Origin of the sequence: Noviherbaspirillum humi, from assembly GCF_900188095.1 — a bacterium.
GTDB classification, from domain to species: domain Bacteria; phylum Pseudomonadota; class Gammaproteobacteria; order Burkholderiales; family Burkholderiaceae_D; genus Noviherbaspirillum; species Noviherbaspirillum humi.
The window spans coordinates 1-115,343 of the sequence record NZ_FZOT01000014.1 but is presented as its reverse complement, the minus strand read 5'-3'; the positions used below and the strand labels follow the sequence as shown (position 1 = coordinate 115,343).

Below are 115,343 nucleotides of genomic sequence, written 5' to 3'. Positions count from 1 at the left end.
CGTCATCGGCACCAACGGCGCCGGCAAGTCCACCCTGATCAACATGCTGTCGGGTGAAGTCCCGCCCTCGGCCGGTGAAGTGCGGCTGGACGGCCAGGACATCAGCCGCTGGCCGCAGCCGAAGCGCGCGCAGGCAGGCATCGGCCGCAGCTACCAGCGCACCACCATCTACCCCAGCTTCACCGTGCTGGAGAACTGCCGCCTCGCGGCCCAGGCATCGAAGCAGCGGCCCTGGGCGATCTGGGAGCGCGCCGCCCTGTGCAGCCACAGCGTCGGCATCGCCCAGGAAGCGCTGGAAGCGGCCGGACTCGCCAATTCGGCCCACCTCACCGCCGGCAGCATGAGCCATGGCCAGAAGCGGCAGCTGGAGATCGCGATGTGCCTCGCCACCCGCCCGCGCGTGCTGCTGCTGGACGAGCCGCTGGCCGGCATGGGCGCGGAGGAAACCGACCGCATGCTGGCGCTGCTGCATAGGCTCAAGGCCAGCCACGCCATCCTGCTGGTGGAGCACGACATGGACGCGGTGTTCCGCGTGGCCGACCGCATCACCGTGATGGTCAACGGCCAGGTGATCGCCAGCGACGCGCCGGAAGCCATACGCACCAATCCGGAAGTGCAGGTCGCCTATCTCGGCGAAGCCAACGCCCATTAACGACCAAGAACGATAGAACCACACAGAGGCCGCCTTGCTGCGCATCGACTCCCTCAACACCTACTACGGCGACAGCCACGTCCTGCAGGGCGTGGACCTGTCCATCCCCGCCGGCAAATCGCTCGGCCTGATGGGCCGCAACGGCATGGGCAAAACCACCCTGATCCGCTCGGTGCTCGGCTACGTGCCGGCCGCCTCCGGCAAGATCGCCTGGAACGGGCGCGACGTCACCGGCCTGCCGCCGGAAAAGATGGCCCGCCTCGGCATCGGCTACGTGCCGGAAGGCCGCGGCATCTTCCCCAACCTGTCGGTGCGGGAAAACCTGATCATGAGCGCCCGCGCCGGCGTCAACGGCCGCAACGACTGGAATTTCGAGCGGGTGCTGGAAACCTTCCCGCGCATCAAGGAGAGGCTGGACCATGGCGGCCAGCAGCTCTCCGGCGGCGAGCAGCAGATGGTGTCGATCGGCCGCGCGCTGATGACCAATCCGGAACTGCTGATCCTCGACGAAGCCACGGAAGGTTTGGCGCCGCTTATCGTGCAGGAGATCTGGCGCGTGATCGAGCAGATCTGCAAGACCGGCATCAGCACTTTGATCGTGGACCGCAATTACCGCGCGGTGCTGTCCCACACGGACCTGGCGGCGGTGATGGAGAAAGGCCGCATCGTGCTTGCCGACAACTCCAAGTCGCTGCTGGAGAAGCAGGACGCCCTGACGCAATATCTCGGCGTCTAGGAGCCTGATAAATCTCCAAGCCTCAAAGCTGCCGGTAGGCATGCACCGGCAGCTGCTGCAGCCGCGAATCGAGCGGCTGGCCGGTGTCGAGGTCGGTCCACCTGTCCGGCCCGATGCCGTCGATGCGCACGCGGGCATTGACGATGCGGTCCTCGCCATCCAACGGCACGCGGCCGAAGGACACTTCGTAGAGCTGGCCCGGCACCGGGTTGAAGTTGCCGCCGGAGGCAATCCAGGCGGTGTGGTGTTCGTCGTCGTTCTCGCCTTCCTCGTGGCGCAACGGCTCAACCATACCGAGTTCCACCAGAATCCCGTGCAGTGATGGCATTGCTATTCCCCTTGCGTGAATGAAAACCCGCCGCGCGTGACGTTTCATGTCAACACGCGGCAATCTTTGGCAACACCGGTTTGAATCCGGCAGCCGCGAATTGTTCAACCGCCAACTCTTGCTGCGCGGGATGGCCTATGCTGCGCCGATGCTGTCCTGAATCGAACTTCCTAGAGCTCAACCATGTCGCCTTTTGACGTTTCCGGGCGTTGCGGGCCTTGGGTATGGAGGTTGCAAACTACCGGCAGGAGAACCCAGTGCGGAGACATTGCCATGAGTCACAACCTGAAAACGCCGGAGGCCCGTACCGACCTTCCGTCCCGGGAAGTGGTCGACCTGCGCATGCGCCTGTTTCACCTGGAGCGGAAAGTGGCGGCGCTGTATGGCGACATCCTCGGGCGCGACGTCGCGGATGACGAGTTTGAAAGCCGGCGCGACCGGCTGACCCGCGACCTGCGCAGCCTGTGGTGGGAAGGCGAACGGCTTGCCCGCCGAATCCGGCGCGGCAAGGTACGCAATCCGGTGTCGGAAGCCGCCCACCTGCTGGTCGGCGTCACGCTGCTGGAGTATGTGAGGCAGGGTCGGCATTGACAGCGGTCTGGCGCTTGAAAAGCTGTCGTCCGGCCCGACATGCATCGGATGGATCCCTGCCCCCTTTGCGGCCGCGAACTCGTCGACGGCCCGTCCGCCAACGAGCACCATCTGATACCGCGCAGCCACAAGGGCCGCGACACGGTGCGCATGCACCGAATTTGCCATAGCAAGATCCATTCGGTCTTCAGCGAACGCGAACTGGCACAGTACTACCATACCTGCGAACGGCTGCTGGAAAACGACGAAATTCGCAAGTTTGTGAACTGGGTCAGGAAAAAGGACCCTGCCTTCCATGACCAGCACCGTGCGCCCGCGCGGCGGTGACAGTATCGCGTTGGATGTTAGGCTAAGTCACTCCAGCAGTATGCCACCCGCCAAATGAAGCCACGCCCGAATATCGCCTCCACGCCATACGGGGCCAACTTGCATCGCTCTTAGAAAGAGACTCTTAACGTATGAGCATTCGCACCTTCGCATTTTTGTTATGAGCGGACTCACCGCCTTGGTTCGGTAAAACTCGATCAGTTCTGCAAATTCACACAACGCAAATTGTTGCCCACTTCTCGCAATTCACCGCTTTTTATCGCCGCCAAGACACCGGGAGCCCAGTTCGTTTCGAAAAAACGCCCCTTCCTTTGCAGATCCTCCACAAGACAGTCCGACGCTCTCCTCGTCTGATTGTTCTCGTATGCAAATTTTTTGAGCAGAGTTAAACCGATCATCAGACGACCATGTGGAAGATGGCAATTAACTGCAAAGGCGCGGCATCCCTTCGCGCCGATGCTACTGTGGCTCATGCGGGTTGCTTGGACCAGTTGCCGGCTAATTCAGTGGGTAACGTTAGCTGCACTGCTGTGCAGGTGGTAGCAATGCGACGCTCAATCTGCTTATCTGCGACGCCGTGGGGTGCCCCGAGCGCGGCATAACAGTCAGATTGCTGACGTGCAGCGTACAGGCAATGGGCGAGCTGGTAATGACTTGGTTGGCACCGGTCAAAATGATGCACGCTCGCAGTGCCAGCGCCTGAGACGTCGAACGCCAGCGCACCCAGCCTTGCAAAACGTCATGGGCGGTATCAGACATCCGATTAACACCACTAAAGTGTATATGAATTCAAACAGGGGGTGGCGTACGAACGCAAGGCGCGATGCGCCGCACGGAGCGACTCTCGGCGCAAGCGCCGCAACGCCGCACTAGGCGCCTTTTCGCTCGAACGATACCGGCAGGCTTACTAAGCAGTCATTTCCGTCGTTTCGGATCCTTGCTGTAGCACCGTACATCGCGTCGCCGTGCCTCGCATTCGGCCGCTTGACCTAGCTGCGCGGCCCCTCATTAATTTAATAACACGCTCTGGGACTCGCACTTGAAAAGCGCCCGGCCAGACATGCTTTCCATGGAATTCCGTCCTCTAGGCGGCCGTAAACTCACCGACGGCCCCTCCTTGACATCCTCCCTGTTTAATACCAGGGATTCCTACGGCGGCGTTCCCGGCACTTATCCGGAATAAGTCGCTTCGGCGGGTTCCTGCTGCTGGCGGCCTTGCTGCACCGCTCACTTCACAGGCGCAACGGGCGTGTCCCGCCCTGAGAATGTTAATTGCGCTGACTAAATCGGCGTTTTCTTTAAAGCCGCACGCTACACACATGAACCGGGCCTGAGTCTTCCGGTTATTCGCCGACACATGGCCGCAGCACGGACAAGTCCGGCTTGTGTTTTGCGGGGGTACAGCGATAAGCCAGCCGCCTTTCCACGCCATTTTGTACTCGAGTTGCCGTCGGAACTCAAACCAGCCCTGATCGAGGATCGACTTGTTTAGACCGGATTTGGTCCGAACTGCTCTACCTGGCTTCTCATTAGTACCTGCTGCTGACTTTGACATGTTTTTTACCTGCAGGTCCTCTATGCACACCATCGCGTGGTTTTGGCTGATAGTGGTCGTGGTCTTGTGCAGGTAGTCGCGGCGGGCGTTGTGGATGCGGGCGTGAATACGCTGGAGGCGGGCCTTCGCCTTTTCCCAGTTGTTGCTGAACTTGACTTTGCGAGTCAATGACTGCTGCGTTCTTCGCAGCGCAGTTTCGTGTTGTTTGAAGCTATTGAGTGGTGCATAAAATGTGCCGTCAGAGAGCGTGGCGAAGCGGGCAATGCCCAAGTCGATGCCGACGGCACCGCCATCAGGGATCGTCCGCTCGACCTCGCGTTCGGTCTGAATGGATACAAGCCACTTGCCATTACTAAACAATACCGTGACTTGCTTTACCGTCCCTAGAATATCTCGGCTTTTGCGGTAACGTAGCCAACCGAGCTTAGGCAGGTAGATGCGGCTATTGGCCTGATCGTGTTTGACCTGTTTCGGGTCGGGATAGCGAAAACTGTCACACTGTCCTTTCTTCTTGAAACGCGGCAGGTTAGCGCGCTTGGAGAAGAAGTTGGCATAGGCCCGGGCAAGGTCTTTGAGCGACTGCTGTAGCGCGTGCGTCGGCGCATCGGCCAACCAAGGTGTCTGGGGATCTTTGCGCCACATAGTAAGTAATCTGCACAGCGGAACATACCCCAACCTCTTTTCGCCCAACTTAAAGCGCTCCATCTGCAATGCAAGCGCCTTGTTGAAAACAAATCGACAAGACCCAGCAAAGCGGCGCATGTTGCGCTGCTGCTCACCGGACGGCCTGAGTTCAAATTTGAAGGCTTGGTAGCACTGCATTTGAGGATGTAAACTCGTTCCCAAATCTCAGACCGTACTTATAGTGTTTGCAAGCCATGTCTTCTAGCGCTTTGGCATGCTTGTCCCCGATCCGGACGCGCAACGTCTGCATATTTTAATGGTAGTCGGTCTAGCGGTAAAAACAATTAATTTAGATATGCTATCGCTTCCCTTTTGCTCCTCCCGACTTTTCACTCGCTGAGTTCCCATAAAACTTTACATAGCTACTACCCTACTACGCCTTACAAACAAACTATTAAACGCTCAAAAACCTTAGTTCTTTTCGACAAACGACGCAAAAAGGTGGACGTAGGTTCCACTTGCAATGTAAATGTTGCATGCTTGAAAATTCTTTATAGTTGGGATATTAAAGAACCCTAAAGGCACCTGGCTAATTGTCTATCCCGCGAACCGGACAAATAAGTAGAAAAGCTTGCAGCACCAGCTTCTTCTCTATTAGTCGGTCTTATCGTCTGCTATCTCTATATCGCTGGCTTCAATCGTTTTTAAACGCCATTCCTGCGTGGCGCGAAGTTCTTTAAGCAATTTGAACAGTTCATTATTTAACATCGCGTGATAGCGGTGGGCCTTCTCAGCATCCCATGCTGCCGCCACATAGTTACGCCGAATCGCCTGAAAAGCGAATTCAATTTTCGTTCGGTTCTCATGCCAATATGCGGTCCAATAGACTTTTTTAGAGGCCTCCTTGCAATACTCGGCAAAGAAATGCTTTAGCTTCGCATTCTTAAATTTCATTAGATAAGCATCTGGATCGCTAAACCCGGCTCGATTTGACTCCTTTAATAATTCGCTCCAACACTCCGGACAATTTCTTTTTGCATCTTCATGAGTTTCAACTTTGACTTTTCCAGCATGAATGTATTGCGATTCATGCTGGATAAGTACTGCACGCTGTCCGACTTCTTCATCGGGAGCATTTTTCTCATTTAGCATCCATTCAGGAAAATCAAGCGGCTCTTCCGAGAAGCTCAGAATTTCGTTCGGATCCTGCTTTGGATACAAATTCAAGTGTCTGGCCAAATCATTTTTGTCGACATCACGCAAGCGAGCAGCCGTCGTAGCTTCTTGTTCTGCTATGTCGAGACGTGTTTTTCGCCAAATGACCTCTGCAATTTTTTGGACTAAGATTGTTTCAAGTGTACCCACCGGACGAAGGTCGGCAATCATGCCTTGCAAAACGGCCTCGAACTCTTCAACTCTCTCACCTGGTAGAAGTACTTTCGACGACAGCGCCCCATGCCGCAGCGAATTCATCGATGAGCGCGCTTTACCGATATCGGTTACTGGACCAGTCGATCTTGCCTTATTTCGCTTTCTTTCCATAGCCTATTCCTTTTCCTCAAATGTAGGAACGGTTTAAACCGGCACTTTCGGGGGAAAAAAAGTAGCACCTATATCTTTAATGCAATAACGAACCGAAGCGAAACGTTTTTCTTCCCATTAAGGGCTTTGAGGTATTCGTCTGGCCGATCTATAAGCCAATTTTGCAAGTAAAGGCCCTTTTTTGCTTTTTGGACCTATTTTTAAACGGGTACCAGTAATAATTTTTAATCACTATTTTCGCGGCTTGCTCACGCGATGACAACTCTTTAAGCTCTATTATCTTCAGGATAAACAACTCTCGACTTCGTGCTCGCTACCCACGCCGTGTGCCGCTCGCAAAACAATTCCCCCACGCTGCCTTTCACCCGCGTGCCGAGCGCCACCGCCTCGCGCGCCGTCAGGCCGCCGCTATAGGGAAAGGTATCGAGCATCACCGCATGCGCGTTCACCGCTTCCAGTGCCTCCTGGTGGCTGGCCGGACACACATACTCGACCTCGCCCGGTCCCAGCACCGCCTCGATCCGCGCCCGTACACGCGCATGCCGGTACTGGCGGTGGACGAAGCATTTCCTGCCGGGCCGCCCGGCCAGCATGCGCAGGAAGGCGCGCGACAGCTTGGCGGGATTAGCGAAGATTACCGGCGACGGATCCTTGCGTTTCGCCGACTTCGGCAGGTAGGGCGGCGGGGTGTAACTGGCATAACCGCCGGGCAGGTTCAGCAGCGGCTCGGTGTAAAGGTGCTGCAGCGACGTCGGCGACTGCCATTCATCGCCGATCCAGCCGTCGAAGCAATGCAGGCCGGTGGTGGCGCTCTGGCCGCCCACCCACTTGTACTGACGCCGCGCCGGCTTCACCGACAGTGCCTGCAGGCCCACCGGGTCCATCCAGCCGCCGAGGTCGTACAGCACGTCCAGGTCAGCCGCCAGCAGCACCTGCGCCAGCTGCGCCGCGCCCAAGTGCGCCACCGGCTGCCAGCCATGAGCGACGCGGCGGAATTCCTCGGTGGCCCAGTCATGCCGTGTGCCACGGTCGAACACGATGATATCCGCCTCGGCGGCCATGCGGCGCCAGCCAGCGATGGTGAGGAAATACACAGGCGACGCGCAAAACAGCGGAGACAACAAGCCGATGCGCAGCCGGCCCGGCTTTCGGCACGCAGGCGGGCTCGCCGGCGCCGGCAGTGTGTCAAGCACCAACTCCCGCTGCGCGAACACCTTAATGCGCGCGACCAGCTCCGCCGCGCTGAAGTCGCGGTCATACAGCGCTGACAGCAGCGTCGTCAGCTGTGCATCGCGTCCATGCTCGGCATGAGAGAGCCATGGCTGCGCGAGCGCCGCCGCCTGCAACGGGTCGCCGAATTCATTCATCGCGAGGTCGGCCAGGTCCATCGCCGCCATGCCGGCTTGCGGACTGTCACGTAGTACCTGTGCGAACTCCTCCCAAGCGGCGTCCGGCTGGCCGAGCGCCTTCAGCGACCGGCCGGCCACCACGCGACTTTGCCACAAGCCCCGATTGTGTGATAGCGCTACACGCGAGTTTTCGAGCGCCTGCGTGTGCTGGCCAAGCGCATGCAGGCACAGCGCCATGTTGTGGTGCAGGGTGGCCGCCGCCGGCGCCAGCGAAACAGCCTCGCGGTACAGCGCGAGTGCGCCGGCCCACTGGCTGAGGGAGCGCAGCCCGTCAGCTTGCTCAATCAGTTGTGCCGCGCGCCGCATCAGGCAAAACGCTTCAACAACTGCGGTGCGCGCACCCGGCCATCAAAGCCGGTTCGTACACGTTCGTGGTAAAGAGCGCGATCAGCCGGATCGACCGGCGCGTCGTCTTTACCCCAGTCGACTTCGACCAGCACACCCTCTGCTGTGTAGACCAATCGTTGTTGCTGCAACGCCAGAACCGTCAGCTCCGCGTCGGCATAGTGGCGGCGGTAGCCGGGATAGAACAGGTCACCGCTATAGTTCGTAGCGGCCCAAGCGCGCCGCACGAGACCAAAAGCGGCCAGTGCGCCCGACCATTTGCCATCATTGAACGCCAGTAGCGATCCCTGCTGGCGCTCCATGGCGGCCACGGCGGCGGCGAGCCAGCCACGCCCGGCAAACGCATCTTGCGCAACGTAGGCGAACCAGGGGCTAGAACTGGCACGAAACACCTGGTTCACGAGGCTGATGAACCCGTCGCCAACGTCGTCGTGCACCGCGACGATTAGCCCATCCACGCCCGCGCGTTGCGCCATCAGTCGCGCAGCGCGCTCGGCCTCTGCTGCCCGGGTGAACGGCATGGCAGCGAGCACTCCGCTTGTTTGGAAACGGCGGCCGCGCGCCAGTTCACTCGACGATATCAGCTCGATCTGCATTGGACCGGTTACCTGTTGCCCCACAATTTCCATCGTTTACCCCAATTGCCCCAAGTTGCTGTTACTGGCTTCACGGTTGCGGCTAGCACGCCGTGCAGGACGCGCTACCCAAAGCGAACCTCGACCGGCGTAATGGCCCGAAGATATTTATCGCACCACGGTTTGCCGTGCGCTTGCGCGAAATACAAGTTGCGGTAGTTGACCCAGCAAGCCACCAGCCACGGCGAATTGGTCTTGTGCGCCATCACCTTCATCTCGCGCAACAATCTGACATGCACATTCAACTCCTGCTCTCGGCGCGGCAGCGGTATCTGAAAGCCCTTGAGGTGCTTGCCAACGGTGCGCATGAACAGCGGAAACAAGCGCTCGACGATGAACGGAACGTAAGTCGCTCCGCCGTGCAACCCGCGGTCATCGGCCTGCGTAGAATGCAGTACCGCGCGCGCCGCCGGATCGAGCTTGCGGTCAGCCGTAGTCAGGATGTTCCGAATCCAGGGCAAGTACAGGTTCCAGAACGCCGGCGTGCCGACGAAGTAATTGGCGGAGGAATAAGCCGAGGGCGCCGCGAAGGCGCTCAACTCTTCCAGCGGCAGTTCGCACGCCGCAAACAGTGCCCGGCACATTGCCAGAAACTTCGGATGCGCGGTCTCGCCTTGCACCCACATGTTATGGAACAGTCCCTCGTTCGGCACATGCGGGTTGCAGTAATACACGTCCATGCCCGCATTAGCATCTATCACCTGCCGCATCGCTTCGCCCGTCAGCCCGGTCTTTTCACCGAACCGCCACGACAGCGCGCCCCAGAGTTGCTGCTTCGCGGTCATCGGCGACTTCGCGATGCGTTCGAACACCTCGAACTCTAGCGCTTCGTCTTTGACCCCCTCGTTATCAAAGGGTACAAATTCCGGATCCAGCAGTTCTTTCTGCCATTTGGCGTAATGGATTTGGAAGATTGCTGGCACCACCACCGCTGTTTTGCGAAGCGCTACCGCGGACCGGCTTTCGGCCGCCGTCGACACGCTGGTCGCCGCCGGATGGGCTTGATGGGGCAGATGTGCTGCCGCAACCATCCCCTGGCTTGCCGCAGCGCCGGCGCCGTCGAGCATCGGGGACGCGAGTCGTGCCTTTATCACCTTGGCCGTTTTGGCCGTTTTGGCCGTTTTGGCCGTTTTGGCCGTTTTGGCCGTTTTGGCCGTTTTGGCCGTTTTGGCCGTTTTGGCCGTTGCGGCCGTTGCGGCCGTTGCGGCCGGGCTGCCGGCTAGCATAGAAACCGAGGCAGATTGCGGCTTGGCCATCTGCTTAACCGGTAGCGAGTCGGAGAGCTTGCTAGCAGTCATGTTACGTTTTGTCATGATCTATCGAAATGGGAGATTGCATCGTCAGCGTATGGAGCACGTTTGCCTGGCAGAGCTGTCGCCCGGCACGGTGCGCGCCTGCTCAACCCAAGGTCCGGACGTACCGATGGTGTACACAGCGACTGGCGTCCTCAAACGTTATGCTCCGCGCGTTGTGCGCGGCTCCGGTCGTGGTTGAAAAGCGTTGCAACCTTGTCGCGCAGCATTGCACTGCTCCATACCCCGGCTTCCACCAGGTCGACATAGCTTGCGAGTGTCTTAAGCCGCACTGACATCGCGCCACAGTCATCCGTAACTTGTCCAGGCCGTGCCGCTTCAGACATTGCCCCGTGCAGCGTCAGCCCGTTTTCCTTGAGAAATTGGTGGTAACTCGCTCGCTTGTGCGGCAAGGCTGCGAAGAAGGCAGAAAAGTCGGCCAGCCGGTACAACTGGCCGAAGTCAGCGAACTGATCCACATCTTTCAGGAAGATATAAGGCATCCCAAAGAACTCCACCAATTCTCTGGTGCGAGAATCAAACACCATTGGCAGCGACGGCACGCCGGCATATAAGGCCGCAACGACGCCGTGAAACCGTGAGCTCACGTAAAAGTCGACATGCTGCCGGTAATACTCGACCCATTCGTTCACATCGAAAAAAATCTTTGCCCGCCGCTTGAACCACTGGTCGAGTACGTCATGCTTGCACTGCAGCGAATAGTAGTGGGATTCGAAAGCATGCATTTCCAGGAATGGAAAGCGCTCGGTCTGCGCGATATACGCCGCATCGCTAGCCACGGCCAAGCCAAGCAGACGAGACAGCGAATCCCTGAAGTGCCCGGTCAGCGTGCAGCCGATCGCTATCCGGGAAGGTGCGTTGTCACCCGCTTCATCAAAGGGCCCATCCGGCATCGGCTGATAAACCGAGGGGCAACCGATGACCTTGACGTTCTTGATGCCCCATGACGACAGTAAGTCCGCCGTAAAGTAGCCACGCACGCCGATACTAGTCGTGCGCTCCGAGACCAAGCGGGTGAAGTACTGAATCTCCTTTGGAATGTCGGGAAAACCGAACTCAAAACCGTCCTGCTGCGCGCCGACACCGACCAACACCAGCTTTTCAAGCTTCCGTGATTCGATCTCCTTGCAGAGCCCGGCGATTGCGTCAGCGGCCCGATCCGACGGCGAAATATAGTTGGCGAGGCACATGACCAACGTCGAAGCAGGGTCGATGTCGCGTATTTGGGCGCGACTGATTTCCTCGCCTTCGATTTGCGCTCGCACCGCTTCTTCAAACAGCAGATTGCCTGAGTTAAAACCAACCGCGGTCAGTTTTTGATCGAGGCTCAGCTGCGTCAACTGAGCCGGTGACTGCGACAATAATTTATAGACTGCCACTTCAACATCCTTATTAGCTTGCCGGAGTAAGCTCCGCTTACGCTGGGTTCACCGTCGAGTTCTGCGCCACTCCGCCACCGGACCGGGTTTCCCGAGTCCAAATGCACTTGAGTTGGCGGCGCACGTCACTGGCGTTTCATTGATTAATGAAGTCATGCAGCATCATGATCGCGTCGCGATTTCCGGTCTGGCCCTTGGACAAGCAGGCACCTGTCACCCGTGTGAACTGGAATGCCCAGGAGGGCACGCCAGGATCGGCGGTGACCGCCTTGAAAACCTCGATCGCACTATGATCAACATACTTGCTGTCCTTGCCACGGAAATCGTTTGCTTCGCCATCCAGCAGCAGCTGAAACTTCTGCTTGAACTCGACCCGGTTTTCAAGTAGGTAATGCGCCGTGGCCGACAGCGCCAACATCCGGCGCTCATCCTTCAATCGTGACGATAGCTGGTCGCTGTGATCGACGACTGCTGACGCCAAGCTAGCGCTGCGCGAGACCGCCAGCGCATTGAATAAGTAGTCGACATTGGTCAGGGGCACCGTGGCATCGGTGCACAAGTCCTTGAGCGAGGCGATGATCTGGTCAATGCATTCCTTCCGCTCACGGCCTTTCACTAGGTGCAGTTTATTGACATAGGCAGACATCTTGCGCTTAACCGGCGCCACCGGGATCGTTCCCAGCGGGCTTGCCGCGGCGCTAAGCTTCTTGGCCTCGTGCCGCTCGCGCAGCGACCACGCGGCGACACGCTTGGTGGATTCCAGTTTGAAATGCTCGCCATACTTGTACAGCATCTTCAGTCGGGTCTCGGCATCCAGCGCGCCGACCTTGGGATAAAGCTGATTGAGCGGCTCAGGAAGCGACGTATAGACATTCTTGCCGTGATTGATGTGCCGGTTGACCTGTTGACCGAGCAGGATGCCGGCCACGTTCAAAGCGCCGCGCCCAGCAGCGCCGCGGTCAAACGCGCCATAGGTGCGCATGAAATTCTTCCAGATCGGCGTCTGTGAGATCATGCTCGGTACGCCGACCTCGTAATAGAACGCTGGTACCGGGTGAACCGCCAACGCAAATCCTTTTTGCACGGCATTGATGTAAAATTCATAATCCTCGTGGCCGACGCCGTACGTCTCGGTGTAGCGGACCCCTTTCGTGAAAACCGCGCGGCTGATGAGAGACACGCTCGGACCGAAGCAGTTCTTTAACAGTCCCGCTTCCAGCGGTCCGCCGGTCGGCAGGTAGCCGACTTTCCCAAGGTTTAATTGGTCAAGATGGGCCAAGCCACGCTGACTGGCGTCCATGAAGCATGACAGCGTGGTCAAGATGTCCACGCCGCTGCATTGAATTGCGTTGACCAAGCGGCCGACGGCATCTTTTAACAGCAGATCGTCATCGTCCAGGAACAATACATACTTGCCGGTAGCTTTGGCTACCCCGGTGTTACGGGCGGCGCCCAGGTAGCGATTCTCTTGCTCGACCAGCACGACGCCGTTGTCGTGACAAAAATCTTTCAGCTCCTGATACTGTGGATTGTTCCGATCCGAGCCGTCATCCACCAGGATGACCTCGGTCTTCGCATAGCTTTGCCTGAGGCACGAGTTGAGCGCTTCGATCGCTTTTTCCGGGCGGTTATGGGTCACCACGATGAGCGACACGAGCGGTGCGGTACAGCGCGCCAGCGGCCGCTGCTGTTGGGGTGAATTTACGTGGCGCACCCAGCTTTGGAGCGCATTGCCGACGCTGTCCGAGAACGCCGGCACCCGCGCACCCTCCTTGATCACGGTGTACAGGCACTGCGCCAACGCCGACTTGTTATTGTCGAACGTGTTTGTCAGGTGAAACTCGGGGGCGATCAGCTCCTTGCTGCCGCCTTCGGCGCAGACATAGACCGGAAGCCCCTTGGCAATCGTCTCCAGTACGGTGTACGGACAGTTTTCCACGGACGGCACCACGACGGCGGTCGCCGGGGTGTTCGTCAGATAACGTTCCGCCTCTGCGCGGCCCAGGCCTGGCAAAAAGACCAATTTTAGATTCAGGCCTTCCAATTTTCGCAGGATGTAAAGTTCGGACGGAGTGCCGTCGATCTCGGCGAAGTCGCCCAGAAACACGAATTCAACCGTGCGCGGCAAGTCGTAGGATTTCGCCGCCAATGCCAACGCGTCCACAAACAACGGCAGGTTCTTTCGCGGTTCGTGCCGGCCGAAGAAGATGATCTTCTGTACTCCGATTAGCTTGCCGACCTGTGTAGCAGTTCCGCTTGCGCTAATTCCGCGCATGAGGTTCGGCATCAGCTCTGCGCTTTTGGTCGGCGCCACGCCGAATTCGCGTTCTACCCAGTTGCGCATGTACTGCGACAGATAAAGCACAGTGTCCGCCATCTCGATCGACTGGCGTTCCATGAAATCGGTCGTGAGCGCATCGACATGCGGATACGGCTGCGTGTTCAACGATAGCGCCCAGGCGGTAGGCCCATGCACCGCGATGTCCAAATTGGTGTCGGCAAAGGCCAAGCCCTGGCGCTTGGCGTTCATGCTGTAAAAGCCCAACCCGGCATAGTCGGGAAAGATGATCCTAGCCACCGCCTGGCTCTTCAGGTATTGGAAGGAGGCGTATGAATACGCTTCGTTCGATGCCGCGCCGTTGTAGAAACTGTCCGCGCATACCAAGTTGACGACGCATCCCTGCCCGGTCTTCGCTTTCCAGGTCGGCAGCATCGCATTGTTGTTTGCTACCACGACCAGCACTTCGACTTTCACGCCGCTTTGCTGCAGCATTGTCGCCGCTTCCTCGACGGCCGCGCCAATGCCGCCACTTTTAGTGATGCCAGGGTACTCAGAGGTAACAAGAATCAGATCTAACATGGTCAATTCAACGTCCGGATTCAAAGGAAAAAGGTTTTATGCAGGCGCAGCATATCTTGCGCAAACGCGGGGCTGACAAGGAAATTTAATTCAGTAAGATTGCTCAGGTAGTCGAGCGTCGAGGTGACGAAGTCATTTTTCACTTCGTAGAGAGTTTGGATACTATTGAGCACATCGATGTTGCTGCGAACGCCGGCGAGATAGCTACGGTTGTTGGCATCGACACTGAACTCGGCCGCCTCGATCGCTGACTTCTTGATGGCCAGCGCCGTGCGTGCCGCCTCGACCAGTCCGTACAGGCGCTCGATTTGGACGCGAGTCTTTTCCTCTAGCGCGCGGCGTTCCTCTTTGCTGCGCACCGCATTGGCAGCCGCACTCGAGCTGGAATAGTAATTACCGGCGTTGATTGGCGCAGAAATCATCACGCCTGAGCTGTTGACCTCGCCGTTGGGCTGCCGTGATCGCACGTGGGCGAGCGCGACCGTCGGCAACATGCTGCCCCGCACGCGCTGCGCTTCCAGCTCGCTGATGCGCTCGCTGTGACGCGCGGCCTCCAATTGCGGGTTCGCTTCCATCGCCAGCGTCAGGCATTGCTCCAACGGTGGCAACGGGAACAAGCCCGGTGCATCGTTCAATCTGAATTCCGCCGTACCAGGCGCAACCCCAGTCAGTGACACAAATTGACGTTCTGCCGCGCGGGTTTGAGCCAGATAGGTGATTTGATTGGCTTTTGCCTGTTGGAATTTGACCTTGATGTCGCGCAGATCGGTGACCGTGCCTTGCCCCAACTGGTACAGCCGTTCGGCTCGTTCAGACTGTTTTTCGAGATTGGCGATACGCGCCTCGTTGAGCACTATGGTTTCACGCGCACGCACCAGGTCCGCTACCGCCTTTACCAAACGCTGGGCGAGGTCCTGCTGCCGGACGGCAAACGTCGCCTCGGCGAACGCGCGGCGCGGCTCGCTTTGTTTATAGGTCGCATAGCGGTCCAGGCTGAAGAGCGGCTGGGAGATGGTAATCGTGCTGCCCGCGCCCCGCTCCGTCTGCTGGTTGCGGCTGTAACTGGCTTCCGGGAACAGCGCCGCTCTCGCCTGCGCCGCGCTGGCTTCGCCGCCTTGCCGCTCGGCGATGGCGGATTGAAAAGTAGGGTCATGGCTCAATGCGCGCTGGTAGGCTTCCACTAGGTCTAGCGCCTTCGCTTCCACTCCCACCAGGGACCACACACCCAAAATACCGCTCAGAATTGTCTTTTTGCTCAAGATTGCCTGCTGCTCTGTTACATGTCTTTCAAGCGCTTGAGCAAGCTCAAACCCAAGCGCTAACCGGGGAATTTTATTTGTAATGTTTCCGTCAGGAACTTCCCTATTCGCGGTATATGGATACACAAATCGCATTGCCAGGTAAGACTATTTTGGCAATGTTTTTCAAAGGTCTCAATCCTTGAACGCCTTGGAGAACTTATCCGAGAGCGGCTTCATCAGGTAGCTCATGAAGCTGCGTTCCCCGGTCTTCACCAGCACGTCCACCGGCATGCCGGGCTGCAGCTTCAGCTCGCCGAGCAGGCTCAAGCCCTTGTCGGTTAGCTCCACCTGGGCCAGGTAGTACTCCTGCTGCTGTCCGCCTTCCGACTTCTGCTTGTCGGCGCCTACCAGCTTCACCTTGCCGGGGATGACGGGCGTGGTGGTCTGGTTGAAGGCGGTGAAGCGCATGTCCGCATCCAGGCCGATGTGCACCTTGTCGATCAGGTTGGTGGGCACCTGGGCTTCTACCACCAGCTTGCTGTCTTCCGGCACGATCTCCATCAGCACCTGTCCGGAGGAGAGCACGCCGCCAACGGTGTAGACCTTGAGGCCGACCACCGTGCCGGACACGGGGGCGCGGATCTCGGCCATGGTGCGATCGAACTTGGCGGCCTCGAACTTGCCCTGGTAGGCTTCGCGGTTCTTCTGCACCTCAGCCAGCTGATTGTCGATGTCCCTCATGTAGGAGGTCTGCTGCTGGGCGATCTGGGCGCGGGTCTTTCCGAAGTCCGCCTGGGCAGTGGCGAGGCTGGACTCCAACTCGGACTTGCTGCGCAGCGCCTGGTTGGCCTGGTTGCGCGCCACCAGGCCTTCGTCGGCCAGCTTTTGCGTGTTCACCATTTCCTCGGCCAGCGTTTTCAGCTGCACCTGCTTGGCGGCGATGGCGCTGGTAAGCCCTGCCGCCTGCACCTGCAGGCCGGAGAGCTGGTTTGCGTACTCGGCGCGGCGGGAATTGAGCAGCTCCACCTGCAGCGCCTTGGCTTCCTTGGCGCGCGGGTCGCTGGTCCAGCGGTCCAGCTCGCGGGTCCAGTCAATGGCTGCCTTGCCCAGGCGCTCGGACTTCAGACGCGACTCGGTCACCAGTAGGTTGATGTACTGCAGCTCGGCGCTGGCGAGGTTGGCTTCGGTATTAAGCGGGTTGACGCGGATGAGCACGTCGCCCTGGCGTACCTGGGCGCCCTCCTTCACCAGGATGTCCTGCACCACGCCGCCGCCGGGATGCTGCACAGACTTGCGGTAGCCCGAGACGGTGACGTTGCCTGACACATTTACGCCGGCATCGATGGGCGCGTAGAAGGCCCAGGCGAGGAAGGCGATCATGCTGAGGAAGAACCAGCGCGCGGCCGACTTGCGGATCTGGGATTCCTCCACCTGCACCGGCGCCAGGCCCTTGTCCTTGAGCTGGGCGGGGTCGTAGGGGTTCCAGCTGCAGATCCAGCCATCGACGGCTTTCTCGGCGGCGATGAAGGGGCGCAGCAGCAGGCCGAAGAGGCGGACCAGCGGAGAAGCGATAACGGATGTGTTGCTCATCAGGCTTCTCCTGCGGTGACGGCCACCGGCGCGGCCGGGGCGATGGGGACGACGTTGGCGGCGGGGGCCGCCGTGGAGGATGGGATTGCTGCGGATGGCGTAGTGCCGGGCTGTAGGTTGCGCACCGCGTTGAGCATGCCCTGGGCCGGACCGAATCCGACTTGGCGGCCGCCCCGCAGCACCAGCAGGCTGTCCACCACGCTCACCAGGCGCGGCCGGTGGGTGGTGATGATGATGCAGGCACCATTGTCCTTCATGGTCTGCAGGGCTTGCACCAGCACGGCTTCGCCGGCATCGTCGAGGTTGGCGTTGGGTTCGTCGAGCACGATGTATTTCGGCATGCCGTAAAAAGCGCGGGCGATGGCGAGGCGCTGGCGCTGGCCGCCGGAAAGCGCATGGCCGGTTTCGCCGAGCCGGGTGTCGTAGCCTTCCGGCAGCGCTAGGATGATGTCGTGCATGCCGATCAGCTTGGCGGCGGCGATCACCTTCTCCGGGTCCACCTCGCCGAGGCGGGCGATGTTCTCCGCCACCGTGCCTTCGAAGAAATCGATTTCCTGTGGCACGTAGCCGATGTGCGGGCCGACCTCTTCATGGTTCCACTCGGAGAGCTCCACGCCGTCCAGCCGCACCGAGCCCTGTGCCGGCTTCCACACGCCCACCAGCATGCGGGTGAGCGAAGTCTTGCCGGAAGCGCTCGGGCCGACGATGGCGATGGCCTGGCCGGGCGCGGCGCTGAAGCTGATGTCGGCCACCACCGGCTTGCTGAAGCCGGGCGGGATGGCGGTGGCGCCGGCCACGTCCAGCCGGCCAAGCGGTGCAGGGAGCTGCATTCTGGCGGCGAACTTCACGTCTTCCTGCAGCAGTTCGTTGAGGCGCTGGTAGGCCTGGCGGGCGGTGACGATGTCCTTCCAGCTGCCGATCAGCTTCTGGATGGGGGACACCGCCTTGGAGATGAGCATGCTGGCCGCCATGACCATGCCGCCGGTGATGAGGCCTTCGATCGCCAGCCAAGCGCCGAGGCCCATCTGCAGCGAGGGCAATGCCTTGGAGAGGAAGCCGGAGAAGCCGCCGGTGAGGCCGGCCGCTTCGCTGGCATTGACCTGCAGCTCGAGGAACTCGCGGTGGCGCTGGTACCAGCGGGTGCGCACCGCGCCCATCATGCCTAGCGCCAGGGTGGATTCGGCATGGCGCAGGCTGTAGGCAGCCACGCGCGAGGCTTCGGCGTTGGCATCGTTGGCGGCCTTCAGCACCGGGGCCGAAATCTTCTGCGTCATGTAGGTGGCCACCAGCATCACCACCGAGGCCACCGCGATGAATATGGCGAGGAAGGGATGGAACAGCGCGCCGATGATGATGAAGACGATGGCGAACGGCGCGTCCATCAGCGCGATCACCGCCGAGCCGGTCATGAACTGGCGCATGGTGAGCAGGTCGCCGAGCAGCTGGTGCACGTTGACGTTCTTGCGGCCGACGTAGCGGCGGAAGGAGGCGTCGAATACGTCGGCTGCCAAGTCCCAGTCGATGCGCAGCGACAGGCGCACCATGAGCCGGCTGCGTATCCACTCCAGGGAAGACCAGAACACGTAGAGGCCGACGATGAGCAGCAGGAGAGAGACGAGGGTGACGCCGCTGCGGGTGGAGATCACGCGGTCGTAGACGTTCATCATGAACAGCAGCGGCGTGATGGACAGCGCGTCGATGGCGAAGGTCAGCAGCATGGCGAAGCCGAATGCTCGACGGCACTGGTACAGCATGGTGGCGATGGGCGCCTTGCCCGCCGCAGCGGCTTGAGCTGCCTGGGCTGCATGCGTTACTTGAGCTACTTGCGAAGGATTGCTCACTGCGTTTCCTTTTGTTTCTCCGGAAGGCGCATGGCGCCGCCGGTATTGCCAGTTATCTTCATGGGGCGCCCCGGGCAGCCGCCGTCAGGCGCACCATCTTGTTGCGATCCGCTCTCCGTGTTGGCGAAATGCCAAGCGCCCCTGAAAACGGAAAAAGCCCGGCGGCTAGCCGGGCTTCCTTGTTCAAGCCATTCAGGCTTTTGGCTTGTGCAGCTCGTCGAAGAGCATCGCATTGGCATCCTCGCCGATAAGCTTGACTTCGACAAGCTGTACCTGCGACAGGGATTGCGCCACCACTGTGCTCGCCTGTCCGGCCGGCACGATGACGTCGATCTCGTGGATGCCGATGTCGGCCAGTTTGGCGAGGATGGTACTGTCGATCACGCCGTTGGTGGACAGGGCGTTGGCGACTTTTGCATCCATCACCAGGGTTGCGTGGCTGTCGGCGCCGAATACCGCCGTCGGCGTATTGCTCGGGTCCAGCGTCGAGAGTAATGTTCTGATCTCGGCGATGGCGTTGACGTCGGACTGGATGCCGAGGTCGACGTAGACCTTGTCCACGTTAGCTGTAATCACCTTGTCGACGCCCAGGCTGGCGATATCCCTGAGCGTAGTCTGCAGATGGTTGCCGGAGGCCGTAGCATCGAGTTCGAGGTTGGCCGGCAGCGCGGCGTGGAGCATGCCCGACTCGGTTAGTGAAGCGGCGAGTCCGTCGCTGATTTTTACCGCGCCCTGTTCCACCACGATGCCATGGATACCGGAATCGGTCAGCGCATTCACCAGGTCGCCGTACTTGTCGGCACTGGTGAAGCCACTCAGTAAGTCGATACCGTGGAGTTGCGCATCGAGGCTGGTCATAGTACTGGTGCCGACAATATCGATTTCGAAATCGAGGCCGGTGGACTGGTTGAAGCTGGCGAGCAGGTGCAGCGTGTCGCTGTTAAGTTCATCCATTCCAAAGCTTGCGGCAATGTGGTCGATGCCATGCGCCTTGATCTGACCGAGCGCGCCGAGCGGGTCGTCGCCCAAGTCGCGGTTGCCGATGTCCAAAGTGACGTCCAGTTTGCTGTCGTAAGTGCTCAGGTTCGTGATATCGAAGTGCTCGCCGGAGATCTGATCATTCACTACGAGGCGGTCGACACCGAGCTTATGCAGGTCGTCGAAGCGGGTGGAGACGTGGGTGCCGGCGGCATTGCCGACTTCCAGCGCCACATGGTCGCTACTGTCAAAGCTAAGGCTGGCGTTAATCATGGCCGTTGCCTCAACATCGCTGACATGAATTTCAGCCGCCGAGCCACTGGCGTTGAATACGTCAAGCTTGTCGATATGGAAGCTACCAACGTTCGGCAATTCTGCCGCCTGGATACCACCGGCAAGTAGGTTGTGCAAAGCGCCGATGCCACCGACGTCGAGCGTGACTGCGTCCACGCCCGCATTCTGCAGCATGTCAGTGCTGATACCATTCAACTGCGCGAAGTTGCCGTGCAGTTGAATGTTGTCGATGCCGTGGATCTCGAGCGCATTAAGGTTGGCGGCTGTAACGGCGAGCTGGTTGGCGTTGATATCCAGCGTCACGTCCAGATCGGTGGCGAAGGTCGGCAGGTGAGCGTAGTCGATGCCCGCACCGCCAAGGTCGATGGCGATGTGCTCGCCGGCAGTGCCGGTAATGGCGTCCACGCCCAGCTTCTGCAACTCCTTGAGGCTGCTGGAGAGGTGGGTGCCGGCGGCGTGTGACACATCGAGCGTGACGTCGGACGCGGCGTCGAAATCTAGTCCGGCGTGGATGAGCTGGCTGGCCTGGGCAGTGTCGAGCACGAAGTGGTTAGCGCCACCGGCGAGATGATCCACGCCGAGCGCATGCAATGCGCTGGCCTCATGCACCACCGCATCCAGGCTGGTGACGCCAAGGTTAAGCGTGATGTCGTCGCCGCTGACGAATTTCAGGTCGGTGCCAAAATCGAAGTCGCCATCGTTGCCGAGCAAGGCGTTGGCTTGTGCTAGGGTAAGGTTGGCCAAATTACCATCGGCAAGATGGATATTGTCGATTCCAGCGCCTTGCAGCAGCGCTGCGTGCGAAGCGACATCGGCTATCTGGGCATCGGTGATGCTGAGCGTGACATCCAGATTATTGGCAAAGTGCGGCAGCGCGCTGTCGCCCAACGTACCGGCACCCAGGTCCAGCGAAAGATGATTGCCAGCGGACAGTGTAACGCTGTCCACGCCGAGCTTCTGCAACTCCTTCAAGCTGGTGGATAGGTGCGTGCCCGTAGCGTTGAGAGCGACGTGGTCAGACGCGCCATCAAAGTCAAGGCCTGCGTTGATAAAGGCGCTGGCGTCAGCATTGGACAGCATCAGAGGCGTACTGCCGATATGCAGATGATCCACTCCGAGGGAATGCAGGGCGGCTGCGGCATTGACCACCGCTGGCAACTCGGTCGGCTCGAAGGCAAGTGTGACATCGTCGCCGCTGACGAACTTGAGATCGCCCGCGTCGTACTTGCCGTCATTGCCGAGCAGGGCGTTGGCCTGCGTCATGTGCAGGTTGCCCAGGGCCCCACCATTGACGTGCAGCTGGTCTACGCCTGCCACACGGAAGGCCTCGGCATTGCCAGCCACGACGGCAATCTGGTTTTGGCTGAAATTCAGGGTGATGTTGTCGGCGCCGTCGAACTTGAGGCCGTCGCCGACCAGTTGGGACGCATCGGCGAGATTGACACTGGTAGTGCCAACCGATTGCAGCTGCGCGACGTTGAAGCCGACATTGTCGAGCTTACCCAGCCGCAGCGCCTGCTCCAGCGTCGCCTTGTCGGTGACGCTGACGTGCTCGGCGTTCTTCACCAGGTCGGGAGCGTCGGCATAGTTTTGGTCGATCTTGGCGGCGGTGCCAGAGATCGAGTAGACGCCGCCTGCCGCGCCGCCGAGAGTGTCGGAGTAAACATTGATCAGCGAGGCGAGCGCGTTGTCGTCGGACAGCCGGCTCAGCGCCGAGGCGTCATTGTTGACGACGGCCGAGGTGAGCGCATTCTGGGAAATCGCGGCGATGGCCGTCATGCTGGCCAGGGAAAGCAGGTCGCCACTGGAGAGCGCGCTGGCGAGGCCGGAATAGGCTTGGCCGATCTGCTCGTTGATGTTCTGCAGCGCGCTGGCCAGGGAAGCCTTCATAGCGCTGTAGTCGCCGCTGGCACCGGCGGTCGCGACATTCAGCGCAGCGCCGGTGGCATCGCCCAGCATGTCGGACAGGGTGGAGCCGGAACTGGCGACCAGTGCCTGTGCCATAGCGCCGGCCACGTCGGCGATGTCGGCGGCGTCTACAGCGGCTCCCTCCGCCGTGCCCTTGAGCGCGGACGCGGCCTGGATGACGGAGAATATTTCCTGGCCGATGGTGAAGGCCTTCTGCGCAAGAGCTTTCTGTTCCGCGGTGGCGGTGGACGACTTCATCACCGCGACCGGATCATAGCTGTTGAGATCCAGGCCGGTAAGGCCGAGCTTCTGGAGCAACGCCTTCTCGGAGATAGCGCCGCTGGCGAGCAGCGTGGTGAATGGGTTGACCGAGCTGTAGCCAGCTGCAGCCACCATAGCGCCGATTTTCTGACCGGTAAAAGTATCCGTGCCGCCCGCTTCGACGACGAAACGGCCGCCGTTCGTGGCGGTGTAGTCTTTGAGCGTGAAAGCACCGTTCTCGTCCGTGAAGGCAAAACTTTCGCCCTCATCGAGCTTGCCGTTGCCGTTGGCGTCGTAGAACACCTTGGCGCTTTTAACCGCGCCATCTATGACCTTACCAGAGGTAGTCGTGGTGGTTAGCAGCGAAGGTGAAGGCGTTGGTGCGGGAGAAGGTGACGGCGTCGAAGAGGCTGAACTGCCGCTCAGCACGGTACCTAAGCCAAGCGCAGCAGTAGTGATGCCGGCCAGGCTGCCGATCGAGATTCCGGCCAATCCGGCGCCTGCACCTGCGGCGACGGACGAAACGGCGGCATCTGAAGCTGCAGTTAAGCTGGCGGCGGAAGCGGAAGCATCGGCGGCGGCAGCTTCCGCCTGTGCTAGCAAATCAGTCGGTTCCACCGAATAATTCGCACCGCTGGCGGCCAACTGATCGAACGTCGGGAACTGATCGTCGAGCGCAGCAACGACTAGGGGCTCATCCGGGGGCAAGTCCGCAGCGGCAAGGCCAGCGGGCGCATTTTCGGACGCTTGTGCGTCTGACGCGGCCTCCTGCGATTCTACCGCCTCGGCAACGGCTTCCCAAGCGAGCTGTTCGGACGTCGCTTCACTCTTGCGATCGATGTCTTTTTCGCCAGCAATTGCCTTTTGACCGAGCAGCACGCCGGCTGCGGTCATTAATCCGTGGACCAGTCCTCGCTTTGCCTTAGGGCTCGCCGCACTTTTCTTTTGCTTTTTCTTCGCTGCCATAACCTTCCAAACTTTCAACTTGAGGCCCGTTGACCATTCGATCAATCGTCCGAACTAATTTTCCATTCACCAGAAAACAGAAGCGAAACCAATCTTTCTGAATTTCCAATACGCAACAAAGACGTGATACTACGCTCATCTGACTGTTAGTTACATACCTTCTGGAAGGTATTTCGATATTGTAACAATTTCTTTTTATTAATTGATGAATATCAATGAAAATGCGTTAAGATCTTGCGGCATGGGAAAATGTGTAGGTAAGCATAGTAATTAATCTCCTTAACGAGCTGTAAGCAAGTCTGTTTTTTCAAAAAAAAAAGACCTTACGGCGACGGAGCCGCAAATGCCAAGCCGCTAAAGGAGGAAGTAATTGCATATCGTCCCGAACAGCAACCGGATTCGCTGTTGAGCAGGAACTGCAACTTAGAGAACTAAGCTAAAAGAGGAGTGACTTCGAATTGGGGACTGATCGTCGCCCGCAGCTGGTTATTTCGCCTTTCGGCGATGTTCAGCTTCTGCGGCGTAGCTGCCCAAGGGAATAGAACGTCCCTCTCCAGGTAATCCCGCCGCGTGACAGCGTTAGCAGGCTGGCACGCCACCACATCGCCAGCGAAATCAGATTCACCACCGGCAGATACAGCAGCGCGCCGAGGGGATAACCCGCCAGCCGGGCACTCGCAAGAAACACCCCGAATTCCAGCAGCACGGTGGCGAGGTTCATCCACCATGCGCTGCCGTGGGTGACGACGAGGCCGGCCCAGGGCCATACCCGGATCAGCAGCACCAGCACGGTGGCGGCGCCGAGCAGGCTGAGCCGGTAATCGAAGCCGGCGAACAGGTTCTTCTCCATGCCGCGGAACATCTCCGCCGCGCTGTGGTACCACGCCACCGATACCAGGCCGGTGCCGAGCATGACATCCTGACGGCATCCCTTTTCCTTCATGACCCGGCCCAGCATCAGGTCGTCCAGCACCTGCATGGCGATGGCGGCATGGCCGCCGGCGTCGCGGTAGGCCGACGTCTTCACCAGGTTGAAGGCGCCAAGGCCGAGGAAATGGCCGGCCGAGTCGCGCACTTTCCAGGGCTTGAAGCGCAGCATGAAGGTGACGCCGAAGTTCAGCATCAGCATCGCCAGCAGGCGATCCTTGACCGGGGTGTCCGGGAAGACGGTGAGGTGGTCGAGGCGCTCCTCCAGGCAATGCGCGACGGCGCGACGGAGCGTGGTGCGCTCGAAGACGACGTCGGCATCGGTGAACAGCAGATAGTCGCCGCTGGCCGCCTGCGACCCGCGATGCAGCGCATGGTTCTTGCCGAGCCAGCCTTCCGGCAGCGTGTCGACATGCACCACCTTCAGGCGCGGCTCGCCGCTGGCCATGCGCTCCAGTATGGCCGGCGTGGCATCGGTCGAGCGGTCATTGATGACGATGATCTCCAGCGCCGGGTAGTCCAGCGCCAGCACGGATCGCAGCGCCGGTTCGATGGTGTGAGCCTCGTTCAATGCCGAGAACACGATCGATACCGGCGGCAGCGGCGTGGCTGTCTCGTCGGGTCGCACATCGCGCAGGTGGCGCAATTTGCCGGCGCCGAGCATCAGCTCGACCGAGCTGGCGACGGCCACCACCAGCGCGATGAAGGACAGCCAGAACAGGAAGGTCATGGGGGGGCCCGCTAGCAAGGGGATGCCGCATCATACCCCGCGGCGGCCCGACCCGGACGGTAGCTACTCGAGCGGGGCGGCGGCGCCGGTCTGGTCGGAAGCATCCTCGCGCGGCTTGCCGGCCTTGGCCATCTCCACCTGCATTTCCAGCATCTCCTTGCCGAGCGCATGGCGCTGGTCCTCCGGCATCAGCCGCGTCACCTTCGGGAAGAGATGCTCTTCCTCCTCGCGATGGTGATGCTCGGCCTGTTCCTTCAGCACCTTGAATTTCGGCTCGTAGGTGGTTTCATTCGGATCCAGCGCCAGCAGGTCCGCCAGCAGGCGCTTGAGCGAAAGATGCTCCTCCAGCGACTCCAGCAGGATGTCCTCGGTGCGCGCCGCCCTGACGGCCGGATAGAAAATCTTCTCCTCGGAAGTGAGATGCACCATCAACTCGTCGCCGGCGCGGTTCACCAGCATCTGTTTCTGCTTCGCGTCCTGCTCTTCCGCCGCTTCCTGCAGCAGGCGTTCCAGCGCCCGATGCTGGATGGTCAGCAGTTGCACCGCATCCATTTCCCTTACGCTCATGTTTCGCTCCGATATGGTCTTGCCGGTTAGAGAAGACAGGGATGCACTGGTTCAGCGGCGTCGGCCTTCACCCGCCGCGCGGGATCAAGGTTCGAGAGGAAATGCGGCTTGCGCGTGCGTTGGGCGGGACGAGCGCTTGCTGCGGAAAAATTTTCCCGCAGCATGAGAATCGGACGATGCCGAGTGTTGCCTGCTCAACCGAACAGGCCCGCCTGGTAATCGCGGATGGCCTGGTGGATCTCTTCCCGGGTATTCATCACGAACGGCCCGTGGGAAACCACCGGCTCCCGCAGCGGCTGCGCATGGCACAGCAGCGCCAGCGACGGCTGCAGCGCCTGAATCTCCAAGCCGTCCCCTTCTTGCGTGAATTCGGCCAGATGGCGCACCGGCACCTCTCCGCCGCCAACCGCCACGTCGCCGCGCACGACGTAGAAAAAGATGCTGCGCCCCGCAGGCACCGGTACGGCCAGCCTGCCATCCCGGTCCATCTCGATCGACATCACCGCCACGTCGGTCAGCGACCGGATCGGCCCTGCCTTCTCGCCCCATTCGCCCGAAGTGAGGTGGATACGCACCCGGCCCGCATCCTCTTCAATGACCGGGATCTGGTCGCCCTGCAGGCCGACATAAGCCGGCTCCGTCATCTTCAGTCGCGCCGGCAGGTTGACCCACAGCTGCAGGATTTCCATCGGCCCGCCGCGCACCTTGAATTCCGCCGACGACACCTCTTCATGCACCAGCCCGCGCCCGGCCGTCATCCACTGCACGCCCCACGGCCCGATCACGCTTTCATGCCCGCCGCTGTCGCGGTGGGCGATGTCGCCATCGAAGATGAAAGTCACTGTCTCAAAACCGCGATGCGGATGCGGGCCGAACGGCAAGCCTCTGTTGCCCGGCGGATAGACTTGCGGGCCGTGATGGTTGAGGAAGAGAAAGGGATCGACCATGTCGATGTGCTGAGTCGGCAGGGCGCGGTAGGTGACGAGGTCGGCAATGTCGTCGCGAACGGCGGGGTAGATGCGGGTAATTTGGTGGAGGGTCATGGATTTAGTTTGTTTTGCAATAGCACGAATATATTCAAAGCTATACCTATTTGCAGACAGGTGCTGGTTTTTGCCATTCGAGTGGCACGGTTTCTGCTGGGAACAAAGCTCAACGTGCGGAAATTTAACCAACTCGGCACAGGGGGACATAATGCCAACGAATGACAAGCTCGGGCCATACTCGAGGAATACCACGGATCTGCTTTTGCCTTTGCAACCGAATCAGACGGTTCCGTCGCTCCCTTCTTCTTCGAATGAACCCGCTCCGGTCCCAGTTAAGCAATTTTCAGGGCCGGATGCGGCGAAGGCAACGCAATCGAATTCATCTCCGCCGGTCGCAGGTTCAGCAAAACCACCGGTAAACAAGATTAACCTGCCAAGCGAGTTGGTGAGCAAGACATTATTAGCGAAGGAGTCAACCGTTTCTCAGCCCACTTCACCAAGTGGCGATTTTCATGCAAGCGGTAACGTCCTGCTTCCTGATTCGGCTAAGACTCCCCTGCCGCCTTCCACTGCATTCACTCCGAGTGTAAGTTCTCCTGGAGCGAACACCGGCAAGATAAATCTGCCAAACAGAACGACATCTAAGGGTTCAGTCAACGTATTTGGGCAATACAACCTAGATGTCAAAGTTCGCATAGATAAGCTGAATCGAAATCAGTTGAATGCTTTAGCATCTCCTGGAACTGGAACTGGAACTGAACTACCCGACTTGAATGTAAATCGTCTTGAAGTGACTGCGCCTATCACCGCAGTTGAGAAAGCGACCGGCGGCCTGTTCAAACTTTCCATTACAGATCGTATTGAACCATATATTTCCTTTAATTCTGGTGGGGTAAAGAACCGAATTGCCGCAGCACTTAGTTTTAATCCGATCAAAGGCCCCACGAGCCTAAGTCTAAATTTTATGGGCTATAAACAATGGAATATTGGATTCAATAAAGATAGCAACGTACCCTTCAATGAAGAGCAAGGTTTTACCATCGGCGTAAGCGGTTCGTCTGGAAAATTAAATTTTGATGCACTTTATGGTTATTCCGTAGTCAGTACACTTAAAAAATTCAATCTAATCCAAACGGGCAGCTCTTGGGTAGAAGGGGGATTTACCTCGCCAGTCTGGGGCAACATTGAGGTGACTACGCGGGCTGCGTATGGTTTGGAAACTAAAAACCTAGGCACTTATGTTTTGATAGGATCAAAGACTTTAAAAGGTGGTGGCGTCTACAATCGCGGACCAGAAAACGAATCTCTGCAAGGCGCCATCATGTGGAATTTCTGATATACGCGTCCGGTTCTCGAATGCTACCTCACAGCCACTTTTCCATATGAATTAAAACTCAACCGAGTTTGTAGTCAGCGAAAAGCATCACACGCTGTCACAATAGCGGCACAAAAATGTGCCGCTATTGTTTTGCGGCCCTCATATTCACAAAAGAGGAGACCCATGCCCCCCAGCCGCAAGCCGCCGGATGCCTTCGCCATGTCCACCATGATTGCTCTCTGCCTGTTGTGGGGCATGCAGCAGGTGGCCGTCAAGCTCGCCGCCCACGACATGTCGCCGGTGCTGCAGATCGGCCTGCGTTCGGCCCTGGCGGCGCTGATGGTGTACGGCCTCATGCTGTGGCGACGCGAGAAGTTTTCCCTGGCCGACGGCACTCTGCTGCCCGGCCTCGGCGCCGGCCTGCTGTTCGCCATCGAGTTCCTGTGCGTGTCCCTCGGGCTGGAGCACACCACCGCCTCCCACATGTCGGTGTTCCTCTATACCGCGCCGGTGTTCACGGTGCTCGGCCTGCACTGGCTGGTGCCAGGCGAGCGACTCGGTCCGCTGCAATGGGTCGGCGTGGGTGCGGCTTTTGCCGGCATCGTGGTCGCCTTCTCCGGCAGCTTTGGTACGAGCAGCAAGGAAACCGGCGACCTGCTGCTGGGCGATGCCTTCGGCGTGCTGGCAGGCTTGTTCTGGGGCGCGACCACCGTGCTGATCCGCCGCTCGCGCCTGTCGGAAGCCTCGCCCTCGGTCACCCTGCTCTACCAGCTCGGCAGTTCCGGCGCGCTGCTGGTTTTGGTGGCAGTGCTGACCGGGCAGGCCTTCCGCTTCTCGCTGACGAACGCCGTGCTCGGCAGCCTGTTCTTCCAGACGGTGATCATCGGCTTCGCCAGCTTCCTGGTCTGGTTCTGGCTGCTGCGCACCTATCTCGCCTCGCGCATCACCGTGTTTTCCTTCCTGACACCTCTCTTTGGCGTTGCCTTCGGCGTGCTGCTGCTGCATGATCCGGTGGGGCTGCAGTTCGGCGCCGGTGCGCTGCTGGTGCTGGCTGGTATCATTCTGGTCAATTTCAAGGCGAAGCGCGCCTGAAGCCGCCGTCCTTCGGCCTTCGCGGCGCGCCCGCCCGTGCCGCAGCCGCATTTGCCTGCGGCATTCATCCGCCGCATTTTCATGACACCCCATGGCACTAGTTTCAATCAGCGAAGCCGCCAAGCTGGTCCGCAAGAACCGTACGACGATCTATCGCGACATCGAGAAGGGCCGCCTGAGCAAGACCGTTTCCCCGGAGGGAGAAACGCGCATCGACACGTCCGAATTGCTGCGCGCCTACGGCCGCCTGCATCCGGACGATGACGCGAACCCAGCCCAGGACAAGCTGGCCATCGCTTTGCTGGAGGAAAGGAACCGCTCGCTGGAGCGGGCGCTGGCGCTGGAGGCGGAACTGCGCAAGGTGAAGGATCAGGTGACCAACGAGCTGCGGCAGCGCCTGGCGGACAAGGACAATGTGATCCGGGTGCTGGAGAGCAAGGTGCTGCTGCTGGAGTACGACAAGCAGGTGGCCAGCGCGCCGCCGCCGATTCCCGAGCTGACGCCCACGCCGGCTTCGCCCCAGCCCACACCGGCGGCACCTGCGCCGCAGGCGCCCGCGCCACCACAAGCGCAAACCCACCCACAGCCGCAGGCCCAGCCTCAGCCGAATCCACCGGCGCCCTTCCCGCCAGCGCCGCCCGCAAGCCACCGTCGGCCGTGGTGGAAGCGGCTGATGGGCCGCTCCTGATTTATTTCGCGTAAACGTTTAGAGAAAGCGGTCCAGCAGCTTGCGGCTGTGCCGGTCCAGCGCCGTCAGGTCGCGGATCAGGAACTGGATGCCGTGGCTGTCGGCGATCAGCAGCGCCGACTGGCCGATGCGGCGGATGTTCTCCTCGCCTTCCAGCACGAAGCTGGTGGCGCCGCGGTCGGTTTCCACCTGCCAGGTGCTCGGCGTGGCGAAGCTGGAAACCGAGTCGATGCGGCTGATCACCGGCAGGAACTCCCGGCCAGCCAACTCTTCCTCGATCAGCCGGCGCGCATCGGCCGGCACCTGCTGCAGGCTTTCGATCCACACCAGCTCATGGCCGTCCGCATCCATCAGCGAGATGCCGTGATCCGGCGCGGCGATGGGAAAGGCGCGCACGGGCACCACGCCGCCATGCCACTGGCCGTCCTCGCCGAGGAAGGCCAGGCGGCCGAAGGCATCGCGTTTCAGTTCGAATGACAGGGTGGCGCTCATGCCCGCAACTCCTCGGTGGTTTCCTCGTTGGCGGCTTCGTTCTCGGCGACGCGGGCCTGCGCCTGGTGCAGCCGATAATAGGCGCCTTCCCTGGCCAGCAGTTCGTCATGCCCGCCGACCTCGACGATCTGGCCGCGGTCGAGCACCACCAGGCGGCTGGCGCGGCGCAGCGTCGAGAGGCGGTGGGCGATGGCGATGGTGGTGCGGCCGCGCACCAGGTTGTCGAGCGCCTTCTGGATCTCGCGCTCGGTGGTGGTGTCGACCGAGGAGGTGGCTTCGTCCAGGATGAGGATGTGCGGATCGATCAGCAGCGCCCGCGCGATGGAGATGCGCTGGCGCTCGCCGCCGGAGAGGGTCTGGCCGCGCTCGCCCACCAGGGAATCGTAGCCGTGCGGCAGGCGCAGGATGAATTCGTGCGCATGGGCGGCGCGGGCGGCGGCGATGATTTCCTCGCGCGTGGCTTCCGGCCGGCCGTAGGCGATGTTCTCGGCGATGGTGCCAAAGAACAGGAAGGGCTCCTGCAGCACCAGGCCGATGTTGCGGCGGTAGTCGGCCACGCGGAAGGAGCGCACGTCCTTGCCGTCGATGAGGATGGCGCCTTCGGAAATGTCGTAGAAGCGGCAGATCAGGTTGACCAGGGTGCTCTTGCCCGAGCCGCTGTGGCCGACCAGGCCGATCATCTCGCCCGGCGCGATGTCGAGATTCACGCCGCGGATCACCGCCCGGTTGCCGTAGCGGAAGCCGACGTCGCGCAGCTGGATGCGGCCTTCGACGCGCGGCAGCGGCACCGGATTGACCGCCTCCGGCACGTTGGAGACGTGGTCGAGGATGTCGAAGATGCGCTTGGCGCCGGCGGCCGCCTTCTGCGTCACCGAGACGATGCGGCTCATCGAGTCGAGCCGGGTGTAGAAGCGGCTGATGTAGGCGATGAAGGCGGTCAGCACGCCCACGGTGATGTGGTTCTGCGAGACCTGCCAGATGCCGACTCCCCACACCACCAGCAGGCCGATCTCGGTGAGGAAGCCGACGGTGGGCGAGAACAGCGACCAGACCTTGTTGACGCGGTCGTTCACCGCCAGGTTGTGGCGGTTCGCTTCGCGGAAGCGCGCCGCTTCCCGCTTCTCCTGGGCGAAGGCCTTGACCACGCGGATGCCGGGGATGGTGTCGGCCAGCACGTTGGTGACTTCCGACCAGATGCGGTCGATCTTCTCGAAGCCGTGGCGCAGCTTGTCGCGCACAACGTGGATCATCCAGGCGATGAAGGGCAGCGGCAGCAGCGTCACCAGCGCCAGCTTGGGATCGATGGACACCAGGATGGTGGCCGTCATCACCAGCATTAGCACGTCGGTGGCGAAGTCGAGCAGGTGCAGCGACAGGAACACGCAGATACGGTCCGTCTCCGAGCCGATGCGGGCCATCAGGTCGCCGGTGCGCTTGCCGCCGAAGTAGTCGAGCGAGAGGTTGAGCAGGTGCTCATAGGTGGAGGTGCGCAGGTCGGCGCCGATGCGCTCGGACACCAGCGCCAGGATGTAGGTCTTGGCCCAGCCCAGCACCCAGGCCACCATGGCCGCGCCGAACAGGCCCGACAGGTAGAGCGCCGTCAGCGAGACGTCGATCGGCTTGCCGTTCTGGTAAGGGATCAGGACATTGTCCATCAGCGGCATGGTCAGGTAGGGCGGCACCAGGGTCGCGGCGGTGGAGGCCAGCGTCAGCAGGAAGCCGGCCAGCAGCTGGCCGCGGTAGGGACGGGCGAAGCGCCACAGCCGGAACAGGGTCCAGGTGGAGGGCGGCGTATGGGCTTCGCGGTTGCAGGCCGGGCAGTCCTCCTCGTCCGGCGGCAGCGGCGCCTTGCAGGTGTCGCACAGCGCCTGCGGCGGCTGCTCGGCGACCCGGCCGGCGACGGCAGCGTCGCGGTGCAGGTTGAATTCGCCGATCAGGCGCAGCGCGGCCGGATTGCGGCCGAGCGTGTAGCGCCAGCAGGCCAGGCGCTGGCGGCTGTCCGCCAGGTCGAGCGTGCCGACACCGGCATGGTCGTGCGCCGACAGCGTCATGTCCGGCTGGTAAGCCCAGGATTGCCAGGCGCTGGTGCCCGCCGGCCGGCTCAGCAGGCGGCGGTCGGTAAGCACCAGCAGGCCGGTCTGGAAACGCAGCTCGGCATCGAGATCGATTTCAAGAAAGGCAACGGCCCGCTCTCCTTCCTGCAGTTGGGACTGCAGATCGGCGCGCCAGGAATCGGGCCAGGAGTAATTTGTCGACAGCATCAGGATGAATAGTGTGGTAAGGATGTCGCGGAAAGCGGCATAATCCGCCGGCGGCGCACAGCGGCACGCATGGCGCTCATGCTTATATGTTGCATGAGCAGCCCTGTCAACCGGAAATCCGTGGAATGTGCCACAGGAAAGAACTTTTGAACTTACTGTAAACCAATCAGGATTTCGGGCGTTATTGCAGCTTGCGTCTTTAGTTTATGCTTCGCTTTTACGGCCCGCACTTGTCACTTGCTTAACATGAGAAAAAAAGCCATCGAGATCACCAAGGTGATGTCTCTTCGGGGGCCCAATATCTGGACGTATCGCCCGGCGCTGGAAGCCTGGGTCGATATCGGCGAATTGGAGGACTACCCCTCCAACAAGATTCCCGGTTTCTATGAACGGCTCACCGCCATGCTGCCCGGCCTCGCCGAGCACCGCTGCGGCGTGGGCGAGCCCGGCGGTTTTCTGCTGCGCCTGCGCGAAGGCACCTGGCCGGCGCACATCATGGAACATGTGATGATCGAGCTGCAGAACCTGGCCGGCATGCAGACCGGCTTCGGCAAGGCGCGCGAGACCTCCAAGCGCGGCGTCTACAAGCTGGTGGTGCGCGCCCGCCATGAGCGGGTCAGCCGCGCCGCCCTGCAGGTGGCGCGCGACCTCGTCATGGCCGCCATCAACGACGATCCCTTCGACGTGCCCGCCGCGGTCACGCCGCTGCGCGCCATGGCCGACTCTGTCTGCCTCGGGCCGAGCACCGCCTGCATCGTCGATGCCGCCAGCGAGCGCCAGATCCCCTCCACCCGCCTGAACGACGGCAATCTGGTACAGCTCGGCTACGGCATCCACCAGCGCCGCATCTGGACCGCCGAAACCGACCGCACGCCGGCGATCTCGGAAAGCATCTCCAGCGACAAGGACCTGACCAAGACCCTGCTGCGCTCCTGCGGCGTGCCGGTGCCGGAAGGCCGCGCCGTCGAGAGCCCGGCGGATGCCTGGGAAGCCGCGCAGGACATCGGCCTGCCGGTGGTGGTCAAGCCGACCGACGGCAACCATGGCCGAGGCGTGGCCACCAACCTCACCACGCAGGAACAGATCGAAGCGGCCTACGAGGTCGCCATCAACGAAGGCAGCGAAGTGCTGGTGGAGAAGTTCATTCCCGGCCACGAGCACCGGGTGCTGGTGGTGGGCGGCAAGGTGGTGGCCTGCGCCCGCGGCGAGATCGTCACCATCACCGGCGACGGCCGCTCCACCGTGGCCGAGCTGATCGAGACCCAGGTCAACACCGATCCGCGCCGCGGCGACGAGGAAGAATTCCCGATGGACAAGGTGGTGCTGGAGCGCGACCACGTGATCCGCCTGGAGATCAACCGCCAGGGCTTCGCCGCCGATTCCGTGCCGCCGGCCGGCAGGGAAATCGTGGTGCAGCGCACCGGCAACATGGCGTTCGACATCACCGAGCAGGTGCATCCGGACGTCGCGGCGATCGCTTCGCTGGCCGCGCGCGTGGTGGGGCTGGACATCGCCGGCATCGACCTGGTGACGGAGGACATTTCCCGTCCGCTGGAAGAAACCGGCGGCGCCATCGTCGAAATCAATGCCGGCCCCGGCTTGCTGATGCACCTGAAGCCGGTCAACGCCGCGCCGCGTCCGGTGGGCGAAGCCATCGTCGAGCACCTGTTCGGGCCGACCGAGAACGGCCGCATTCCGGTGGTCGGCCTGTGCGGCAGCCACGGCACCGCGCTGGCGGCGCGCCTGATTGCCCGCCTGCTGCACCTGAACGGCTCCTTCGTCGGCCTGGCGGGCAGCGAAGGCTTGTACCTGAACCAGCGCCAGGTCGAGAAGAACGACTCCGACAACTGGGAGTCGGGACGCCGCGTGCTGCTCAACAAGTCGGTGGACGCCGCGGTGATCGAAAACAATTGCCGCACCATCCTGTCCGAGGGACTGGCCTACGACCGCTGCCAGGTGGGCGTGGTCACCAGCCTGGACCCCGCTGCGACCCTGCCCGAGTTCGACATCAACGATGCCGAGCAGCTTGCCAAGGTGATGCGCACCCAGGTCGACGTGGTGCTCGAAGACGGCGCCGCGGTGCTGAACGCCGCCGACGCCAACGTGGCGGCGCTGGCGCCGCTGTGCGACGGCGAGGTGGTGTTCTACGGCGTGCAGCCGGACCTGCCGCAGCTGCAGCAGCATCTCGCTGCCGGCGGCCGCGCCGTGTTCATGCGCGACGGCCTGATCGTGCTGGCGCGCGGCGCGCAGGAAGAGGTGCTGTCCGACGGCCTGCCGGTGCCGGATGGCGCCACCGACGACCTGCCGGTCCAGCTCGAGGGCATGGTCGTGGCTGCCGCCGCGGCCTGGGCCTTGAGCCTGCCGGTGGAGCTGATCCGCAGCGGCATCGAAACCTTCGCCGACGAATTGACCAGCCAGCGCCGGGCGCGGGCACAGAAGCGCACGTAATACCGTATCAGCGCCGGCGCCCGCTCGGCGCCGGCTCATCTGGAAAGCCAACCATGGAAATAACACGCATTCGGGCCCTGCGCGGCCCGAACCTGTGGAGCCGTCACACCGCCATCGAAGCCGTCGTGCGCTGCAGCGACGAAGAGCGCTCCATCGTCAACCTGAAGGGCCTGGACGCCCGCCTGCAGGACCGCTTCCCTGCCATCGATTTCATGCGCCCGCTGGACGAGGCTCATGCCTTTTCCCTCGCCCATGCGCTGGAAGCGGCGGCGCTAAGCCTACAGGCCGAGGCCGGCTGCCCGGTCACCTTCAGCCGCACGGTCGCCACGGTCGAACCCGGCACCTACCAGGTGGTGGTCGAGTACACCGAGGAAGAAGTCGGCCGCCTCGCCATGGAACTGGCCGAAGCGCTGTGCCGCGCCGCGCTGGAGGACCAGCCCTTCGACCTCGCCGGCGCGCTGGAACAGCTGAAGTCGCTCGACGAAGACATTCGCCTGGGACCCAGCACCGGCTCCATCGTCGACGCCGCCCTGCGCCGCGGCATTCCCTACCGCCGCCTCACGCAGGGCAGCATGGTGCAATTCGGCTGGGGCAGCCGCCAGCGTCGCATTCAGGCGGCCGAGACCGACCATACCAGCGCCATCGCCGAATCCATCGCCCAGGACAAGGAACTGACCAAGATGCTGCTGGCCGCCGCCGGCGTGCCGGTCCCCAACGGCAAGGTGGTCTACAGCGCCGAGGAAGCCTGCGCCGCCGCCGAAGCCATCGGCGGCCGCGTCGTGGTCAAGCCGCGCGACGGCAACCAGGGCAAGGGCGTGGCGGTGAACATCGCCAGCCGCGAGGAAATCACCAAGGCTTTCGAGGTCGCCAGCCGCATCAGCACCGACGTGATCGTCGAGCGCTACCTGCCCGGCCACGACTTCCGCATGCTGGTGGTCGGCAACAAGCTGGTCGCCGCTGCCCGCCGCGCACCGCCGCAAGTGATCGGCGACGGCGCCAGGACGGTGCGGGAGCTGGTCGAGATCGTCAACAAGGACCCGCTGCGCGGCGACGGCCATGCCACATCGCTGACCAAGATCCGCCTCGACGACCTGGCGATCGCCACCCTGGGCAAGCAGGGCTTCACCCTGGACAGCGTGCCGCCCAAGGGCAAGCATGTCGTCCTGCGCAACAACGCCAACCTCAGCACCGGCGGCACCGCCACCGACGTCACTGACGACGTGCATCCGGAACTGGCGGCGCGCGCGGTGGAAGCGGCGCAAATGGTCGGCCTCGACATCTGCGGCGTCGACGTGGTGTGCGAGAACGTGATCACGCCGCTGGAGGAACAGGGCGGCGGCATCGTCGAGGTGAATGCCGCGCCCGGCCTGCGCATGCACCTGCAGCCTTCCTACGGCAAGGGCCGGCCGGTGGGCGACGCCATCATCGAATCCATGTACGCCGACGGCGACGACGGCCGCATTCCGGTCGTGGCCGTCACCGGCACCAACGGCAAGACCACCACCGGCCGCCTGATCGCGCACATGCTGGCGGCCAACCACCTGCGCGTCGGCATCACCGGCACCGAGGGCGTCTTCGTCAACGGCCGCCGCATCGACACCGGCGACTGCAGCGGTCCGCGCAGCGCCCGCAACGTGCTGATGCACCCTGACGTGGACGCGGCGGTGTTCGAGACCGCGCGCGGCGGCATCCTGCGCGAAGGCCTCGGCTTCGACCGCTGCAACGTCGCGGTGGTGACCAACATCGGCATCGGCGACCACCTCGGCCTGAACTTCATCAATACCGTGGAAGACCTGGCGGTGGTCAAGCGCGTCATCGTGCAGAACGTGGCGCCGAACGGCGTGGCGGTGCTGAACGCGGCCGACCCGGTGGTTGCCGCCATGGCCAAGTCCTGTCCCGGCTCCGTGACCTATTTCGCCGCCGACCGCCACCATCCGGTGATGGCGGCGCACCGCGCCAAGAAATGCCGCGTGGTCTATCGCGACGGCGACCACCTGATCGCCTGCGAGGGCAAGGTGGTGGAGAAATTCGCGCTGGCCGAGATTCCGCTGACCCACGGCGGCGTGATCGGCTTCCAGGTCGAGAACGTGATGGCGGCGATTGCCGCCGGCTGGGCGCTGGGCATTGAATGGCCGGTGATCCGCTCGGCGCTGGCATCCTTCACCAGCGATGCCGCCACCACGCCGGGCCGCTTCAACCTGTTCAGCTACCGCGGCGCCACCCTGATCGCCGACTACGGCCACAACCCGGACGCGATCCAGGCGCTGGCACAGGCAGTCGAAGCCATGCCCGGCAAGCGCCGCTCGGTGGTCATCAGCGGCGCCGGCGACCGGCGCGATATCGACATCCAGCGCCAGACCGAGATCCTGGGCGATGCCTTCGACCAGATCGTGCTGTATGAAGACCAGTGCCAGCGCGGTCGCGCGGATGGCGAGGTGATTGCGCTGCTGCGTCAGGGCTTGGGCCGGGCAAAGCGGGCCAGCGACGTGCGCGAGATCCGCGGCGAATTTCTTGCTATCGATACGGCGCTGGAAAGCCTGTCGGCCGGCGACCTTTGTCTGATCCTGGTGGACCAGGTGGAGGAAGCGCTCGGCCATATCCGAAAGCGGATTGCGGAAGCTACTCAATGACAGCATTCACCGCTGGCGTAAGTGAGCGCTAACGGTGAGCGCTTCGAAGGACGCCTTCCTGGATTGAAAAACGCCTTTTAGAAAAACGCCTCTTAATAAGGCGTTTTTCTTATCCGACGCAATTATTTTTCTCGATGTTAACAAGCAGGCATTGCTTGTCTTCACTGCTTTAGTACAATCCATGCTGGAAATTCGATTGTCATATCTCAATGAGGCAGGCATGGAAAAGACTATCAGCAACGCAGAAGCACTGAACCACGACGCAAAGGGCTTCAACTTCGCCAAGCTGCAAGCCGTTCTGTGCATGGCTGCTTCAGCCGCGGTGAGCATCAGCCTGCTGGTCTGGGCCTGCAAGAGCTTCCTCTGACGCCTCACCCGTTTTCCTGCTCCGGCGCGACTGTCCTTCCCTCCTAGTCGGCGCGGATATTTCCCTCCCGGATCACTTTTCCCCATTTTTCGATTTCGCTGCGCATGGTTGCGCCGAAATCGGCTGGCGACCCCGTCACCGGCACGGCGCCTTCGGCAGACAGTGAAGCGCGCAAGCGTTCCGATGTCAACGCCCTGGCGATCTGTCCATGAATCTCCCGGACCACCGGCTGCGGCGTTCCCTTGGGCGCGAGGATGCCGTAGGTCAGCGTGCTTTCGTAGCCCGGCAGGCCGGCTTCCGCCATGGTCGGCACGTTCGGCAATAGCGGGCTGCGGCTCCTGCCGGTAACGGCGATGGGGCGCAGCTTGCCGGACTGAATATGCTGCAGCAGTCCCGGAATCACGCCAAAGCTCATCTGTACCTGGCCGCCGAGCAGATCGGTGGTCGCCGGGGCGGTGCCCTTGTAAGGAATGTGGGTCAGGCGGATGCCGGCCATGCGGGCGAACATTTCGCCCGACAAGTGGGAGCCGGTGCCGCTGCCGCTGGATGCGTAATTGATTTCCCCCGGCCTGGCCTTCGCCAGCGCGATCAGTTCCGTCAGGTGGGCCGCCTTCACGCCGGGATGCACCGCCAGCACCAGCGGTGTCGAGGCCACCATGCTGACCGGCTCGAAATCCTTCAGCGGATCGTAGGGCAAGTTGGCGCCGTAAAGGCCGGGATTGATCGCTAGCGTGCCGGTATGCCCGAGCAGCAGCGTGTAACCGTCAGGCGCAGAGCGCGCCGCGGCAGCGGTGCCGATATTGCCGCCGGCCCCGGGCCGGTTGTCGATGATGACCTGCTGCTTCCAGCTTTCCGACAGCATCTGGCCGATCTGGCGCGCGAAGGCGTCGTTGCCGCCGCCCGGCGTGAAGGGCACGATGATCTTGACCGGCTTGGCGGGAAAGCCCGCCTGCGCCCGGGCGGCCGGGACAGCCGCCGCCAGCATGAGCACGGCAAGGCCGCAGGCAGCGCTGCGGCGCTGGCGATCGATGGGCATCCTGTCTCCTTGCAGTCGTTTTTCCGGGATGCCCATTATAAGAGCCGACAGGCAGTCAGCGAAGGCCGGGGTTAGCGCTGCATCAAGCGATTTTTGCATCCAGGCAAGACTCGTTTCGGCGATAATTCCTGTCCGCCAAGAAATACGCCGAAAAATGAAGAAGACACGACGAGCGGCCGCATTCATCTGGCAGCGCGGCTACCGCGGCCATACGCTTTGGCACAAGGAGGAATGTGTCGGCCGCATCAGCCTGGGCCAGACCGATGATTGGGATGGGGTGTATCGCTGCCAGGCCGGCACCCTGACTGGCGAGACCACGTCGCTCAAGGAAGCCAAGCGCTGGATCAGGGAAAAGGCAAAACTCAACCTGGTGCAGTTGTCGCTGTTTTAGCGCAGGGATGAACGAGCCAGGGCTGCGCCGGCTTGCGGCGCACGAGCTGACTCTTCCGGCTCCGCAGCATGAACTATCCCGGTGCAAGCCGGCGTCACGCGCCCGAATTTTCCTTGATGATTACCCAGCGCCCGGCCTGTTTTTCCAGCACCAGCGTCTTCGGGCTGCGCTCGGCGAGCCGGCCGGCACGGTAGATCTGCTCGAACCGCACGGTGGCGGTATCGCCGTTCCACTCTACCCGCGGCGTTTGCACCGTAACGCTGATGTCCTTCTTGTTCTCGATGCGGTCGGTGCGCCGGCTTTTCCACTGCTCCCGGCTCATGCCCTGAGGCGGCGCGAAGCGGTCGCCATAGGCGAAGAAATAGCCTTTCAGATCGCGGTTGCTCCAGGCGGCCGCCCAGCGCCTTACGGCATCCAGCACCTCGCCGTCCGGCCCGGCCGCGCCGCCGGACTGGCCGCGTGATGTGACGGATAACTCGCGGGGAGTGGCGGCGACGTTGGCCACCGAGGATGCGGCGGCCGGCGACTGCGCCTGCTGCATGGCGCGTATGCCTGCCAGCTTGCTGTCGATGCCGCTCGCCTTGGGCTCCAGCAGCTTGACCGTCTCATAGGTTTTCCGCGCCAGCCGCAGGTATTCCTCGCGCCTGACGCTATCGCCGACGCGGCGGGCCAGTTCGGCGTAGACATCGGCCAGGTTTTCCTGCGCCACCGCATAGCCGGGATTGATCGACACCGCCTTCTCCAAAACGGCGCGCGCCCTGTCGAGCTGCTGCCGGGCTGCCAGCACCACCGCCAGGTTGTTGTAGGGCTCGACCAGGTTGGGATATTTTTCGGTGAGCTGGGTGAAGGCTTCGATGGCGGCATCCTGTTCGCCGCGCTCGATGCGCACGACGCCGAGCAGGAACAGCAGCTCGGAGTCATTGGGTTTGGCCTTCAGGAGGTCGTTGACCGTTTTCAGCGCCTGGTCGTAATCGCGCGCACGGAGCAGGCCATTGACTTTTTCGGCGTCCGGCGACGGTGCCGCGGGCGCCTGCTGCGCCAGGACCGGCCCCGCAAGCGTAGCCAGCAAGGCCGCCATGCCGGTAAAGCGCGGCAGCGAAAATCCACCTGACATCCGCGCGATCAATCGCGGTAAAGCGGCTAACCGATTTTCCATCCTGGGCTCCCGATCTGAAATGCGCTGCTGCGTCTGGCTTGCCGTTGCCTCGCCTGTCGTCACTCGTCACTCAGTCGATACTTGGCTTCAAGGCAACGGTTCGTGGATTATCGAACCGCCTGCAGGCAAGCGATAGATGACTTTTGGCAGGGTGGAACGGCGCCGGGGGCCGGGCGGGATCGGACGCCAGTGCTGCGCGGCGCCGGGAAGGACGATGGGGAGAAGGAAAGCGCCGGCGTGAGCCGGCGCTGCGGTCAGGCCAGCGGCATGGCCAGCAGGACGATGGCCGGCAGATTGGTATGGTTGAACAGCTGGCGCTTTTCGCCCGGTGCGATGCGGCAGGAGTCGAACCTGCCCAGCTTCTGCTCCGACAGCACGCCGTCGAGCTCGGTGCGGATGGTCAGCTCGCCTTCCAGCACCACGTAGTGCTTCTCCACCGGCGAGCCGTCCAGGCTGGTGCCGCCGCCCGGCAGCAGCTGCGACATGCCCAGCCACAGCTTGTCGCTCGGGCCGGCTTCCTTGCCTTGCAAGCGCAGGCAGCGCATGTCGTCATGGTTGGGCGCGAAATAGGTCGGCGCCTCGGCGATCCGGGTCAGGTTCATAGTTCGAGCATCACCCTTTCCTTGCTGCCCGACATGACCTTCTTGTAGGCGGTCACGGCGTCGTCCAGGGTGTGCACGTTTTCCGGGTTGACCGGGAAGGCTTGCAGCGTGCCCTGCTCGAAGCCGGGCCGCATCTGGTCGAGCAGCACGGCGCACTGGGTCGCATCCAGCGCCAGGGTGTCGATGCCGACGAAGGTGTGCTGGCCGCGGTAGAAGGCAAGGATGTCGAAGGGAATGGCGCGATCCAGGGTGGCGATCAGGATCTGCGTCGCGCCGATCGCCATGGACGCATTCGCGGCGGCGAAGTAGGGGCTGCCGACGGTGTTGTAGACCAGGTTCGCGCCCTTGCCGCCGGTATGGTCGCGCACGTACTGGTTGACGTCGGTGGTGCTGGCATTGATCAGGTGGATCTTGCCGTTGGCATGGCCGCCATAGGGTTGGGACGAGCGCTCCACCGCGAATACCGTGGCGCCGGCCTGGGTGGCGAGCTGGATCGCGGCCTGGCCGACCTTGCCGTTGGCGCCGAAGATCAGCACGTTGTCGCCGGCCTTGGGCATGCCGCTGCGGCGGAAGCCTTCATAGGCAGTGACGAAGGGCACGCCGACGGCGCCGGCGGCCTGCAGCGTGATGCCGGCCGGCTTCTCGCGCACTGCCGACTCCGGCAGCACCAGGTAGTTGGCATGGGTGCCGTTGCGGCGGATGCCGACGTCGCCGCCGGTGCCCCACACTTCCTTGCCGATCAGGGCCGACGGGCCCTGCACCACCACGCCGGCGTAATCGCGGCCGGGAGTGCGCGGCCAGGTGGCGTGCGGCATCATGCCGAGCATGGCCTTGACGTCGCTCGGGTTGATGCCGGCGCTTTTGACTTCGACCACGACTTCGCCGGCCTTTGCCTGAGGCACCGGGACGTCGATCAGGTCCACCTCGAGCGCCTCGAGGGACGGGGATTTTTGCGTAACGCGGATGGCGCGGGACTTCATGCGTGGATTCTCGCTTCGATTCAGGAAACGGCGACCATGGGGCGCCGGGTGTCAGTCAGGCCGATGATTTCTCGGGCTTCGCGCGGGCTGGCGATCTGGCCGCCCAGGTATTCGGTGATCTGGCGCGCGCGCTGCACCAGCTCGGCATTGCTCTTGGCGAGCACGCCCTTCTCGAGGTAGATGTTGTCTTCCATGCCGACGCGCAGGTGGCCGCCCATCAGCCAGGCTTGGGCGACGATGGGAAACTCGGTGCGGCCGATGCCGAAGGCGGACCAGATGGCGCCCGGCGGCAGCATGTTCCGCGCATACATCACGGTTTCCGGCGTCGCCGCGAAGCCGTACTTCACGCCGAGCACGAAGGTGTAGAGGCCGGGGCCGTCCAGCGTGCCGTCCTTGATCAGGTCCAGCGCCAGGTTGAGGTCGCCGGAGTCGAAGATCTCCAGCTCCGGCTTCACGCCGGCGGCGCGCATGGCCTGCGCCATCTTGCGCACGTTCTTCGGCGTGTTGATCACCACGTCCGGGCCGCTGTTCATGGTGTTCAGGTCGAGCGAGCAGATGTCCGGCTTGAGCATCTCCACATGGCGGATGCGCTCCAGCGGCGGCAGCAGCGAAGTGCCCGGCGCATACACCTTGGGATCATCCTCGCTCGGCACGAAGCGGCCGCCCGGGCCGGTGGTGAGGTTGATGATCAGCTCCGGCGACTTCGCGCGAATGCGTTCCATCACCTCGCGGTAATGTTCGACCGCCATCGACGGCTTGCCGGTCTGCGGGTCGCGCACATGAATGTGCACCGCCGCCGCGCCCGCCGCTTCGGCGGCGAGGCATTCGTCGGCGATCTGCTGCGGCGTGATCGGCAGGTGCGGCGTCTGTTCCGGCTTGACGAGATTGCCGGTGACGGCGCAGGTGATGAAGGTTTTTCCGGAAAAATTCATAGCGAGCGTCCTCCGTCGACGACGATGGTGTTGCCGGTCGAAAAGCGCAGCGTGGTGGCGCAGGCTTCGATGGCGGCGGCGACATCCTCCACCGTGCCGACCCGCTTGAGCGGCATGGTGGCGGCGGTCTTGGCGTTGAAATCGGGGCCGCGGCCCGGCACGAAAGTGGAGTCGACCACGCCCGGTGAGACCGTCAGCACCCGCACCTGGGGCGCCAGGCTGCGCGCCAGCGATTTGCCGAGCACGTCGATGCCGGCCTTGGCGGCGGCATAGGCGAGGTTGCTGCCGACGCCGGTGAAGCCGGCGATGGAAGACACGTTCACCACGAGGCCGTCCGGCGCTGCCTTCAGGAGCGGCACGAAGGCGCGGATGGTGGCGAACACGCCGCGCCAGTTGGCGGCGAAGATGTCGTCGATCAGTTCGTCGGTCAGCGCTTCCAGGTCGGCCGCCGGCACCGGCTTGGTGAAGCCGGCGGTGTTGACCAGGATGTCGGCGCGGCCGAACTGTTCCTTCACCTGCTCGGCGGCGCGCTTGAGCTGGGCGCTGTCGGTGATCGATGCCACCACCTGGCCATGCTTGCCCGGCAGGGTGGCGAGGAAGGCGCGCGCCTCGTCCTCGCTGCCACGGTGCAGCACCACCACGCTGGCGCCGAGTTCGGCGAAGCGGCGGGCGCTGGCTTGGCCGATGGCGCCCATGCCGCCGGCGATGACGGCGACAACGCCGTCCAGGCGGTTGCGCGGCGCGCGTTCGATATCAGTCTGATTTTCCATGCGTCTCGGATCTGTGGTTGGTTATTCAGGGGATGGGAGGAGCCGGGAATTTCTGCTCGCCCGGTTCCAGGATGAAGTCGTATTGCAGGGTGGCGCGGCGCTGTCCCTTTTCATCGGTGGTTTCCGCGAAGCGGCCCACCAGCGACTGCACCACCGCGAATACCACGTCGGAGTTGAGATGCTCGGCATCGTCCGCAAACACCTGGGTGACGAGCGTGCGGTAGCCCGGCGCCGAGACCATGAAGTGCACATGGGCCGGGCGGTAGGGATGGCGGTTCTGCGCCCGCAGCAGTTCGCCGCAGGGGCCGTCGGTCGGCACCGGGTAGCCGGCCGGGCGCACCGAGCGCAGGGAGTAGCGCCCCTCGGCATCGGTGGTGAACACGCCGCGCAGGTTCATGTTCGGCTGGCTCGGATCCTGGTTCTCGTAATAGCCGATCGGATCGGCATGCCAGACGTCGACATGGGCGCCGGCGATCGGCTTGCCCTGCTTGTCCAGCACGCGGCCGCTGATGGCGAGCGGAATGCCATGGGTGGCGCTCTCACCGCGGGCGATGTTGTCGCCGTTCTCGCAATGTGGCGCATTGGCGCGCCAGAACGGTCCCAGCAGGGCGGACGCGGTGGCGTCGTCGCCGCGGTGATTGTTGATCAGCGACACCATGCTGGAAATACCGAGGATATCGGCCAGCAGCACCGCTTCATTGGTCTTCTCGCCGGTGGCCTTGCCGATGCGCACGAGGAAGTCCAGGCCTTTCTCGAATTCCTCTTCGGTCAGCCGGGTTTCCTGGACGAAGGCGTGGGCATGCCTGACCAGGCTGGTGACGATTTCCAGCAGGCGCGGGTCGGTCGTGCCGGCCATGGCTTTCAGGACGATGGGGGTCAGCGAAGCTTCGTCGGTGACGATGCCTTCGGTGGACGAATGGGCCGGCGCCTGGATGCCGGCAGCATTGCGATCAGGTGCAGAAACGGTCATGGCGGCTTTCCTCTTTGTGCAAACGTGTGCATAATAGGCCCGAGCCTTTTTGCATGTCAATCCAGAAGAACGAGATTCATCGTAGAATCCCTCAGGCATTTGCTTAGTATCGCTATTGACGAATTGAAAGCAATCGATTGCACGAATGACCGACACCCTTGCGCCACGCCGGCGCCCTACCATCCGTGACGTTGCCCAGCATGCGGACGTCAACGCTTCCACCGTTTCCCGTGCCCTGAATCCGGACACGCGGCATCTGCTGGGCGAGGAAGTGGTGAAGCGGGTGCTGGAATCGGCACGCCATCTCGGCTACCGGCCGAACAAGGCAGCGGCGGCCCTACGCGGCGGCCGCTCGCACCTGATCGGCATGCTGCTGCCGGATATCACCAATCCGGTGTTTCCGCCCATCGTGCGCGGACTGGAAGAGGAATTGCGCGGCCACGGCTTCTCGGTCATGGTCGCCAGCAGCGGCGGCAACAGCGCCGAGCAGGACCAGCTGCTGGAGCGGATGATGGGCAGCATGGTGGACGGCCTCGTGATCGCCACCGCCTCGCGCCAGGATTATCTGGTACAGCGCTGCCTGCAGGAAAACATGCCGGCGGTGCTGGTGAATCGCGGCGAGGATGCGCGCCATGTGCCGGAAGTGGTGAACGACGACTTCCTGTCGATGAAGCTGGCGGTCGACCATCTGCTGGCGCTCGGCCATGCATGCATCGCTCATTTGTCCGGTCCGGCCCGCCTCGCCACCGGCGCCGGGCGCAGCCTCGGCTTCCGACTGGCGATGGAAGCGGCTGATGCCGAGGGCATCGAGCTGGCCTGCGCCGAATTCACGCGCGAGGCGGGCGCCCTCGCCTGCGCCGCCCTGCTCGACCGACATGCCGGCATCACCGCCATCGTCGCCGCCAACGATCTGATCGCCCTCGGCTGCTACGACACCCTGAAGGCGCGCGGCCTGCGCTGCCCGCAGGATATTTCCATCATCGGCCACAACGACATGCCGCTGGTCGACATGCTGGATCCGCCGCTGACCACCCTGCGCATCCAGCACCTGGAGATGGGTCGCCAGGCGGCGAGGCTGCTGCTCAACCATTTACAGAATCCGGGGACAACACCGGTACGCATCACCCTCGCGCCGCAACTGATGGCGCGCGGTTCCACCGCTCCGCCTGCACGCCGGCACAATCCGGCGACGGGCTAGGCCGCACCCTAACCACACCACACCCCATCATGAGGAGGAGACACCCATGAAGCTGCAACACCTGCCCCGCCTGTGCCTGAGCGTACTGGCCGCCTCGTTCGTCCATTTGTCGGCCCAGGCCCAGGCCCCGGCTGCGCCGACGCCGGCCGCCCCGGCGCTGAAGCCGCTCAAGCTGATCGTCTTCGACGGCGGCTGGAACCTGCCGCTCTGGGCCGCCCAGCGCCAGGGCTATTTCAATGAAGCCAAGCTGGCCGTCGACATGACCAACACGCCGAACTCGGTGGTGCTGGTGAAGGGCATCATGGAAGGCCGCTACGACATCGCTTTCGCCGGCATCGACAACGTCATCGGCTATCAGGAAGGCCAGGGCGAGGTGCCGCTCGAGAATCCGGACATGTTCGCCTTCATGGGCGGCGACAACGGCATGCTGTCGGTGATGGCGGCACCGGCCATCAGGAAGGGCGAAGACCTGAAGGGCAAGTCGCTGTCGGTGGACGCGATGAACACCGGCTTCGCCTTCGTGCTGCGCGACTTCGTGGCGCGCAGCGGTCTGTCGCAGGATGATGTCAAGTTCGTGCGCGCCGGCAGCACCTCGAACCGCTTCAAGACCCTGCTCGCCGGCGAGAACGACGCCACCCTGCTGCGCACGCCGTTCGACCTGATGGCCAAGGAGAAAGGTTTCACCGAGCTGGCAGCCGGAAAGTCGCTCGGCAACTATCAGGGCACGGTGGGCCTGACCACCCGCCGCTGGGCTGCTCAGAACGAGGATGCGCTGGTGAATTTCATCCGGGCCTACCGCAAGGGACTGGAGTTCATCTACGATCCGAAGAACCGGGCGATTTCGGAAGCGCTGCTGGTGGCCAATACCCGCGACATCACGCCGGAACTGGCCAAGTCGGCCCTGACCCAGCTGCTGGAAAACGGCCTGCAGCGCAATCCCGCCTTCAACGTGGAAGGCATCCGCACCGTGCTGGCCCTGCGCAGCAAGTACGGCACGCCGCAGAAGCAGCTGACCGATCCGATGAAATACATCGATAGCCGCTACCTGGAAAAGGCAGGCACGCAGTAACCGGCTGACCGGCTGCGGCGGACCGGGCGCTTGAAGCGTTCGGCCCGCCGCAGCCGGCTTTTCCTTTTTGGATGCCGGTTCGCGGCATCCGATTCGAACAGCGAGACCCTCATGAGCATCTCCGTCAAAGTCAACGGCCGGCAGCGCCAGAGCGACGCCGAGGCCGACACTCCCCTTCTCTACGTCCTGCGCAACGACCTGGAACTGAACGGCGCCAAGTTTGGCTGCGGCATGGCGCAGTGCGGCGCCTGCACGGTGCACGTCGACGGCAACGCGGTGCGCTCCTGCGTCACCCCGGCTTCCGCCGTAGCCGGCAAGGAAGTTACCACCATCGAAGGCATTGGCAGCGCCGACAAGCTGCATCCGCTGCAGCGCGCCTTCATCGAGGAACAGGCGGCGCAGTGCGGCTACTGCAGCGCCGGCATGATCATGTCGGCCAAGGCCCTGCTCGACCGCAATCCGCTGCCCACGCCGGACCAGGTGCGCGAGGCGCTCGCCGGCAACCTGTGCCGCTGCGGCACCCACACCCGCATCGTCCGCGCCGTGCTGCGCGCGGCCAGGGAGATGGCATGAAGAACCGCATCCTTTCCCATGACGCCTCGCGCCGCAGCTTCCTCAAGCGCAGCGGCGCGCTGACCATCGGCTTTACCCTCTTTCCCGTGCTGCAGGCCGACGCGCAGCAAGGCCCGGCCAATGCCATGAAGCCGGTCACCGATGAGGCCGGCCATCGCTTCGACAGCTGGCTGCGGCTCAACCGCGACGGCAGCGTGGTTTTCTACACCGGCAAGGTAGAGCTCGGCCAGGGCATCCTCACCGCCTTCTCGCAGATCGTGGGCGATGAGCTCGACGTCGCCATGACGCGCCTGCGCATCGTCTCCGGCGATACCGCCCAGGGGCCGAACGAAGGCGTAACGTCCGGCAGCCAGTCGGTGGAAGTCGGCGGCCGCGCGCTGCGCACCGCCTGCGCCAAGGCGCGCGCCCGGCTGCTGCAGGCGGCCTCGCAGAAGCTCGGCGCGCCGGCCACGGCGTTGAAGGTGGCGGACGGACGCATCAGCGCGCCGGACGGCAAGACGGTCACCTACTGGCAGCTGCTCGGCGAAGACCTGGAAACCGCCGCGCCGGCGGAAGCGCCGGCCAAGCCGGTGGCGCAGTATCAGCTGGTCGGCACCTCGGTGCCGCGCCGCGACATTCCGGGCAAGGTCACCGGCGCGCCCGCGTATTTGCAGGACATGCGGCTGCCCGGCATGCTGTTCGCCCGCGTGGTGCGGCCGGCCTCGCCCGGCGCGAAGCTGCTCTCCTTCGATGAGGCCGGCGTGAAAGCCCTGCCCGGCGTGGTCGCGGTGCTGCGCGACGGCAGCTACCTGGCGGTGGCGGCAAAGCGCGAGGAACAGGCGATCAAGGCCATGCGCGCGCTCAAGGCGAGCGCCAAGTGGGAAGAAACCGACAGCCTGCCGCCATCCGGCATGGACTTGGTCGCCGCCATGATAAGCGCCATGCCGGTGCAGACCACCGTCATCAACGAGAAAAAGGGCGAAACGCCGGCCGGCGCGAAAACCCTGGAGGCGCTTTATAGCCGGCCCTATCAGGCGCATGCCTCGATCGGCCCATCCTGCTCGGTGGCCCGCTTCAGCGACGGCAAGATGGAAGTCTGGAGCCATACCCAGGGTGTCTTCAACCTGCGCACCGATTTGTCGAAGGTGCTCGGCCTGCCGCTGCAGAACGTGATCGTGCGGCACCGGGAAAGCGCCGGCTGCTATGGCCACAACGCGGCCGACGATGCGGCGCTGGACGCGGCGCTGCTGGCGCGCGCCCTGCCCGGCACGCCGATCAAGCTGCAGCTGATGCGCGAGGATGAATTCGGTTGGGAGCCGTTCGGCTCGGCGATGGCCATGCGCCTGCGCGGCGCGGTGGACGGCTCCGGCCGCATCGTCGACTGGCAGCACGAGGTCTGGAGCCAGCCGCACTCGATGCGTCCTGGCGACAGCGACGGCATCAACCTGCTGTCGAGCTGGTATCTGGCGCAGCCGTTCAAGGCGGCAAGCGCGAAGAACGTGCCGCCGCCGTCCGGCGGCAGCGACCGCAATGCCGTGCCGCTGTACAAATTCCCGCAGCAGAAGGTGGTGAACCATCTGATCACCTCGGCGCCGCTGCGCGCCTCCTCGCTGCGCACCTTGGGCGCCTACGGCAACGTGTTTGCGCTGGAAAGCTTCATGGACGAGATGGCGGCGCTGGCCGGCGTCGACCCGGTGGAATTCCGCCTGCGCCATCTGGAGGATCCGCGCGCGCGCGCGGTGATCCAGGCGGTGGCCGACAAGGCGCAATGGAGCAGCCAGCCAGCGCGCGGCAGCCTGCAGGGCCGCGGCATCGCCTTTTCCCAGTACAAGAACCAGGCGTCGTATGTGGCGGTGATCGCCGACGTCGCGGTCGACCGCGCCAGCGGCGATGTCCGGGTCTCGCGTCTGACGGCGGCGGTGGATGCCGGCCTGGTGGTCAATCCGGACGGCTTGCGCAACCAGATCGAAGGCGGCCTGATCCAGTCGGCCAGCTGGACGCTGCGCGAAGCGATCGGCTTCGACCGCCGCCGCGTCACCACCGCATCCTGGGCAGACTATCCCGCCCTGCGCTTCCCCGATGTGCCGGCGGTGGACGTGGTGCTGATCGACCGGCCCGACCGGCCCTCGCTCGGCGTGGGCGAAGGCGCCCAGGGTCCGGCGGCGGCGGCGATCGGCAATGCGCTGGCGAATGCGTTGGGCAAGCGGTTGCGTGACCTGCCGTTTAATGCAGCGGGCGTGAAGGCGTTGATAGCTTGAACTGACTTCATGGATGTGCCCCGGTCGATTACGGCCAGGGCACATGGCGCCACGTTGAAGCAATTGTTCTCCCCGGCTGATGCTAATGGTTCATCGCGCAGAGCAACACCTCGCCATCGAACGCAGATCCACTCACATCCGTTGGCCTTGTCCAGGCATGTCAGCCATGCGCGAATGAGATTGATACCAGATTCGATAAGACTGCCCCCTTTCGCCAACGCCATCGCTCGACCAGCATGAATTCAATTAACAGTCGGCTGCGCATCGAGGGAATTCCAATGGTTGTTGGCTTAGGAACGGCCAAATACCGAAAACCTGGGACTATCAATCAGAGTTTGATCAGCAGATAATCCTGATGCTGCCTGTAACCCGATAAGGCATCGTCCCAAATCCATAAAGCTGAATACTTCTTCTACGGCAATTGGCATTTAATTTGCTCTTTGGAATGGAGTCAAAATTCAATGAGTTGAGAAATTGGACAAAACGTTGCCATCTCGCTCAATCAGCAAAAGGGAGAAATCAAACTATGAGTATCACCGACATCGGATGGGGCACTTCCGCGCTCCCCTCCAGAGGACAAAAGTCCGAAGAAAACAATCCATCGATAAAGGTGCAGGCCGGGGTTATATCTGCGGCAAATCTCACCCCTGTTGCCGCAACCAAAATTCCTCCCAATGTGACACAAGCTCGCATTTGGCTGGACAAGCTTGAAAAGCTTGTTGATGAAAAGGGTTTTCCAGTTCGAGAAACACCATCCAACTCGACTGGCACAGCCCGTGTTTTTGCTGCATTAGATGCCTCCCTTCGACTCTTACGCAAAAATCCAGCTGAAAGGGCAAATGTAGAAGCACTGGTACACAGAGTCATTAAAGCTGCGGAATTAGCGGGCTGGATATCAGAACCCCGGTTTACATGGGCTTCGTTTGTTCAATCAAACAATAGTCAAACCTGATAGACGAGCGATAGACGAGCATTTGAATTCGTCAGAAACAGCATCGGTTATGCCGGCGCGCAAACAATGGGCACCTGTTTAATATTTCGTTAGAAAATGGTGACGCGCTCCAGCATGCCGCAGCAAAAACTGCAGGAAATGGCCAAAAATTACTGGAAAACTAGCGAAACCAGTAACGAATGTCACCCAATCGCGACGTTAAGCGAAATAAACCGCGAAAAGCCCCTCTGTTTTTATGTTTTGCCATTTCTTTTTCCAAGTGGCCGCTCATAGAATCTGGAAACCCTAACTAGGTGCACCGAATGGAAAAAGAAGACGCAATCAAAATCATGCACCACCTGGCGGACAAGCTGGAGGATTCGCTTGCCATCGAGGATCTGGTCTCGCCCTTTGCCGAGTTCATGGCGCATGTGCAGCCCGGCCTGTCGGAGGAAGACTTTGCCTTTCTTGCCACGGTGGGCGCCATGATCTACCGAAGGGGCTCGGAGCATTACGATTCCGGCCTCGAGACCGCCCTGCTCATGGACAGGCTGCGCGCGGTCAAGCTCAACAACTGCTGATGTCTGCCTGACACTTCCCCGATTCTTCTCATCCCGCCATGGCGACACATCACCATGGCGGCCCGCCGGGTTCCACCCGCCGCGCAGTCCTTCATCATTCAAAATCGATAGGCCAGCTCTGCCGTCACCGTCCGTTGCGGGAAGGGATGGAAGAGGAAATAGCGCCTGTCGTTCAAATTGTCGACACCGACTGCCGCGCTCCAGTGGCGGTCGATGCGGTAGCGCAGCCTTGCATCAAATACCACGAAGCCTTCGAAACCCTGATAGGTGGCCGGATTGACATCCGTGTTGTCCACCGTCGCATACAAGCGACTGCTGTACCTGCCTGCCAGGGTGTAAGCCAGCCGCTCGTCCGGACGCCAGGTGGCGACAAGGCTGGCCCGCCATGCCGGCACATAAGGCGTGCGCTTGCCCACTGACGTGGCGCCGGGGGTGGCGGGCACATAGCCGGGATTGTCGGTGATGCGGGCATCGACATAGGTCAGGCTGCCCTGCAGTTCCAATCCCTTGATCAGCACGTCGCGCCGCCCTCCGGACAGTTCCACGCCGCGCTGCCGGGTGCGGCCGATGTTCTGCACGAAGGACACCGGCGCCGCCACGCCGGCCAGACTTGCGGTCTGGGCCACCAGCGCATCCTCGACATGTTCCTCGAACAGCGACAGCCGCCATCTTCCCGCGGCATTCTCATGCGCCAGCGCCAGTTCCGCCGCCAGCACCCGTTCCGGCTTGAGGAAGGGGTTGGCCTGGGTAAAGGTCGAGCCGGTCTGAACGTTCTGATACAGCTCGCCGACGGTCGGGAAGCGCAAGGCCTTGCCGAGCGAACCGGTCAGGCTCCAGTCGCTCGCCGCCTGCCAGGCCAGGGACAGCTTGGGCGACAACCCGCTGGCATCGACTTGGGGCTGGACCACGGGGAAAGCCGTGCCGCTGCCATTGACGGCGAAGTTGTAGCCGTCGTAAGCCTGCCAGCGCTCGTAGCGCGCGCCGATCGTGGCGGCGAGAGCCGGCTGCAGGCGCCAGCTATCCTGCAGCCAGAGCGCCGTGGTGCGGGTCTTGCCGCGCGAATCGCTGAACAGGTTTCCGCGATCCTCGTTGCGCCAGTCGCCGACCGTGTAGGTTGGGCTGGCCAGACGATACTGGTCCCAATGAACGCCGAAGGCGAGCTGATGCTGCCGGGGTCCGGCGCCGGCGCGCCAATCGCCTTTCACATCCAGCGTGGTCCAGCCGGTGCCGGCGGCATCGGTCACCCGACCGGTTCCGCCGCCGGTTGCTGTCGCATACGGGCCGGTGGAAAGCCGGCTGATGTCCTTGCCATAGCGGAAGTCGGTTAAGACCGCTTCCCAGCGCAGCGTCTCGCTTTGCTTTCTCTTCAGCGAGAACGCCTGCATCCAGTGCTCCTGCTCGGCGCTCGCCGCGGAAAACAGGCCGGCGATGGCGGCGGCGCCATAGGCATTGCCGCCGATGTTGACGCTGCCCGATGTGCCACTGTAATAAGCCGAGCCGTTGCCCGACAAATAGCTCTCCGAGCGGCTGCTGGCCTGATTCTGCCAATAGCCGAGGGTGTATCCGAATTCCGTGCCGGGATTGAACGCGTAAGCCAGCTTCAACCGGGCCGAATCCTGTACCGTCTGCGTCAGGCTGCCAGCGCCGATGACCTGGATCGGTCCGCCGGTACGGTTGCGGTCCGCGAAGCCGCCGGCAATCACCGGCAAGGCAGCCCCGGCCGGCGTGCCGGCATTGTTGAGCGTGAGATAGGTCACCGGCTGGCTGAAGCTCGACAGATGGTTGGCGCTCAGCCACCAGGACAGGTCGCCCTGGCGGTTGCCGATGTCCATGCCGACTTGCGCGGCGGGATAGGTATCGTTGGTCCCATACTGGCTGAAACGCTGCTGGCTGGCGCTGGCCTTGATGCCTGCCTCGAAGCCGGCCGGCATGCGGGTGGTGATTTCTGTCACGGCGCCATAGGAATTGCCGGGATAGGCGGCGGAGAAAGGGCCATAGGCGACGTCGATATGGTCTATCTGCTCGGGCGTCACCATGAACCATTGCGGCGACCCGTTCTGATTGTTGTTGTTGACGAGCGCCGAGAGCAGGATGCCATCGACATAGATGAGGCTGCGGGCGCCGGCGTTGATGCCGGTGGTGCGCGTGGCCATGGGCGCCTGGGTATCGCCGGCGTAGCGCTTGCGCACCAGGATGCTCGGCAGGTATTTCAGGGCATCTTCGGTGGTAGCGGCATTGATGGTATCGGTGATGCCGGCGGCATCCAAAGTTTCGACGGTGGCAGGCATCGGCGCAATGCGGCCCGCGGAACCGACACGTGGCGCTTCCACGCGCACGTCGGGCAAAGTCTTTGCGTCGGGCTCGGCCGACAGCGTGGCGGCCGGCGTGGCGCAGGCGAGCGCCAGCAGCGGCCATGGCCGCCGGCGGGATGAGAATGGCTTCATGGTTTTCTCGGGATGAATCGGCAGGCGTCCGCTGCCAGCAAGCGGCAGGCGCGACCGCACGCGGGCGCATCACGATGGCATTGGACGAAGAAATTTACCGGGGCGAGAAAACCGCGGGGGGTGCGCGCGGCTGGGCCGAAAGCCAGATGAACAGGGGCTGCGGCGCCAGATAAAACAGCACCGGAAAGACCGCCACCGCCACCGCATTGAAGAAACGCTGCGCCAGGCGGGGCGCCAGGCCGAAGGAACCGGCATGCGTCAGGCAGAACGGACAATGCTCGAAGTGAAGCTCATGTCCGGACGAAGAAGGTTCGGGCTCCTGCGCGGCGGGCGAATCGAGCGCGGCGGCATGATGCGCTTCATGGTCATGATCGTGGTCATGGCGGACATCATGCCCAGCGCCATGTGCGGCCACCATCTGGTCAGCCTGGATTCGCGCCGCCAGCAGATGGGAAACCGTCGGCGCGAGCGCCGCCACCAGCACCGCAAAGGCAGCAAGCCATGCAGCGAGAGGGTGGGGAAGGCGCAAGCGGATCATCGCCGGATGTTACCACGCCGGCAACTTCCATCCGGGCCTTCGCTCCGAATGCCGATGCACGCCTGCTTCAATCGTCCATCCGCATCCAGCGCAATACGCGCGCGATGGCAAAGCCGGCGACGAGCGCGGCGGCGATGATCAGCAGCAGCAGAATGACAAGATTCTCCATGCGTAAACCCGAGGTCGTTCGAACTGGTCGATGAAACCCGTGTTAACCCGGGGTTGGAGAAAAGTGTAGCCCGGCAGGCGCCGAAGGCTTTGATCCAAGCTCAATACTCGGCATGCAGTCGCAGCGAGGCAATCGACACCGGGCCGCGGTCGGCGTTGTAGGCGGGATTGAGGATGCGCTGAAAATCCAGGGTCAGGCGCACCCGGCGCGCGGCGGCGAAGCTGTAGTAGCCTTCGAAGATGGTTTCGGGCCGGTAATTCAGCCGGCCGTCGCCGATGAAGGCGCCGCTGCCGCCGGCCGCCAGGTAATCGCGGTGGACGCGCGACAGGCCGTTGCGGGCGAAGGCGATGCCGACGGCGTCGTCCGGCCGCCGCCAGGAAGCGCCCTTGACCACCATGCCCGCGGAGACGGAGCGCTCGATCTCGGTGAAGGCATAGGTTTCCGACTTGCCGTCGTTCCAGCTGGCGCGGGCGAACATGCCGACGTCCGGCGACAGGCTTTGCTCGGCATTGATGCCGTAGCCCACCTTGCTGCGTTCGCGGCGCACGTCGGCCACGTCCGGCGCTCCCCCGGCCAGCGCGGCGGCATCCAGGGCATCGCGGAAGCCGCCCATGTTGGCGCGGTTGCGGAAGGCGAGCAGGCGCACCGTCCCCGGCTGGCCGCCGATGCGATGGCCATGTTCGACTTCGACCTGGTCGCCGTAATGCGCGAAGATGCGCTTGTCGAGCGGCAGGCCGTTGGACTCGGCCGGCTGCATGAAGCGTCCGGCGCGGAAAGCCCAGTCGTCGTGGAAGTATTCGAGCGCCGCGCCCCAGCTGAAGCCGCGGGCATCGGCGGCGTAATCGTAGGCGCCATTGGCCATCAGCGACCAGTTCAGAAATTGGGTGCGCGGATCGTGGGCGTAAACGTTGTTATCGAAGACGTCGATCACCGCGAAGTTGCCCGCGGTGAGCGTCAGGCGTCGCCGGGAAACGAGGCCGGCAAGCTGGTTCACATCCGACTCCACCGCCTCGCTCTCGCCGCCGAGATCCCAATGCTGGCGTAGGAAAAGACGCGCCCGGTAGAAAGTCGGATTCGGTCCGCTGGTTTTCTGCTGCTCTCCATTGCTCATGCCGCCCAGGCCGCTCAATCCGGACAGCGGCACGCCCTGCACCACCTCGGGATTGAAGTAGAGCTCGGTATTGCGCCACGGACGCCAGCCGAGCGCCGCGGTGGCGCTGAAGGAGTAACTGGTCTCGCGGTCGCTGCGCAGGCTCTTGGGGCCGGAATAGGCCGCCGGAAAGGAAGGCTTGGCTTGCCAGATATAGGTCGCCTGGAAATGCGCCTGGAAATTTTCCTGATCCGCGTCCGCGGCCAGCGCGCAAAGCGGCAAGCCGGCCAGTAACGGAACGGCCCGGCGGCAGATCAGCGTCAGAAAATTTCTTACTCGGGGCATCGGGTTCTCCAGTCTTGGGCACGGACCAGCGGCCCCAACCTTGTCGCGGCGGCAATCATACCGCCATCCGGCGATTTGAATGGCCTTGCCGGGCAGACGGCCCAGTCCTGAAATGGTTCTGGCGAACGGGCCGGTTACCATGCGCGGGCCGGGTCTGGACGAAAAAAAGCCCGCTCACCTTGCGGTTGCGGGCTGAATCCAATTCAAGAGAGTTGGAGGAGACAAGTGCAGAATAATGTTTCCCCAGGCGAATGTCCGCTTTATTGTGCGAATACCAGATATATATATTTCATATATCATGCGCCGCCTCATATTCCACCCGACTTGAGCAAGGCATTGCCATGCTGGCGCGCCACCTCTTCCGCTTCCTCCTCGCTGTCGAATAAAGCCTCTCCTGCCACGCGTTCCTTCTCCCGGACGCAGACGAAATCGCCCCGCGCGTCGTCGAAGCGCTCGATCATTAGATAGGGCGCCCACTTTCCGGCCGCCGACGTCTGGAAGGCGATGAGATGCAGCTTGTACTTGCCTACGGTTTCTTCGGCCATGGTGGCTCCTTTTGTGAATGGCTGCATGCTAAAGCACAAACACTGATTTGCCTTGCGCTGCCTCACGTGCCTGTCTTGATGTTCGCTTGCTCTCATCGACTATGGATTCGCAGGGGTCGGGCGCATCCCGCTATTGCTCTGGAAGTTTGGAATAGCAGCGAAGGCAGGCGATTAAAATCAAACTCCGAGCTTGGCAAGTCGACAAGATGGCGCTTCGTTGACTGATGGCACCGCCGGCTCAGCTGTGCTTCTCCGTCAACGCTGCTTGTCCAACCCGCACAAGAAAGGATGCTTCATGTCGTTTGTTTCCGCATCACCCAATACCACTCCAGCTATCAGTTCATCTTCAACGCTTCCCTCGACGTCATTGCCCTCACCATCGCCATCTCAAACCGTTGCCTTCGTTGACGAGACCGCTGAGCTTGCGCGGACAGGTGCTTGGCTTTTGCAAACCATGGTGGGTTTAGGATTAGCCGTGGGCGGCCTTTTCGCCTATTTGGCTAACCGGTTCAAGCAAAAGCCGCCACGCACCTTGGATGACTTCAATAGAACCGTCCTGCAAGGCGATCCTTCGAAACTTCCGGAGCGAGTCGACAAGCTGGTCGCCAAACTGAGTGTCAATCCCGTTATCAAGCGTAACGTAGCGACTTTGGGTGAGCAATTCAAGCAGGCGCTCAACACCGGTGACCAAGCCAAGGCCAAGGAAATACTCTCAGTCCTTTGTGTGTTGGAGACCGGGCACACACCAACGGTCACAATGGACGCATTCCTCGGACGAGCGCTCCAGGCTTTTAAGGAGAAACAAATTGGAGCCATCCGCCAATGTATCTTGGAAATCGTTCCCAAGGAGACCACAGAAACTAACGACCGATTCGACCTCAAGCTCACGGCAATAAGCGGCAACGAAGCCGATCCATCTGCCACTGCCCATTTGAATACAACTGCAACAACGACCTCTTACAAAATACGGGACATTACCAAGCCTTATTCAATAAACAATCGAGTGAAGCTCAATGAAGTGTCTCACAAGATTGAAACCGAGCCAGCCAACCCGGTCATCTTGCATGTGAACATGCAGGCAAAGCGTGACCCGGCGAAGGGTCTTTACGATGAGGAGAAAATTGAATCTGGAGGCGCATGTATTTTCCCGGAAGGCACTATGTATTCGACGCCTCGAAAGGTGGTGAAAACATGGTCGCCCGTTCCAAGAGATAGGAAAGACTAGTCGACCTCTTTGCTGGATCCACTTGTAGGCACTCGGGAATAGCTGCCATCCGGCTTACTGAATTGACTGCTCGAGAACGAAGTTTCGGCTCGCTTGTTTAACTGCATGCGTACACGGATGCAGTGTTTAGCGCAATTCTCTTCCCAGCCTTATAAGCCGGAACTTCCAGAGAGAACAAGTCTGTAGCCTCCGGTATTGCTTGACTCAAACCGACCGCTTTGCCCGGCATGGAACAAGGTCACATGGCTTAAATCGGCTCGTCGACGGTATTGTCCGCCGAGGAAAAGCGTGGAAGCAAATCGGCTTGAAAACGTTTGATCAAGTTCTCAGGACTTGGTCTATGCGGGGCTGCTTCTCATTCTTTCTCAGGCTAGATGGAAGTGAGCACCCGGGTGCCAAGTCTTGACCTTGAAAAGGTGCTCGGACCTTCCCGCTATTGTTGGATGATCGAGCCCAATCAGAATAGTAATTATGCACGTTCAGCCATTCCCAATAGGACACTGTTGCGTCGTCGCTCCGGAGGGTTGGAATACTACTCAGTCCATGCGACAAAAATCAAACCAGTCATCCGGCAAGTCGACAAGATGGCGCTTCGTTGACTGATGGCACCGCCGGCTCAGCTGTGCTTCCCCGTCAACGCTGCTTGTCCAACCCGCACAAGAAAGGATGCTTCATGTCGTTTGTTTCCGCATCACCCAATACCACTCCGGCTATCAGTTCACCTTCAACGCTTCCCTCGACGTCATTGCCCTCACCATCGCCATCTCAAACCGTTGCCTTCGTTGACGAGACCGCTGAGCTTGCGCGGACAGGTGCTTGGCTTTTGCAAACCATGGTGGGTTTAGGATTAGCCGTGGGCGGCCTTTTCGCCTATTTGGCTAACCGGTTCAAGCAAAAGCCGCCACGCACCTTGGATGACTTCAATAGAACCGTCCTGCAAGGCGATCCTTCGAAACTTCCGGAGCGAGTCGACAAGCTGGTCGCCAAACTGAGTGTCAATCCCGTTATCAAGCGTAACGTAGCGACCTTGGGTGAGCAATTCAAGCAGGCGCTCAACACCGGTGACCAAGCCAAGGCCAAGGAAATACTCTCAGTCCTTTGTGTGTTGGAGACAGGCAAAGTGCCAGATACTGTTAATCAGGCGATCCTTGAGAGGCTTTTGCATCAGATTGTGCACGAGCCAAACAACTCCGGACCACAATGCGAATTAAAGGGCGAGACCATACTGGAAAATCCGAATGCCTTTCAATTCAGAATTACGTTAACTGCAAAACGCGACGGCAAACGAGACGAGAAAGTTAGAGCCGTCCTAAAGCTGGATTCATCGGTTGGCGTTTACGATCGGCCTGATGGCCAAAGACCTTACTCGGCAACAAACCGAAGGGAAATAAATCACTTTACGAACTCGCTTTTAGTCGATGGCAATCCAGTCGTCCGAACGCTCGATTGGGTCAGAACTGATTACTTCGATCAAAAAACCTTTTCCAATCACTTCGCTCACTACCAAAGCGTTGCGACCGGCACGTGCTTCTTCCCTGAGGGCAAGATGGATTCGACCCCACGTAGTTTGAGCATCACGTGGCCACCCGTGCCAAAGGATAAGAAAAATTGACTCCACAAAGCAAGGTCGTATTGTTGAAGGCAGGGAAGGTATTTGCACCAAGAGAACGAAGCACATTCATCGTGGTCTCACCCCCATCGACCACGCGAAACCTCCACATGAACCCGATGATCTGTGAGGCCATCGACCAGCGCCACATTCTCGAACTGCGCTATCACGGCTATTCCCGCATCGTCGAACCTCACATCTATGGCGAGGACAGGCACGGCAATGAAGTGCTGCGCTGCTACCAGCTGGCCGGTGGCAGCGCCAGCGGGGAACGGGCTGGATGGAAGCTGCTGTATGTGCAGGACGCGGTATTGGTGCACCTGACCGAAACCGAATTCATGCCCCGTGCCGACTACCGGGTGACGGACAAGGTGGTGGTCAACGCCTATTGCCGGATCGGGCTGCAGAATCCGGCTCAGCAGGACATGGCGGACCACCGACAGGGGGCACCCTGAGGATTGCTTCAACGACCGCAGCGCCTGCTACGAGGAACATCGCGCTGCGGGAAGAAAGGCGTCGGCTAGCTGAACGACTCCGCCGGTTTCGGTTCCGGCGGCAGCGGAATCCACTCGCTCTCGTCCGGCACCTGGCCGAAGGCCTGCTGGCGCCATTTTTCCTTGGCGGCCGCGATCGCATCGCGGCTGCTGGCAACGAAATTCCACCAGATGAAACGCTCGCCTTCCATTTTCGCGCCGCCGAGCAGCATCAGGCGCGCGCCGTCCTGGCTGGACAACTCGATCTCCCCGCCCGGCTTCAGCACCGCCATGCGATGCGCCTCCAGCGGCTGGCCATCGAGGCTGAGGTCGCCCTCGACCAGGTACACCGCCCTTTCCTCGTGCTCGGCCGGCAGCTTGAAACGGCTGCCGCCTTCCATGTCGCCCGCCAGGTAAAAGATCGGCGAGTAGGTGCGCGCTGGCGCCGACTGGCCGAAGGCATTGCCCACGATCAGCCGCAGCGTGACGCCCGGAAACTTGATCACCGGCAGGGTGGCGGCGGGATGATGCTCGAAGGCGGGCTCTGCTTCTTCATCGGACACAGGCAGCGCTACCCAGGTCTGGATGCCATGCAGGGTGCCGCCGCGCTCGCGCAGGTCCGGCGGCGTGCGTTCCGAGTGGGCAATGCCTGAACCCGCAGTCATCCAGTTCACGTCGCCAGGCCTGATGGCCTGGCGCGTGCCCAGGGAGTCTCGATGCATGATGGCGCCATCGAACAGGTAGGTCACCGTCGCCAGGCCGATGTGCGGATGCGGGCGCACATCCATGCCTTGGCCGGGAGAAAATTCCGCCGGGCCCATATGGTCGAAAAAGATGAACGGCCCGACCATCTGATGCGGATGGGCGGGCAGCAGGCGCTTCACGGTGAAGCCGCCGATATCCTTCACATGCGGCTTGATGAGATCGAAGCCCGGTCCGGTGTCGGGAATGGCTGGAGGCATGGGATTTCCTTTCGTTGCTGGCAATCGGGTCGCCCAAACGGTGTACGGAGCGAACCCGATGGCAGCATACTCTCCCCTGGACCGGGCTTTCGCCAAAAATCGGACTCGCCTTGCGCCAGCGCAGGCGGTGCGTAAAACTGGAGAATGGTACCTCGGCTACGAGGCTGCAGCATTCGAGCTAGGAGAAAGCATGAGCAGTCAGCGCATCGAATTCCAGGGCAGCGACGGCCAGCAACTGGCGGCGCGGATGGATTTTCCGGACGGGGCGCCGGCCACCTACGCGCTGTTCGCTCACTGTTTTACGTGCAGCAAGGATGTTCTGGCCGCGAGCCGGATTTCCCAGGCGCTGACGCGACATGGCATCGCCGTGCTGCGCTTCGACTTCACTGGACTCGGCGGCAGCGACGGCGAATTCGCAAACACCAATTTCTCATCCAATCTGGACGATCTGGTGGCGGCAGCCCGCTATCTGGAAACGCATCATCGTCCGCCCGCCTTGCTGATCGGCCACAGCTGGGGCGGCGCGGCGGTGCTGGCGGCGTCGGCTCGTCTGGGCGGCACCCGGGCGCTGGTGACGCTCGGTGCGCCGAGCGATCCCGCCCATGTGCTGGCCAGCTTCGGGGCCAGCCTGTCGGAGCTCGAGCGGGAAGGCGAGGCGACGGTGATGCTGGCGGGAAGGCGCTTCCCTATGCGCCGACAATTCCTGGAGGATATGGCGCACCAGCGACTGCTGGCCCATTTGAGGCAACTGCGGGCGGCGCTGCTGGTGCTGCATTCTCCCGAAGACGGCACGGTGCCGATCAGCCACGGAGAGGCGATATTCAACGCTGCGCCGCATCCGAAATCCTTCGTGGCGCTGCCGGGAGCCGATCATCTGCTGACACGCCGGGACGATGCGGATTATGCCGCCGGCCTGATCGGGTCGTGGAGCCGGCGATATGTGGCTGGCGCGGCTTGAGCGGCTAGCCCAAGCCGGTCAGGCGCGGTCCGTGGTGAAAATAGGCGAGATGCGGCGGCAGCCAATCGCGCAGCAGCCAGATGCAAAAATCGGCCACCCCGCCGCCGAGGGCCGTGCCCAGCGCCAGGACGCCGGCGGAGGCTTCCTCCATGCCGGGAAGGGACAAGCGGTGCAGCTGGGCCAGCATGTCGGCGTTTTGATCGAGGAAGATGACAAGCAGGGATTGCAGCGCTTCCGTATCCCTGCGCGCCTGGTGGAAAGCGTCGGCCCAGATGCGGAAGAAGTCCCCCATTCCAAATATGCCCGATAAGCCAAGCGCCCGCTGCAGGCAGCGCCGCTGCGCCCGGGAATAGTTCTGCACCGGATTCGGTGTGCGTCCCCCGCGCCAGAAATCGTTCACCGCCAGGTTTCGGAAGAAATTCCTCACCTCGGCATCGATACGCGTGTTTTCGTCGATGCGGTAAGGCACGCTGCCGTCGGCCGCGACATGGCGGGTAAGCCAATGCGGCTGTTCAAGGTCGGGATAGTTGGTTGAGGTTTCCCGCCCCAAGCATGATGCAAACATTCCGGACATCTGCCTGCTCCCATCGTGGATGAATCCGCTTCTTGTTATCGTATGCCGCGCTTGTTTCCGGCTTCACGCAAAAGCGCGACGGGCAGGAGAAGGCGGTGGCCTTGGCGCAACCGAAGCAATTAGTCTGCCCGGTCGCGTCAGGCAGGCATTCAAGGCCTGTCGGACGACCAGCGGACGACGAAGGAAGCAATCTCTTCACGCAGCGCCGGCGGGATCGCCGCATGGCCGCCGGGCTTCACCTGCTTGAGAACGACCTCCAGCCGGCGCGCTTCGGCACCGAGCTCGGGCATGCCATATACGCCAGCCGAGCCGGCCAGGCTGTGCAGCAGCCGGTGCAGCGTTTCGACATCCTCCGGTTGCATCGCCTGGCACCGCTCGGCGGCCGCTTTTATTTGCGCCAGGCGTCCAGGCAGTCCGGCATGGTAGCGGCGGCGCAGCGCCTCCAGCTTCTCCTGCACGGCGCCCGACCCAGACTCAATCATGCGCATCCCGCCAGAGCTGCTGTACCTGCTCCGGCAAGAGCATGGGATCGAACGGCTTGGCGATGACGCCCAGCACGCCCAGCGATTTGTAGTAAGCGATCTCGTTCGGCTGCACCTTGGCGGTGACGAACACCGCCGGGGTGGACCTGGTTTCGGGAAGGCGTCGCAGCGCATCCAGAATCATCGGGCCGTCGGCCTCCGGCATCATCACGTCGAGCAGCATCAAGTCCGGCGTGAAACCGGCATTGATCACATTGAAGGCCTCGATGCCGGAATTGCAGATGCGAACCGAGAAGCCGCCGACTTCCTCGAGCGAGATCTGGGCGATGGTCTGTATGTCGGGATCGTCTTCCACGTAAAGAATGGAGTGCAGAGCAGGCGCCGTCATGAGGAAGCCTTTCCGGGAATGAGAGGTGGGATGGTCATGCCTCGGCCTCCGTGACGTGCGGCGCCGCAGGCGGCTGATCGAGGGCTCCCGCAACCGGCGCGGCGGGTGAAGCAGCGGCGGCGCCATCGCCGGCAGGATTCATCAGCGCAGGAGACGGCTGCGGCAAAAGCGCCAGTTCCACCGGCGCCAGTGGCAGTTCGAAATAAAACTCCGTCTCCACGCCGGGTTCGCTGTAGAAGCCGATGTGGCCGTAGTGGCGCTCGATGATGGACTTGGAAATGCTCAGTCCCAAACCGGTGCCGCCCTTCTGCTGGGTGGCGCTGGCATCGGCACGGGCAAAGCGCTGGAAGATGCGGTCGCGGAACTCCTCCGGTATGCCGCAGCCATGGTCGATGACGGCGAAGCGGATGCCGGCTTCGCTGCGGCTGAGCGTGGCGCGGACCGTGCTGTCGGGCGTCGAGAACTTGGCGGCGTTGCCGAGCAGGTTGACCATGACCTGCAGAATGCGGTCGCTGTCGACCTTGGCGATGATGTCGTCGTCCGGCGGTTCGAATTCGAATTCCACCTGATATTGCTGGGCGTAGGGCTGGGTGGCGGTGATGGCCTGCTCGACCAGCGCGCGCAGATCGCAGGTCAGCATATGGAAATTCATGTGGCCGCTGCGTATGCGCTCGGCGTCGAGCACGTCGTTGATCAGCCGCGTCAGGCGGTCGCAGTTATTGCGCGCGATCGAGAGCAGGGATACCGCGCGCGCGCTCAGCTCACCCGCCATGCCGCCCACCATCAGACCAAGCGATCCGCGGATCGACGTCAGCGGCGTGCGCAGCTCATGCGAGACGGTGGAAATGAACTCGTCCTTCATGCGCTCGATCTTCTTGCGCTCGGTCAGGTCGTAAGCCACCGCGACATAACCGACCATTTCGAGCGCCTCGTTGCGCAGTGCGCTGACCGACATCATCACCGGCAACCGGCTGCCGTCCTTGCGGATGAAGGTCCACTCATGCTCGTCCACCAAGCTGCGGCCGGGCTTGGCGAAGAACACGTCGATGCCCGGGCGGACATGCATGTCGAGTTCGCCGGACAGCTGCTGGGCGCGCAGCATGATCTCGTCGGGATCGTGCAGCACGACCGGCGATTGCACGCCCACCATTTCTTCCTCGCTGTAGCCGAGCATGCGCTGGGCGCCGACATTGAAGGCGCGCAGGGTGCCGGTCATGTCGACCGAAAAGATGGCGAAGTTGGTGCTGTTGAGGATGGCAAGCTGCAGCGCGGAGGTGGCCACCAGCTGATGGTTCAGTTCATGCAGCGCTTCCTCCGCGCGGCGGAAGCGGGTGATGTCGGTGCCGACGCCGCAGATGCCGTAGACCACGCCGCTCTCGTTGCGCAGCGCCGAGCGCACGAAGAGATGGATCAGCGGACGGGTCTGGTCATGATGCAGCACTTCTTCGGAAATGGAGAAGCCTTCGCTGCAGACCCGATGGAAATGATCCAGGTATTCCTGCGCAACCGCCTCGCTGAAGATGCTCCGCACATTGCGCCCGACCAGCATGCCGCTCGGCAGATTCAGCAGCATTTCGAAGCGCCGGTTGGCATACAGGAAATTGCCGTCGGGGTCGCACACGTACACGGCAGAAGAGGTGCTCTCCATCACCGCCTGCAGCATCAGCATGTTCTCGCGCTGCTTTTCCTTCTCCCGTTTTTCCTGGGTGATGTCCACGCCGACGATGCAGACCCCATACAGGGTGCCGTCTTCATGGAACAGGGGCGACTTGGTGATCATGAAGGTGCGCAGCCCGGGGAAGTTGGCTGCCTGCAGTTCGATTTCCTCGCGCACATTGGCGGCGCCTTGCAGAACCTCGCGGTCGGTGGCGATATCCCGGCCGGCGCTCTCCGCGCCGAAGACTTCCTCGAGCGAGCGGCCGATGAGATCTTCCTTGTCCCAGCCGATCATGTCCGCGTATTCGCGGTTGACGTAGAGGAAGCGCGATTTGGTATCGCGCACGCAGAGGAAAGTGGAACTGCCTTCGACCAGCACCCGCAGCATGCCAAGGCTGGTGCGCAGCTGATCCCGGCTGGCATCCAGTTCGCGCGTGCGGTGTGCGACTTCGCGCTCTACGTTATAGGAGTGGCCGCTGATCTGAAGCAGATACATCGCCATCATGGCAGCGAAGAACATGCCTCCGCTGAGGGCCCACCATGAGCGCCAGCTCAACTGGCCGCCGCCGAACTCCTCGGCCGGCACCGCACTGAAGAGATACGTCTTACCGCCGAAATCGAAGCTGGTGTTGACCGCGGCCCAGGTGCGCGGCAGATTCGACTCACTGCTGCGGTAGAGCAGCGCCATCGAACCTGCCGGACTGGACTCGGTGAGGGAAAACTGCACCCGGCGCCGCTTGTCCAGTCCGACGGCATTGCGAACCAGGGTGTCGATATCGAAGGTTGCCACCAACGCACCGAGGAAAGCGCGCCGCCGTTCCGCCACGCTGCCGCCGTCCACACCGCCGCGGGTGACCGGAATGATCAACTGCAGTGCGAGTCGATTGCCTTTCTCGGACTGCAGCCGCAGCGGAGCGCCGGCGCTCAGTTCACCGCTATCGCGTGCTTCCTCGATCAGCCAGCGCAATTCCGGGATGGCGGCGAGGTCGGTTCCGGTCTCATGCACGGGGCCATCCGGCGCCTGCGCATATTGCACCGGCATGCGCAGCCGGCCGGCGCCCGCCTTGCCGCGCTGGCTGCCGCCTGTCCCGGCGCCAGGCGCCCAGACGACTCGGTGCAAGGCGGAATAGCGCTCCATGAGGCGGCCGGCGTTGGCCCGGAATTGCGCCTCGCTGACTTCCGGCGCGGAGCTGATGAAGTTGGCCATGCCATGCAGCATTTCGCCACGCAGGTTGAGCGCGGTTTGCATGGTCTGGGCAATCGAGAGGGCATCATCCTCGAACTGGCCGAATCGGTATTCCTGCTCCACTTCCCGCACGATGACGAAGCCCGTCACCACGACGGAAATGCTGACCAGAAGCGGCAAGCCGACGGTGTAACGCCGGGCCCGCCACAGCCGTGCCGGCTGTCCCTGCCAGATCAGCACCAGGGGCAGGGTCACGAGAACGCCGAGCGTGTCCCCCAGCCACCAGTTGAATCCATAATCAGCCAGCTTTTCCATCGGTATCAATCCTGCCGGCGCCAGCGCCAGCATGCCGATGCTGGCGCCTGTCAGGCAACTCGCCGGCGCCGCAAGGAAAAGAAATTGCAGCAGCGTGCGGGGCTTGTCGAGCGGCGAGGGATATTCGCCGTAACGCTTGATGAGCCAGGCGCCCAGCGCGGCCTGCAGCATGGCGCCCAGTGCGGTGATGCCGGCCGGCAGAAAGTGCTCGGGACCGAATGTGCCGGTGCGTTGGTAAATATGCCAGGTAATGAAAACCAACCAGCCAAGACCGATGCCGGGCAGGCAGCGCCAGCCGCGGATCAAGGTCAGGCCCAGCGCGAAACCGGCCGCCGGGAAAAAGGCAATGACGAGGTCGGGGGGCACCGCGAGCAATTCGGACAGCCAGGCGAGCGCTGCGTAGGCACTTGCGATGCGAAAAGTCTCCGCCACCTCAAGGCTCAATGTCCGTTTACCTAACGTGCGCACGTTGCCCATGACTCGCCGATAACCAACGTTATGGAATGTTTCTGCCCGGCATCAGAGTAACACCGATTATCTTGGATTTGGGTTTTTGCCGGACACGAATGCCGCTGAAATGACGAAATGGTGAACGGGTTGCGCAAGAAATCCCATGAATATGGGAGCGAAACGGCACGACGCCGTAAGCAGGGATGCGCTTACAGCAGGAATGGAATATGAAAGCAGACCGCTTGCTCCGCCCAGACCAGGCGCAAGCGGCGTGGCGCACTTTCGAGCGGACGGCGGGGAATCAACCGGCCCGGCCGAACGCCGGGCCGGTTGACTTGGTCAGAGCCGCTCGATGACGGCGGCGATGCCCTGGCCGCCGCCGATGCACATGGTGATCAAGCCATGGCGTCCTCCGGTGCGCATCAGTTCATACAGGCATTTCACCGTGATGATGGCGCCGCTGGCTCCGAGCGGATGGCCGAGCGCGATGGCGCCGCCATTCGGGTTGGTGCGGGCCGGATCGAGATCGAGCCCGCGGCATACGCCGAGCGACTGCGCGGCGAAAGCTTCGTTGGATTCGATCACGTCCATGTCCGAGAGCTGAAGACTTGCCCGCTGCAGCGCCAGCTTCACCGCCGGGATGGGACCGGTGCCCATGATGGACGGGTCCACGCCGGCCACCGCATAGGACACCAGTCGCGCCAGCGGCTTGACGCCGGCGCGGGCGGCCGCCTCGGCCGACATCAGCACACAGGCGGCGGCGCCATCGTTCAGGCCGGACGCATTGCCGGCGGTGACCGTCCCGCCTTCCTTGCGGAAAGCCGGCTTCAGCTTGCCCAGCGACTCGACCGTGGTGCCTTCCTTCGGATGCTCGTCGGTGTCGAACAGCTCCACGCCCTTTCGTGTCTTGATTTCCACCGACACGATCTGCGACTTGAAGTGGCCGGCGGCGATGGCAGCCAGGGCCCGGCGCTGGCTTTCGGCGGCGAAAGCATCCTGCTCCTCGCGGCTGATCCCGAACTGGTCGGCGACGTTTTCGGCGGTGATGCCCATGTGGCCGGCGCCGAAGGGATCGGCCAGGGCGCCGAGCATCATGTCCAGCACCTTGGCGTCGCCCATGCGGTTGCCCCAGCGCGCCGACTGCATGATGTAGGGTGCGCGGCTCATGGTTTCAGCGCCGCCGCCGACGGCTACCTCGGCGTCGCCGAGCTGAATCGCATTGGCGGCGGTGACGATGGCCTGCAGGCCGGAGCCGCACAGCCGGTTCAGCGTGAGCGCCGCCGATTCCTTGGCCATGCCGGCGTTCAGGCCGGCCACGCGCGACAGGTACATGTCGCGCGGCTCGCAGTGGATCACGTTGCCCATCACGATCTGCCCGGCCTGGGCCGGATCGACGCCGGCGCGGGAAAATGCTTCCTTCACCACGATCGCGCCGAGGTCGGACGCGCTGAAGTCCTTCAGCGTCCCGCCGAAGGTGCCGATCGCGGTACGGGCCGCGCCGACGATCACGACATCTCTGTTGTCTGCCATCTCTTGCCCCTTGGTCTCTGATATTGATTGCCGGCAGCGCCTGAAGGCATGCCGATGGAGTGTGTTGGCGCACTGTGTTGCGCTGCCACATTATGCGCCATGGACGGCGCCGGGTCCATGCAGGCCGGCGATGGGAAATTATCTGCCGGCCGGAGTAGGCTTCACCTGGCGCGACCAGACATGGCCGGTGGCGATGTCGAACACGATCTGGCGATGGCCTTCGCCATACAGGCTTTGCGAGACCACCGGAATGCCGTGGGCCTGCAGCAGGCGGCGCGCGGTTTCGCCGTTGCGGCGTCCGATCTGGAAGTTGATGTCCCGCTGCTCCGGGAACATGCTGGCGCCGCCGAATATCTTGCCCTCGCACTCCTGCAGCGCCGCGCCGAGCCGCTGCAATTCAGCCGCCATCAGCGCCATCGCGTCCTCGCCGTAGCGCGCGTCCGGCGCGCCGCATCGCATGTTCAGGGGCGCAGGGAGCAGGTAATGCGACATGGCGCCGATCCGCAGGCGCGGATGCCAGAGCGTGATGGAGACGCAGGACCCGAGGAGGGTGCGAATGGAAAAGTCTTCTCCGCCGACGAAATACTCGCCCGGCTGCAGGAAAATATCGATCGTGCTGCGGCCCATGCTGGTTGGCTTGAGCGGATGCCCCGGGGCGGCGCTAGCTTGCCGCCGCCGCGTCGAGCGCAGTCTGCAGATCCCGATCGCAGAACACGCGGGCCACGTCGATTAGAATGACGAAGCGCCCCTCCACCTTGGCCATGCCGGCAATGAAATCGCGCGCGATGCGCGCGCCGAAGGCTGGCGCCGGCTCCACCTGCTCCGGGGCGATATCGAGCACCGCATTGACGGCATCTACTACCACGCCGATCACCTGGCTGCGTCCATCCGCCGGCGAGCCGAGTTCCACGATCACCACGCAACTGCGCCGCGTCACCGGCGCCAAGGGCCAGCCGAAGCGCTGCGCCAGGTCCATCACCGTGACGGCGGCGCCGCGCAGGTTCAGCACCCCGCGCATGCAGGGCGCCATCATGGGCACGTCGGTCAGTTCGGGATATTCGATGATTTCACGCACGTTCATGATGCCGATGGCGAAGCGCTCGCTGCCAAGCGTGAAGCTAAGATACGGCATGCTGCCGGCTTGGATCGGCCGGCTTGCGGAAACGGTGGGACGCTGAACGTTGCGCCGAGCGTCGGGAACGGGATCATGCATGGAGGCTCCGTAGGAATAGGCATTAAGGCATGGCGAAGACAGCGTCCGATCTCGAAGCGAAACGGAATGCGGAGTTCATGGTCCGGGCGAGACGTTTGCCGCGCCTGCGCCGGCACCGATTTCCGCCAGCGAAAACACGCGCGCGATGTCCAGCAGGATGATGAAGCGGCCTTCCACCTTCGCCACGCCGGCGATGAATTCCGGCCGGATGCGTGCACCGAAAGCGGGGGCCGGCGCAATCTCCGCCTGCGGGATGTCGATCACCGCATTCACCGCATCCACCACCATGCTCAATATCTGTGGTTCGCCGCTCTCTTCGGTCTCGACCACCACCACGCAGGTGCGGCGGGTGAGCGGCGCGGGCGTGCGCTCCAGGCGCCGCGCCAGGTCGACCACCGTCACCAACGCACCCCGGAGATTCATGACGCCGCGCACGCAGTCCGGCATCATCGGCACCGGCGTCGGTGCCGGATAGCTGATGATTTCCTTCACCGCCATGATGGCCAGTCCGAAGACTTCGCCGCCGAGCGTGAAGGTCAGGCATTGCGTCGAAGCGCCTCTTCTGTCCATGGCCAGCTCCGTCGATGCCGATGCAGACGGGCCAGTGCTCAATGCAGGGCGCACAGCGGGATGGAGCGGCATGTCGGCAATGTCAAAAGCGGATGAAATCATCGTCTTCGAACGGCGCTTCCGCGGTCTCGGCCGCCATGCCGGGCTTGGCGGGCTTGCGGGGAGCCGGCCGGCCGACGTCCGGCGTGCGTAGCGCAGGACGCGTTGGCGCAGTGCTGCGCGCTTTAGGTTGCGGCTGCGCGCCCTCGGCGCTGATGCGGAAGAAAGAGACGGTATCCTGCAGTTGCTCCGCCTGAGCCGACAGCTCTTCCGCCGTGGCCGCCAGCTCCTCCGAACTCGATGCGTTCTGCTGCGTCGCCAGGCTCAGATGGCTCACGGCGGAGTTGATTTGCCCTACACCCGCGCTTTGCTCCTGCGAGGCCGCGGTAATCTCTTGCACCAGATCCGACGTCTTCCGGATGTTGGGCACCATCTGCGCCAGCAGGTGGCCTGCGCGCTCCGCAAGCTCGACGCTGGAGCTGGCAACCGTGCCAATCTCCTGTGCCGCCACTTGGCTGCGCTCGGCCAGCTTGCGCACTTCGGCCGCTACCACGGCAAACCCGCGCCCGTGCTCGCCGGCGCGCGCCGCCTCGATCGCCGCATTCAACGCCAGCAGATTGGTCTGGTAAGCGATGTCGTCGATGATGCCGATCTTCTGCGCAATCTGATTCATCGCATCCACCGTCGCCTGCACCGCCTCGCCGCCTTCGCTGGCCTCGCCCGCGGCCCGGCTGGCCATGCCGTCCGTGATCTTGGCGTTCTCGGTGTTCCGGGCGATCGACGCCGTCATCTGCTCGATGGAGGCGCTGGTTTGCTCCACGCTGGCGGCCTGCTGGCTCGAGGCCTGCGATAGCGATTGCGCCGTGGCGCTGACCTGCTGCGACGCGCTGGTGAGCGCGGCTGTCGCCTGGCTGACTTCGCCGACCACGTGCGAGAGCCGATCCACCACCTGCTTGACCGCATGCATCATGCTCGAGCTGTCGCCGGTCCGGGTCTGCACCTGCACCGCCAGATTGCCGCCTGCCATTTCCTTGAGGATCGACGCGGCATAGGACGGTTCGCCCCCGATCTGCCTGAGGACGCCGGCCTTGATCAGCGCGGCAATTATCCCGCCGAGGACAACGGTGAAGATGCCGCCGTAAAGCAGGATGGCCTTGGTACGGGCTTCCTGCTCGAGGCTTTCCTTGCCTCGTTCTCCCAGCAGCGCGGATTCGGTGCCGGCGATCTCCGACAAGAGCGCCCGCATGGCATCCATGCCCTTTTTGCCCTTGCCCAGTCGTACGTAGGCAAGCACGCCTTCCAGTTTTTCCCTGGATTCGCCGGCTTGACGCCGGAGCTGCAATACAGGTTCGATTCCTTCGGCATACCATTGCTTCTGCATGTCGAGCAAGCGGCTCAGCCGCTCCTGCTGAACGGGCTCATCGCTGGCAAGCGACCTGGCCTTTTCAAAATGCTTCTTGAAATCGGCATTGCCTGCATTGAGCGACTCCAGCGACGATTCATTGCCGGTAATCACGTAGCCACGCTCGCCGGTCTCGATATTGATCAGGCTCTCCAGAATGGCATCCACTTCCATCAGCACCTGATAACTGAGCATGTTCATGCGGTTTGCATGCGACAGGCTGGTCAAATTGATGTAAGCAATCGAAGTCAGGCCGATCAACAATGCCAGCACCGCGCCGAAGCCGGCAAAGAGCCGGGTCCCGATTTTCAAGTTAGCGATCATCATGTCAACCTCATCAAATGGACGGCGTGGTAATTAATTGGCGAATGGCGAGGACGGACGCCTCAGGCAGGCGCCGGCAGGGCGGATTCGATGTCCTGGCGCGGCCGGACGGCGCTCGGCTGCGCCGCCTGGAGCAGCGCCGGCACGTCGAGTATCAGCGCGACTTCACCGCTGCCCAGGATGCTGGCGCCGCTGATGCAAGCCATGCCCTGGAACATCTTGCCGAGCGGCTTGATCACGGTCTGGGATTCGCCGAGCAGGCTGTCCACCACCAGGCCCGCGCGCTGGCCGGCATAACGCACCACCACCACGCTGCGCCGGGCAAGGGAGTGCCGCTCCATGTCGAACAAGGTGCGCAGGCAGATGAGCGGCAGCACCTCGCCTCGCAGATTGCTGTAGTCGTGTCCGGGCTCCGCGCTGAATTCGATGCACTCTTCCACCATGTCGAGCGGCACCACGAACACCGAACGGCCGATGCCGACCTGGAAGCCATTGATGATGGCCAGCGTCAGCGGCAGCCGCACCGTCACCGTGGTGCCGCGGCCTACCTCGCTGCGCACCTCCACGCTGCCTCGCAGCGCATTGATATTGCGCTTGACCACGTCCATGCCCACGCCCCGCCCGGAGAGGTTGGTCACCTGGTCCGCGGTGGAAAAACCGGGTTCGAAGATCAGGGCGAAGATCTCCTCGTCGGCCATGCTGCGCCCCGGCTCCACCAGGCCGCGCTCGATCGCCTTGGCGAGGATGCGATCCCGCTTCAGGCCGCCGCCGTCGTCGCTGACCTCGATCACGATGGTGCCGGAATCATGGAAGGCATTCAGGCCGATGCGGCCCCGCGCCGGCTTGCCGCTCCCGCTGCGCGCCTCGGCCGGCTCGATGCCGTGGTCGATCGCATTGCGTACCAGATGGGTCAGGGGATCGGTGATCTTTTCCACCACCGTCTTGTCGAGCTCGGTCTCCTCGCCTTCGATGACCAGCTCGATATCCTTTCCCAGCTCTCGCGCCACGTCATGCACCACCCGCTGGAAGCGGTTGAAGGTGGCGCCTATCTTCACCATGCGCAGCTGAAGCGCGCTGTTGCGCACCTCCTCCACGAGATGGGATAGCACCGATCCGCACTCCTGGAGTTCGGCATTGCCGGCGCGGCGGGCGATCAGGTTGGCGCTGGCGACGCTGATGATGAGTTCGCCGACCAGATTGATCAAATGATCCAGCTTGCCGGCGTCCACCCGCACCGAGCTGTTTTCCAGGCTGCGCGCCTCGCGCGTGCGGCTCTGGCGCGCCAGCGCTGCTTCCACCACCGGCGCCGCCGCCGCGCCCTGATTGACGAGAATGGACCCCAGGGGCTGGGCTGGCGATGCGGCGGCCTGGCTCGCCAGCGCCTCCTCCAGTTCGCGCTCGGTGATGGTGCCGACCTTGGCCAGCATCTCGCCGAGGCGGACGTTTTCATCCGGATACTCCGCAATCAAGCGCAGATATTCCGTGACCTGGCTATGCGGCGGGATGATGCGCAGATGGCAGTCGTCCCGCACGAAATCGAACACGCCTTCGATCGTCGGCTTGTCGGCGGCGCTCGCGAAGGCGATCTCGAAACCGAGGTAGCAGCTTTCCGGATCCATTTCCTGCAGCGACGCCAGCCGCTCATGCAGAGTGGCGATGCTGACGATCCGGCCGAGCGTGCCAAGGTAACGGATGAACGACATCGGGTCCATGCCATGGCGCAGCACCTCGCTGCCGAAGCGCACCGAGATATGCCAGTGGTCGCCGCCGGCGCGGGCGCCGTCGATGCGCTCCACCGGTTCGGCTTCCGCCTCCCGCAGCGCCACCGGCGTGGCGAGCGGGCCATCCGCCGGCCGGGACGCCACGAATGCCGCCAGCCGCGCCAACAGTGGCTGGCCTTGCTTCTGCCGCTCCGGATCGGGCGCCATCGCGCCGGCTTCGACGTCGTCCAGCAACAGGCAAATATGGTCCCGGCATGCCAGCAACAGGGACATGAGTTCCGCATCGATCGCCATCACGCCGTCCCTGACCTGATCCAGCACGCTTTCCATCACATGGGTAAAGGAGACGATATGGTCAAGCCCGAACAGGCCGGAGGAACCCTTGATGGTATGCGCCGCCCGGAAAATGGCGTTGATGACGTCGGCCGAGAGCGGGCCGGCATCCGCTTCCAGCAGCCCGTTCTCCATCTCCTCCAGCAGCTCGCGGCTTTCGAGGAGAAACGTCTGCAGCGCTTGTTCCATGTCCATCGCGTGTCCTCGTGGCTCCGCCGTTAGCGTTCCGCCGGTATCAGCACCGGGTCGCCGAAATAGCCGGCGAGATCGAAGAGTTCGAAGACCTCGATCACCGCCGGGCTGTGCTTGATGAGATTCAGGCGCGTGCCCTGCTGCCGCGCGGTCTTGTGCGCGGCGAGCAGCAGCTGCACGCCGGCGCCGTCGATTTCTTCCACCGTCGACAGATCGATCTCGAGGCGGATCGGCACGCTGGCGCGAGGCACGAGCGCGTCCAACAGGATTTCCCGTACCTCGGCTGCGCGGTAGATCGTCAATTCCCCGCCCAGCGTCAAGGCGGCAGACTCATCAAGGGTCTCGTTCTTATCGGTCATGCTGATACAAGTCTCACGGCAGGATCAGTTTCTGGACGGCGGCAAGCAGCACTTCCGGCTTGAACGGCTTGACCACCCAGGCCTTGGCGCCGGCGAGCTGGCCCTGCCGCTTCTTCTCGTCAGCCGATTCGGTGGTCAGCATGATCACCGGCGTGAAGCGATAGGCTTGCATTTCCTTGACTGCCTTCACGAAGCTGATGCCGTCCATGTTCGGCATGTTGACGTCGCTGATGATGAGATGAACCTTCTGACCGTTCAGCTTGCTCAAGGCGTCCTTTCCATCCCTGCCCTCGACCACCTGGTAGCCGGCTCCGCGCAACGCGATGCCGACCACCTCCCGTACCGAGGTGGAGTCATCCACCACCATGACCAGCTTTGCCATGCGACCCTCCTGTCATCCTTGTTCTGCGCCGGCTGCCGCGGTCTTCCCGCCGGCACAAGACCGCGGCAAGCCGTAACGCGCCGATCCCTTCACCACGCCATGCCACTTCCGGTGCCAGGCAGGAGGCTAGAAGAACGTGACCTCGCCACCTGCATCCTGTCCGCCCGCGCCATCAGCATGGCTGTCGTGCTCGTCCGCCATGGTGTAGCCGGTGCTGAGCTCCTGAAGCCAGTCTTCGGCCGTCGGCGCCGAACCCAGAGACGCCGCATCGCCCATGCGAGCCACGTCCCGCTCCAGCATTTCGAGTATCTGGCGTATCCGATCCTGGAACTGCAATGCCACGAGCAGCTTTTCCACCTCGCCGCGGATGATGCTTCCGTGTTGCCGCATCTGCTCCGCCGAATCGCCCAGCACCCGCACATGCCCGAGCACATCTTCCATCACATGGCCGGACGAGGTGATGGCTTCGCGATCGCTCTCGTTGGCGCGGTTGGCTGAGTCGAGCGTGAGCGCCATGGTTTCCGATACCTGCCGCATGCGGCCGTTGATGCGCCTGCCTATGTCCGCAGAGAGCAGAGACAGTTTCCTCACCTCGCTGGCGATGACGGCGAAGCCCCGGCCGGCTTCTCCGGCACGAGCGGCTTCGATCGACGCATTGATGGCCAGCAGATTGGTCTGGGCCGCGATCTGGCTGACGTCATCCGCGAGCACCGTCATTTCCGTGGTCGCTTCGGACAGGCTGTGCACATGACGCATCAGCTCCACCTTGCTCTCCACGATTTTCTCCAAGCAGAAGATCACCGGACCCAGTTCACGCTCGCACAGGGTCAGCAGGTCTATCGTCACGCGCCGCTTCTCCGCCTGGTGGCCGACGCCTTCAGCGCTCGTGAAGCCCGCCTGCTCGAATTGCTGCACCAGGGCGGAAAAGCTTGCCACCAGATCGTTGACGGCTTTTTCCGACTGCTGCTGAACCAGGCCGAGATGACGCCGCCACACCGGCATGACCTCGGCTACCAACGCGGCGAATTGATCCTTCCCGTCGGGCGGGACGATCGGCATCGGTACCGGCGCCGAACGCTGCCAAGCCAGCCAGACGCAAGCCAGCGCCACGCCCAGAACGCTCGCGTACTGAAGCCCTTCCATCTGCTTCAGCAAGGGCAGGGCCGCAAACAGCGTTGCGATCGCCGCCGCAATGAGACGCCCCCATGGCATCGACGACCGTGCCGGCGTGCCTTGCCCTGCCTGTTCGATATCGCTTGAAGCCATCGCTTTCGCCGTTTCATCCGGAGAGATTTCGCTTGGTCCCGGTGCATGGCACGCGCAGGCCCGTACATCGCAGGATTACATTTACCGACGTAGTATCCTCAAGACTTGCCGATTTGTTTATCCCAGACTTATGGTGGAATGACAAAAGGCATTGCGACTCCAGGCAAGCGCGGCGCATGCGCTCGCAGCGCGCACTTGTTCAGGGCGCGCTGCGATCGGCAAAGGCAGTCATGGCGCCGTTACCGCCGGCGCCGAACAGAATCAAGCGGCGACGGCTTTCGCAAGCAAAGATTCCAGCGTCGCGGGAAATCGGCTTGGCCAGGGAACCCAGGATGTTGAGCCGATGGAAGCGCGCCATCAGCTGCGCCGAGTTGATGACGCGTTCGCCCATGCCGGACATGAGCACGACATTGCCGACATAGCGGCGGTCGGCAAGCATTTCCATGAACTGGAAGCCGTCCTTGTCCGGCATGTTGAGATCACAGATGACGAGATCCGGCCGCTTTTTCCCGCTTTCGAAGGCAGCAATGCCGCGCTTGCCGTCGAGGGCGGTCGCTATCTGCTTGACACCGAGGTCAAGGAGCATGTCGCGGACCAGCTCGAGCATGAAGCTGTCATCGTCCACCAGCAAAACCTGAAGCGCTGCGAGCGGAATGGCCTTGCTGGTTTTGTCGTCGTTCATGTCGGCTCGGGTCGGGTCTAGGAAAGTCGTCTCGCTGGATGCACCAGCCAAGACAGGTAGCCGGATTATGGTGTAAATGCCGCCTTCCGGCGTCCCATGTTCATGGCTGATCGCGTGAACGAGCAAGGGAGCCAAGCCAACTCCGGCGCTTCGCCCGCCGCCCGGCGAAGCGCCATGACCCAACCAACACGTCTCAGGAATGCTTGCTGGTCGTAGCGGCGCGAATCTGGACGGCAATGCGTTCCAGCATCGGCCGCATCTGGAGGATTACCTGTTCGGCCTGGACAAGGCTGGCGCATTCCTTTTCCAGCGCCAGGCACAGGCGAGCGAAAGCGCTCGCGCCTACTGCGTTGGCCGACGACTTGAGGCGATGCCCGAGCGCCTTCAGCCTGGCAAGGTCCTGCTGCCGGAACACCGCTTCGATTTCTGCAATGGAAGCGGTCGCGGTGTCGATGAACATGAATGCGAACTTGGCCAGCTTTTCCGGATCCGATCCCACCATTTGCGCGAGGACGTCGAGATCGATTAACGGCGGCTCCTTGGGCGCTGCGGCTGGCGCCGAAACGTTCGAATCGCCGCTTTCCTCTTCCCCGAGCAGCCAGTGGGCAAGCGTCCGGTACAGCTGGTCCGGATCGATCGGCTTCGAGAGGAAACCGTCCATGCCCGCCGCAAGGCAATTTTCCCTGTCCATGGCAGACGCATTGGCCGTCATCGCAATGATCGGCAGGTTGTGCCACCTTTCCCCGGATCGGATGCGGCGGGTCGCCTCCAGTCCATCCATGACCGGCATCTGCACATCCATCAGAATGCAGTCGATCGCCCTGGTCTGCATGATTTGCAGTGCTTCCTCACCATTGTTGGCGACGACCACGCCGAGATCGGCGCGCGCCAGCAATTCCATCGCCAACTCCTGGTTGAAGGCATTGTCTTCCACCAGCAGGACCGTCGCGGCGCGGAAGCGGGGCGGCGCGCCGGCTTGCGGCAGTGGGTTGTCTTCCTGAGGGATGGCTGGGGCGGCCAACGGGCTTTGCCCCTGGCTGGCCTGCACCGGCTGGTTCAGCCTGATGTTGAAATGGAACCGGCTTCCCGTGCCTGACTGGCTCTCGACCCCGATCGTGCCATCCATCGCCTCCGCCAGTTGCTTGCATATTGCGAGACCGAGGCCGGTGCCGCCGAAGCGCCGAGTGGTCGAGGTATCGGCCTGCTGGAAAGGCTGAAACAGCTCCGCGGCCTCGGCCGCGCTCATGCCGATGCCGGTATCGCTGACGCTGCAGTGCAGCCGCCAGCCCTCGCCTTCCGGCGCCACCTTCTCGATGGCCAATCGGATGTGGCCCGATTCCGTGAACTTCACTGCGTTGTCGAGCAGATTCCCGAGGATCTGCTTGATCCGCAGCGGATCGCCGATCAGGTCCGGGGGAATGCCGGGCAATGGAGAGATCGCGAAACCGATGCCCTTCTGCTGCGCCAGCGGACCATACAACGACAGGCAATCCTGCAGAATCGCCGCGAGGTCCACCTTGATCGCCTCGATCTCCAGCCGCCCTGCTTCCATCTTCGAGTAATCGAGCACGTCATTCACGATGCGAAGCAGATGCTTGCCCGCCTGCTGGATCATGGCGATATATCCACGTTGCTGGGCCGTGAGTTCGGTTCCGAGCGCCAGGTAAGCCATGCCGAGGATGCCGTTGAGCGGCGTGCGGATCTCGTGGCTCATGTTGGCGAGGAATTCGGTCTTGGCGCGGGTGGCAGCTTCCGCCAAATCCTTGGCGGCGGCCAACTCACGGGTACGTTCCGCCACCCGCTGCTCCAGCGTCGCCGCATCCAGTTCCGCCTGCTTCTTTGCCTGCAGCAGTTGCCGCTCGTAGTCGCGGCGATCGCGGGCGCTGAAGATGGAAACATAGATCAGCTGCGGCACGCCGGCCGCATCCCGCTTCAGGCGGGCATTGAGCAGGACCGGCAGCGGCTTGCCATCCCGGCCTCGCAGGTCGAGCGCAATCCCGTTGATGAAGCCTTGCAAGTGCAAGAGCGGCGCGTAATGGGTATCGTAAAAGATCCGGCCGCCGGCGCTCATCAAATCCTGAAGCCGCAAGCCGCCAATCAGCTCCTCGCGGGTGAATCCGGTCCATTCACTCAAGGTACCGTTCGCGCGGGCGATGCGGCCATCGAGCGACGTGGTCAGATAGCCGCAGGGCGATTCCTCGAAAAAGTCTTCGGCGCTGCCTTGCAGCAGTCGGTGTGCCTCGGAGGTGAAGCCGGTCAGGTCGCCTGAGGCGGGATGCTGGGAGTCGGTCGTCAAAGCGGGGCCCTGATTGCTGTGGTGTTAAGTATCGGTGTGGATGACGTTCGGTTTGCAGAAGGCGCCTGGTGGAGGTTGCGACTGCTGTCGCCAGTCGCAAACCGCTGCATGACTTCACGGGCAGCATCAGCAGCAAGCGGATCTTTCGAGCCCATCTTCTGCCAGGTGCGGCACGCAGAACCCCGGCGGCTCGGCGGTCGAGACGACGATACCGGTTCGTCAGGGTTGGGTTATCCGTCATCACCACGGTTAAGGCTGAATGGATGAGTGTAGTCAGACGCCACCATTCCGACGGCCTCACTGCTGTCCCGGCCGATCATTGCGGAAAAGCGACAACTTTTCAAGCGCTTTCGCCGACCGATGCAATCTTTCCAGCCGACTGGCGCGACAACATTGGCTGCGTGGCGAAAGCACCACGATATCAGGCCAGCGACAAGTCTTTCGATGGGACGAAATTAGCCCGCCCGGTCTCGGTCGTCAATATGGCCTAATTCCTGAAGACTGAAGCGCAGCGCGGGAGATACGCAGTTGAGCGAAGCGGCTTCGCTTCAGTTTTCGCGACTGAGCGTGGTCGATCGACGGCGAGGAAAGTAGCAAAGGCAAGCGGTCAGCATCCACGAACGGAGCGAGCGAGAGACTTGGTGGGAAAAGAACAATGCGCTGCCTGATTGAGAAAAAGCGGTGCGGCAAGCCATGTTTGGCTGCTGCCAACGCTGAAGAACCGGCAGGGGCAGGCCGGTCAATGTATCTGGGCGAAAACGCGCTCGTCGTTCCGGTGACACACCTACCTTGCAGCACCGCCGTATTGGTATAGATTCATGTACGAGTTGAAGTAATTCGCGTCTATTCTGGTGTCATCAATGCGGACACGGTCCTTCCTGAATTGATTGAAGCGCGCTTTGGGTACCGATGTCCCATCAGGAAGAATGACGGACTGAACATTTGGGTTCTTTAAATTCGAGGTCAAGCTCTCCAAGAATGGATGCCCGAAGGACAGCCCAAGCTGGTTAGCCAATTGCGCGTAGATTGGAAGCGCCAAATGCTTGTTGGTTTCCGCTAGCATCAGCAATAGACCTACGAGCCGGTTCGCGTCGCTATTTGAGGTGATTTTCATGCAGTGGCCCAGAAAACCGTAGCGTCGCGCCGTCATGATGACTCCCATCAGCGCATCGAGCAGCAAGTCGCCATGAGATTTTCCCGGGCCTTTCGGATTGTCGATGACGGCATGCGGGACTTGCCAAGCAGACCCTCTCAACTGCGACCACATGATTTCAATATTGCCTCGTGCGACGTCGATATTTCCGTAATTGAGGCCGGTCTGAAGCATCGTCGAGTCCCGCGCCGGGCGGGTATTCGGCGTAGGGCATGAAACCGCTGGGCCGTTCGACTTCGAAACATGGTGCTTGGCTAACGCAGGCTGGATTGAAAACCCCATAGCGACTCCTCAGTCAACGAGAAACAAGTGATATCGGCCGGCTTACTTCCTCGCCGGCGGCTTCGGCGCGCAGGCTGGCGGTACCTTGCCGGGCATATCCCCTGGATAACGCGTACCGCCACTGAAGATATGGCGAATCGCCTTGTAGTCCGCAGGCGGCCTGTCTCCTGGCAGCAGGAGCGGAGTCAAGCCCAACTCGGCCCGCATCCCGATAAGGTCGCTTACCTCCCAATTGTCAGTACGGCCCTGCCCCATATTCGCTGGGTTGCCGGCTTGATTCACCGCCTTGATGCGTCGGTAAGCCTGCCCGAGTAACTGGGAACCGAAATTCAAGTCGTAGGTATTCATCAGGCGGGCCAAAGTCATGAGATAGGCCCGTTGGAAGAACTGCCTCTCGACATCGTTCTTTGCGCCTTGGATGGCAATCTGCGCCTTGCGTAATATCCCCTCCGCGATCCGGCCAGCGTCTGCGTTGTTTTTGATCTGGTAACCCGGCTCAATGACGCGATAAGCGACGCCAAGCTCATAGAACGGCTCAGTCACCGCCGTTGCGCGATTGCCGTGGTTCAGCACGTCGATCGTGCCGTTTCGGACCCGGATATCTTTTCCATCTCGGCGAATCGCCAGGTATCCCACCCGCCAAGGGCTCTCGCCGCTGAGCATGGCCTTCGAATCATTGACCGAGGCCACGGCCGCATCGCCGCGATTCGGCCTCGCCGGGAATCTGACGCGGGGGGGCGGCTTCACGGGTGGGCAGTTGGCAGCCTGCTCCAGCGCTTTTGTCGGGTTATCCATCGGAATGGTGAGATGGCCGACCTTGATGCTTTCTAGCTTGCCGTTCTTGTAATTCAAAGACGCGACCGACCACGCCAGGCCAACCCATGGCTTGGCGGCCATCGCCCTACGCGCCCCGGCGATAACTTTGCCAAAATTCGGAATGAGGTTAAGTGCGGCGTCTATCACGGCATCTGGCGCGGAGAAGCAGACTCCAAAGGTTATCTTCAACCCCATGAAATTGCCTTTTTGTATGCGATCCATCATCTGCTGCGGGGACAACAACTGCTTGACACCTATAGCATCCTGACGAAAATTCAAAAATACAAACACATCACCGAACTTGCGGCTTAATCCGATGCCGGCCTGGTTATTCCCGTTCCACGCTGTTCCGACAACACCCACCCCCCAACCGCCAAATACGCGGGGAATATCGGTTACCGCCTTGCTTCCGAAGTAGGCAACCCTGGCGTTGTCCGTGGAAATGAGCGCGAAGTTTCCGCCCGAATGTAATAGCGGTATCGCCACGTTATATCCATGCGTCTCGCCGATCGCCACGGCGGCTGGCGTCACCGCTTTGCCAAGACTTTCCAGCAGCGGCGGAAGCTTGGGCAGTTGAAAGGAAATGGGAATGCTCGACAAGGCGAAAGGCGGCTTCACCGCTTGCCTGACTGATAGCGAAGAATGAGGCGCGAGGAGTGTACGCCTTTCCGCGCCTTCGGAGATATAGCTCAATGGCGGCATGATGTCTCTCTTATCTCTTGAATCGACTATGGAAACCGCTGTCGTTGTTCGCCAGCAGGGGTCCCTGTTTATTTATAGTCTTTGTCCGAGGGCTGGATTTAGCCGCTTCGCCTTTTCGTGAAGGGAAGTTACTTTATCCGGGATTCGGTCTGTTGGAGGCTTGCAAGTTGCGTGCCAAAAAATTGAGGCGCAATGTCGCTTAGCTTGCCACCTTAAACGGGGGTTTTATTTTGCAGTAAAGTTCGAGAGATCGTTACATGTCTGATGGAGCTTGTGCTTTGCTCGATCGATTGGTCGTTACATGTTGAAGAAGATTTTCTGAAACAGCCGGAGTCCTAGACAAGAATCAAGTAACGCTGTCACCGATGATGTTAGTCAATCCTCCAAAAGCATTGGCGAACACCGGACAAGCGCTAGTATCTGCAATACGTTGAATAGAAATATTGAACTATTGAGGGCGCGATCGCGGTCATCACTTCTTCAAGCTGATACAGCGGCAGCGCGCTAAGGAAGGTGCACTACGTCCTTTGCTGGCCAGTTAACTGACCTGAATTCTTCTACCTTTAGTCGGCCGACACAATGGGGGTTTCGATAAGGTCGACGTCGAATTTGCCAAGAACATCTCGGCCAACGTTTCTGCCACCGTATCAACTTTCATGTCGAAAGTCGGTAAGTTTGAGATACCGTCCTACCATCGAGCGCTCGCTCTTTCGGGTCCAAGCTCTTTATGAAGCCAAAGTTCTTGGTTCTTCAAGTGCGCACAATAAATGCTGGCATGCTCAAGCTGATGTTTGCAATTACTGCAGCAATCCTTCCAGCCCCCTTGATGCTGTACCCAACTTCTGAAAGACCCATTATTGAACTGATCTCTCATCGATTTGGCGTTTCGGAGGCCGAGTCCGGGCAGCAGCTTGTCGGTCTAATGAGAGTGTCTACTGTGCAAAATACGCGCCACAGATTTTTCACGATGGAGAAAAAGATTTCAATGAGCCTAGTCTAATCCGGAATGCAAGGGAGACCTCATAAAAACGAGCCGATAGAACATCAATTTGCTTTTTGACGTACATCGACCTTGCACTCGCTTCAAGGCGCCAGATAAGCGAAGGCCCGTGCCCCCATATATTTCTCATATGCGCCACAAAAATTGGCCAATCACGAGAAGAATTTACTGAAGTTGCTTTTTAGGGTATTTCGCGCCTGGTCAACCAAAGCAAGAATTGGATTGAACTTTGCACCAATCTTCAAAATTGGATCGGCAAATTGATTAACTTTTGCGAAGAGATTTTTAACTGCTTTACCTGCGGAAAACAATCCTCCTTTAACTGCGGAAAACAATCCTCCTAAAAAGCCGTGTTTTTTTTCTTTAACTGCAGCTGGCTTCTGACCAGGAGTTATTTGATTCAACCATCCATAATCAGGTGACGGAATAGAGTTTTCTGACTGTTCAGTCGCTCCAAGCGTAGGAACATCTAGAGAGGATCCAGAAGTGGGAAGAACCACATCACCTCTACTGTAAATTTCGTAGCCCATGTTTACTCCTTTAACAGAACCATCTAACCGTTTTTATCAACCTTGCTGAAATCTCTTAAACGCTGCAATCTTGATGATGAAATTAACCAACTCCTCGACCTAATGTCGCGGTAGCGGACAGCGATGACATCACAAGATTCAGCATTGTTATGATGTCTTTTACCCTGATCGCAAATAATTGTGCTTTAGTTTTTTCTTCCGCAGTGAGCGTTCCTTTATTCGCCTTATCCTGATAATCTAAAAGTTGCTTGTTCAGACTGTCGATTGTTGAACCCGCCCCAATAATTTTTTCTTTGGTTGCCTCTGTCAGCAGATTATTTGCAACATGCAGTGAACCATCGCCACGCCTCACCAATTTAAGTTTCTGCAAAAGATCGACTGCCGTATCGACGTCCTTAGAGATATTGTTTAAAAATCCCCCATTACTTTGGGAAGAGCTGTTTGAAGAACTAGCTTTTGGTACGGAAAATTTTTTCCCGCCGGCCCAATCGCCACTGATTTCGGTTGGGGCGCTTTGCTTCAGTGCGCTTGCTGGCAAGGTAGGCCCTGATTGCGCCGATTTAGATGTTGAAGAAGGCGGGTTTAGCGAAGATACAGACATATCGTTAGGCATTGTCAACTCCTTTTCATGAACTTACTGTATGCAGGCTTGCTGAGAATTCAATGTTTTCAATTTAAGCTTAATAATGAGTTTCATCTAGGAGCCCCTGGATTTCTTCACTATCTTTCTTTATCCGCTGCTCTTTTGTCAGTTGTTCTTGTGTTGGCTGACTCTCTGTACTTTGTTGCGAGGAATTCGATTGTTGAGATGCATTGGGTGTTCCAGAAGATATACCATCCCTTCCGCCATCAATCTCCGATGTCGATTCAGCATCTGTATTCAAATTGCTTTGCGTTGGCTTAAAACTTAAGTTGTTTAGCTTTGACCCATCGCCTTTCGGGAAAAGCTCCCGCACTGAAGCCAATTTCGGGTCCTGCTGTTTCAACTCAACGCCAAAAACTTCACGCCATCGATCACGTGCAATACCCAAGTTCAGACCAATCGATCCACAGATTTCAGCGAGTGCTTGGAAGGGGCCGGCATTCACAAACGTGCCATCCTGATTTTTGCTGCAAAGTTTCGTTATATTTTCTCTGATAAACCGCACCATGTCTTCATGGCTCTTTACCCACTCTGGCACCTCCAGCGCAACGTTCTTTGCAGCTTGCTTAATAGTTGCATAAAGATCTGCAGCAGTCTTTAGCATGCCACTCGGATCTTGCTGATTGAGCTCATCTACTGTTTTATCACTGTAGTCCCGAAGAATCTTATATAGCCCTACCGAGCTAGCTTGTCGTTTTAGCTCTGAAAACGGATCCCGCTGCGATTGAGACACTACAGGCGATACAGCATCATTTGATGGTGCTTCCGTGTCCTCTTGCGCAGCTTGCTCTTTCGCGATCCTTGTTGTGGCCGCCTTGCTCGAGGAATCAGCGCCATAAATGTTGAAGGTGCCTGAACTGGGGTTAATGAAAGGATTTGTCCCTTGACCTTCATCTGGCTTTTTATTTCCAAAGTCGGGTAGCTGAGGAAAAGTGCCGCTTTGCGGAGTTCCAAATGCTCCTTGATTTGGGACTGTGGGTTTTGTCGATTGGCTAGTAATTGGGTTACCCATAGTAAATCCTCATCTGCGTTTCCGATTCATCACTTACCGTCTTTAGCATTCAAGCCAGCAAAGATATTTCTAATGCGCTCGTTGATTTAACGCTCATTTACTTCACCAAAGCCTCTGATGATTGCCTTTTTGTCTAGCACTTTCGATGCCAACAAATTCTCGAAATTTCGGCCTGTCGCCGATCAGAGAAGTCAGGTCTTGTTGAGCAGATCCACCACAAAATCCCGATGCGACGGCCCGACCGCCTGCTCGATGCGGCACACCGGCCAGAGCTCTCGCATGAGGCCGGAATCGCGCGTCACCCGCATGCCGCTGTTCTCGGCGGCGGTGACCACCCGTTCCGCCGTGCTGCCGGTAGCCATGACGAGCACCAGCGGGTCGGGGTTGAAGCTGGGGTTGTAGTAGAGGCCGAGGACCCGTCCGCCGTCGGCCAGCAGCATCTGGCAGAAGCTGAGGTTCTTGAACATGCGTTCGGAATCGGTGTCTACCTCGGTGAGTTCCTTGCGCGCCTTCTTGATCTTGGGATCGCCGTAGTTTTCCTTGTTCTCCCGCTTGACCTCCGTCTTGGTCATCATCACCTGCTTCATCCAGGCGCGGTGCTGGATGACGTAGTCGGCGATGGAGACGACGATCAGGAGGATGACGCTCCACAGCATGGTGCTGGCGAAGATGTCGAGCGAGATGTCGAGCGCCGAACCCATGTCGGCGCGCGGCACGGCGAGCAGTTCCTGGGCATAGCGCGACAGCACCGAATACAGGATCATGCCGACCAGAAACGTCTTCACTAAGTTGACGACGAAGGTGGAAAGCATCTTCCCGGAAAAGATCTGCTTGAAGCCGTTGATGGGGTTGATTTTTTCCGGCTTTGGCGACGCCGCCTTCCACGACGGATGCAGCCCGACTTGGGCGGCATCGCCGGCGAGCGAGGCGAACGTGGTGAGGATGAGGATCGGCGCGATGATCACCGCGGCGACAGACAATGAAACCCAGAACGCCTTGATGATCAGTGAAATTGATACCGGCTGCTCCGCCAGGGTGAAAATCCAGGCGAGCAGGGCAAAGGCCTGCTCGACGGCGGCGCGGAAGGCGAAGAGAAGCAAAAGCGCGACAGCGGCGAAGACGATGGCCTTGGTGACTTCCGGGCTGCGGGCGACCTGCCCTTCTTCCCTCGCCTTCTTCAGCCGCTGCGGCGTGGGTTTCTCGGTTTTCTCTTCGCCTGCCATACTGCTCCTTTGACGGCGCTTAGCGCAGTATCTGGCGGGTGATGTCCGCCAGGTGAGGAAGCAGGATCAGGCTACGCTCGGCGACAAAGCCGATCACCGCCAGCAAGATCCACCAGACCAGCGCATTCTTGATCGGCAGCACGACATCGCTGACCGGGAAGCGTGGAAAGCTGTGTCCGATGACGGCTACGGCCAGTTCGACGAGAAGCAGTATCAAGACCACCGGCGCGGCAAAAAGCAGCGCCAGCGTGAAGATGGCGTGCGTCTCGAAAAGCAGCGTGCGAAAGACCGAGAACGTGAAGCCGTGCGGCAGGATCTCGGTGATCGGCCAGGCGCGGTACGACAGAAAGAGCGTATCCAGAAACAGCAACAAACCGCCCGCGGCGATGAAGAGCATGGAAAAGAACTTCATCAGGAAGGAAGCGCTGATGCCGACGGAGTTGCCGTTGAAGGGATCGGTGATCTGGGTGAAGGTCAGGCCGGACTGGAAGTCCACGAGATGGCCGGTGATTTCCAGGGCATAGAACGGCAACGCCCAGACGATACCGAGCAGGAGACCGAGCACGGCTTCCTTTGCCACGAGCCACAAGAGCGACGCCTCGACCTCCCCAGGATTGAGCGGTGCCCAGAGCTGGGAGGCGAAATAGGCAAAGGGAATGGAAATGGCGACGCGCGCCAGGGGCGGGAACATCTGCCCGCCCATGAACGGCAAGAGAAACAGTGCCATGCCAAGGCGCGGCAGCGCCAGCATGACCTGAACCGCTTCGACGGGAAAGCTGGAGAGCGTCATGGCACCGCTCAGCGCCGCACGGCTTGCATTTGCGTGAACACTTTATCGCCGAAGCGTTCGATCTGGCCGCCCATCCAGCTCGCGCCCACGCCCATGACGACGATGGCGACCACCAGCTTGATGGCAAAGGAAGAGCTGTTGTCCTGCAACTGGGTAACCGCCTGGAAAAGTGCCCAGATAAGTCCGATCGTGGCGACAGTCAAGACCACCGGCGCAACCGTCCACAAAACGATCAGCAAAGTTTGCTGGGTGATGGAGATGACGCTGTCGGGAGTCATGGGCGTGCCGGTTCCGACGTTCAGTATGAGTAGAGCAAGGCGGAGAACAAGCGCTCCCAGCCGTTCAGTATGACAAAGAGCAACACCTTGAATGGCAGCGACAGCGTGGTCGGCGACATCATCTGCATGCCCATGGCCATGAGCACCGTGGCGACAACCATGTCGATCACGACGAAGGGCAGGAACAGCAGGAAGCCGACCTCGAAGGCTTCGGTCAGCTCCGTCAGCGCAAAAGCCGGCACCAGCAGCACCAGATCGTCCGTGCGCAGGCTTTGCCTCGCCTTTTCCGGCATCATGCGGCGGGCGGTTTCGCTGAAGAAGCGACGCTCATGGTCGCCTGAATTCTTGACAAGGAAGGCGCGCAGCGGCTCCTTGATGGTGCCGGCGATGGTGAACAGCTGCCCTGGGCGGCGGTCCTCCAGCACGTTCGGCGGCAGTTTCTCGACATCGCCATAGGCGGCAATGAAGGTGGGATACATCACGAACACCGAAAGCACGACCGCCAGGCCGTTGGTCACGGTCGGCGGCGGCACGTTTTGCAGGCCGAGGGCGTTGCGCAGCAGCGAGATGACGACGACGATCTTGGTATAGGAAGTCGCCATCACCGCGATGAGCGGCAGCAGGGAGACGCCGGCGATGACCAGGAAAACATAAATCGGATCGGCGAACAGGGCTTGGTTCATGGCATCCGGCGGTTAGCGCCGATCCTCCTGATGGTGCAGCACCTCCACGCAGACACCGATGGCATCGCCAATCGCCAGAAGCGACCCGCGCCCGATCTCCTTCCCGTCAATCTTCAGGCTGACCGGACGCTCCGCCAGCAGGCGGCCAAGATTGAAGACATAGCCGGCTTGCAGTTGACATAGCTGCTCCAGCGTGAACGTGACGGAGCCCAAGTCGAAACTGATGCGCAAGGGCGCTGATTGGAGGCGCTGCGCCATCGCATCCTTCCGGCTGGCCCCATCGGCCCCGCCGCCAAAGGAATCGGCAAACGAAGCCATCGGTCCGGCGTTCATGGCGAAGCCAGGGTCGGCATGAACATCCTCTTCATTCATGCCTTCTTCGGTCAGGAAATCGTCCGATGTGCCGTCCGCATCATCGATCATGGCTACCCCCTTTTCCAGGTCATAGAGCGCGCCGAACCCCAGGCGCATGGTGAGGCCGGCGAGATTCAACCGCAGCACGGCCGGCGTACCGCCGCTGGCGATGCGTATCCAACAGCCGGTATCGATGCGCGCCGCATCGTCTCGGCTCAGCTCGGTACAGCCGAGGCGAACGGCAAAGCCAAGCTTCAGCGCCTTCATCGCCGAGGCAGGCGCGGCCGGCATCGCGGCCCTTTCCGGCGCGCGGGCGAATTTCCAAAATTCCGGTTTGCCGCGCAGGCGTCCCCTGATGCCGCGAATCGCGCCGGGGCGCTTCCATTCAAACTCCAATGCATGCGAGGCGGCTTGGCTATCGCTCGGCGGTTCCGCCGCGGTGTTCAACTTCACGCTTTTCACTTCCAGCGCAGATCCGACGAGCTGCTCCAGGTGATCCAGCAACGCTGCGCAAAGCGCTTCGGCGACCAAGGCCAGATCGCCGGCGGGAATATGCGCCAGGGGACCGCACAGCTCCGGACCAAGGGGAGCGGTGCTGTCAAGGTCCAGCTCACCGGCACAGCCATGCGTCCCAATGACGGCCGACATTGCCGGCGCCCAGGTCCGTTCCGAGGAACGCCAGCAAACCACGCTGTCGTCGGCAAGCTGAAACCCGGCCCGTCCATAAAGGGAATTTGCCAGCGCCGCCCAGTCCGCGGATATCGTGGGCAGTGCCAGCGTCATTGCGGCCCCCTGAGCAGCGGGCGCCAGATTTCGGCGGCATCTTCCTCGAAATTGATTTCCTGCCGGCGCGCATGCTCATCCATGAGCCGCTTGAGCATCTGCTCCGCCCGCTCCCGTTCGCGCCGCGCCCGCATATAGCCCATGCGGGCTTCATCCCAGGCATCCTGAGCATCGAGCCGGGCGCCCTCCGCTTCGATCGTCTTCGCCTCCCAGTACATGTGCAGATTGTCGGCATGCAAGCGGCGCAGGTTGTAGTCGGCGATATCCTGGGCGGTGAGCATGTTGCGCGCGCCGAGATCGGCGATGTGCTGGCGCAGCGCAGCCAGCGACTCGCCCACCTGCTCCCGCTCCGTTTCACAGCGGCGCTGCTCTGCCTCGCATTCGCGCAGCGCTGCCAGACGGGTATCCAGCAGGCGCTGCGCCCGCTGTTCGCGCATGATGCGCAGCTTGACCAGGGTGCGGAGACGGTCGATCACGCGGCCAGCTCCTGCAGATGCGCCAGGGTGGCATCGAAGCTGGCGGTCTGGCTGGTTCTCTGCCTGAGGAAATCGCGGATGAAGGGATGCCTTTCCACCGCCGTGTCGGCGCGGGGATCCTCGCCGCGCTTGTACTCGCCGACCTGGATCAGAATTTCCAGGTCGCGATAAACCGACCATAACTCCCTTACCCTGAGCGCACTTTGAATGTGCTCCGGCGTGACCACCTGCGGCATCACCCGGCTCGCACTGGCAAGCACGTCGATGGCCGGAAAATGCCCGGATTCCGCCAGCTTCCGCGACAGCACGATATGGCCGTCGAGCAGGGATCGCACTTCTTCCGACACCGGATCCATGCCGTCATCGGTTTCCTCGAGAACGGTGTAGAAGGCAGTGATCGAGCCGCTGTTCGACTGCCCCGCCCGCTCGAACAGGGCGGGAAGGCTGGCGAAGACGGAAGGCGGAAAACCGCGCCGGGCCGGCGGCTCGCCGGCGGACAAGCCGATCTCGCGCAGGGCGCGGGCATAGCGGGTGACCGAATCGATCATCAGCAGGACCGCCTTGCCCTGGTCGCGGAAGTACTCGGCGATGCTGGTCGCCACCTGCGCGGCCCGAACGCGTTCCATGGCGGAGCAGTCCGACGTGGCCACCACCACCACGGAGCGGCGCATGGATTCCGGTCCGAGGCTGTGCTCGATGAATTCCGATACCTCGCGGCCGCGTTCGCCGATGAGGGCGAGCACGTTGATGTCGGCGGAGGAGTGGGATGCCAGCATGCCGAGCAGGGTGCTCTTGCCGCAACCGGCAGGCGCGAAGATGCCGATGCGCTGCCCTTCGCCGCAGGCCAGCAGGCCATCGATCGCCCGCACCCCAGTCTCCAGCGGCTTGCGGATGGGCTTGCGGGACAAGGCCAGCGGCGGCGGACCGACCACCGGCCGGGTTTCTTCGCTCGCCAGGCGGCCGCCCTGCGCGTCGACGAAGTGCATGCCGAGCGCGTCCACCGCCCGTCCAAGCAGATGAGGGCCGACGCCCACCTGGTGAACAGCGCCGGTGGCCTCGATGTACATGTCCGGCGCCACGCCCTGCATGCCGCCCATGGGCGCCAACAGGGCTTCGCCGCCGGCGAAGCCGACCACTTCGGTCATGAGCGGATCGAGGCCGGGGCGGTGTACCAGGCACACCTGGCCGATCGAGGCATTGACGCCTACGCCGCGTATCAAGGTGCCGACCGCGCCAACGACCCGGCCGCCGGCAGCGTAGGGAGTAAAAGCCTGGATTGCGCGGTCGAGATGCTGAAGTCCGGCATCGCCGCCGGACGGTCTCGGCCTGCCGAGGGATTCACGCATCGGTCGGCCTTTCCCCTGCATCGGGCTCGACGGGCATGTCTGCTTCGGCTTCCACCTTCAACAGGTTGAAGAGTTCCTGCAATTGGATCGCCAGCACGCCGCGGATGATGGTTTCCCCAGCCTGCACCCAAACATCAGCATGTCCGACGCGAGGATCGCCCTCGAGCGACAGATTGAGTTGCAGTTCACCAAATGCACCCTCCAGGGCGGAGCGTACTTCGCCCAGCTTGGCGGGATGCACCCGGACCAGCAAGGGCGAAACGTTGACCTGGGAGCGGACGATGGCCAACGCTCTCGCGGCCAATGCATGATCCGGCCCGATCTCGCCGAGCATTTTCTTGAGGCAGTCCACGACGAAACCGGCCACCTGTTGCTGCATTTCCGCTTGCTGCTGGCGAAAGTGCAGTTCCAACTCAAGGCGTTTCTGGGCGAACTGCTGCATTGCTGCGTCGTAGCCAGCAGCATATCCCTTCTTCTCGGCCCGCCGCGAGGTCAGCCGCGCCGAGTCCACGATATCCCGTGCCCGATGCTCCGCTCTTTCGAAAAGATCCACCGCGCTGGACACGCCGTCCAGCTCCGCAGAGGAAATGACGTTTCGCGACGAGGCGACGTTGAACAGGTCGCCTTCCAGCCAATAGGCGAGCCGCCTCATGCCGCCATCTCCAGCTTTTTCCGGACGTCCAGCTTTGATTCGGAGAACAAGGGCCCCGCGCCGGCCCGGCGAGAAATTTCCTCGCTTCCGACCCAGGCATCGAGCAACGGTGAGAATGCGCGGTTCCAAGGCCAGACGGCATCGCAGGACCACGCCTCCGATTCATCTCTTAATGCCAGGCGAACTGCGAGACCAGGCGCTTCGTCATGCAGGCGAGACATCATGCAGCCGCGTGCCCAGCGCAGCGCTTCCTCGCTGCATCGCCACTGCAAGGGATTCTCCTCGCCCAGCAGGGCTGCCAGCGATGAAACGTCGGGGGGCAGAGATTGAGAAAATCGGAACTCGTCCTGTCCCATCCATTTCGACAAGGCGCTTACCTGGTGACGAGTCACCGCCTTTCTTGCCAAGACACTCGAGCTTGCCAGGCAAAGATTGGCCGCCACGGTTTCGAGGATCGGGATTGGCCACTGCCACCAGGATAAGGTGGCAGGAATGCGCTCGGGATACTGGATGCCGTGAGCTCTGACCAGACGGGCGACTGCCGTACGATCTGCTCTGCCCGATGGCAGTGCTGCAGATGAACAAGCCTGGATCGGTTTTGGGAGTCGGGCAGGCACGACTTCCTCAAGAAAGCACCATTTCTCCCGGAAGCTCTCAAGCGCTTGCTCAGCGTTCCTCATGCGTCCGCTTCCTCTGAAGCTTTCTCCCGATCCGTTGCAGGCTTGGCATTTTTACGGTTCATCGCGCTGAGCACTTTATCGGACCAGGGATTAGGCGCGCGCTAGCCGTTATGTGCATCCTTCTTCAGCCACGCGCCGGACTTGATGGGGCCATCGCGGCGCGGCCAGAAGAACATGGAGACCGCCAGCAGCACGAACAGCACGACGGAGGCGCCGGCAAGGATTTGCCAGGCGAGGCCTCCTTCCCGTGTTTCCGCATTTTTCGAGGTCTCGCTTGGCGACGCGGAGAATAAGGAAATGCTGAGCGCATCGGGCTGCAAGCCTTCAACGCCGTGCAGAACGATGGCGCGGATTTTGGGCAGCTCCGGTTGGAGATCGACTCCGTGGCGTACCTTGATGAAGACCGAGGCGGAAGAAGGCTGGGGCTTGTCGGAAAGCTGGTTGGGCACCGGGATGACCACATGAACCCGCGCATCCAGCACGCCGTCGATGTAGCGCAGCGTCCTTTCCAGTTCCTGGGACACCGCCAGCATCAGACGGGCTCTTTCCTCGAGCGGTGTGACGAGCAGACTGTCCTTCTTGAACATCTTGCTCAGGCCTTCGTAGCCGAAAGCGGGAAGGTTCTTCTCCTTCATCAGCACGACGGCGCGGGCGAATTCCGAATCGGGTACCTTGACGATCCAGCGCTTGTCCTTCTGCTGCACCTTGTCGGAATCGATTCCTTCCATGCGCAATACGGAGACGATCTGATTCGCATCCTGCTCCGACAGGTCTTCGTAGAGCTGCTTGCTGCAGCCGCAGAGTAGAGCAAGGAGCAGTACCCACGATAGGCATTGCCTTATCGGGTCGAGAAAGGTTCGCATCGTTGATTGCGGTGCCGAGTCGCTTTGATTGAGGAATTGGAACTGCCTCACAAAGATTATTTCTCGTTAATCATTTTGTCACGTGCTGTCTTGAATTCCGTATGTAATGACTGAACGGTATTTGTTTTGAAGCTGAAATTGACCACTTCCATCTGTAACTTTGCAACGTCCACAATCGACATCTGGCTGGAGAGCTCGAAGCCTTGTGGCAGGTTCAAGGTGCCGACACCATTGGTGAGCAGATCCTGAGCCATCGCCAGGACGTGGTTGTTTTGCATCCCGCCCGCATCCACGGGCGAGACATGCTGCAAGGGCTCAAGGTCGACATGGCCGAATTGCGTCATGTACGCGTTGTCAGCTTGGGATGGCGCGTTGAGCAGACTGATCGCGTCGATTGCCGAGGTCATAGACTTCTCCCTGAGGTCAGCTTGATTAACTGATGTGTACGAACTGGAGGTTGCTTCCGTTGGAGACAACCGGATCGAGGTACTGCTTGCGAATGGCGGCCACGGCGTCGACGGCATTCTTTCTCAAGCTTCCCTTGGTTGCCCCGATGACGATGCGAGCCAGGTCAAACGCGCTCCGCAGGTGACCGATGAAAGCAAGTAGCCGGACGGCGCGCAACAGGATCAGCACTTGCTCAACCGGACCCTTGGTGGGAAACCGGATGAGATAGCGGATGGCAGCGAGTCCGCTGGAATGCAATCGAATAGCCACCAGCGCTGCGCTGAGCACATCGCCGATGCGGTTGCAGCAATATCCTATCGAATGCAGCACGAGAAAAGCAGAACGAGTCATGCCGAGGTTGGCCAGCAGTTTCCCGATTTCAGACAGCAAGCCTTCCCGACCGGCTGCATTGACCATCTTCTCGACAAAAGCAGCGTCGTTCTGTTTTTTTTTCTCCTTTTGATGCATCTCCAGGTAATCCCGCAGATCTTTCAAAATATTAAGAACCATCTCCACGACATGGACCAAGCGCTGATGGCCGGAAATCCGCAAATCCAGCAGCGCCCGGGTCCGTGCATCGGGCTTCTTCAGCCATTTCCTGATGTGAGTTGCGCAGCCCCTGACGACTGCCGCATCGCCGCCGCGCACCCGGTTCTCCAGCTCGCTTTCCGGAAAGGTCTTCAGTCGGGGCAGCTTGATGGCGGGCTTGGCGGCAATCTGCATGTCAGGTCGTGTTGGCCGAAGATTCAGATTAATGGAGCGTGATTGCGATCATGCGCCGGCTTAGCGATGTTGTGCAAACTGAGCGGACTGTTCCATTACCTTGCGCAGCAAACCTGCCGCCGCGGTGCGGTTCTGAATTTCCGCGTTCAGCACCTGCATGCGCGCAATCGTTGCGGCGGTGAAGTTGGTCTTGCCCTGATCGCCGGTATTCGGGTCTTGCTTCAGCAGCGCTGCCATTTCATCCTGCAGGTTCTTGATGATCTCGGCGTTGCCTTGATAGGTCAGCTCAAGCTTGTCGGAGATGCTGCCGGTGTTGACCTGGTCGGCGTACTTGTTGACCCATTTATACACCGGGTTGCCATCGACGGTCTTGATCGAGCCATCCGCATTCCGATCAGCCTCATACGAATTCATCTTCAGACCATTTTGGTCGATATCGAAATTGATGGTGGTGGTGGGGTTGTTGTTGTTGAGTGCCATGATTGGGTCCCTTTCGATTGGGTCTTACTGACTGTTCAAAAAATGAGCGTGGGCTGTTCCGTTGCTTTAAGCTTTTTTGTTGCTGGCTGAAGCCATTGCCGCGTTCACGGGATCAATGGTCGCCGCAACGATCGAACCGGTGAAGGCGCCGGAGGTGGGAACGGCTTGGTTCACTTCACCGTCCTTATCTTCTTCATCGTTGTCAACCATCATGCTCTTCAGGTAAAGCGATGACAGGTTGAAGCCTTTGGCGGCGCCGTCGCCTATGCCTTGCATGTTGAGGTTGTTGACCAGCAGCTTGCCTTCCATCTGCTCCTTATAAGTCCAGTTCTCGCGCGGCGTGGTCAGGCTGCCTTTCGTTACCGCGCCGGTGTGATCGATGGCGGTGCCTTGGCTCATGTGATTCCAAACCCCGTTCTTGTCGGCGACGAACAGATCGCCGCTCACGGACGGGTTCCATTTGAGTTCAGTCAGTGGCGCTTCCTTCTGGATGGCTGCGCGCGTCACCTTCATGCCATCGGACACTGTCAGGGTGCCGTTTTCCATGTAATCGATGGAGAAGGTGGCAGCCGTGCCGTTGGTCCGCTGGAAGGTGATGCTGGCTTGATCGTTCACGACGACGGCGGAGCCGGGCGAGGTTTCCTTGACTTTCATGTTGACGCTGCTGACCGAACTGTCGAGCGTGTAGTTGGTTTGTACGTCCCAGGTAGCCTTGTATCCGGCGGTATCGAGATACTGCCTGAGCGCCTCGGCGTTGGTGATTCCTTTGACATCCTTGAAGCTCATGAAGTGCGGGTCGCCCCAGCTGCAGGCGATGGTGTCGTAGTCGCCATTGCCGTCGGTATCAATGGCTTCGGCAAGGACACGTTCTTTGCTGGATGCGATCCAAAGCTGATCTGCCTTTCCGCCTGTCTCGGTGATTGCGCAAAAGCCGTTCGACAGCGCGTTCACGTTGACCGAGCCGTCCGCCAGGCTGACAGCCTGCCCATTGACCAGCTCCGATGTATTGACCGTTACTGTTGACATATCTCACTCCAAAAATGTGCTTGAGAGGGAAGGTCAGGTTGCCGTAATCCACATCTCCATTGCCTGACCATCGCACGAGAAGTGATGCACCTGGCATGCCAAAGTCACAAGTTGGGTGGATGGCAGTCGCTTGCGCGAGAAACTACTGAAGCCCATGCAGCACATCAGGGAAAACACCCTCAGCGCAGTGGATAAGCCCTCAGCACGGGGCCGCGTCGGAGCATCACGGCGCCAGAAACAACTTGATGGAGATAGACATCGTTGCCGAGATGCGCCCCCACCAGGACGCGCTCCCCGTTCTGCAGCACGAGCGCCTGGCTCGGCTGCGTCTGCAGGCGGACGATGCGCCGATAGCGCTCTGCGAGCGTCGCCTGCGGGAGATGGATGGCGATTTCACGGCTGGTTTCGTCGGCCGGGCCGTCGGCATTGAAGCGCGCCGACAGAAGCTTTCCGGAGTCCTTGTCCCAGGCATCGGTGAAGTCGAAGACCACTTCGCGAAGCGCCGTCTTGTCGCCATCCCATTTCGCCAGCCGCTCGCGTACTGCCGGCCATTGCGCACTCGCGAGCGTGATCGCATAGCCGCCTGCGCCATCGGGCCGGACCGGTTCGGCAATGCCCAACTTGAGCAATTGCGCGGACAATTCGGCCGCCACCTGTTGCGCGTTATGGATTCGGACATTGACCCGCAACGCAGAGGCGGCCGCAGCACGGCGGATGCCGGCTTCCACCGCGTCGTCCGCGACATAACCGGAAACCACCAGTTCCCCCTGTGGGGTGACGTCGATCAGAAGCCGCTTTTTGACTTCCTGAGGCAGCTTTTCGAGCAGCTTTTGACGAGCGCGTTCGGGCTTGGAAAGGGATATCTGCGATGTGTCGGGATTTTGGGATTGGTGCCAATATACGGCTCCTGCCGCCAGCATCAAGGCAAGCGCCGAGGTGGCGATTACCGCCACCGCCCTTCGGCCGAAAAATTGTCGCTTTGATAATACTTCGCCTGACGGACCGCCTGCAACGATGCCGGCCCATGCATCCTGCTCTATGCCGATGCCAATGCCGAGGGTCACGTCCCCTACCGTCAACCACACCGGCAAAGGAAGTTCCCTGGACATGCCGATGGCTAGCGTGTCGCCATTAACGGAAACATTTCCCAGGATTGCGGTAATGAACAGGCGCTCGGGCAGTGCTTCCTCGGCGGGGCATATCCGCACCAGAGCGCGGCCGTCTCCCGCGTCGCGGAGAATCACATCGTCATGGGGTTGCGCGCCGATGATGTAGTTGTCGTCGGCGGCGAGCTCGAGGCCGACGCCGGATTGAATGCCGCTCAGTACCGTAAGAAACGGCAGGGGAGACTTGCTCATTGGAGACGCCTAGTCGCTGTACTGCGTTCTCGCAAGGGAACGAGCGAGTTTCAATGAATAGGACTGGGCCGGCGGATCGATGGCAGGGGGTGAGGCGCTGCCCACCTTGAGGATGCGCGGAGTGATCAGGAACAGGCGTTCGGTGCGGCGGCTGGTTTCCCGCTTCTGCCCGAAGAGCCAGCCTATGACGGGAATGTCGCCAAGATAGGGCACCTTGCTGTTGGCGTTTTCCTGCTGATCCACGACATAGCCGCCGATCAGCAGGCTCTGCCCCTGGCTGATCACGCCCTGGGTATTGATCGCATTGCGGGTGACCGCCGGCACGCCGTCGACCGTGACGCCGGTGGTGCTGCCGTCACTGATGTTGACCGTCAACCGGACGGAAGGCTGGTCTTCGGTGCCGACGATGGTCGGGGTCACCCTCAGGTTGAGGCCGTAGGCCACCGTGAACAGATCCGCCTGCCTTTCGCCCGCCACCCGCACGTTGAACTCATTGGTATTGCTCAATGCACCGGGCTGGTTGTCCACCGTGAGCACCCTTGGGCGGGAGACGATGCGGGCTTCGCCTTTTTCGGCCAGCGCCTGCACCCGCGACATCAGGAATTCGGTCTGGCTGCCGATCAGCGTCGTCATGACGAGGCCGGAGCCGGCCGACGTTGCCGGCGGCGACAGCTCCACGCCACGTCCGGAGGGAGAGGCCAGCACATCGAAGCGGTTGCCCCGCAAGCGCCAGTCGAATCCGAGCTGCTCCAGCTGGCTGGAGTTGGCATCGATGATCGTCGCTTCGATTTCAACCATGCGCGGCTCCACGTCAAGTTGCGCGATCAACTCTTCATACAATTTCATCCGCCGCTCCTCGTCCCGCACGATGATGGCGTTGAGGCGCGGCTCCACCATCACCACCGGGCCGGTGAAGGTCTCGAACAGGGTCTCGCTTTCCTCCATATCGGCCTCATTGCGCGGCCGCCGGCGCTGGGCATCGCCCATCTGGTAATCGAGGCGCATGCCGGACGAGCCGGCGTTCTGGGGCGCTTTGCCGTCCATGACTTCGGGAGGCACTGGCGGCAGGTCGGCGCCCGCTCGAGGGCCGATCGAAGCAGACGTGCCGCTCCCGCGCTGGCCAAAATTCCGGCGGTCGCCTCCTTCGGAATCTGGCAAGGGCAGCATCGATTCGGCGCCCGGCTGGCGAACCGCGCTTTCGCGCTCGAGCCGCGCAAGCCGCCCTTCAGCCCGTGTCGCCGTCCCGGAAGAATTCGGCTCGCGTCCGATGCCCGCTCCCGGCAAGGCCTGGGCCCCAACCAGGCGGGCGAGGATTTGCGCGATGCCCGGTCCTGCGGGCGAATCAGCCGCCGGGGCGTACTTCAGACGGAAAACACGCGTGCGGACCAGCTTCGCCTGTCGCTCCGGCGAGCGCCGTACGAATCTCGCCAGATCCAGGACGCGTTGGATGTAGCGCGGCGGCCCGGCGAGCTGCACATAGCCGTCGGCGGGCGACGCGTTGAAAACGAAACGGCTGTCCGCCACCTGCATCACGTTCATGAAATGCTGCAGCTGCTGCATTTCATCACCCTGCATCCACAACAGGCGGGATACGGATTCGGAGGCGCGCGTGATATAGACCGTGTTGAGTCCATCGTAATACCACACCAGGCCAAACTGGCGAACCACGTCGTCGACGATCTTGGCGACCGGCGCATCGAAGCGGGCGGTGATCGAGCCTGTGATGCCGTCACTGACGATCGCTGCCACGCCCTGCTCGTTCAAAATGTCGGTAAGCAGCTTGGACACCGGCATCTCCCGGACATCGATCTGAATCGGCCGGGCGCTGGTCGGCAGCGGCGCCGCATGCGCAACCATGGCCGCCATCTGGAACAGCACGCCTGCCAATACCCTCCTTACCGATATGCCCGCTTGCGACTTCTTTTCTGCATTCATGATTGTCTTCGCCTGAGATGCGTATTGCTTCGCGCTATTGATCTGTAATTGCGTTCTTGGAGACGATTAACGACATGGACGGCAACGGCTTTCGAGTCTGCGTTTTGGAACAAGCGATTGGCGATCCGCTTTCACTGGCACCTTTCTTGCGCAAACAGCATGTGTACTTCGCGCTTCATAGATTGACACTTTTAGTCGCGCACTGCATCTCGGCGCCCTCATTCATGAACAAGGTCACAGAAACAAATACAACATCGGCCGGCGCCGGGCAGTTTTATTTCTCATTTAAAAATGAGATGTGATTAATATCTGGAGCATTCATGGATGTTGTTTTATATCGGGTTCCTCATTCAAGAAACGTCTTTTAGCACATCTGCTTTTGCGTTTCGATATCAAACCCCGGATGGGGCCTTTTTTGACAGGTAACCTCAGACGCAAAGTCAAAATAACCAGTCATGCAAACCAGCACATCACAAGCTTCAAATCCGCTTGGCAAATCAAACCGCGTTCAAGACCTGGCATTGCCCGTCCTGATCGTCTGCGCAATCGGCCTGCTGGTTTTGCCTTTGCCGCCGTGGGCGCTCGATGGATTGATTTCGGTCAACATATGCTTCGGCATCGGGCTGCTGGTCTATTCGCTCAACGTCAAGTCGCCGTCCAACCTCTCGACCTTCCCCAGCCTGCTGCTGTTCACGACGGTGTTCCGCATCGCGCTCAACGTGGCTACCGCTCGCCAGATTCTCCTGGTCGGCGATGCCGGGCATATCGTCGAAGCCTTCGGCCGGTGGGTCGTCGGCGGCAATATCGTCGTCGGCCTCGTCATCTTCTTCATCATCGCGCTGGTGCAGTTCATCGTGATCGCCAAGGGCGCGGAACGGGTGGCGGAAGTGGCGGCGCGTTTTACCCTCGACGCCCTTCCCGGCAAGCAGGTCAGCATCGACTCCGACTTGCGGTCGGGCCTGCTGACCCAGGACCAGGCGCGCAATGCGCGCACCATGCTCGGCGTGGAGAGCCAGATGTTCGGCGCCATGGATGGGGCGATGAAGTTCGTCAAGGGCGATGTGATCGCCGGCATGGTGATCGTGCTGATCAATCTCCTGGGTGGCATTGCCATCGGCGTGGTGTATTTCGGCTTGTCGGCGGGCGAGGCCGCGAACAAATATGCCGTGCTGTCCGTGGGCGACGGCCTGGTGTCGCAGATTCCGGCGCTGCTGATTTCGATGGCGGCCGGCATCCTGGTCACGCGGGCAACGAATGAAGACGGCGCGCCGCATCTCGGCGGCCAGATCGGCGGACAATTGCTGTCCCATCCCAAGGCCATGGTCCTCACCGGCGGCATGACGCTGCTGTTCTGCCTCGTGCCGGAACTGCCCTGGCTTGCGTTCCTGATCGTCGGCGGCGCGGTCACCTCGACCGGCGTCGTCCTGCTGCGCCAGATGAATGCCCGGGCGACGGCATGGAACCCGCAATCCTCCGCGCCGGTACGGGATGGCAGTCCCGAGCGCCGCCCGATGCTTGTGGACGCGGATTCGATCGACTACGCGCCGATTCTGCTGGAGCTGTCGCCGCAGCTGGTGGCCACCCTGTCACCTTCCCAATTCGAGCATGAGCTGCTCCTGGTTCGGAAGCGCATGCACAAGGACATTGGCCTGCCCTTCCCCGGCATCGTCATACGCCAGCTCAAGGAAGCCAAGGGCATGGAGTGCTGCCTGTGGCTGCACGATGTGCCGAAGGTGAGGCTGGAGATACCGGCGCAGAAAAGCCTGGCGATAGCCAGCCAGCAGCAACTGGCAGCAGCCGGCATTCAGGTCGCGGCCGATGCCTTGGCCTACGGCGGCTCGGCCTGGCTCGCGGAGGAACAGACCGCCTCGGCCCGCAATAGCGGAATCGAGGTCCTCTCGACTGCCCCGGCGATTTCCTGGCTGGTGGAAGCCTTCATCCGCGACCATACCCATGAGCTGTTAAACATCGAGGACGTGCAATCCATCGTTGCCCGCGCCAAGCAGAGCTGGCCGGAGTTGTCGAACCAGGTCGGTTCCGCCGTGCCGATCACCCGCCTGACGCGGGTATTGAAGAACCTGTTGCGGGAGCGGGTTTCCATCCGCGACATTCCCACGATCTTCCAGGCGCTCATCTACGCCTCGCAATTACCGAACGACGATGTATCGCTGACGGAAGCGGCGCGCAAGGCGCTCGGCGCGTCCCTGTGCTTCAAGCTGACTCAGGGAACCAACCGTCTAGATGCCGTCATGATCTCGCCGCAGATCGAGGAAATCCTGCGCGGCGCGATCAATCACTCGGTCGATGGCCCAGTTCTTTCCCTGAATCCGGAGCAGATTCAGCAGATGCAGGATGCGCTCGGCGGCGCGCTCGTTTCCGCCACCAATTCCCAGCCCTCGCTTCCACCCGTGAGGACGGTGCTGACGGCGCCGGACCTGCGCTGGCACATCCATCTGCTGGTGATGGACAAGCTGCCCGGCGTGGCGGTGGTCTCCACTGAAGAAGTGCCGGCGACCGTCAAGGTCGAGGTGAGGGGAATGATCGAAGGCGGGGCGGGTGAATAGCATGAATGCCGGCTTCCGCCTTTATATGCGAAGCGCACTTCAGGCGCTGTTTTCGATGCTCATGGATTGATGAAACCGACGATGTCTTATCGAACCTTCATTCTCATCGCTGCCTTGCTGGTGTCAGGTTACAGCGCCAATGCGCAGGCGCAGGCAGCTTCATACGGAAAATATACCGACGCCTATTGCCTGGACTCGGCGGCGGCCTATCACCAGGTCAATCCCCTCATCTTGCGTGCGATCGCCTGGCAGGAGTCGCGCGGCAACCCGAACGCCTTTCGCGGCAATACCAATGGCAGCTACGATATTGGGATGATGCAGATCAATACCATCCATGCCCGCGAGCTCGGCCGCTACGGCATTCAGATGGGCCATCTGTACAACCCCTGCATCGCCGCCTATGTCGCCGCCTGGCATTACCGGCGCCAGATCGACCGCTACGGCAATACCTGGGCCGCGGTGGGAGCCTATCACTCGCATACGCCGCATCTGCGTGACAAGTATGCGGGGCAGGTGAAGCGCATCCTGGAGAAGTGGACGCTGCAGCGGTAGCAGTCCACACCCGCCGAGCGCATCCACACGACGCAAGCTTGCGCGATCTAACTTGCGCCGCGCCAGGATCCGAAGAATCGAAGGTTTCAGGCTTCAGCTTTTCTTCGCACCCGCCATCGGACGGCTTTGCTGGACTACTCCCGCATTGCCGTCCGCCTAACTCCCGAGTTTTACGGTGCCAATGGCGACTACGCCTTCAACGCCGCCAGCACCCGCTGCGGCGTCATCGGCGCCTGCCGCAGCCGCACGCCGGTGGCATCGAAGAAGGCGTTCGCCACCGATGCAGCGACGATGCGGCAAGTCGCTTCACCGGCGCCGGTGGGCGGCGCTTTCGGGTGGTTCAGCAGCACGATGTCGATGGTCTCCGGCGCATCCTTCGCCTCCAGGATGGGATAGGTGTTCCAGTCGACGCTGGTCACCATGTTCTCGTCGAACTGCACTTCCTCGAACAGGCTGCGCGACAGTGCCTGCACCAGTCCGCCTTCGATGGTGGCGCGCAAGCCCTGCGGATTGATGATCAGCCCGCAGTCGTGCGCGACGGTGAAGCGGCGGCCCCAGATGCGGCCGGTCTTGCGTTCGACTTCCACTTCCGAAACGATGGCGAGAATGGAACCGCCGCGCTGGGCGTAGGCAATGCCGCGGCCCTTGAGGAGGTCGCCGGACCGGTCCGGGTTGGGACCGACGCGCGGCTGCCAGCCGGCCCTGTCGGCGGCGGCCCGCACCACTGCCTTGTCGCGCGGCGCAGTGAGATATTTCAGCCGGAAGGCGACCGGATCCTCGTTCGTTGCCAGCGCCAGTTCGTCGATGAACTGTTCGCTGGCGAACTGGATCTGCGGACCGATCGGATCGCGCATGTGCGAGGTGCGCAGGGGCGAGGCGCGGTCCAGCAGGGGCGGAATCACTTCCCAGCCCAGGCGCTTGTTCTCGAAGCCGTAGCTTTCCAGCGGCGTGCCGAAATGGGCGCCGGGCTTCAACGGCAGGCCGAGCTCCATGCCGAGCAGGCTGTCGCTCGGGTCCGACTCGTTGGTCTCGATGTTGGCGCGGGAAAAGGCCTTGGTGATGAAGTCATAGCCGATCACCTTGCCCGAGGCATCCAGCGCCGCGCGGCAGCGATGCACCGAAGCCGGCGCCTTGGGATCCCAGGCGGTGCCGTTCACCCGCATGCCCTGCAGCCTTACCGGCCGGCCGGTGAGCTTGGACAGATAGGCCGCTTCCAGCACCGCGTCGCCGGCATCGTTGCGGCCGTAGGATCCCGGTCCCTTGACCCATATGGCGCGCACTTTCTCCGCCGGCATGCCGAGCAGGGCAGCCACGCCGTCGCGCGCATAGTGCGGCTTCTGGGTGCCGGTCCACACGACCGCGCTGTCGGCCTTCACGTCCGCTACCGCGCAGGCCGGCCCCATGCTGGCATGCGACTGGAAGGGCCACATGAATTCCGCTTCGACGATCTTCGCCGCATTCTTGAACGCAGCCGGCACGTCACCGCGCTTGACCTCGTCCTCGCGCTTGACCACCGGCGCATTGCGAATATGGTCATGCAGCTTGTCCATGGTCGGGAAGGGTTTCTTCGCTTCCGACCAATCCACCTTCAGCATCTGCGCCGCCTTCACCGCATCCCACTCGCGCTCGGCCACCACGGCGAGGAAGTTCTTTTCGCGGATCACGCGGGCGCCCCTGATGCCGGCGATCGACGCCTCGTCCACCTTGACGGGCACGCAGCCCGCGCGCGGCGTACGGATCACCCGGGCATGCAGCATGTTGGGCAGGGAGACGTCGGTGACGAAGGACTTTTCCCCCGAGGCCTTGGGGTCGGCGCCGAAGACCGCCCATTCGACGTCACGGCGCGGAATCGGCTGGCCCACCACCTTGTACTCGGCGGGCGATTTCGGTTTGGCCTTGGCGGTGATCTCCAGCGGGTTGCCGATCTTCTTGTTCCACTCGACCTGCGAGTGAAAATATTTGCCGCCGATCAGATCCGCATAGGAGACCCGCTTGGCCGGGTTGCCGGCCACGCTGACCACGCCATCCGCCACGGTCAGGCGTTCCACCGGGGTGTCCAGCCTCTTCGACGCCATCTCCAGCAGCAGGCGGCGCGCTTCCGCCGAGGCATTGCGCAGCGGCTTGGCGCCGGCCTGGATGCCGAGTGCGCTCGATGCGCCGCCCTGATTGCAGGAAGTGGCGGAGTCGCCCATGACCACTTCAACCCGATCCACCGGCACGTCCAGCTCTTCGGCGACGATCTGGGCAATGGCCACCTCGAGCCCCTGGCCGAGGTCGACCTTGCCGAAATAGGCTTCGACATCGCCGTTCGGCAGTATGGCCACCCAGGAATCGAGCTGATCGGGCGTCAGGGCCGGCTTGCCGGCGCTGCCCGCCGCGGCCGCGGCCTGGGCAAAGGCCGAGGCGGCTGCCCAGGGCATCGAAACCGACACCACCAGCGCGCCGGTGGTCTTGAAGAACTGGCGGCGGCTGAAGGAAATGCCGGCCGCATCGTTTTGCTTCTGCATCGTCTCCATATCCCTCCTCCTCACGCCGACTTGGCGATTTCCGCCTGCGCGCGCTTGATGGCGCGCAGGATGGACACCTGGGTGCCGCAACGGCACTTCAAGCCGCCCAACCCATCGCGGATCTCGGCGTCGGTGGCGTTCGGCTTCTCCTTCAGCAGGGCGGCTGCGGTCATCAGCCAGCCATTGATGCAGTAGCCGCACTGCGGCACCTGCTCCGCCACATAGGCTTTCTGCAGCGGGTGCGGCTTGTCCGGCGTGCCGAGGCCGTAGATGGTGGTCACCTTCCGGCCCTGCACCGCCGATACCGGGGTGACGCAGGAACGGGCGGGCTGGCCGTCGATATGCACGGTGCAGGCGCCGCACTGGGCGAGGCCGCAGCCGAACTGCGGGTTCTTCATCTTCAGGTCGTCGCGCAGCGCGTAAAGCAGCGGCATGTCGGGATCGGCGTCGACCGTCACCGGCTTGTTATCGACGGAAAAGGGAATGCTGGCCATGTCTCCTCCTTGGCAATGCATGCGGTTCCCGGGCGGGAACGGTTGTCTCGGGATGGTTGTTATCGGCGCGGGAGAATTGGTGCGCGCCTTGGCGTGAAGCGGCCTGACTAAGGTTTTACCGTTGCGCCGGAAGGCTGTCAACAAAAGGCGAACAATGTTCCATGTACCGGAACACCGGGTTTTCCTGCGTCAAAGTTTCTGCGGCCGGGCTGATGGCGCAGGCGCGGTTGCGGCGAACGGGTCAGTCCGCTGCGGCGCCCGGCCGCTGGCTGATGGCATCGGCGAACACCGGCGTGAACTGGTAGGCCAGCTGGCCGTCGCGTACGCCGAAGGATTGCAGGATGCGGAAGTTGAGCCAGTTGGGCTCATGGGCGATGGTGATTTCGGCGTCGAAGATTTCGCGTACCAGCAGCAGCGTGGGATTCCAGTTCTCCGGCTCCACCGGGAAATAGAACATGCCGGTAAAGTCGCCGGGTCCGCTCACCAGCGCGTGCGCCGCGAGCGTATCGAGCAGCTCGATCGCCGCTTCGCTCACTACTTCTCGCACCAGTCGGTTCAGGTTCATGGGTCGATGTCGTCGGATGACGGGATTACGGCTGGGCGGGCTTGCTGCCCGCCGCAGGGTGAGTCAGCGCAGCGCCGAGTAGGCGGTCGGCGTCAGGATCTGGTTCTCGATGCGCTCGACGATGATGGCTTCGGCCTCGGTGGCGCTGCGCTTGGCGATCCAGTCCGGGTCTCTCGAAAAGGCGCCCCACTTTTCTTCGCGCTCGGCCAGGCTTTCCCACTGCAGCATGTAGGTCAGCGCTTGATTGCTGCTGCCGATGAGGGTAGTCCAGAAGCCCACCGGGCGGATGCCGTATTTTTCCCAGAAGCCGAGGGTGATGGTCTCGAAGCGCTGGTTCAGGGCCGGCAGGCGGCCGGGCGCGCAGTGATAGGTTCTCAGTTCGTAGAGCATATTGCTTTCTGCAAAAAGGGCGCAGCGGAAACGCCAGTGGAAAAACTGGGATGATAGCCGCAAGCGCCACGCTTGTGCCGGAACTCGCGTCCGGCGCTCCGGTCCACTCGCCTTTTGGGACATGCTTCTTCCCGCCCTTTTGCACTGAAAGGATAGCCATGCTGCAATCCCTAGGCTACGGCGCCACCGGCGCCACCACGCCGCTCGGCCTGCTGCGCTTCGAACGCCGCGATCCGGGTCCGAAGGATGTCCAGATCGAGATTCTCTATTGCGGCGTCTGCCACTCCGACCTGCACACCGTGCGCAATGAATGGCAGAACACGATCTACCCGGTGGTGCCGGGCCACGAGATCGTCGGCCGCGTGACCCGGGTCGGCAGCGAAGTGAAGCGCTTCAAGCCGGGCGACATGGCGGGCGTGGGATGCATGGTTGATTCCTGCCAGCACTGCGCCAGCTGTGCCGAAGGGTTGGAGCAATACTGCGAGAACGGCTTCGTCGGCACCTACAACGGCGAGGAGATGCACGCCGGCGGCATGACCTTCGGCGGCTATGCGAGCAATATCGTGGTAACGGAGAAATTCGTGCTGCGGATTCCGGATTCCCTCGACCCGGCCGCCGCCGCGCCGCTGCTGTGCGCCGGCATCACCACTTGGTCGCCGCTGCGGCACTGGAAGGTCGGCGCGGGGCAGAAGGTGGGCGTGGTCGGGCTCGGGGGCCTGGGGCACATGGGCATCAAGCTGGCGCATGCGCTCGGCGCCCATGTGGTGCTGTTCACCACCTCCCCCGGCAAGCGGGAGGATGCGCTGCGCCTCGGGGCCGACGACGTGGTGATCTCGCGCGACGCGGCGCAGATGGCGGCGCACGAGAACAGCTTCGACTTCATCCTCAACACCGTGGCCGCGCCGCACAGCCTGGATGCCTTCCTGGTGCTGCTCAAGCGCGAAGGAACCATGACGCTGGTCGGCGCGCCGGCGGAACCGCATCCCTCGCCCCAGGTGTTCAACCTCATCATGAAGCGCCGCCACCTGGCCGGCTCGCTGATCGGCGGCATCCTTGAAACCCAGGAGATGCTGGACTTCTGCGGCGAGCATGGCATCGTCTCGGATATCGAGATCATCCCCATTCAGCAGATCAACGAGGCTTACGAGCGCATGCTCAAGAGCGATGTGAAGTACCGCTTCGTGATCGACATGGCTTCGCTGAAACGCGAAGCGGCCTGACCAACGCGGCGGACCGGCGCAGGGCCGTCCGCCGCGCCGGAAATCACTTGCCGCTCTTCATCGTGTTCTGGAAGGTCTTGATCCACTTCTCGTTGTTGTCCAGGGCCTGGACCGGATCGACATATTTGATATTGGTGCCCGCCGGGATTGGCGACGGCACTACCTTGCTGGTGGGGACGAACTTCAGGTCGGCCAGGATCTTTTCGCCCTCGGTCAGCATGAAGTCGTAGAACAGCGCGGCGGCGTAGGGATGCGGCGCGCGCTTGGCCATGGAGATGCTGCTGAACTGAGCCACCACCGGATCGATCAGGAAGCCCTGGATCGGCGCGCCCTTTTCCTTCATCAAATCAGGCGTCCAGCTGTACGCCGACAGCGCCAGCGGCACCTCGCCGGAAGCCACCAGCTGGGCCAGCAGCGAATGGCCCTTGCGCATGGAAATGCCGTTGGTGGCGACGATGTCGGAGAAGAGCTTCAGGCCCTGCTGCTCGCCCATCAGGCCGACCAGCGTGTTGAACCAGCCCTGGTCTTCCGCTTCCACCGCCAGCTTGCCCTTCCATTTCGGGTCGAGCAGATCCTTGTACGACTTCGGCAGGTCTTCCTTCTTCACGCTGTTGGTGTTGTAAGCCGCCGAGTACACGTCCATGGCGATGCCGACCCAGTCGCCATGGGCAGGGATGGCGGCGGGCATGATGTCCTTCAGGTGCGGCGACTTCACCGGCTGAATCAGGCCCTCGCGGTGCAGCGCCTCGCTCTCGGGCGCATTGTTGTGGATGATGTCGACATCGAACTTCTTGCCGCGCGCCTCGCTGACCACCCGCTGCAGGATGGCTTCCGAGCCGGAGCGCCAGTTCTTCACCTTGATGCCGTACTTCTTGGTGAAGGCGGCGGTGACGTTCGACAGCTGCGGGTAGGCATGGTAGACGGTGACCTCGCCCTCCTTCTTCGCGCCTTCGAGCAGGCGCTCCTCACGGTCGGCGCCCTGGTAGGTGGTGATTTCCTGCACCGGCATCGGCGGCTTGGGATCGGCGGCGTGGCTGGACAGGCTGGCGGCTGCGAACAGCAGCGCGATGGAACAACGGATGAAGGGCTTGAACATGGTCGTCTCCTTGAAACTGGCTTATTGTTTTTGCAAATCGTCACGCTTCTTTGGGCGGCGCAGGCGGATGGGACTGCCCTGCCCCGCCCTCGTCGTCAATCAGCCTTGATATTGGCGGTTTTCGCCACCGCCGTCCACTTGGCGATGTCGCGGCTGATCACGCGGCTGAATTCTTCCGGCGTGCTGGCGGCGGCATCGACGCCGAGGCCGGCCAGCCTTTCCTGCACGTCGGGCAGCTTGACCACCCGTGCGATCTCTTCCTGCAGGCGCTGGATGATAGGTTGCGGCGTGCCGGCCGGCGCGAGGAAGCCGGCCCAGAGGGCGATATCCATGTCCGGCACGCCGGATTCCACCAGCGTGGGCACGTCCGGCCAGGAGGGATGGCGGCTGGCGGCGGTGATGGCCAGCGGCCGCACGCGGCCCGACTTGGCCGGGCCGACCACCACCGGCGGGTCGGCCAGGGTCATGGTGATGTCGCCGCTGGCCACCGCGTTCACCGATTCATTGCTTCCCTTGTAGCCGATGTACTGGAAGGCGGTGCCGGTCTTCTGGTTGAACAGTTCGGCGGCGAGCTGAAACGGCGCGGCGCTGGCGCCGTAGTTGGCCTTGGCCGGGTTGGCCTTGGCGAACTCCACCAGCTGTTTCACGTTCTTGGCGGGACTGTTCTGCGCCACCGTCAGGATCAGCGGAAAGGAGCCGATCATGGCGATCGGGGCGAAGTCCTTGGTGGAGGAATACGGCAGCTTGCTGTGGATGGCCGGGTTCATCGAGATCGGCCCGGTCGGCGCAAAGAACAGCGTGTAGCCGTCCGGCGCCGACTTGGCGACGAACTGGGCGGCGATGATGGATTGCGCGCCGGGCTTGTTCTCGATGATGATCGGCTGCTTCAACCCTTCCGACATCCTCTGCGTCAGCACGCGGGCGATCAGGTCGGTGCCGCCGCCCGGCGCGTAGCCGATGATGACGCGGATGGGCTTGTCCGGATAGCCGGATTGCGCTTGGGCCGCGCCGAGGCCGGCTGCGGTCAAGGCGATGGCGAGGGATGCGGCGAGTGCGGTACGGCGCTTCATGTCTGTCTCCTTTAAATTGTTTTCCGGCCGGTCCGCTGCTGTGGCGGCCGGTCACAGATTACATCGGCGTGACCCGGGCGCACAGCACCGCCGCCTGGCCGCGGTCCAGCGCCGCCATGCAGCGCGCCAGCGCATCGCGCAGCAGCGCCGGATCGTCCACCGTTTCCGCGTGGGCGCCAAAGGCGGCGCCGACCTGGGCGAAGTCGCGCCGCTCGCCGGCGAGTCGGGCCTGGAAGTCGTTCGCGGCCGCCGCCGCGCCATCCGGATAGACGCGCAGCACCGCTTCCTTCACCGCCTGCCAGCCGCCATTGTCCAGCACCACCGTGAGGATGGGCAGCCGGTACTGCTGGGCAACCGCATACACCGCGGTCGGATTCGAGAAATGGAAGCCGCCGTCGCCGACCACCTGCACCACCCGGCTCTTCGGCCGTGCCAGCTTGGCGCCGAGCGCTGCGCCGCCGCTGAAGCCGAGGCCGCCGCCGGCGAGGCCGACGTAGGACTGCGGCCGGCTGCGCGGAATCTGGTTCAGCACGGCGAAGGTATTGCGGATGGCTTCGTTGACGACGATGTCGTCCGGCTCCATCAATTCGGCGATGGCGGCGCAAAGATAGTCCGGCGAGATGGCGCCAACGCCGCCCGGCTCGGCGCCGGCGGCGGCGATGCGCTGCCGGCGTTCCTGGCGTTCGCCCTCCCAGCCGGCGATGCGCTCTTCAACGCGCCGCCGGAAACCGGCGTCGGCGCGCTGGCGCACGATCTCCAGCACCTGGGCCAGCACCGTGGCGCAGTCGGCCTGCAGCCGCATGTCGCTCGGAAAGCCCCACATCGGGAAATCCTTTTTCACCGGATCGATGTCCACCTGTATCCAGCTCAGGGCCGGCTTGTCCTGCACATACTTCGGCAGCCATGGCACGTCCACATCCAGCAGCAGGCCGAGGTCGGCCTCCGCCATCGCCGCCTTCGCGTCGTAGCCGGCGAAGCAGGGAGAATCGCGCGGGATGTTCAGGTGCAGCGGATTGAATTCGAACACCTTGATGCCGCATTCGCGCGCCAGCGCATCGAGCAGCATCACCGCTTCCGGCTTGCGGCCAAGGTAGGAGGTGATGACGATCGGGTTGCTCGCCGCCAGCAGGCGCTCGGCGATGCGCATGGCCATGGCGGCATCGGCGCCGCCGACGGACACGGCGCCGTAGCGGTTTTCCGGATAGCTGCGGATCTGTTCCTCGCCCCAGCTTTCCGCCAGCGTTTCGCGCGGCAGCGTCATGTAGACCGGGCCCGGCGGGTCGCTCTGCATCATGGTATGGCCGCGGCGCAGCGCCTCCTTGGCCACCACGCCGGTCGGCAGGTTGTACTCCCACTTCACATAGGGCCGCACCAGGCTGCCGATGTCGTAGGGGTCCTGCACGAAATGCACGAAGTTATCGCGCGAGCCCGGCAATTCGCCATGCAGGGTATGCGGCGCCTTGCCGGCCATTAGGAACACCGGCAGGCGCGAGCGGAACAGGTTGTGCATGCCCATGACCGCGTTGGCGGTGCCGGCATCCACATGCACCATCACCGCTTGGCCGCGGCCGGTGAGCGCGGCATAGCCGCCCGCCATGTGGATGGCCACGTTTTCGTGCGGGCACAGCACCATCTCAGGATGCTTGCGGCCGTCCCGGTCCCATTCGGCCAGGGCTTCGATCAGCGACACATGGTCGGTGCCGAGATTGGAAAAGACGTACTCGATGCCGGTTTCCGCCAGGCCCTCGAGGAAGTAATGCGCAGTCGTGTGATTGGTCATGGATCTCGTCTGTTATCGGATGCGCGGCTGCGATGGCCGCGCACCGTCTCCTTCTCTGTTTTGTTTCAAGCCGCGCAAGGCGGCCGCGTTCAGGTTTCGAAGTAGAAATGCTTGGTCTGCATGAAATCGTTCATGCCTTCGATGCCGTGCAGCTTGCCGTAGCCGCTGTCGCCATAGCCGCCGGTCTCGGCTTCGGCGAACAGCTTGTTGTGCGAATTCGACCACACCGAGCCGAACTTCATGCGCATGGCCATGCGCCGCGCCCGGGTGCCGTCGCCGGTCCATACGCTCGACGCCAGGCTGTAGCGGGTGGCATTGGCGCGCAGGATGGCATCGTCTTCGTCGCGGAAGCGTTCCACCACCAGCAGCGGCCCGAACAGCTCCTGCTGGATGAACATCGAGTCCAGGTCTTCCACTTCCACGATGCTCGGCCGGATGAAGGCGCCCTTGGCCAGCGCCCCGCCCGGGATCTCGCCGCGCAGGATCACTTTCTCTTCCTTCTGCGCCCGCTCTACCAGCCCGGCGATGCGGTCGCGGTTGGCCATGTCGATCAGAGAGCCCATCTGCGAACTCGGGTCGTTGCCCGGCCCTACTTTCAACGCCTTCAGCGCATCGCTCAGGCGCGACACGAAGCCGTCGTACAGCTTGTCCTGGATCACCACCCGCGCCACCGCCGTGCATTGCTGCCCGGCCATCACCATGCCGCCGGCCACCACCCCGGCCACGGTCTTGTCGATGTCGCAGTCGTCGAACACGATGGCCGGCGCCTTGCCGCCAAGCTCCAGCGACAGGCGCTTGAGCGTATGCGCCGACGCCTGGGCGATCAGCTTGCCGACCCGGGTCGAGCCGGTGAAGCTGATCACATCCACGTCCGGCGTCTCGCACAGGAAGCGGGAAACGTCCGCGCCGGCTTCGATGACGGAGTTGATCACGCCCTTCGGCAGCCGCTCGTCGTTCACCAGGGTTTCCAGCACCAGGTTGTTGACCAGGGCGGTCTGGTGGGCCGGCTTGATCACCACCGTGCAGCCGGCGGCAATCGCCGGCGCCAGCGAGCGCACCAGCAGCGTCACCGGGGCGTTCCAGGGCAGGATGATGGCGGCCACGCCGGCGGCTTCGCGGTCGAGCGAGGAGTAGCAGCCGGGATCGATGTTGACGATGCGCCCGGCCAGGGTGCGGGCCACGCCGGCGTAGTAGCGCAGCTCCGAGACGCCGGCCATGATCTCGCCGATGGCTTCGCGGCGCAGCTTGCCGTTGAGGGTGACGAGCCAGTCGGCGATCTGCTCCTTCTTCTCTTCCAGGCGGCTGGCGAAGGCCAGCAGGATGTCGGCGCGCAGGCGCGGGGTCTGGCGCCAGGTCGTCTGGTCGAAGGCCTTGCGGGCGGCGGTGACGGCCGCCGCCGCTTCATCGGCGCCGCCGTCGGCGTAGCGGGCCGCGACTTCGGAAGTGGCCGGGTTGAGATTCTCGCCGAAGCGCTCGCTGCCGCCGGCCGAGCTCATCCACTCGCCGTTGATGTAATGACGTGCTGTTTCCATGCTTGCTCCAAATGAATCCGAAAATGATCGGGATAGATCCTGATTGTTGGCAATGGCAGCCTGTATACTGCCTGCGTTTCCCGGCCCGCCCTGCTCGCGCAGCAGCAGGCCTTCAATTTGTTCTTACCTTCCCCCGACATGACCATGCAATCGAAGAAGACAGTGAGACGCGACGCGGGCGCCGACCTCTCCAACGACCTCTATGACCAGCCCGGCCACCTGCTGCGCCGGGCCCAGCAGATCGCCGTGTCCCTGTTCTTCGACGAGATCAGCGAAGACATCACGCCCATCCAGTACGCCGTGCTGCGTACCATCATGGAGCATCCTGGCGTCGACCAGGTGACCATCGCCGGACTGGTGGCGATCGACACTTCCACCGCCGCCACCGTCGCCATCCGCCTCGAAGAAAAGGGCCTGCTCAGCCGCGACATCGATCCCGCCAACCGCCGCCAGCGCCAGCTGCATCTCACGCGCCAGGGCGAGCATCTGCTGGAGACCCTGATTCCAGCGGTGCACCGGCTGCACCAGCGCATCCTGGAACCCTTCACCGACGCCGAAAGCCGGCAGTTCATGAAGCTGCTCGCCAAGCTGGTGCACGTCAACAACGACCACAGCCGCGCGCCCCTGACGCTGAAGTCGCCTGCGGCGGCCGCCAAGAAGGCGGCGCGGAAAGCGGCTTCGAAATAATCTTTCTTCCCGATACGGGCTGCCGGCAACGATGCGCCGGCAGCCCGCTTTCATCGATGCTTAAGCGGCCTTGAGCATCTGGTGCGGATCGATAACGAATTTCTTCGCCGCGCCGGCATCGAACTCGCCATAGCCCTTCGGCGCCTCGTCCAGGCGGATCACCTGCACGTTGACGATCTCGGCGATGTTGATGCGGTCCCACAGGATCGCCTGCATCAGGTTGCGGTTGTACTTCATCACCGGCGTCTGCCCGGTATGGAAGCTGTGCGACTTGGCCCAGCCCAACCCGAACCGGATCGACAGGCTGCCATGCTTGGCGGCATTGTCGACGGCGCCCGGATCGTCGGTGACGTACAGGCCCGGGATGCCGATCTTGCCGGCGGCGCGGGTGATCTCCATCAGCGAGTTCAGCACCGTGGCCGGCGCCTCGTGCTGTGCGCCGTCATGGCCATGGCCGCGCGCCTCGAAGCCGACGCAGTCCACCGCGCTGTCGACTTCCGGCGTGCCCAGGATCTGCTCGATCTGCTGGCCCAGCGTCGCATCCTTGGACAGGTCCACCGTCTCGAAGCCCATCTTCCTTGCATGCTCCAGGCGCGCCGGGTTGACGTCGCCGACGATGGTGACCGCCGCGCCCAGCAGGCGCGCCGAAGCGGCCGCCGCCATGCCGACCGGTCCGGCGCCGGCGATGTACACCGAGCTGCCGGGACCGACGCCGGCGGTCACCGCGCCGTGGTAGCCGGTGGGCAGGATGTCGGACAGGCAGGTCAGGTCGCGGATCTTGGCCAGGGCGCGGTCGCGGTCCGGGAACTTGAGCAGGTTGAAGTCGGCGTAGGGCACCAGCACGTACTCGGCCTGGCCGCCGATCCAGCCGCCCATGTCGACATAGCCGTAGGCGCCGCCGGCGCGGGACGGGTTCACGTTCAGGCACACGCCGGTGTGCTGCTCCTTGCAGGTCTGGCAGCGGCCGCAGGCAACGTTGAACGGCACCGACACCAGGTCGCCCTTCTTCAGGGTTTCGACGTCGCGCCCGACTTCCAGCACCTCGCCGGTGATCTCATGGCCGAGCACCAGGCCGACGGGGGCGGTGGTGCGGCCGCGCACCATGTGCTGGTCGGAGCCGCAGATGTTGGTGGATACCACGCGCAGGATCACGCCATGCTCGATCTTGCGCCCGCTCGGGTCTTCCATCTTGGGAAACGGGATGTCATGCACCTCGACCTTGCCGGGACCCATGTACACCACGCCACGATTGTCTGCCATTGCTTTCTCCTCTCTCTGGGATGATGAAGCTGCTCTGCGGCGCGCTGTCTTCCCTCACCGTCGCAGCGGATTTCGCGCGGCGCCGTCTGCCGGCGGGCCGCGCTGTCAAAGGAAGCGGCCGGCCGGGTCGCCCTGCGCCGGCCGCTTCCCGGATTGCTAGGCTGCCTGCGGCACCTGGCGGCCCAGGCGCTCGATGATGCGGCGCGCCCGGTTCGGGCCGATGTCGACATGGATGTCGATCTGCGGCGCGCCCGGGAAGCGCTTCATGTTCTCCCACTGCGCCTCGATCACCACCTTGTCTTCCTCGAACGTCATCGCCGTCTGCTCGTACACCAGCTCGGTGATGTCTTCCTTCTGCGGATGGCT

The 115,343-nt window shown here is 62.0% G+C and carries 102 protein-coding genes and 1 pseudogene (1 of these 103 running past the window's edge); 27 read left to right on the top strand and 76 right to left on the bottom strand.

The genetic code is table 11. From position 1 onward, the window contains the following. A protein-coding gene (locus CHB88_RS17935; protein ID WP_425436124.1) for an ABC transporter ATP-binding protein crosses the window boundary here: on the top strand, positions 1-652 show its 3' portion. Its footprint begins 122 nt before the window's first position; only the last 652 of its 774 coding nucleotides appear in the window; the start codon falls outside the window, past its left edge; the stop codon is at positions 650-652. A 34-nt stretch (positions 653-686) separates the two neighbouring features. Continuing rightward, positions 687-1,388, top strand: a complete 702-nt coding sequence (locus CHB88_RS17930) for an ABC transporter ATP-binding protein (RefSeq protein WP_089400717.1) — start codon at positions 687-689, stop codon at positions 1,386-1,388. A 22-nt stretch (positions 1,389-1,410) separates the two neighbouring features. On the opposite strand, the gene CHB88_RS17925 is transcribed toward CHB88_RS17930, so the two are convergent. Further along, positions 1,411-1,716, bottom strand: a complete 306-nt coding sequence (locus CHB88_RS17925; protein WP_143131353.1) for a hypothetical protein — start codon at positions 1,714-1,716, stop codon at positions 1,411-1,413. Positions 1,717-1,989: 273 nt separating this feature from the next. Here CHB88_RS17925 and CHB88_RS17920 point away from each other — a divergent pair, with 273 nt between their 5' ends. Beyond that, positions 1,990-2,307: a hypothetical protein gene (locus CHB88_RS17920; protein WP_089400715.1), complete on the top strand. Its 318-nt coding sequence runs from the start codon at positions 1,990-1,992 to the stop codon at positions 2,305-2,307. A gap of 48 nt (positions 2,308-2,355) precedes the next feature. Next, a complete protein-coding gene (locus CHB88_RS17915) occupies positions 2,356-2,634 on the top strand; it encodes an HNH endonuclease family protein (RefSeq protein WP_245845050.1) in 279 nt (92 codons plus the stop codon). A 197-nt stretch (positions 2,635-2,831) separates the two neighbouring features. On the opposite strand, the gene CHB88_RS24710 is transcribed toward CHB88_RS17915, so the two are convergent. The 15 genes from CHB88_RS24710 to CHB88_RS17840 form a co-directional block, all read right to left on the bottom strand. Then, positions 2,832-3,107 (bottom strand): hypothetical protein, encoded by a 276-nt coding sequence (locus CHB88_RS24710; protein WP_143131352.1) that lies wholly within the window; start codon positions 3,105-3,107, stop codon positions 2,832-2,834. A gap of 611 nt (positions 3,108-3,718) precedes the next feature. Continuing rightward, entirely contained in the window at positions 3,719-5,011 is a 1,293-nt protein-coding gene (locus tag CHB88_RS17910) for an RNA-guided endonuclease InsQ/TnpB family protein (RefSeq protein WP_089400713.1), read from the bottom strand. 456 nt (positions 5,012-5,467) lie between these two features. Further along, complete coding sequence (locus tag CHB88_RS24705) at positions 5,468-6,355, bottom strand: hypothetical protein (protein WP_143131351.1); 888 nt, start codon at positions 6,353-6,355, stop codon at positions 5,468-5,470. A 266-nt stretch (positions 6,356-6,621) separates the two neighbouring features. After that, on the bottom strand, positions 6,622-8,070 hold the full coding sequence (locus CHB88_RS17900; RefSeq protein ID WP_089400711.1) for a tetratricopeptide repeat protein: 1,449 nt from the start codon (positions 8,068-8,070) through the stop codon (positions 6,622-6,624). Beyond that, positions 8,070-8,705 carry a hypothetical protein gene (locus tag CHB88_RS17895; protein WP_089400710.1) on the bottom strand — a complete coding sequence of 212 codons (636 nt, stop codon included), beginning with the start codon at positions 8,703-8,705 and terminating at the stop codon, positions 8,070-8,072. Before CHB88_RS17895 ends, CHB88_RS17900 begins: the two co-directional genes overlap by 1 nt. A gap of 104 nt (positions 8,706-8,809) precedes the next feature. Then, a complete protein-coding gene (locus tag CHB88_RS25410; protein ID WP_143131350.1) occupies positions 8,810-10,057 on the bottom strand; it encodes a hypothetical protein in 1,248 nt (415 codons plus the stop codon). Positions 10,058-10,191: 134 nt separating this feature from the next. Beyond that, positions 10,192-11,436, bottom strand: a complete 1,245-nt coding sequence (locus CHB88_RS17880; RefSeq protein ID WP_143131349.1) for a polysaccharide pyruvyl transferase family protein — start codon at positions 11,434-11,436, stop codon at positions 10,192-10,194. 136 nt (positions 11,437-11,572) lie between these two features. Beyond that, entirely contained in the window at positions 11,573-14,296 is a 2,724-nt protein-coding gene (locus tag CHB88_RS17875) for a glycosyltransferase (RefSeq protein WP_089400706.1), read from the bottom strand. 20 nt (positions 14,297-14,316) lie between these two features. Further along, entirely contained in the window at positions 14,317-15,555 is a 1,239-nt protein-coding gene (locus CHB88_RS17870) for a TolC family protein (protein WP_176442544.1), read from the bottom strand. Positions 15,556-15,729: 174 nt separating this feature from the next. After that, a complete protein-coding gene (locus tag CHB88_RS17865; RefSeq protein WP_089400704.1) occupies positions 15,730-17,127 on the bottom strand; it encodes an HlyD family type I secretion periplasmic adaptor subunit in 1,398 nt (465 codons plus the stop codon). After that, positions 17,127-18,968, bottom strand: coding sequence for a type I secretion system permease/ATPase (locus CHB88_RS17860; RefSeq protein ID WP_089400703.1), 1,842 nt, complete (start codon positions 18,966-18,968; stop codon positions 17,127-17,129). Before CHB88_RS17860 ends, CHB88_RS17865 begins: the two co-directional genes overlap by 1 nt. A gap of 192 nt (positions 18,969-19,160) precedes the next feature. Beyond that, positions 19,161-23,375: a hypothetical protein gene (locus CHB88_RS17855; protein WP_143131348.1), complete on the bottom strand. Its 4,215-nt coding sequence runs from the start codon at positions 23,373-23,375 to the stop codon at positions 19,161-19,163. A 508-nt stretch (positions 23,376-23,883) separates the two neighbouring features. Continuing rightward, positions 23,884-25,032 carry a glycosyltransferase family 2 protein gene (locus CHB88_RS17850; RefSeq protein WP_089400701.1) on the bottom strand — a complete coding sequence of 383 codons (1,149 nt, stop codon included), beginning with the start codon at positions 25,030-25,032 and terminating at the stop codon, positions 23,884-23,886. Positions 25,033-25,095: 63 nt separating this feature from the next. Beyond that, positions 25,096-25,599 carry a hemerythrin domain-containing protein gene (locus tag CHB88_RS17845; RefSeq protein ID WP_245845049.1) on the bottom strand — a complete coding sequence of 168 codons (504 nt, stop codon included), beginning with the start codon at positions 25,597-25,599 and terminating at the stop codon, positions 25,096-25,098. Positions 25,600-25,793: 194 nt separating this feature from the next. Then, entirely contained in the window at positions 25,794-26,642 is an 849-nt protein-coding gene (locus CHB88_RS17840; RefSeq protein ID WP_089400699.1) for a pirin family protein, read from the bottom strand. A gap of 151 nt (positions 26,643-26,793) precedes the next feature. Between CHB88_RS17840 and CHB88_RS24700 the strand changes: the two genes are divergently transcribed. From CHB88_RS24700 to CHB88_RS17830, 3 genes are all read left to right on the top strand, one after another. Then, positions 26,794-27,921, top strand: a complete 1,128-nt coding sequence (locus CHB88_RS24700) for a hypothetical protein (RefSeq protein ID WP_143131347.1) — start codon at positions 26,794-26,796, stop codon at positions 27,919-27,921. Positions 27,922-28,086: 165 nt separating this feature from the next. After that, complete coding sequence (locus CHB88_RS17835) at positions 28,087-28,995, top strand: DMT family transporter (RefSeq protein WP_089400698.1); 909 nt, start codon at positions 28,087-28,089, stop codon at positions 28,993-28,995. Between the two features lie 91 nt (positions 28,996-29,086). Beyond that, positions 29,087-29,683: a hypothetical protein gene (locus tag CHB88_RS17830; RefSeq protein WP_089400697.1), complete on the top strand. Its 597-nt coding sequence runs from the start codon at positions 29,087-29,089 to the stop codon at positions 29,681-29,683. 18 nt (positions 29,684-29,701) lie between these two features. On the opposite strand, the gene CHB88_RS17825 is transcribed toward CHB88_RS17830, so the two are convergent. Both CHB88_RS17825 and CHB88_RS17820 read right to left on the bottom strand, forming a co-directional pair. Then, the gene (locus CHB88_RS17825) at positions 29,702-30,175 is read right to left on the bottom strand and encodes a cyanophycin metabolism-associated DUF1854 family protein (protein WP_089400696.1); all 474 of its coding nucleotides are present in this window, start codon (positions 30,173-30,175) and stop codon (positions 29,702-29,704) included. Continuing rightward, positions 30,172-32,436 carry a cyanophycin metabolism-associated ABC transporter gene (locus CHB88_RS17820; protein WP_089400695.1) on the bottom strand — a complete coding sequence of 755 codons (2,265 nt, stop codon included), beginning with the start codon at positions 32,434-32,436 and terminating at the stop codon, positions 30,172-30,174. Before CHB88_RS17820 ends, CHB88_RS17825 begins: the two co-directional genes overlap by 4 nt. Before the next feature lie 246 nt (positions 32,437-32,682). On the opposite strand from CHB88_RS17820, the gene CHB88_RS17815 reads away from it, so the two are divergent. From CHB88_RS17815 to CHB88_RS25225, 3 genes are all read left to right on the top strand, one after another. Then, positions 32,683-34,884: a cyanophycin synthetase gene (locus CHB88_RS17815; RefSeq protein ID WP_089400694.1), complete on the top strand. Its 2,202-nt coding sequence runs from the start codon at positions 32,683-32,685 to the stop codon at positions 34,882-34,884. 53 nt (positions 34,885-34,937) lie between these two features. After that, positions 34,938-37,514 carry a cyanophycin synthetase gene (gene cphA / locus CHB88_RS17810; RefSeq protein WP_089400693.1) on the top strand — a complete coding sequence of 859 codons (2,577 nt, stop codon included), beginning with the start codon at positions 34,938-34,940 and terminating at the stop codon, positions 37,512-37,514. Positions 37,515-37,734: 220 nt separating this feature from the next. After that, positions 37,735-37,881 (top strand): hypothetical protein, encoded by a 147-nt coding sequence (locus CHB88_RS25225; protein WP_176442543.1) that lies wholly within the window; start codon positions 37,735-37,737, stop codon positions 37,879-37,881. Between the two features lie 43 nt (positions 37,882-37,924). Here CHB88_RS25225 and CHB88_RS17805 read toward each other — a convergent pair whose 3' ends face one another. Then, positions 37,925-38,917 (bottom strand): tripartite tricarboxylate transporter substrate binding protein, encoded by a 993-nt coding sequence (locus tag CHB88_RS17805; protein WP_245845047.1) that lies wholly within the window; start codon positions 38,915-38,917, stop codon positions 37,925-37,927. Positions 38,918-39,071: 154 nt separating this feature from the next. On the opposite strand from CHB88_RS17805, the gene CHB88_RS17800 reads away from it, so the two are divergent. Beyond that, entirely contained in the window at positions 39,072-39,308 is a 237-nt protein-coding gene (locus tag CHB88_RS17800) for a hypothetical protein (protein ID WP_089400692.1), read from the top strand. 94 nt (positions 39,309-39,402) lie between these two features. On the opposite strand, the gene CHB88_RS17795 is transcribed toward CHB88_RS17800, so the two are convergent. The 6 genes from CHB88_RS17795 to CHB88_RS17770 all read right to left on the bottom strand — a co-directional run bounded on the left by CHB88_RS17795 (position 39,403) and on the right by CHB88_RS17770 (position 44,718). After that, on the bottom strand, positions 39,403-40,422 hold the full coding sequence (locus CHB88_RS17795; RefSeq protein ID WP_176442542.1) for a L,D-transpeptidase Cds6 family protein: 1,020 nt from the start codon (positions 40,420-40,422) through the stop codon (positions 39,403-39,405). Between the two features lie 296 nt (positions 40,423-40,718). Then, positions 40,719-41,066, bottom strand: a complete 348-nt coding sequence (locus CHB88_RS17790) for a cupin domain-containing protein (RefSeq protein ID WP_089400690.1) — start codon at positions 41,064-41,066, stop codon at positions 40,719-40,721. Further along, positions 41,063-42,046, bottom strand: a complete 984-nt coding sequence (locus CHB88_RS17785; RefSeq protein WP_089400689.1) for a quinone oxidoreductase family protein — start codon at positions 42,044-42,046, stop codon at positions 41,063-41,065. Before CHB88_RS17785 ends, CHB88_RS17790 begins: the two co-directional genes overlap by 4 nt. Positions 42,047-42,066: 20 nt before the next feature. Further along, the gene (locus tag CHB88_RS17780; RefSeq protein ID WP_089400688.1) at positions 42,067-42,978 is read right to left on the bottom strand and encodes a beta-keto acid cleavage family enzyme; all 912 of its coding nucleotides are present in this window, start codon (positions 42,976-42,978) and stop codon (positions 42,067-42,069) included. Then, complete coding sequence (locus CHB88_RS17775; RefSeq protein ID WP_176442541.1) at positions 42,975-43,748, bottom strand: SDR family NAD(P)-dependent oxidoreductase; 774 nt, start codon at positions 43,746-43,748, stop codon at positions 42,975-42,977. The genes CHB88_RS17780 and CHB88_RS17775 overlap by 4 nt, the downstream gene beginning before the upstream one ends. Positions 43,749-43,773: 25 nt before the next feature. After that, positions 43,774-44,718 (bottom strand): dioxygenase family protein, encoded by a 945-nt coding sequence (locus CHB88_RS17770; protein ID WP_089400687.1) that lies wholly within the window; start codon positions 44,716-44,718, stop codon positions 43,774-43,776. A 145-nt stretch (positions 44,719-44,863) separates the two neighbouring features. Between CHB88_RS17770 and CHB88_RS17765 the strand changes: the two genes are divergently transcribed. The 6 genes from CHB88_RS17765 to CHB88_RS17745 all read left to right on the top strand — a co-directional run bounded on the left by CHB88_RS17765 (position 44,864) and on the right by CHB88_RS17745 (position 51,307). Then, on the top strand, positions 44,864-45,916 hold the full coding sequence (locus tag CHB88_RS17765; RefSeq protein WP_089400686.1) for a LacI family DNA-binding transcriptional regulator: 1,053 nt from the start codon (positions 44,864-44,866) through the stop codon (positions 45,914-45,916). A 46-nt stretch (positions 45,917-45,962) separates the two neighbouring features. Further along, the gene (locus CHB88_RS17760) at positions 45,963-46,985 is read left to right on the top strand and encodes an ABC transporter substrate-binding protein (protein WP_089400685.1); all 1,023 of its coding nucleotides are present in this window, start codon (positions 45,963-45,965) and stop codon (positions 46,983-46,985) included. Between the two features lie 111 nt (positions 46,986-47,096). After that, a complete protein-coding gene (locus CHB88_RS17755; protein ID WP_089400754.1) occupies positions 47,097-47,558 on the top strand; it encodes a (2Fe-2S)-binding protein in 462 nt (153 codons plus the stop codon). Next, positions 47,555-49,795, top strand: a complete 2,241-nt coding sequence (locus CHB88_RS17750) for a xanthine dehydrogenase family protein molybdopterin-binding subunit (RefSeq protein ID WP_089400684.1) — start codon at positions 47,555-47,557, stop codon at positions 49,793-49,795. Before CHB88_RS17755 ends, CHB88_RS17750 begins: the two co-directional genes overlap by 4 nt. 526 nt (positions 49,796-50,321) lie before the next feature. After that, positions 50,322-50,747 carry a hypothetical protein gene (locus CHB88_RS24695; protein WP_143131346.1) on the top strand — a complete coding sequence of 142 codons (426 nt, stop codon included), beginning with the start codon at positions 50,322-50,324 and terminating at the stop codon, positions 50,745-50,747. Between the two features lie 302 nt (positions 50,748-51,049). Beyond that, positions 51,050-51,307, top strand: coding sequence for a hypothetical protein (locus CHB88_RS17745; RefSeq protein WP_089400683.1), 258 nt, complete (start codon positions 51,050-51,052; stop codon positions 51,305-51,307). 98 nt (positions 51,308-51,405) lie between these two features. Here the strand turns inward: CHB88_RS17745 and CHB88_RS17740 are convergent, their stop codons facing one another. From CHB88_RS17740 to CHB88_RS17725, 4 genes are all read right to left on the bottom strand, one after another. Then, the gene (locus CHB88_RS17740) at positions 51,406-53,751 is read right to left on the bottom strand and encodes a TonB-dependent receptor (protein WP_089400753.1); all 2,346 of its coding nucleotides are present in this window, start codon (positions 53,749-53,751) and stop codon (positions 51,406-51,408) included. A 94-nt stretch (positions 53,752-53,845) separates the two neighbouring features. After that, complete coding sequence (locus CHB88_RS17735; RefSeq protein WP_176442540.1) at positions 53,846-54,280, bottom strand: DUF2946 family protein; 435 nt, start codon at positions 54,278-54,280, stop codon at positions 53,846-53,848. Positions 54,281-54,558: 278 nt separating this feature from the next. Continuing rightward, positions 54,559-55,893: a carbohydrate porin gene (locus CHB88_RS17730; RefSeq protein WP_089400681.1), complete on the bottom strand. Its 1,335-nt coding sequence runs from the start codon at positions 55,891-55,893 to the stop codon at positions 54,559-54,561. A 308-nt stretch (positions 55,894-56,201) separates the two neighbouring features. Beyond that, positions 56,202-56,438, bottom strand: coding sequence for a hypothetical protein (locus CHB88_RS17725; RefSeq protein ID WP_089400680.1), 237 nt, complete (start codon positions 56,436-56,438; stop codon positions 56,202-56,204). Positions 56,439-56,733: 295 nt separating this feature from the next. Between CHB88_RS17725 and CHB88_RS17720 the strand changes: the two genes are divergently transcribed. The 3 genes from CHB88_RS17720 to CHB88_RS17710 all read left to right on the top strand — a co-directional run bounded on the left by CHB88_RS17720 (position 56,734) and on the right by CHB88_RS17710 (position 59,727). After that, positions 56,734-57,663 (top strand): hypothetical protein, encoded by a 930-nt coding sequence (locus tag CHB88_RS17720; protein WP_143131345.1) that lies wholly within the window; start codon positions 56,734-56,736, stop codon positions 57,661-57,663. A 673-nt stretch (positions 57,664-58,336) separates the two neighbouring features. Next, the gene (locus CHB88_RS17715; RefSeq protein ID WP_143131344.1) at positions 58,337-59,275 is read left to right on the top strand and encodes a hypothetical protein; all 939 of its coding nucleotides are present in this window, start codon (positions 58,337-58,339) and stop codon (positions 59,273-59,275) included. A 116-nt stretch (positions 59,276-59,391) separates the two neighbouring features. Beyond that, on the top strand, positions 59,392-59,727 hold the full coding sequence (locus CHB88_RS17710; RefSeq protein WP_089400677.1) for a hypothetical protein: 336 nt from the start codon (positions 59,392-59,394) through the stop codon (positions 59,725-59,727). A gap of 65 nt (positions 59,728-59,792) precedes the next feature. On the opposite strand, the gene CHB88_RS17705 is transcribed toward CHB88_RS17710, so the two are convergent. Further along, positions 59,793-60,707 carry a pirin family protein gene (locus tag CHB88_RS17705; RefSeq protein WP_089400676.1) on the bottom strand — a complete coding sequence of 305 codons (915 nt, stop codon included), beginning with the start codon at positions 60,705-60,707 and terminating at the stop codon, positions 59,793-59,795. Positions 60,708-60,897: 190 nt separating this feature from the next. Here CHB88_RS17705 and CHB88_RS17700 point away from each other — a divergent pair, with 190 nt between their 5' ends. Further along, complete coding sequence (locus tag CHB88_RS17700; RefSeq protein WP_089400675.1) at positions 60,898-61,665, top strand: alpha/beta hydrolase family protein; 768 nt, start codon at positions 60,898-60,900, stop codon at positions 61,663-61,665. A 4-nt stretch (positions 61,666-61,669) separates the two neighbouring features. On the opposite strand, the gene CHB88_RS17695 is transcribed toward CHB88_RS17700, so the two are convergent. From CHB88_RS17695 to CHB88_RS17625, 15 genes are all read right to left on the bottom strand, one after another. Beyond that, positions 61,670-62,230, bottom strand: a complete 561-nt coding sequence (locus CHB88_RS17695) for a hypothetical protein (protein WP_217900193.1) — start codon at positions 62,228-62,230, stop codon at positions 61,670-61,672. Positions 62,231-62,388: 158 nt separating this feature from the next. After that, positions 62,389-62,721 (bottom strand): Hpt domain-containing protein, encoded by a 333-nt coding sequence (locus CHB88_RS17690; RefSeq protein ID WP_176442539.1) that lies wholly within the window; start codon positions 62,719-62,721, stop codon positions 62,389-62,391. Continuing rightward, positions 62,714-63,109: a response regulator gene (locus CHB88_RS17685; protein ID WP_089400672.1), complete on the bottom strand. Its 396-nt coding sequence runs from the start codon at positions 63,107-63,109 to the stop codon at positions 62,714-62,716. Before CHB88_RS17685 ends, CHB88_RS17690 begins: the two co-directional genes overlap by 8 nt. 34 nt (positions 63,110-63,143) lie before the next feature. Continuing rightward, a complete protein-coding gene (locus CHB88_RS17680) occupies positions 63,144-66,698 on the bottom strand; it encodes a PAS domain-containing protein (protein WP_176442538.1) in 3,555 nt (1,184 codons plus the stop codon). Positions 66,699-67,055: 357 nt separating this feature from the next. Beyond that, positions 67,056-68,246: an acetyl-CoA C-acyltransferase family protein gene (locus CHB88_RS17675; protein WP_089400670.1), complete on the bottom strand. Its 1,191-nt coding sequence runs from the start codon at positions 68,244-68,246 to the stop codon at positions 67,056-67,058. A 138-nt stretch (positions 68,247-68,384) separates the two neighbouring features. Further along, positions 68,385-68,873 carry a chemotaxis protein CheD gene (locus CHB88_RS17670; RefSeq protein ID WP_176442537.1) on the bottom strand — a complete coding sequence of 163 codons (489 nt, stop codon included), beginning with the start codon at positions 68,871-68,873 and terminating at the stop codon, positions 68,385-68,387. Positions 68,874-68,907: 34 nt separating this feature from the next. Continuing rightward, on the bottom strand, positions 68,908-69,378 hold the full coding sequence (locus CHB88_RS17665) for a chemotaxis protein CheW (RefSeq protein ID WP_089400669.1): 471 nt from the start codon (positions 69,376-69,378) through the stop codon (positions 68,908-68,910). A 156-nt stretch (positions 69,379-69,534) separates the two neighbouring features. After that, positions 69,535-70,029, bottom strand: coding sequence for a chemotaxis protein CheW (locus tag CHB88_RS17660; RefSeq protein ID WP_089400668.1), 495 nt, complete (start codon positions 70,027-70,029; stop codon positions 69,535-69,537). Positions 70,030-70,111: 82 nt separating this feature from the next. Next, positions 70,112-71,794: a methyl-accepting chemotaxis protein gene (locus tag CHB88_RS17655; RefSeq protein WP_089400751.1), complete on the bottom strand. Its 1,683-nt coding sequence runs from the start codon at positions 71,792-71,794 to the stop codon at positions 70,112-70,114. 62 nt (positions 71,795-71,856) lie between these two features. Continuing rightward, complete coding sequence (locus CHB88_RS17650) at positions 71,857-74,043, bottom strand: chemotaxis protein CheA (RefSeq protein WP_089400667.1); 2,187 nt, start codon at positions 74,041-74,043, stop codon at positions 71,857-71,859. Between the two features lie 23 nt (positions 74,044-74,066). Continuing rightward, positions 74,067-74,399, bottom strand: coding sequence for an STAS domain-containing protein (locus tag CHB88_RS17645; RefSeq protein WP_089400666.1), 333 nt, complete (start codon positions 74,397-74,399; stop codon positions 74,067-74,069). A gap of 13 nt (positions 74,400-74,412) precedes the next feature. Further along, positions 74,413-74,781, bottom strand: coding sequence for a response regulator (locus tag CHB88_RS17640; protein WP_089400665.1), 369 nt, complete (start codon positions 74,779-74,781; stop codon positions 74,413-74,415). A gap of 126 nt (positions 74,782-74,907) precedes the next feature. Then, entirely contained in the window at positions 74,908-76,047 is a 1,140-nt protein-coding gene (locus CHB88_RS25405) for a methyl-accepting chemotaxis protein (RefSeq protein ID WP_089400664.1), read from the bottom strand. Positions 76,048-76,246: 199 nt separating this feature from the next. Next, a complete protein-coding gene (locus tag CHB88_RS17630) occupies positions 76,247-76,864 on the bottom strand; it encodes a response regulator (protein ID WP_143131341.1) in 618 nt (205 codons plus the stop codon). 58 nt (positions 76,865-76,922) lie between these two features. After that, the gene (locus CHB88_RS17625) at positions 76,923-79,025 is read right to left on the bottom strand and encodes a response regulator (RefSeq protein ID WP_089400662.1); all 2,103 of its coding nucleotides are present in this window, start codon (positions 79,023-79,025) and stop codon (positions 76,923-76,925) included. 263 nt (positions 79,026-79,288) lie between these two features. Between CHB88_RS17625 and CHB88_RS24685 the strand changes: the two genes are divergently transcribed. Next, positions 79,289-79,516 carry a hypothetical protein gene (locus CHB88_RS24685; RefSeq protein ID WP_143131340.1) on the top strand — a complete coding sequence of 76 codons (228 nt, stop codon included), beginning with the start codon at positions 79,289-79,291 and terminating at the stop codon, positions 79,514-79,516. Between the two features lie 293 nt (positions 79,517-79,809). On the opposite strand, the gene CHB88_RS17620 is transcribed toward CHB88_RS24685, so the two are convergent. The 21 genes from CHB88_RS17620 to sctC form a co-directional block, all read right to left on the bottom strand. Then, positions 79,810-80,460 (bottom strand): hypothetical protein, encoded by a 651-nt coding sequence (locus tag CHB88_RS17620; RefSeq protein ID WP_089400661.1) that lies wholly within the window; start codon positions 80,458-80,460, stop codon positions 79,810-79,812. A 42-nt stretch (positions 80,461-80,502) separates the two neighbouring features. Further along, positions 80,503-81,978, bottom strand: a complete 1,476-nt coding sequence (locus CHB88_RS17615) for a hypothetical protein (RefSeq protein ID WP_143131339.1) — start codon at positions 81,976-81,978, stop codon at positions 80,503-80,505. Positions 81,979-83,130: 1,152 nt separating this feature from the next. Continuing rightward, a complete protein-coding gene (locus CHB88_RS24680) occupies positions 83,131-83,508 on the bottom strand; it encodes a hypothetical protein (RefSeq protein ID WP_143131338.1) in 378 nt (125 codons plus the stop codon). Between the two features lie 82 nt (positions 83,509-83,590). After that, positions 83,591-84,121 carry a hypothetical protein gene (locus tag CHB88_RS24675; RefSeq protein ID WP_143131337.1) on the bottom strand — a complete coding sequence of 177 codons (531 nt, stop codon included), beginning with the start codon at positions 84,119-84,121 and terminating at the stop codon, positions 83,591-83,593. A gap of 67 nt (positions 84,122-84,188) precedes the next feature. After that, positions 84,189-85,163, bottom strand: coding sequence for a hypothetical protein (locus CHB88_RS24670; protein ID WP_143131336.1), 975 nt, complete (start codon positions 85,161-85,163; stop codon positions 84,189-84,191). 191 nt (positions 85,164-85,354) lie between these two features. After that, complete coding sequence (locus CHB88_RS17605; protein WP_089400658.1) at positions 85,355-86,386, bottom strand: EscU/YscU/HrcU family type III secretion system export apparatus switch protein; 1,032 nt, start codon at positions 86,384-86,386, stop codon at positions 85,355-85,357. Positions 86,387-86,405: 19 nt separating this feature from the next. Further along, positions 86,406-87,176: an EscT/YscT/HrcT family type III secretion system export apparatus protein gene (locus CHB88_RS17600; RefSeq protein WP_089400657.1), complete on the bottom strand. Its 771-nt coding sequence runs from the start codon at positions 87,174-87,176 to the stop codon at positions 86,406-86,408. An 8-nt stretch (positions 87,177-87,184) separates the two neighbouring features. After that, positions 87,185-87,454 (bottom strand): EscS/YscS/HrcS family type III secretion system export apparatus protein, encoded by a 270-nt coding sequence (locus CHB88_RS17595; RefSeq protein WP_089400656.1) that lies wholly within the window; start codon positions 87,452-87,454, stop codon positions 87,185-87,187. A gap of 20 nt (positions 87,455-87,474) precedes the next feature. Then, entirely contained in the window at positions 87,475-88,137 is a 663-nt protein-coding gene (sctR, locus tag CHB88_RS17590; RefSeq protein WP_089400655.1) for a type III secretion system export apparatus subunit SctR, read from the bottom strand. A gap of 12 nt (positions 88,138-88,149) precedes the next feature. Further along, complete coding sequence (locus CHB88_RS17585; RefSeq protein WP_089400654.1) at positions 88,150-89,274, bottom strand: FliM/FliN family flagellar motor switch protein; 1,125 nt, start codon at positions 89,272-89,274, stop codon at positions 88,150-88,152. Beyond that, positions 89,271-89,750: a hypothetical protein gene (locus CHB88_RS17580; RefSeq protein ID WP_089400653.1), complete on the bottom strand. Its 480-nt coding sequence runs from the start codon at positions 89,748-89,750 to the stop codon at positions 89,271-89,273. The genes CHB88_RS17585 and CHB88_RS17580 overlap by 4 nt, the downstream gene beginning before the upstream one ends. After that, the gene (locus CHB88_RS17575; RefSeq protein ID WP_217900190.1) at positions 89,747-91,096 is read right to left on the bottom strand and encodes a FliI/YscN family ATPase; all 1,350 of its coding nucleotides are present in this window, start codon (positions 91,094-91,096) and stop codon (positions 89,747-89,749) included. The genes CHB88_RS17580 and CHB88_RS17575 overlap by 4 nt, the downstream gene beginning before the upstream one ends. Next, a complete protein-coding gene (locus CHB88_RS17570; RefSeq protein WP_089400651.1) occupies positions 91,089-91,748 on the bottom strand; it encodes an HrpE/YscL family type III secretion apparatus protein in 660 nt (219 codons plus the stop codon). The genes CHB88_RS17575 and CHB88_RS17570 overlap by 8 nt, the downstream gene beginning before the upstream one ends. Further along, positions 91,745-92,428 (bottom strand): hypothetical protein, encoded by a 684-nt coding sequence (locus CHB88_RS17565; protein ID WP_089400650.1) that lies wholly within the window; start codon positions 92,426-92,428, stop codon positions 91,745-91,747. Before CHB88_RS17565 ends, CHB88_RS17570 begins: the two co-directional genes overlap by 4 nt. Positions 92,429-92,529: 101 nt before the next feature. Then, the gene (gene sctJ / locus CHB88_RS17560; RefSeq protein ID WP_089400649.1) at positions 92,530-93,291 is read right to left on the bottom strand and encodes a type III secretion system inner membrane ring lipoprotein SctJ; all 762 of its coding nucleotides are present in this window, start codon (positions 93,289-93,291) and stop codon (positions 92,530-92,532) included. A 56-nt stretch (positions 93,292-93,347) separates the two neighbouring features. Further along, positions 93,348-93,698, bottom strand: a complete 351-nt coding sequence (locus tag CHB88_RS17555) for a hypothetical protein (RefSeq protein WP_089400648.1) — start codon at positions 93,696-93,698, stop codon at positions 93,348-93,350. A 25-nt stretch (positions 93,699-93,723) separates the two neighbouring features. Next, positions 93,724-94,461, bottom strand: coding sequence for a hypothetical protein (locus CHB88_RS17550; protein WP_089400647.1), 738 nt, complete (start codon positions 94,459-94,461; stop codon positions 93,724-93,726). Positions 94,462-94,521: 60 nt separating this feature from the next. Continuing rightward, positions 94,522-94,941, bottom strand: a complete 420-nt coding sequence (locus tag CHB88_RS17545; RefSeq protein ID WP_089400646.1) for a hypothetical protein — start codon at positions 94,939-94,941, stop codon at positions 94,522-94,524. Between the two features lie 66 nt (positions 94,942-95,007). After that, positions 95,008-95,967, bottom strand: a complete 960-nt coding sequence (locus tag CHB88_RS17540; protein WP_089400645.1) for a hypothetical protein — start codon at positions 95,965-95,967, stop codon at positions 95,008-95,010. Between the two features lie 179 nt (positions 95,968-96,146). Further along, positions 96,147-97,325 (bottom strand): hypothetical protein, encoded by a 1,179-nt coding sequence (locus CHB88_RS17535; protein ID WP_089400644.1) that lies wholly within the window; start codon positions 97,323-97,325, stop codon positions 96,147-96,149. A 9-nt stretch (positions 97,326-97,334) separates the two neighbouring features. Continuing rightward, positions 97,335-99,260, bottom strand: coding sequence for a type III secretion system outer membrane ring subunit SctC (gene sctC / locus CHB88_RS17530; RefSeq protein ID WP_089400643.1), 1,926 nt, complete (start codon positions 99,258-99,260; stop codon positions 97,335-97,337). A 74-nt stretch (positions 99,261-99,334) separates the two neighbouring features. Here sctC and CHB88_RS24665 point away from each other — a divergent pair, with 74 nt between their 5' ends. The 3 genes from CHB88_RS24665 (at position 99,335) to CHB88_RS17520 (ending at position 102,376) form a co-directional block, all read left to right on the top strand. Further along, the gene (locus CHB88_RS24665) at positions 99,335-99,562 is read left to right on the top strand and encodes a hypothetical protein (RefSeq protein WP_143131335.1); all 228 of its coding nucleotides are present in this window, start codon (positions 99,335-99,337) and stop codon (positions 99,560-99,562) included. 219 nt (positions 99,563-99,781) lie between these two features. Then, positions 99,782-101,824: a flagellar biosynthesis protein FlhA gene (locus tag CHB88_RS17525; RefSeq protein WP_176442536.1), complete on the top strand. Its 2,043-nt coding sequence runs from the start codon at positions 99,782-99,784 to the stop codon at positions 101,822-101,824. Between the two features lie 81 nt (positions 101,825-101,905). Next, entirely contained in the window at positions 101,906-102,376 is a 471-nt protein-coding gene (locus CHB88_RS17520) for a lytic transglycosylase domain-containing protein (RefSeq protein WP_089400641.1), read from the top strand. Between the two features lie 188 nt (positions 102,377-102,564). Here the strand turns inward: CHB88_RS17520 and CHB88_RS17515 are convergent, their stop codons facing one another. The 4 genes from CHB88_RS17515 to CHB88_RS17500 all read right to left on the bottom strand — a co-directional run bounded on the left by CHB88_RS17515 (position 102,565) and on the right by CHB88_RS17500 (position 106,332). Continuing rightward, entirely contained in the window at positions 102,565-104,883 is a 2,319-nt protein-coding gene (locus CHB88_RS17515; protein WP_176442535.1) for a xanthine dehydrogenase family protein molybdopterin-binding subunit, read from the bottom strand. Positions 104,884-104,903: 20 nt separating this feature from the next. Next, a complete protein-coding gene (locus tag CHB88_RS17510) occupies positions 104,904-105,377 on the bottom strand; it encodes a (2Fe-2S)-binding protein (protein ID WP_089400639.1) in 474 nt (157 codons plus the stop codon). Positions 105,378-105,618: 241 nt separating this feature from the next. Further along, positions 105,619-105,942, bottom strand: coding sequence for a hypothetical protein (locus CHB88_RS17505; RefSeq protein ID WP_089400638.1), 324 nt, complete (start codon positions 105,940-105,942; stop codon positions 105,619-105,621). A 63-nt stretch (positions 105,943-106,005) separates the two neighbouring features. Continuing rightward, a complete protein-coding gene (locus tag CHB88_RS17500; protein WP_089400637.1) occupies positions 106,006-106,332 on the bottom strand; it encodes an NIPSNAP family protein in 327 nt (108 codons plus the stop codon). Between the two features lie 158 nt (positions 106,333-106,490). Here CHB88_RS17500 and CHB88_RS17495 point away from each other — a divergent pair, with 158 nt between their 5' ends. Next, positions 106,491-107,552, top strand: coding sequence for an NAD(P)-dependent alcohol dehydrogenase (locus tag CHB88_RS17495; protein WP_089400636.1), 1,062 nt, complete (start codon positions 106,491-106,493; stop codon positions 107,550-107,552). 43 nt (positions 107,553-107,595) lie between these two features. On the opposite strand, the gene CHB88_RS17490 is transcribed toward CHB88_RS17495, so the two are convergent. The 4 genes from CHB88_RS17490 to CHB88_RS17475 form a co-directional block, all read right to left on the bottom strand. After that, entirely contained in the window at positions 107,596-108,648 is a 1,053-nt protein-coding gene (locus tag CHB88_RS17490) for an ABC transporter substrate-binding protein (protein WP_176442534.1), read from the bottom strand. Positions 108,649-108,743: 95 nt separating this feature from the next. Next, complete coding sequence (locus CHB88_RS17485; protein WP_089400635.1) at positions 108,744-109,718, bottom strand: Bug family tripartite tricarboxylate transporter substrate binding protein; 975 nt, start codon at positions 109,716-109,718, stop codon at positions 108,744-108,746. Between the two features lie 58 nt (positions 109,719-109,776). Then, positions 109,777-111,498, bottom strand: coding sequence for a thiamine pyrophosphate-requiring protein (locus tag CHB88_RS17480; protein ID WP_089400634.1), 1,722 nt, complete (start codon positions 111,496-111,498; stop codon positions 109,777-109,779). 89 nt (positions 111,499-111,587) lie between these two features. Further along, positions 111,588-113,030, bottom strand: coding sequence for an aldehyde dehydrogenase family protein (locus tag CHB88_RS17475; RefSeq protein WP_089400633.1), 1,443 nt, complete (start codon positions 113,028-113,030; stop codon positions 111,588-111,590). A gap of 144 nt (positions 113,031-113,174) precedes the next feature. Here CHB88_RS17475 and CHB88_RS17470 point away from each other — a divergent pair, with 144 nt between their 5' ends. Further along, on the top strand, positions 113,175-113,717 hold the full coding sequence (locus CHB88_RS17470) for a MarR family winged helix-turn-helix transcriptional regulator (protein WP_089400749.1): 543 nt from the start codon (positions 113,175-113,177) through the stop codon (positions 113,715-113,717). Between the two features lie 60 nt (positions 113,718-113,777). On the opposite strand, the gene fdhA is transcribed toward CHB88_RS17470, so the two are convergent. Together fdhA and CHB88_RS17460 are read right to left on the bottom strand one after the other, a co-directional pair. Then, positions 113,778-114,977, bottom strand: coding sequence for a formaldehyde dehydrogenase, glutathione-independent (gene fdhA, locus CHB88_RS17465; RefSeq protein ID WP_089400632.1), 1,200 nt, complete (start codon positions 114,975-114,977; stop codon positions 113,778-113,780). Between the two features lie 156 nt (positions 114,978-115,133). Next, positions 115,134-115,343: pseudogene (locus CHB88_RS17460) on the bottom strand (aromatic ring-hydroxylating dioxygenase subunit alpha); the annotation flags it as partial.

Bases quoted from the DNA above. Each gene is read 5' to 3' on its own strand.
- CHB88_RS17730 (WP_089400681.1), bottom strand. From the start codon at position 55,893: ATGCCCCGAGTAAGAAATTTTCTGACGCTGATCTGCCGCCGGGCCGTT.
- CHB88_RS17715 (WP_143131344.1), top strand. From the start codon at position 58,337: ATGTCGTTTGTTTCCGCATCACCCAATACCACTCCGGCTATCAGTTCA.
- CHB88_RS17675 (WP_089400670.1), bottom strand. From the start codon at position 68,246: ATGGCAGACAACAGAGATGTCGTGATCGTCGGCGCGGCCCGTACCGCG.
- CHB88_RS24670 (WP_143131336.1), bottom strand. From the start codon at position 85,163: ATGGGTAACCCAATTACTAGCCAATCGACAAAACCCACAGTCCCAAAT.
- CHB88_RS17500 (WP_089400637.1), bottom strand. From the start codon at position 106,332: ATGCTCTACGAACTGAGAACCTATCACTGCGCGCCCGGCCGCCTGCCG.
- CHB88_RS25410 (WP_143131350.1), bottom strand. From the start codon at position 10,057: ATGACAAAACGTAACATGACTGCTAGCAAGCTCTCCGACTCGCTACCG.
- CHB88_RS17835 (WP_089400698.1), top strand. From the start codon at position 28,087: ATGCCCCCCAGCCGCAAGCCGCCGGATGCCTTCGCCATGTCCACCATG.
- CHB88_RS17510 (WP_089400639.1), bottom strand. From the start codon at position 105,377: ATGGCCAGCATTCCCTTTTCCGTCGATAACAAGCCGGTGACGGTCGAC.
- CHB88_RS25225 (WP_176442543.1), top strand. From the start codon at position 37,735: ATGGAAAAGACTATCAGCAACGCAGAAGCACTGAACCACGACGCAAAG.
- CHB88_RS17585 (WP_089400654.1), bottom strand. From the start codon at position 89,274: ATGACGCTGGCACTGCCCACGATATCCGCGGACTGGGCGGCGCTGGCA.
- CHB88_RS17470 (WP_089400749.1), top strand. From the start codon at position 113,175: ATGCAATCGAAGAAGACAGTGAGACGCGACGCGGGCGCCGACCTCTCC.
- CHB88_RS17850 (WP_089400701.1), bottom strand. From the start codon at position 25,032: ATGACCTTCCTGTTCTGGCTGTCCTTCATCGCGCTGGTGGTGGCCGTC.
- CHB88_RS17740 (WP_089400753.1), bottom strand. From the start codon at position 53,751: ATGAAGCCATTCTCATCCCGCCGGCGGCCATGGCCGCTGCTGGCGCTC.
- CHB88_RS17855 (WP_143131348.1), bottom strand. From the start codon at position 23,375: ATGGCAGCGAAGAAAAAGCAAAAGAAAAGTGCGGCGAGCCCTAAGGCA.
- sctR (WP_089400655.1), bottom strand. From the start codon at position 88,137: ATGAACCAAGCCCTGTTCGCCGATCCGATTTATGTTTTCCTGGTCATC.
- CHB88_RS17665 (WP_089400669.1), bottom strand. From the start codon at position 69,378: ATGCCGTATCTTAGCTTCACGCTTGGCAGCGAGCGCTTCGCCATCGGC.
- CHB88_RS17920 (WP_089400715.1), top strand. From the start codon at position 1,990: ATGAGTCACAACCTGAAAACGCCGGAGGCCCGTACCGACCTTCCGTCC.
- CHB88_RS17795 (WP_176442542.1), bottom strand. From the start codon at position 40,422: ATGTCAGGTGGATTTTCGCTGCCGCGCTTTACCGGCATGGCGGCCTTG.
- CHB88_RS17845 (WP_245845049.1), bottom strand. From the start codon at position 25,599: ATGAGCGTAAGGGAAATGGATGCGGTGCAACTGCTGACCATCCAGCAT.
- CHB88_RS17840 (WP_089400699.1), bottom strand. From the start codon at position 26,642: ATGACCCTCCACCAAATTACCCGCATCTACCCCGCCGTTCGCGACGAC.
- CHB88_RS17605 (WP_089400658.1), bottom strand. From the start codon at position 86,386: ATGGCAGGCGAAGAGAAAACCGAGAAACCCACGCCGCAGCGGCTGAAG.
- CHB88_RS17480 (WP_089400634.1), bottom strand. From the start codon at position 111,498: ATGACCAATCACACGACTGCGCATTACTTCCTCGAGGGCCTGGCGGAA.
- CHB88_RS24665 (WP_143131335.1), top strand. From the start codon at position 99,335: ATGGACGGCAACGGCTTTCGAGTCTGCGTTTTGGAACAAGCGATTGGC.
- CHB88_RS17915 (WP_245845050.1), top strand. From the start codon at position 2,356: ATGGATCCCTGCCCCCTTTGCGGCCGCGAACTCGTCGACGGCCCGTCC.
- CHB88_RS17765 (WP_089400686.1), top strand. From the start codon at position 44,864: ATGACCGACACCCTTGCGCCACGCCGGCGCCCTACCATCCGTGACGTT.
- CHB88_RS17900 (WP_089400711.1), bottom strand. From the start codon at position 8,070: ATGCGGCGCGCGGCACAACTGATTGAGCAAGCTGACGGGCTGCGCTCC.
- CHB88_RS17700 (WP_089400675.1), top strand. From the start codon at position 60,898: ATGAGCAGTCAGCGCATCGAATTCCAGGGCAGCGACGGCCAGCAACTG.
- CHB88_RS24675 (WP_143131337.1), bottom strand. From the start codon at position 84,121: ATGCCTAACGATATGTCTGTATCTTCGCTAAACCCGCCTTCTTCAACA.
- CHB88_RS17725 (WP_089400680.1), bottom strand. From the start codon at position 56,438: ATGGCCGAAGAAACCGTAGGCAAGTACAAGCTGCATCTCATCGCCTTC.
- CHB88_RS17645 (WP_089400666.1), bottom strand. From the start codon at position 74,399: ATGACCGATAAGAACGAGACCCTTGATGAGTCTGCCGCCTTGACGCTG.
- CHB88_RS17485 (WP_089400635.1), bottom strand. From the start codon at position 109,718: ATGAAGCGCCGTACCGCACTCGCCGCATCCCTCGCCATCGCCTTGACC.
- CHB88_RS17710 (WP_089400677.1), top strand. From the start codon at position 59,392: ATGATCTGTGAGGCCATCGACCAGCGCCACATTCTCGAACTGCGCTAT.
- CHB88_RS24710 (WP_143131352.1), bottom strand. From the start codon at position 3,107: ATGAGCCACAGTAGCATCGGCGCGAAGGGATGCCGCGCCTTTGCAGTT.
- CHB88_RS17815 (WP_089400694.1), top strand. From the start codon at position 32,683: ATGAGAAAAAAAGCCATCGAGATCACCAAGGTGATGTCTCTTCGGGGG.
- CHB88_RS17670 (WP_176442537.1), bottom strand. From the start codon at position 68,873: ATGGGCCGCAGCACGATCGATATTTTCCTGCAGCCGGGCGAGTATTTC.
- CHB88_RS17690 (WP_176442539.1), bottom strand. From the start codon at position 62,721: ATGATTGAGTCTGGGTCGGGCGCCGTGCAGGAGAAGCTGGAGGCGCTG.
- CHB88_RS17830 (WP_089400697.1), top strand. From the start codon at position 29,087: ATGGCACTAGTTTCAATCAGCGAAGCCGCCAAGCTGGTCCGCAAGAAC.
- CHB88_RS17615 (WP_143131339.1), bottom strand. From the start codon at position 81,978: ATGCCGCCATTGAGCTATATCTCCGAAGGCGCGGAAAGGCGTACACTC.
- CHB88_RS17770 (WP_089400687.1), bottom strand. From the start codon at position 44,718: ATGACCGTTTCTGCACCTGATCGCAATGCTGCCGGCATCCAGGCGCCG.
- CHB88_RS17595 (WP_089400656.1), bottom strand. From the start codon at position 87,454: ATGACTCCCGACAGCGTCATCTCCATCACCCAGCAAACTTTGCTGATC.
- fdhA (WP_089400632.1), bottom strand. From the start codon at position 114,977: ATGGCAGACAATCGTGGCGTGGTGTACATGGGTCCCGGCAAGGTCGAG.
- CHB88_RS17865 (WP_089400704.1), bottom strand. From the start codon at position 17,127: ATGAGCAACACATCCGTTATCGCTTCTCCGCTGGTCCGCCTCTTCGGC.
- cphA (WP_089400693.1), top strand. From the start codon at position 34,938: ATGGAAATAACACGCATTCGGGCCCTGCGCGGCCCGAACCTGTGGAGC.
- CHB88_RS24700 (WP_143131347.1), top strand. From the start codon at position 26,794: ATGCCAACGAATGACAAGCTCGGGCCATACTCGAGGAATACCACGGAT.
- CHB88_RS24680 (WP_143131338.1), bottom strand. From the start codon at position 83,508: ATGGGCTACGAAATTTACAGTAGAGGTGATGTGGTTCTTCCCACTTCT.
- CHB88_RS17515 (WP_176442535.1), bottom strand. From the start codon at position 104,883: ATGCAGAAGCAAAACGATGCGGCCGGCATTTCCTTCAGCCGCCGCCAG.
- CHB88_RS17545 (WP_089400646.1), bottom strand. From the start codon at position 94,941: ATGGCACTCAACAACAACAACCCCACCACCACCATCAATTTCGATATC.
- CHB88_RS17820 (WP_089400695.1), bottom strand. From the start codon at position 32,436: ATGCTGTCGACAAATTACTCCTGGCCCGATTCCTGGCGCGCCGATCTG.
- CHB88_RS17655 (WP_089400751.1), bottom strand. From the start codon at position 71,794: ATGATCGCTAACTTGAAAATCGGGACCCGGCTCTTTGCCGGCTTCGGC.
- CHB88_RS17640 (WP_089400665.1), bottom strand. From the start codon at position 74,781: ATGGCAAAGCTGGTCATGGTGGTGGATGACTCCACCTCGGTACGGGAG.
- CHB88_RS17800 (WP_089400692.1), top strand. From the start codon at position 39,072: ATGAAGAAGACACGACGAGCGGCCGCATTCATCTGGCAGCGCGGCTAC.
- CHB88_RS17705 (WP_089400676.1), bottom strand. From the start codon at position 60,707: ATGCCTCCAGCCATTCCCGACACCGGACCGGGCTTCGATCTCATCAAG.
- CHB88_RS17660 (WP_089400668.1), bottom strand. From the start codon at position 70,029: ATGGACAGAAGAGGCGCTTCGACGCAATGCCTGACCTTCACGCTCGGC.
- CHB88_RS17475 (WP_089400633.1), bottom strand. From the start codon at position 113,030: ATGGAAACAGCACGTCATTACATCAACGGCGAGTGGATGAGCTCGGCC.
- CHB88_RS17925 (WP_143131353.1), bottom strand. From the start codon at position 1,716: ATGCCATCACTGCACGGGATTCTGGTGGAACTCGGTATGGTTGAGCCG.
- CHB88_RS17755 (WP_089400754.1), top strand. From the start codon at position 47,097: ATGAGCATCTCCGTCAAAGTCAACGGCCGGCAGCGCCAGAGCGACGCC.
- CHB88_RS17780 (WP_089400688.1), bottom strand. From the start codon at position 42,978: ATGAATTTTTCCGGAAAAACCTTCATCACCTGCGCCGTCACCGGCAAT.
- CHB88_RS17720 (WP_143131345.1), top strand. From the start codon at position 56,734: ATGTCGTTTGTTTCCGCATCACCCAATACCACTCCAGCTATCAGTTCA.
- CHB88_RS17505 (WP_089400638.1), bottom strand. From the start codon at position 105,942: ATGAACCTGAACCGACTGGTGCGAGAAGTAGTGAGCGAAGCGGCGATC.
- CHB88_RS17895 (WP_089400710.1), bottom strand. From the start codon at position 8,705: ATGCAGATCGAGCTGATATCGTCGAGTGAACTGGCGCGCGGCCGCCGT.
- CHB88_RS17490 (WP_176442534.1), bottom strand. From the start codon at position 108,648: ATGTTCAAGCCCTTCATCCGTTGTTCCATCGCGCTGCTGTTCGCAGCC.
- CHB88_RS17495 (WP_089400636.1), top strand. From the start codon at position 106,491: ATGCTGCAATCCCTAGGCTACGGCGCCACCGGCGCCACCACGCCGCTC.
- sctC (WP_089400643.1), bottom strand. From the start codon at position 99,260: ATGAATGCAGAAAAGAAGTCGCAAGCGGGCATATCGGTAAGGAGGGTA.
- CHB88_RS17650 (WP_089400667.1), bottom strand. From the start codon at position 74,043: ATGGACATGGAACAAGCGCTGCAGACGTTTCTCCTCGAAAGCCGCGAG.
- CHB88_RS17775 (WP_176442541.1), bottom strand. From the start codon at position 43,748: ATGGAAAATCAGACTGATATCGAACGCGCGCCGCGCAACCGCCTGGAC.
- CHB88_RS17570 (WP_089400651.1), bottom strand. From the start codon at position 91,748: ATGAGGCGGCTCGCCTATTGGCTGGAAGGCGACCTGTTCAACGTCGCC.
- CHB88_RS17520 (WP_089400641.1), top strand. From the start codon at position 101,906: ATGTCTTATCGAACCTTCATTCTCATCGCTGCCTTGCTGGTGTCAGGT.
- CHB88_RS17695 (WP_217900193.1), bottom strand. From the start codon at position 62,230: ATGTTTGCATCATGCTTGGGGCGGGAAACCTCAACCAACTATCCCGAC.
- CHB88_RS17875 (WP_089400706.1), bottom strand. From the start codon at position 14,296: ATGTTAGATCTGATTCTTGTTACCTCTGAGTACCCTGGCATCACTAAA.
- CHB88_RS17910 (WP_089400713.1), bottom strand. From the start codon at position 5,011: ATGCAGTGCTACCAAGCCTTCAAATTTGAACTCAGGCCGTCCGGTGAG.
- sctJ (WP_089400649.1), bottom strand. From the start codon at position 93,291: ATGCGAACCTTTCTCGACCCGATAAGGCAATGCCTATCGTGGGTACTG.
- CHB88_RS24705 (WP_143131351.1), bottom strand. From the start codon at position 6,355: ATGGAAAGAAAGCGAAATAAGGCAAGATCGACTGGTCCAGTAACCGAT.
- CHB88_RS17535 (WP_089400644.1), bottom strand. From the start codon at position 97,325: ATGAGCAAGTCTCCCCTGCCGTTTCTTACGGTACTGAGCGGCATTCAA.
- CHB88_RS17575 (WP_217900190.1), bottom strand. From the start codon at position 91,096: ATGCGTGAATCCCTCGGCAGGCCGAGACCGTCCGGCGGCGATGCCGGA.
- CHB88_RS17620 (WP_089400661.1), bottom strand. From the start codon at position 80,460: ATGGGGTTTTCAATCCAGCCTGCGTTAGCCAAGCACCATGTTTCGAAG.
- CHB88_RS17555 (WP_089400648.1), bottom strand. From the start codon at position 93,698: ATGACCTCGGCAATCGACGCGATCAGTCTGCTCAACGCGCCATCCCAA.
- CHB88_RS17785 (WP_089400689.1), bottom strand. From the start codon at position 42,046: ATGAAGTCCCGCGCCATCCGCGTTACGCAAAAATCCCCGTCCCTCGAG.
- CHB88_RS17805 (WP_245845047.1), bottom strand. From the start codon at position 38,917: ATGCCCATCGATCGCCAGCGCCGCAGCGCTGCCTGCGGCCTTGCCGTG.
- CHB88_RS17685 (WP_089400672.1), bottom strand. From the start codon at position 63,109: ATGACGGCGCCTGCTCTGCACTCCATTCTTTACGTGGAAGACGATCCC.
- CHB88_RS17540 (WP_089400645.1), bottom strand. From the start codon at position 95,967: ATGTCAACAGTAACGGTCAATACATCGGAGCTGGTCAATGGGCAGGCT.
- CHB88_RS24685 (WP_143131340.1), top strand. From the start codon at position 79,289: ATGAGTGTAGTCAGACGCCACCATTCCGACGGCCTCACTGCTGTCCCG.
- CHB88_RS17600 (WP_089400657.1), bottom strand. From the start codon at position 87,176: ATGACGCTCTCCAGCTTTCCCGTCGAAGCGGTTCAGGTCATGCTGGCG.
- CHB88_RS17565 (WP_089400650.1), bottom strand. From the start codon at position 92,428: ATGAGGAACGCTGAGCAAGCGCTTGAGAGCTTCCGGGAGAAATGGTGC.
- CHB88_RS24695 (WP_143131346.1), top strand. From the start codon at position 50,322: ATGAGTATCACCGACATCGGATGGGGCACTTCCGCGCTCCCCTCCAGA.
- CHB88_RS17750 (WP_089400684.1), top strand. From the start codon at position 47,555: ATGAAGAACCGCATCCTTTCCCATGACGCCTCGCGCCGCAGCTTCCTC.
- CHB88_RS17760 (WP_089400685.1), top strand. From the start codon at position 45,963: ATGAAGCTGCAACACCTGCCCCGCCTGTGCCTGAGCGTACTGGCCGCC.
- CHB88_RS17550 (WP_089400647.1), bottom strand. From the start codon at position 94,461: ATGCAGATTGCCGCCAAGCCCGCCATCAAGCTGCCCCGACTGAAGACC.
- CHB88_RS17745 (WP_089400683.1), top strand. From the start codon at position 51,050: ATGGAAAAAGAAGACGCAATCAAAATCATGCACCACCTGGCGGACAAG.
- CHB88_RS17790 (WP_089400690.1), bottom strand. From the start codon at position 41,066: ATGAACCTGACCCGGATCGCCGAGGCGCCGACCTATTTCGCGCCCAAC.
- CHB88_RS17825 (WP_089400696.1), bottom strand. From the start codon at position 30,175: ATGAGCGCCACCCTGTCATTCGAACTGAAACGCGATGCCTTCGGCCGC.
- CHB88_RS25405 (WP_089400664.1), bottom strand. From the start codon at position 76,047: ATGGCTTCAAGCGATATCGAACAGGCAGGGCAAGGCACGCCGGCACGG.